This is a genomic window from Micromonospora sp. NPDC051196, from assembly GCF_040682415.1.
In the GTDB taxonomy this organism is placed as follows: Bacteria; Actinomycetota; Actinomycetes; order Mycobacteriales; family Micromonosporaceae; genus Micromonospora.
On sequence record NZ_JBFBAY010000001.1, the window covers coordinates 398,773 to 514,115 of the forward strand.

Consider the following 115,343-nt stretch of genomic DNA (forward strand, 5'->3'; position numbering starts at 1 on the left):
GCACCCCGAGCAGGAAGCGAGCTCCGCCGATCCCCCCGGTCAGAACCACGATGCGCATCCGACCATCCTCGCCTACGTGACGCCTGCGGCGGAGCGTCGCCCCGGGAGACTAGGCTCACGTCGGCATCTGTCCGCTTTCGCCCCAGGGAGAGTTCGTGAGCAGCCCCGCCGAGCCCCCGCCCACCGACCCGACGACGGCCAGTCAGGTGACCCGGCCGCTGCGGGAACTCGCCGCCATCGTGCTTCTCGGCGCCAATGCCGTTCTTCTCTTCGTCGGTCTGATCCGGCTGTTGACGCCGCAGGGTGCCTACAGCACGGTCACCGGCCGTGCGGGCAGCGCCTTCTTCGCCTTCATCGGGCTGGAGGCGGTCGTGCTGCCGGTGCTGGCCGTGCTGTTGGCCACCCACATCGCCCCGGTGGTGCCCAGGGCGAAAATGATCACGCAGTTGGCGCTGATCGAGTACGCGGTGAGCGCCGTGCTCGGCGGGCTGACCCTGCTGGTCTGGGTGGTCGGCCGGCTGGCCGAGGCGCAGATCTTCGACGCCTTCACCGGCATGCTCGCCCGGGCGGCCTGGGTGGCGCTGTTCGGGCTGGCCGGTTATGTGGTGTGGAGTATCTGGCGGCGGCTCTACCACGTGCCTCGTCCCAAGCCGGAGCCCGGCCTGTACGGCACTCCGCAGCCGGGTTGGCCGGGCAACCCGGGCCAGCACGGTGGCGGGTCGGGACAGCCCTGGTACCCGGGTCAGCCCGGCCCCGGTGGCTCCGGTCAGCCTGGATATCCGGGTGGGCCAGGTCAGCCCGGTTCCGGTCAGCCTGGATATCCGGGTGGGTCGGGTCAGCCCGGTTCCGGCCAGTTCGGATACCCGGGTGGGTCGGGTCAGCCCGGGGCCGGGCAGTCCGGATATCCGGCCGGTGCATGGTCGGCTGGCGAGCAGCCGGGTGGTCCCGGCGTCGGCCAGAGCAGTGCCGAGTCCGCCGGGTGGCCGGTGGCCGGGCAGCCGCTGCCGACGCCGGAGTCGTCCGCGTCCCCGCACACCTGGCCGCCGCACGGTCAGCCGGCCGTTTCCCCGCAGTCGGCACCGCCGTCCGCGTCGTCGCAGCCGCAGTCGTCCACGCCGCAGCCGCCACCGTCCGCGTCGCAGTCGGCCGCGCCGCCGTTCGGGCAGCCGCCGTCGGCCGATCCGACCCAGGCCATTCCGCGCCAGGGCGCCGACCCGACCCAGGCCCTGGCCCGACCGGATGGTGACGGCGACCGTACCCAGCGCATCGACCCGGGCGGGCAGCCGACCTGACCGCGTGACGTACCGGTGTGGTTGCCCACGCCAGCGCACCGGGCCGAGCAGCAGCGAATAGGCTGAGTGGATGGTTGACCGGAGCGGACCCGCGTCGAGCGAGGCAGGCGTACGGCGGGCGTTGCGCCGGGCCGCCGCAGGGCGGGCGCTCGACGTCGAGGAGGCGTCGGCACTGCTGACCGCGCGCGGCGCGGCGCTGGACGAACTGCTCGACATCGCCGGGGCGATCCGCGACGCCGGCCTGCGTGACGCCGGCCGGCCGGGCGTGGTGACGTACTCGAAGAAGGTCTTCATCCCACTCACCCGGCTCTGCCGGGATCGCTGCCACTACTGCACCTTCGCCACCGTGCCGCACCGGCTGCCCGCCGCGTTCCTCGACCGCGACGAGGTGCTGGAGATCGCCCGGGCGGGCGCCGCGCAGGGCTGCAAGGAGGCACTGTTCACGCTGGGTGACCGTCCGGAGGAACGCTGGCCGGCGGCCCGGCAGTGGCTGGACGAGCGGGGCTACGAGTCGACCCTGGACTACCTACGCGCCTGCGCGGTGGCGGTGCTGGAGGAGACCGGCCTGCTGCCGCACCTGAATCCGGGCGTGCTCTCCTGGTCGGAACTGCAGCGGCTCAAGCCGGTCGCGCCCAGCATGGGCATGATGCTGGAGACCACCGCCACCCGGCTCTGGTCGGAGCCGGGTGGCCCGCACTACGGCTCGCCGGACAAGGAGCCGGCGGTGCGGCTGCGGGTGCTCGACGACGCCGGCCGGGTCGGTGTCCCGTTCACCACCGGCATCCTGATCGGCATCGGCGAAACCCTCGCCGAGCGGGTGGAAGCGATCTTCGCGATCCGCCGGTCGCACCGGGAGTACGGCCACCTCCAAGAGGTGATCGTGCAGAATTTCCGCGCCAAGCCGGACACCGCCATGCGTTCGATGCCCGACGCGGAGCTGCACGACCTCGCCGCCACCGTGGCGGTGGCCCGGGTGCTGCTCGGACCGAAGGCGCGCATCCAGGCCCCGCCCAACCTGATCGCCGGCGAGTACGACCTGCTGCTGCGCGCCGGCATCGACGACTGGGGTGGGGTCTCCCCGGTGACCCCGGACCACGTGAACCCGGAGCGCCCCTGGCCGCAGCTGGACGAGTTGGCGGCGCGTACCGCCGGGGCCGGGTTCACCCTGCGGGAGCGGCTGACCGTCTACCCGGAGTACGTGCGGGCCGGCGACCCGTGGCTGGATCCGCGCCTGCTGCCGCACGTCGGCGCGTTGGCCGATCCGGCGACCGGGCTGGCCGTGGAGTCGGCCCGGCCGGTGGGCCGACCGTGGCAGGAGCCCGACGAGGCGTACGGCGGGCGTACCGACCTGCATGCCACCATCGACACCACGGGACGTACCGAGGATCGGCGGGGCGACTTCGACCACGTCTACGGCGACTGGTCGGAGGTGGCCGCCAAGGCCGTCGTGCCGTCGACGCGGTCGAGTCGCGGCGAGGGTCCGGAGGCGGGCCGCCGGGCGAGCGCCAGCTCCGGCGACGCCGATCTGCGGGCCGGGTTGCGGCTGGCCACCGACGACCCGGCGGCGCTGCTGGACACCCGGCACACCGACGCCGCGTTGGCGTTGTTCGGCGCCGACGGCGAAGCGCTGGACGAACTCTGCCGCATCGCCGACGAACTGCGCCGCGACGCGGTGGGGGACGACGTCACCTACGTCGTCAACCGCAACATCAACTTCTCCAACGTCTGTTACGTGGGCTGCCGATTCTGCGCGTTCGCCCAGCGGGAGCGCGACGCCGACGCGTACCGGCTCTCGGTGGAGCAGGTCGCCGACCGGGCCGAGCAGGCGTGGGCGGCCGGCGCCAGCGAGGTCTGCCTACAGGGCGGCATCGATCCGAAGCTGCCGGTGACCAGCTACGCCGATCTGATCCGGGCGATCAAGACGCGGGTGCCGCAGATGCACGTGCATGCCTTCTCGCCGATGGAGATCGCCACCGCCGCCGCGAAGGCCGGCGTGTCGGTACGGGAGTGGCTGAGCGGGCTGCGGGAGGCAGGGCTGGACACCATCCCGGGCACCGCCGCCGAGATCCTCGACGACGAGGTTCGCTGGGTGCTGACCAAGGGCAAACTGCCGACCGCCGCCTGGGTCGAGGTGGTCAGCACCGCCCACGAGCTGGGCATCCGGTCCAGCTCCACGATGATGTACGGCCACGTGGATCATCCGGGCCAATGGTTGACACATTTCCGGGTGCTGGCCGGGGTGCAGGACCGTACGGGTGGGTTCACCGAGTTCGTGGCGCTGCCGTTCGTGCACACCAACGCGCCGATCTACCTTGCCGGCATCGCCCGGCCGGGGCCGACCTGGCGGGACAACCGGGCGGTGCACGCGATGGCCCGGGTGCTGCTGCACGGCCGGATCGACAGCATCCAGTGCTCCTGGGTCAAGCTCGGCGACGCGGGTAGCGCGGAGCTGCTGCGTAGCGGCTGCAACGACCTGGGCGGCACGTTGATGGAGGAGACCATCTCGCGGATGGCGGGCTCGGACAACGGCTCGGCGCGTACCGAGGAACAACTCCGGGCGATCGCGGCGGCGGCGGGCCGACCGGCGCGTAGGCGAACGACTGCGTACGGTCACGTCGAGGCCTAGCGTCGAACCTTCGCGAGCCGCCGGCCGTACCTGTCGATGCCGGCGGCGGTAGCGGCGAGGATCGCCGCCGGCATCTCCTTCACGGAGCCGGCGCCTTTCGTGCGGCTCCGACCGCCACTGCGGGCCGTGTGCGCCGCTGCCGGAAAGGTTGCCCATGAGAATTGACATGCGGAAGCGGCGTTGGCCGCGATTGACCCGTCGGCAGACGTTGACGGCGGCAGCCAGTGCCACCCTCGGCGCCGCCGCCCTCGCCGTGCCGGGTCTGTCGTCCGCCGGTGACGACAAGGGCGCCGCCGCCGGTGTCGACGAGACGATCGTGGTGCATCTGCGCGACGGCCGCTCCGGAACGATGGACGTGTTCGTCGGTGAGTCCCGCATCGAGGTGCGGGACCGCGGCCTGGCCGACCGGTTGCGCCGCGCCGCCCGGCGCTGATCCCCACCGGTCATCGAAATCCCCCTTCTTTCGCTCAGTGAGGTGGCTGCGCCATGTCTTCACACCGTGAGGCGCCGGAGATTGCCAAGGATCCGGTTGCCGATTCATCCGACCTGTACGCGTTCGTCACCCCGGACCGTCCGGACACGGTGACGCTGATCGCCAACTACGTGCCGCTGCAACTACCGTCCGGGGGCCCGAACTTCTTCGAGTTCGGCGACGACGTGCGGTACGAGATCCACATTGACAACAACGGTGACGGCCAGCCGGACATCACCTACCGCTTCGAGTTCACCACCGAGATCACGAACCCGAACAGCTTTCTCTACAACACTGGTCCGATCGAGGCGCTGGACAGCAAGAACTGGAACCGCCGGCAGTTCTACCGGCTGACCCGCATCGCCGGGGGCAAGGAGCAGTTGCTGGCCCGCAAGCTGCCCTGCCCGCCGAGCAACGTGGGCCCGCTGTCCATCCCGAAGTACGGTGATCTGGTCCGGCAGGCCACTTTCAACCTGTCCACGGGGGAGAAGGTCTTCGCCGGGCAACGTGCGGACGGCTTCTACGTCGACCTGGGCGCAATCTTCGACCTCGGTACGCTGCGCCCGTTCCAGCAACTGCACGTGGCGGGGAAGAAGATCTTCAAGGCTGCCGGCGAACCGGTCAACGCGCTCGACCGGATGAACGTGCACAGCATCGCCCTCCAGGTGCCCGTCGGCAAACTTCGTCGTCGCGCCGACCGGCATCACTGGCAGGAACCGGCGTCGGTGATCGGGGTGTGGACGTCGGCCTCCCGGCGCCAGGTGCGGGTGCTCGGTGACAGGAGCACCGCCGACACCAACACCGGCCCGTTCACGCAGGTGTCCAGATTGGGTAACCCGTTGTTCAATGAGGTCATCGTGCCGATGGCGCAGAAGGACCTGTGGAACACGCTGCCGCCTGCGGAGGACAAGCGGTTCGCGCAGTTCGTCGAGCAACCGGAACTGGCCGCCCTGCTGCCGGTGCTCTACCCGGGGGTCTTCCCCAACCTGGAGAAGTTGAACAAGTCGAAGAAGGCGCGAGCGGATCTGGTCGCCATCCTGCTCACCGGCATCCCGGAGGGACTGATCAACGGCTTCACCAATGCCACCGGTGACACCCAGGCCGACATGCTGCGCCTGAACACCGCGATCCCGCCGGCCCGCCGGCCGAACCGGCTGGGTGTGCTCGGCGGTGACCTGGCGGGCTACCCCAACGGGCGGCGGGTCACCGACGACGTGGTGACCATCGCGCTGCGGGCCGTCGCCGGGCTGACCGTGCCATTGGTGGACCGGAAGTTCACCCCGGACGCCGCGGCGGCCGCGGTGACGCCGGGGCTGACCGAGGCCGACGTCACCGCTCCGTTCCTGCGTAACTTCCCGTTCCTCGGTACGCCGTACGACGGGTTCAACAACCCGCCGGTGCGGGCCTGAGCCGGGAGGCGTCGCATGACCGATCACGCGCACGCGCACGCGTACGGCCCGACAGGCAGTGGCACCGTGATGCTCAATCTGGGCGCAGACATCGGCGCCTTGATCATTTATACCGGGCGGCAGTTGCTCGGTCGGGAGATCGAGATCAGTCTGACCGGCCGGGACGACGAAATCAGCCGGACCGGCCTGGCCGACAAACCGCGTACCCATGCTGCCGTGCGGGAGCGCCAGGTCCGGGACGGCACATTCCACAGTGCGGTCTATCCCGACCTTTCATGCGGTGTGTATACCATCTGGTGGGACGAAAAGCAGCCGGCCGGCACGGTTGCCGTGGCGGGCGGCTCGGTTGCCGAGTTCGTCTGGCCCACCAGCGTTTCTCCATCCGCTGACTAACTGCGTTCGACCTACCGACGGCCGCGCCTCGTCCACATTGTGGGCGGGGCGCGGCCGTCGTGTACGTGGCCGACGGGCGGGGTCGGCGAAGTCGGGATAACCTTGCGATTCAAGATCAATCATCGTGCCGGGTGGTCTTCCGGAAGTGCTCGCGCGAGGTCCGGCGGGGACCGCCGCAGGACGGGCGCCACGGGAGAAAACTTGGGCAACTCGCCGGGAGGGGCGTTACTCGGCCGGGGTCTGAATCGATAGGGCAGGGCGAGACCGGGTGGTCCGGACGGCAGTCCGGGTGCGTGTCGGGAGGGCGACTCCATTATCAAGTTTGGCTTGACGGCGCACGCATTACACGCGTGTAATTTGAATGGGGTTGTTCGCGCGGAACGCAACAAAACGGGGCCGGACGGACAAACACGCCTTTCGCGTGGGGGGTTGCAGCGGCGATGACGCCGGTGCGCGACAAGGAGGCAACTGATGGACGGCCAGCTTGAGGCGGCCGACCTGCTCGGAAACGCGCCGGAGTGGCAGGAGCGGGCGTTGTGCTCGCAGACCGACCCGGAGGCGTTCTTCCCCGAGAAGGGCGGCTCGACCCGCGAGGCGAAGCGGATCTGCTCGCGGTGCGAGGTCAAGACGGAGTGCCTCGAATACGCTCTCGGGCACGACGAGCGGTTCGGGATCTGGGGCGGGCTCTCCGAGCGGGAGCGGCGCAAGCTCAAGCGGCGCGTCGCCTGATCCGTCGTCGGGTGGGGGCGGTTGGGGGCCGCCCTGCCCGGAGGCTCGGTCGTCGCGGACGGCCGGTCGCGGTGGGGGCCGCGACGGTCGGGGCGGGCCGTGACACGCAGGGCCGTGAAGGTCGGGTAGGCCCAGGTCAGGCCAACTCGTCCGGGTCGACGCCGAGCAGGTTCGCCACCTGCTCGATGATCACGTCGTGTACCAGGTCGGCCAGATCCTCCCGGTCCATCGCCCGGAACTCCAGAGGGCGCCGGTACAACACGATCCGGGGCGGCACCTCCTGGCGACCGGGTCGGCCCGGCAGCAGCCGGGCCAGCGGCACCTCACCGTCCTCCAGCACGTCGGAGTCGTAGACATTGAGCTCGGGCGGGACGTCTTCGACGGCGAACTCGACGCCGGCCAGTTCCTTGGCGAACCGGCGCTCCAGCGTTTCGACGGTGTCCAGCACCAGGTCGTCGAAGATCTCCGCCTTGGTGCGCGCCAGCGGCACGGTGGCCGGCACGAGCCGTCCGCGCAGGCCGCGACCATGCCGGTCGCGGTGGCCGCGCCGGCTGCCGCCGGGACGGCGGCTCTCCGGGCTCGTCATGAGCCAAAGGGTAGCCGCCGCCCGGGGCGGGTCATAGCTGCGCCGAAACCGTGGCGCGCCGGGCCGCGTTGAACGGGGTGGGGCAAGCCCCACTGGCGTCGGCGTGTGGGAAATGTGATCACCAAGACGGGCGTGTCGTAACGCGAAGCGGTGCGCCGGAGCCGGTAATGGAGATACCCTGCGCCCGTGAGGTCACCACGGCGCTGCTCCCGCAACGGCTGCCCCCGGCAAGCAGTCGCCACGCTGACCTATGTCTACAACGAGTCAACAGCCGTGGTCGGCCCGTTGGCCGCGTTCGCCGAGCCGCACACGTACGACCTCTGCGAGCCGCATGCCCGCAGCCTCACCGCCCCCCGGGGCTGGGAGGTGGTCCGGCACGAGGGGGAGTTCGAACCCCCGCCGCCCACCACCGACGACCTGGTCGCCCTCGCCGAGGCGGTCCGCGAGGCCGCCCGCCCCACCCCCCGTCCTCCCCAGGACGATCAGCACCAGCCGACCACACCCCCCACCTCCGCCACCTCCCGCCGTGGCCACCTCCGCGTGATTCCCCCCAGCCACTAGCCCGGCGCGCTGCACCCCGCCCGAGTCGAAAAGATGGGGTGGGTCAGTCGCCGAGGAGGCGGGAGAAGGTCTGGGCTCGGCGGGCGGTGCGGCCGGTGCGGGATTCGGCGTCGTCGGCGGAGACCATGACTCGTAGGCCGGCGTTGACGGCCAGCCAGCGCAACGGCTCCGGTTCCCAGCGGGGAGAGCGGTGGTTGACCCAGGGCAGAACGGTCAAATCGGTCTGCTCGCCACGGATCAGGTCGGCCAGGGTGCGTCCGGCCAGGTTGCTGGTGCCGACGCCGTCACCCACGTACCCACCGGCCCAGGCCAGCCCGTCGGTCGGCTGGTAACCGACCGAGGCGGCCCAGTCCCGGGCCACCCCGAGCGGCCCGCCCCAGGTGTGTGACACCGGGAAGTCCGCGCCCAGCACCGGAAAGAGGTCGGTGAGCGTGCGACGCAGCGCCGCGAAGACGCGAGGTTCCCGGTCGTACGCGGCCCGCACGCGGGAGCCGAAATGGTACGGCGCACCCCGCCCGCCGAAGGCGAGTCGACCGTCGGCGGTGCGTTGGCCGTAGATGATGACGTGCCGAAGGTCGGTGAACGTCTCCCGCTCGGCCAGGCCGATCTGTGCCCAGGTCGTTGGCGGCAGCGGCTCGGTGGCGAGCATCAGCGAGTAGACCGGCGCGATGGCCCGCCGCTGCCCGGGAAGTCCCGGGGTGTACCCCTCTGTCGCCCGCACCACCACCGGCGCGCGTACCGTCCCGTTCGGGGTCACCGCCGCACCCCGACGGATCTGGGTGACCGGGGTCCGTTCGTGGATGGTCACTCCCCGTCGCTCGACCGCCCTGGCCAGTCCCCGGACCAGTCGGGCCGGGTGCACGGTCGCGCAGTGCGGGGTGTACGCGCCGCCCCGTACCCCCTCGGCGGAGCACCGGGCCGTGGCCTCGTCGGGACCGAGCAGGGCGAGATCCTCGGCGCCGAAACCGAACTCGCGCGCCTCCATGACCGCGGCGCGGGCCCGTTGAAGCTGCGGTGCGCTGCGGGCGAGCATGACGGTGCCGGCGTACGACCAGTGGCAGTCGATGCCCTCGGCCGTGACCACCCGACCGACCTCGCGCACCGTGTCGTGCATGGCGTGTTGCATGGCGATCGCGGCGTCCCGGCCGTGCCGACGGGCCAGCCCGGTCAGCGAGGTGGGCAGCAGCGCCGAGCACCAGCCGCCGTTGCGCCCGGACGCGCCGAAGCCGGCCACCTGCCGCTCCAGCACCACGATGCGCATCGTGGGGTCGGCCTGCGCCAGGTAGTACGCCGCCCAGAGCCCGGTGTAGCCGGCGCCGACGATCACCACGTCGGCCTCCGTGTCACCACCCAGCGCCGGACGCGGAGTCAGCGGTTCATCGACTGTGGACAGCCAGTACGACAGGTCGTGGTAGGACACGGTGACTCCTGACGGTGCTGGTCAGGCCGGACCTGACGATCCGGCCTGACCACGGTGGACGCTCGCGCGGCCCGGCTTCGTCAGAGGCGGGACCAGGCCTCGGTGAGCACGGTGCGCAGGATCTGCTCGATCTCGTCGAACTGCTGCTGCCCGGCGATCAGCGGCGGGGCGAGCTGCACCACCGGGTCGCCCCGGTCGTCGGCGCGGCAGTAGAGCCCGGCGTCGAAGAGCGCGGTGGAGAGGAAGCCGCGCAGCAGCCGCTCGGACTCGGCCTCGTCGAAGGTTTCCCGGGTCGCCTTGTCCTTGACCAGCTCGATGCCGTAGAAGTATCCGTCGCCCCGGACGTCGCCGACGATCGGCAGGTCGTGCAGCTTCTCCAGGGTGGAGCGGAACGCGCCCTCGTTGGCTCGTACGTGCCCGATGAGGTCCTCGCGGGCGAAGACCTCCAGGTTGGCCAGGGCGACCGCGCAGGAGACCGGGTGGCCGCCGAAGGTCACCCCGTGGGCGAACATGCCGGTCTCGGTCAGGAACGGCTCCATCAGCCGGTCGCTGGCGATCATCGCGCCGAGTGGGGCGTACCCCGAGGTGATGCCCTTGGCGGTGGTGATGATGTCGGGCTGGTAGCCGTAGCGGGCGGCGCCGAAGTATTCGCCGAGCCGCCCCCACGAGCAGATCACCTCGTCGCTGACCAGCAACACGTCGTACGCGTCGCAGATCTCGCGGACCCGCTCGAAGTAGCCGGGCGGCGGCGGGAAGCAACCGCCGGAATTCTGCACCGGCTCCAGGAAGACCGCAGCGACGGTGTCCGGCCCTTCCCGTTCGATTGCCCGCGCGATCTCCTCGGCGGCCCAGCGGCCGAACGCCACCGGGTCGTCACCGTGCTCCGGTGCCCGGTAGAAGTTGGTGTTCGGCACCTTGATGCCGCCGGGCACGAGCGGCTCGAAGTCGGTCTTGATGCCGGGCAGACCGGTGATCGACAGGGCTCCCATCGAGGTGCCGTGATAGGCGATGTACCGGCTGACCACCTTGTGCTTGGTCGGCTTGCCGACCCGCTTGAAGTACGCCCGGGCCAGCTTCCAGGCCGCCTCGACCGCCTCGGAGCCGCCGGTGGTGAAGAAGACCCGGTTCAGGTCGCCGGGGGTGAGCGTGGAGATCCGCTCGGCCAACTCGACGGCGGTCGGGTGCGCGTACGACCAGAGCGGGAAGTAGGCCAGCTCGCCGGCCTGCTTGGCGGCGGCCTCGCCCAACTCGGTGCGCCCGTGGCCGGCGTTGACGACGAAGAGCCCCGCGAGCCCGTCCAGGTAGCGGCGACCCTGGGCGTCCCAGACGTACGCTCCCTCGCCGCGAACGATGGTCGGCACCTCGCCGGCGGAGTAGCTCGCCATCCGGGTGAAGTGCATCCAGAGGTGGTCGGTGGCGTTGGCCATGTCAGCCCCATCGGGTCTCGGGCCGGTCAGGGGTCACCGGCCGCTCTGCCAACGGTTATCCCATAGTCTCGCGCCGAAATGCAAGTCAATCGGTTGGCCAGGCGGCTTGGAGCAACGAATTCAGCGAGATGACGCGCTGCTGGCAACGGAATCCGTATCTACGGTGTGATGTTCGTCGGTCGAGTCGCGGGGGCCGGAGTGTAGTGCGGGCGGGGTCCGGCGGGGTGTGGGCGGGCGGGGGCTGGCGGGGTGTGGGCGGGCGGGGGCTGGCGCGGCGGGCGGCGGACCTGTCCAGGGCGCTTCGGGGGCATTTCGGGTGGTCCCTGAAGTGCGCGAAACAGTCCCTGCGCAACACGCCGGGACCGGCCGGACAGCGCCACTCAGGGTGACTAGCGTGCAGCGCAACGTGACTCGGGTGGAGGTCGGGAGATGAACGAGGCGCTCAGGCTGGCGATGGCGAACAAGGGCGAGACCGCTGAGTCGTTGGCCGGGAAGGTCGGCGTCGACCCGAAGACGGCGGGTCGGTGGGTCGCCGATGGGCGCATTCCGCATCCTCGGACCAGGGTCGCCGTCGCCACCGTGCTCGGGCGCCAGGCTGAGGAACTCTGGCCCGAGCCGTTCCGCCGCCGCGATCTGCCCTGGTTCCGGGAGTGGGCGGAACTGGAGCAGAAAGCCAGCTCACTGCGGTCGTATCAGCCACTGTTGGTGCCGGGGCTGCTACAGACCGAGGCGTACGCCCGGGGGGTGCTGGCCACCGGCGGCCTGTTGCCGCCGACGGAGGTCGAGGAGATAGTCGCGGGGCGGATGGCGCGGCAGCGGGTGTTGGAGCGGGAGCATCCGCTCCAACTGGTCGCGGTGATCGACGAGGTGGTGCTGCGTCGACAGGTGGGCGGCGACCGGGCGGTGATGACCGGGCAGCTCAGCCACCTGGCTGGGCTGGGCGAACGGGAGCACGTGCAGGTGCGGGTGATTCCGGCGGAGAATCCGTGGCACACCGGCCTGGCCGGGCCGTTCGTGCTGGCCCGCACGCCGGACGGCGGCGAGGCGGCCTATCTGGACAATCAGCTGCGCGGTCAGGTGGTGACCGAGCGTGCCGACCTTGCTAGCCTGAGCGCGAGATGGGAGAGCGTCACCGGTGAGGCGCTGCCCCGTCGCCAGTCCATCGAGCTGATCAGGGAAGTGGCGACGACATGGACATGACCGGCGCCCGTTGGCGCACCGCCACCCGCAGCAGCAACAACGGCGGCGACTGTGTCGAGGTGGCCGACAACCTGCCCGGCCGGATCCTGGTACGCGACAGCAAGGACCGGGCCGGCGGCGTGCTGACCTTCGCCCCTGACGCCTGGCGCACCTTCGTCGCGGCCACCCCGCGCCGAGTTGGCCGCTGACCGACCCGGTTCCGCCGAGCCGGGCTGACCTACCCGGCTCCGCCGAGCCGGGCTGACCGGCTCGGCTCCGCTGGCCGGGCTGGCTGATCGACTCGGTTTCGCCGTAACGGCGGGGTTGACGGCGCCCTGATGCCGCCGTTTCGGCGAAACGGAGTCGATCAAGCGCAAGCAGGTCGGGGCAGGTCGGGCCGGGCAGGTCGGGCCGGGCAGGGACAGGTCGGGCCGGTCAAGGTCGGGGGCGGGGCAGGGTCAGGCGGTGCCCCAGCTGTAGGTCTGCTTGCGCAGCTTGAGGTAGACGAACGCCTCGGTGGAGACCACACCGGAGACGGCGCGCAGGCGTTGCAGGATGTCCAGCAGGTGCTCGTCGTTGCGGCAGACCACCTCGGCCAGCAGGTCGAACGAGCCGGCGGTGATCACCACGTAGTCGACCTCGTCCAACTCGGCGATCCGGTCGGCGACGGATTCCAGGTCCCCGTCGGTACGCAGACCGATCATGGCCTGGCGGGGGAAACCGAGCTGAAGTGGATCGGTGACCGCGACGATCTGCATCACCCCGGCGTCGAGCAGCCGCTGCACCCGCTGGCGTACCGCCGCCTCGGAGAGTCCCACCGCCTTGCCGATGGTGGCGTACGGTCGGCGTCCGTCCTCCTGTAGCTGTTCGATGATCTGCTTGGCCACGTCGTCGAGTAGGGCGTGGCTTGCGCCCTCGCGCACGCTGATCCGGCGGCCGCCGTTGCCGTTGCCGTTGTCGTGCTGCCGGTTCGTCATCGACCGCTCCCCATGTCCGTCACCGGGCTGAGCCTAACGCCAACGGAGGGTCTGGCGTAATTCGTCGTCCGAAGCTATTGCGGCAACGGAATCCCTTGTGAGCGAGGTTTTCTCATGTCAGGATCAGTCGTCCATCGCCATTGACCCTCCCCGCCGGCGTATCCCCCCGTCCCGCCGCCGACGCTGACCCATTGGAGTCGTCACATGCGTAGTGCCTTCCGGCCCCTCACCCGGCGTGGTCTGCTCACTGGCACCCTCGGTTCGGCCGCGTTGCTCGCCGCGGGTGGCACCCTCGCCGGCTGTGGCACGCCGGGTGCCCAGCAGACCGAGACCGGCTGCGTCAGCGAGGACCTCTCCGGGACGGAGAAGAAGCTCGCCTTCTCCAACTGGCCGCAGTACATGGACGTCGACGATGACGACAACGCCAAGCGACCCTCGCTCGACGGGTTCGTCAGCAAGACCGGCATCCAGGTGGCCTACACAGAGGATGTCAACGACAACAACGAGTTCTTCGGCAAGGTGCAGAACCAGCTGGCGGCCTGTCAGGGCACCGGGCGGGACCTCATGGTGCTCACCGACTGGATGGCCGCCCGGATGATCCGGCTGGGCTGGATCCAGAAGCTCGACAAGTCGAAGCTGCCCAACGTCGACGCGAACCTGTTGCCATCGCTGCGCAACCGCCCCTTCGACGTGGATAATCACCTCGCCGTGCCGTGGCAGTCCGGGCTGGCCGGGTTGGCGTACAACGGCCGCGTCACCGGGGAGATCCGTACGGTCGACGAGTTGCTCACCCGCCCGGATCTCAAGGGCAAGGTGACCGCGTTGACCGAGATGCGCGACACCATGGGGCTGATGTTGATGTCCAACGGTCACAACCCGTCCGACTTCACCAGCAACCAGTTCGACGATGCGCTCAACAAGCTCAAGAAGGCCGTCGACTCCGGGCAGATCCGCCGGTTCACCGGCAACGACTACGCACCCGACCTGGCCAAGGGGGACATCGCGGCGTGCATCGGCTGGTCCGGTGACATCATCCAACTCGGCTTCGAGGACGAGAAGATCAAGTTCGTGGTGCCCGATTCCGGGGTGATGCTCTGGTCGGACAACATGCTCGTACCGAACAAGGCGACCCACAAGGCCAACGCCGAAGCGTTGATCAATCACTACTACGACCCTGCGGTCGCCGCCCAACTCGCCGCCTACGTCAACTACATCTGCCCGGTGCAGGGCGCGCAGAAGGAGATGGAGAAGATCGACCCGGAGCTGGCCGCGAACCCGTTGATCTTCCCCGACGAGGCCATCCTCTCCAAGGCCCGGGTCTTCATGGCGCTGGACGAGAAGCAGGAGCGCGAGTACGAGACCAAGTTCCAGCAGGTTATCGGAGCGTGACGATGGCGCGGGAGACACCGGCCGGCGACCTGCGCCTGGCCAACCTCACCAAGACGTTCGGCGCGTTCACCGCCGTCGACGATCTCAGCCTGACCATTGGCCAGGGCTCGTTCTTCGCCCTGCTCGGCGCCTCCGGCTGCGGCAAGACGACCACCCTGCGGATGATCGCCGGGCTGGAGGAGCCGACCAGCGGGCAGGTGCTGCTCGGTGACCGGGACATCGCCGGGCTGCGCCCGTACAAGCGGCCGGTCAACACGGTGTTCCAGAGCTACGCCCTCTTCCCGCACCTGGACATCTTCGAGAACGTGGCCTTCGGGCTGCGCCGACGCGGCATCCGGTCGGTGGACAGCCAGGTGCGGCAGATGCTCTCGTTGGTGCAGTTGGACGGGTACGAGCGGCGCCGTCCGGCCCAGCTCTCCGGCGGCCAGCAACAGCGGGTCGCGCTGGCCCGAGCGCTGATCAACCACCCGCAGGTGTTGCTGCTCGACGAGCCGCTGGGCGCGCTGGACCTCAAACTGCGTCGCCAGATGCAGATCGAACTCAAGCGGATCCAGACCGAGGTCGGCATCACCTTCGTGCACGTCACCCACGACCAGGAGGAGGCCATGACGATGGCCGACACGGTTGCGGTGATGAACGCCGGACGGATCGAGCAGCTTGGCGCACCGACCGAGATCTACGAGTTCCCGGCCACCGCCTTCGTGGCCAACTTCCTCGGCCAGTCCAACCTGATCGCCGGTGACGTCTCCGGCAGCAACGGGGGCGACACCCTGGTCACCGCGCACGGGGCGCGATTCTCGGTGCCGTCGGCCCGGGCCCGTACCGACCAGGGCCCGGTCTACCTCGGCGTACGTCCGGAGAAGCTACAGCTGGCCGGAGCTGCCGTGCAGGTGCCCGCCGGCAGCCAGCACCTCGACGGGACGATCTCCGACGCCTCGTACGTCGGGGTGAGCACCCAGTATCTGCTGCGCACCAGTTGGGGCACCGAGTTGAGCGTCTTCGTCGCCAACAGCGGGACTCAGCAGCGCTACGCCGTCGGCGAGCGGGCCGTGGCGTACTGGGATCCCCGGCACGCCTTCCTGCTCAGCCGCCGCGCCGGGGAGGACGACCGCACCACGCCGGTACTCGACCAGCCGGTGGGCGCTTCCTCATGAGTGTGTTCGCTCACGTATCCACCGGTTCCGGGCAGCCGGCGTCGCCGCCGCCGGCTGCCCGCTCGGCGCGGTACCGGTTCCTGCCGTACCTGCTGTTGTTGCCCGGTGCGGCCTGGCTGTTGCTGTTCTTCGCCGTGCCGCTGGTGCAACTCGCCTCGGCCAGCCTCTACGACCCGGAGGGTTCGCTCTCCACCGGGTACGCGTTGACCTGGGCGTTCGGTAACTATCCGACGGCATTGCAGCAGTACTGGCCACAGTTCAGCCGGTCGTTCCTGTACGCCGGCATCGCCTTGGTGTTGGCGCTGCTGATGGGCTACCCGCTGGCGTACGCGATCGCCCAGAAGGCCGGCCGGTGGAAGAACCTCCTGCTGGTCTGCGTGGTGGCGCCCATGTTCACCAGCTTCCTGGTGCGCACGCTGGCCTGGAAGACCATCCTGTCGGACAACGGTTGGCTGGTCGGGCTGCTGCGCGACGTGCACCTGCTCGGCCCGGACGGACGGCTGCTGGCCACCCCGATCGCGGTGGTGCTCGGCCTGACGTACAACTTCCTGCCGTTCCTGGTGCTGCCGCTGTACGCGAGCCTGGAGCGGCTCGATCACCGGCTGCTGGAGGCCGCCAGCGACCTGTACGCCAGCCCGCTGAAGACCTTCCGCCGGGTCACCCTGCCGCTGTCGATGCCCGGGCTGATCGCCGGGACTCTGCTGTTCTTCATTCCCGCGACCGGTGACTACATCAACGCCGAACTACTGGGCACCCCGAACCAGTACATGATCGGCAACGTCATCGACTCGGCCTTCCTGGTCCGGCTGGACTACCCGCAGGGCGCGGCGCTGTCGTTCCTGCTGATGTCGGCGATCCTCGCGGTGGTCTTCGTCTACCTCCGCCGGGCTGGGACGGAGGAGGTCCTGTGAGCGCGAGGAGTGCAGCGCAGCGGAGCCCCGCAGTCGCGAACGAAAGGTGGGCTCGGTGAGCGCGAGGAGTGCAGCGAAGCGGAGCCCCGCAGTCGCGAACGAAAGGTGGGCTCGGTGAGCCGTGTCTCTCGGTGGTTCGCCCAGCACTGGGTGATGGGGGTCGCGCTGCTGGTGCTCGGCTACCTGTTCCTGCCGATCGCCGTGGTCGCCGCGCTGTCGTTCAACCGTCCGTCGAGCCGACTGTCGTACGACTTCAACGAGTTCACTCTCGACAACTGGCGTAACCCGTGCGCCACCTCGGACATGTGCGACGCGGTGCTGCGCAGTGCACAGATCGGCTTCCTCGCCACCGTGGCCGCCACCGCGCTCGGCACGCTGATGGCGTTCGCGCTGGTCCGTCACCGGTTCCGGGGCCGTTCCGGGCTCAACGTGCTGATCTTCCTGCCGATGGCCACCCCGGAACTGGTGATGGGCACCTCGCTGCTGGCCCTCTTCGTCGCCGGTGGGGTGCCGCTGGGCTTCTGGACCATCGTCATCGCGCACGTCATGTTCTGCCTGTCGTTCGTGGTGGTGACGGTCAAGGCGCGGCTGGCCGGGATGGACCGGCGGCTGGAGGAGGCCGCGATGGACCTGTACGCCAGCGAGTGGCAGACGTTCCGCCGGATCACGCTGCCGTTGGTGCTGCCCGGCATCGTGGCCGCCGCCCTGCTGGCCTTCTCGCTGAGCTTCGACGACTTCATCATCACGAACTTCAACTCCGGCACCACCGTCACGTTCCCGATGTACGTCTGGGGTGCCGCCCAACGGGGCATCCCACCGCAGGTCAACGTCATCGGTACGGCCATGTTCGCGATCGCGCTGCTGCTGGTGCTGGCCACCATGCTGCGGGGGCGGCGGGCCCGCCGCTCGGCGATCACGGCGGCCGTTCCGGCGCCCCGGGCGGCCAGCCGGTCATGAACCTGCCGCCGCCCGGCCGGGCCCTCACCGACGCGGTACGCGCACCGTACTGGCTCGACCGGCCGGAGCGGCCCGACCCGGTGCCGCCGCTGGCCGGGCCGACCAGCGCAGACCTGCTGGTGATCGGCGGCGGGTACGGCGGGTTGTGGGCGGCGCTGCTGGCCAAGCAGGCCGACCCGGGGCGGGACGTGCTGCTGGTGGAGGCGGGTACCTGCGGCTGGGCGGCCTCCGGACGCAACGGCGGTTTCTGCGCCGCCTCGCTGACCCACGGGCTGGCCAACGGGGTGCAACGGTTCCCCGACGAGATCGACGAGTTGGAGCGGCTCGGCCGGGAGAACCTGGACGCCATCGCGGCGACGATCGCCGAGTACGGCATCGACTGCGACTTCGAGCGCACCGGCGAGCTGGCCGTGGCGGTCGAGCCGTACCAGCTCGACGGGCTGACCGAAGACGCCGCGCTGGCCCGCCGATACGGCCACGACGTCAGCCTGCTCGACGCCGACGAGGTGCGGGCCGAGGTGGACTCCCCGACGTACCTGGGCGGGTTGTGGGATCGGGACCGGGTGGCGATGCTCGACCCGGCGCGGCTGGCCTGGGGTTTGCGCCGGGCCTGCCTCGACCTCGGTGTGCGCATCCACGAGCACACGCGGGTGACCGGGCTGCGCCGGGTCGGTGCGGCGCTGCTCGCCGAGACCACCGGTGCCGACGGCCTGCCCGGGGCGGTACGCGCCGACCGGGTGGTGCTGGCCACCAACGCGTTCCCGCCGCTGCTGCGCCGGCTGCGCGCCTGGGTGGTGCCGGTGTACGACTACGCGCTGATGACCGAACCGTTGACGCCCGCGCAGCGCGACGCCATCGGCTGGCGCAACCGGCAGGGGTTGGCGGACACCGGCAACCAGTTCCACTACTACCGGATCACCGGCGACGGTCGGATCCTGTTCGGCGGCTACGACGCGGTCTACCACTACGGCAACCGGGTCGCCCCCGCGCTGGCCCAGCGGGACGCCACCTTCACCGCCCTGGCCACGCACTTCTTCACCACCTTCCCGCAGTTGACCGATGTGCGGTTCAGTCACCGGTGGGGCGGGGTGATCGACACCTGCACCCGGTTCTGCGCGTTCTTCGGCACGGCGTACGACGGGCGACTGGCGTACGCGGGCGGCTACACCGGGCTGGGTGTCGGGGCGACCCGATTCGGTGCCCGGGTGCTGCTCGACCTGGTCGCCGGGGCGGACACCCCGCTGACCCGGCTCGCCCTGGTGCGCGACAAGCCGCTGCCGTTCCCGCCCGAACCGGCCCGCGCGGTCGGCATCGGGCTTACCCGCTGGTCCTTGGCCCGCGCCGATGCACATGAAGGGCGGCGCAACCTCTGGCTTCGTACGCTCGATCGGGTTGGTTTGGGGTTTGATTCCTGATGCGTGTCCTGCTTGTCGGCGCCGGTGGCGTCGGTGCCGCCGTCGTCGCCATCGCGGCCCGGCGCGCCTTCTTCGAAACCATGGTGGTGGCCGACTACGACCCCGCCCGCGCGGCGCGGGCGATCGCGGGCCGCGACGCCCGCTTCGCCGCCGCCCAGCTTGACGCCAGTTCCGCCGAGGCGGTCGCCGCGGCCTGCCGCGAGCATCGGATCACCCACGTGCTCAACGCGGTCGACCCGCGGTTCGTCATGCCGATCTTCGACGGGGCGTACGCGGCCGGTGCCGACTACCTGGACCTGGCGATGTCGCTGTCGAAGCCGCATCCGGAGCGGCCCTACCAGGAGACCGGCGTCAAGCTGGGCGACGAGCAGTTCGCGGTGGCGCAGCGGTGGGCCGAGGCGGGCCGGCTGGCGCTGTGTGGCATCGGCGTGGAGCCGGGCCTGTCCGACGTCTTCGCCCGCTACGCCGCCGACGAACTCTTCGCCGAGATCGACGAGATCGGGGTACGCGACGGAGCGAACCTGACCGTCGACGGCTACGCCTTCGCGCCGTCGTTCTCCATCTGGACCACCATCGAGGAGTGCCTGAACCCGCCGGTGATCTGGGAGGACGGGCGCGGCTGGTTCACCACCGAGCCTTTCAGCGAACCGGAGGTGTTCCACTTCCCCGAGGGCATCGGGCCGGTCGAGTGCGTCAACGTGGAACACGAGGAGGTGCTGCTGATCCCGCGCTGGGTGCCGGCGAAGCGGATCACCTTCAAGTACGGCCTCGGTGACGAGTTCATCGAAGTGCTCAAGACGCTGCACAAGCTCGGCCTGGACTCGACCGTGCCGGTGTCGGTGAAGGGCGTCGAGGTGTCGCCGCGCGACGTGGTGGCCGCCTGCCTGCCCGACCCGGCCACCCTCGGCGACCGGATGCGCGGCAAGACCTGCGCCGGCACCTGGGTACGCGGCACCGGTGTCGACGGCCGACCCCGCGAGGTCTACCTCTACCACGTGGTCGACAACGAGTGGTCGATGCGCGAATACGGTCACCAGGCGGTGGTCTGGCAGACCGCGATCAACCCGGTCGTCGCCCTGGAACTGCTGGCCGGTGGAGCCTGGTCGGGCGTCGGGGTGCTCGGCCCGGAAGCGCTGCCCCCGAGGCCCTTCCTCGACCTGCTGACCGACTACGGCTCACCCTGGGGCATGGAGGAACGATGACCCGCTACGGCCCGATGTTCGGCCCCGACGTCACCTTCCTCGGCGTGCCGCCGTGCACCATCGAGGAGCCGGTGACGTACGCCGACGCCGATGTCGTCATCATCGGCGCACCCTTCGACGGCGGCACCTCACACCGCCCCGGCACCCGGTTCGGCCCGTCGGCCATCCGCCAAGCCTGCTACCTGCCGCACGACGGCTCCCGCCCGTCCCTGGCCATGCGCGTCGACGCCCTCAAGGACCTTTGCGTGTACGACGCCGGTGACGTGGAGATGTTCTCCGGCGACATCGAACGCTCCCTGGCCGCACTGGAAACCGCCGTGTACGCGGTGTCATCGGCCGGCGCGATCCCGGTGATCCTCGGCGGCGACCACTCCATCGCCCTGCCCGACGCCACCGGCGTGGCCCGCCACCACGGGCTCGGCCGGGTGTCGCTGGTGCACTTCGACGCGCACGCCGACACCGGGGACATCGAGTTCGGCTCCCTGCACGGGCACGGTCAGCCGATGCGCCGGCTCATCGAGTCCGGCGCCGTACGCGGCGACCGCTTCCTCCAGATCGGACTGCGCGGCTACTGGCCGGGGCCTTCCACGCTGCAATGGATGGCCGAACAGCGGATGCGCTCGTACGAGATGACCGAGATCGTGGCCCGGGGCCTGGACGACTGCCTGTCCGAGGCGTTCGACATCGCCACCGACGAGTGCGACGGTGTCTTCCTCTCCGTCGACGTGGACGTGGTCGACCCGGGCATGGCACCTGGCACCGGCACCCCCGAGCCGGGCGGCTTCACCTCCCGACAACTGCTCGACGCGGTCCGCCGGGTCTGCTACGAACTCCCGATCGTCGGGCTGGACGTGGTCGAGGTCGCCCCACCGTACGACCACGCCGACATCACCGCCTTCCTCGGCAACCGCATCGTCCTGGAAGCCCTTTCCGCCATCGCCCGCCGCCGCCACGACGCCACCGGCGCCCCACCCTGGACCCCCACCCAACCCCTCCTCGACGCCCGCTGACCCCCACCCTCACGGCCCGCCCTCCTCACCCCTTGCCCTCATCACCCCTTGCCCCCGCGCCCCGCCCTCCTCGCGCCCCGCGCCCTAGCCCCGTCGATCTTGCACTTCTGGTCGGGGAATAGAGGACATAAGCCGTGAATCAGCGACGGTAAGTGCAAGATCGACGAGGTGGGGGTGGGGTGGGGTGGGGTGGGGTGTCTAGCACGAGGGTGGGGGTGGGTGGGGGTTATCCACAGGGTGGGTGGTTGTCCACAGGGGGCGGGTGTGGGGTGGAGGGGTGGGTGGTGTGCGGGGCAGGGTGCCGGGATGACTGCTCAACTGTGGCGGGTGGAAACCCTGATGCGCACACTGACCGCCCGTCGGCTTCGTACCCGGCTGAGCCGGGAGGAGTTGCGCCGGGTGCGGCGGGGTGTCTACGCCGATCAGCCCGTCGACGACGAGGACGAATTACGGGCGCTCCTGCTGTGTCTGCCGGCGGGGACCATGCTGGCCCGGCAGACGGCGGCCCGGCGACACGGATTCGGCGTACTGCGCGACGATCTCGTGCACGTCCAGGTGCCGCCCAGCGTGCCGAAGCCCCGGCTGCCTGGGCTGGTGGTGCATCACTGCGTGCTGCCGGTGCAGCCGGTGCTCGTGCAGGGGCTGCCGTGCGTACCGGCGGCGCGCTGTGCGGTCGACCTGGCGCGTACCGTGTCGCGGTTCGATGCCCTTCCCGTGCTGGATTCCGCGCTGCGCGCCGAGGCGGTAACCCCGGACGATCTGCTCGCCGAGGTGTGCGCACATCGCGGGCTACGCGGCGTGCGGCAGGCGCGCGAGTTGGTGCCGCTGGCGGACGGCCGGGCGGAATGCCGTCAGGAGAGCCAACTGCGGTTGGTGCTGCTGGACGGCCGGCTGCCTCCGCCCGAGCCGCAGCTGTGGGTCCCGGACCGCTACGGCGCGTTGCGTTACCGCCTGGACCTGGGCTACCGGGAGCGCAGGGTTGGCATCGAGTACGACGGCCTCACCCATCTGGATCGCGATGTCCTGCGGCACGACCGGGAGCGCGTCAACTGGCTCGACGCGCAGGGCTGGCGGATGCGCTACTTCACGGACCGCGACCTCTACCGCCGCCCCGCCCACATCGTCGCCACCATCAAAGCCGCCCTCTCCTAACCAACCCCGCCCCGCCCCGCCCCGGCCCGGCCCGGCCCCCGCGATCTTGCACTTTCTGTCGGTGCAAGAGGGGCATTACCAGCCAAATGGGCGACCCAAAGTGCAAGATCGCGGGCAGCAGGGCTGGGCCGAGTTCGGCTGGCGAGTGTGAGGTGGGTCACTTTGAGGGGGTGGGGGTTGGGGGGGCTGGAGGGGGGTTGGGTGGCCGGACTTGTTGTCGGGGCGGTGGGGTGGAGTATTGCGGCGGCAGACGCTTACAGAACCCTTAACTCCGGCCTGCGAACGTGTGCCGGACGGTTACGGATCACGGGGAGTGGAACGTGCGGGTGTTGGTGGCGGACGACGAGCGTTTGCTGGCGGACACGGTCGCCGAGGGGTTGCGCCGATTCTCGATGGCGGTCGACGTCTGCTACGACGGTGGCGGCGCCCTGGAGCGGATCGGGGTGAACCGCTACGACGTCGCGGTGCTGGACCGGGACATGCCGGGGCATACCGGCGACGAGGTGTGCCGCAGCCTGGCCGAATCCGGCGCCACCACCCGGGTGCTGCTGCTCACCGCCGCCGCAGGCATCCGGGACCGGGTGGAGGGCCTTGGCCTCGGTGCGGACGATTACCTGACCAAGCCGTTCGCCTTCGCCGAGTTGGTCGCCCGGGTACAGGCGCTCGGGCGGCGCTCAGCACCGGCGGTGCCGCCGGTGCTGCGCCAGCACGGCGTGGCGCTGGACGTGGCCCGGCACGTGGTCACCCGGGACGACCGCGAGGTCAGCCTGAGTCCGAAGGAGTTCGCCGTGCTGCACGTGCTGATGCGTGCCGAGGGGCGGGTGGTCAGCGCGGAGGAACTGCTGGAACAGGCCTGGGACGAGTTCGCCGACCCGTTCACCAACGCCGTCCGGGTCACCGTGATGACGTTGCGCAAGAAGCTCGGTACGCCGCAGATCATCCACACTGTGCCGCGGGCCGGATACCGGATCGGCGGTGCGCAAGCATGACACCGCGTTGGCGGATCGTGCTGGTCGGCGCGGGCGCCCTGGTCGTCGGGATCGCCATGCCCCTCGTGGTGAAGAGGGTGCTGAACCTGGTGTGGATCTTCGGCCAGCGGCTCTGCGACGCCGGGGTGCCCGGGGTCAGCACGGCGTGCGGAGCGGCCGGGAGCGTCGTCGGCCAGCTCAGCCTGTTGACTGGCCTCGTGGTCCTGGTGATCGTGTTGATCGGGATCTGGGCCGTCGGGGCGTGGTGCCTGCGTCCGGTGGGCGACCTCGCCGAGCCGATCGGGCACGTCGGGCCGCAGAATCTCGGCCATCGGATCCGGCCGCGTGGCAACGACGAACTGGCGAAACTGGCCCGTGCGATCGACGAGATGATGGAACGCATCGCCGCCGGCTACGAGGGCCAGCGCAGGTTCGCCGCGAACGCCTCACACGAACTGCGTACGCCGTTGGCGGTGCAGCGGACGCTGATCGAGGTCGGGATGGCCCGTTCGCTCACCGGCGAGCAACTCGAACTGTTGACCAGCCAACTGTTGGAGACCAACGAGCGCAACGAGCGGCTGATCGAGGGTCTGCTGGCGCTCAGCGAGAGTGACCAGGGCCTGCGGGCGCGGCTCCCGCAGCGGCTGGACGAGATCGCCGGTACGGTCCTCGCCAGCTACCGGGAACGTGCCGAGGAGGCCGGGGTGACCGTGCAGAGTCACCTCACGCCTCGGGTGGTCATGGGTGAGCGGGTGCTGCTGGAACGCCTGGTCAGCAACCTGGTGGAGAACGCGATCAAGTACAACCGGCCGGGCGGGACGCTGACCGTCACCGTCGGCCGGGAAACGGCACTGACCGTGGTCAACAGCGGTCAGGTGGTGCCGGCCGAGGCGGTGGCCGGGCTCTTCGAGCCGTTCCGCCGACTCGCCCGGGACCGTACGAACCACAGCGGTGGGGCGGGACTCGGCCTGGCCATCGCCCGCTCGATCACCCAGGCGCATGACGGCCTGATCGCCGCCCGACCGGCTGAGAACGGCGGGCTACGGGTCGACGTCCAGCTACCCAAGGCGCCCTGACCCGGGCAGCTCACCCACAGCGACCGCACCTCACCCCACACCGACCGCCGACCGCGGCAACTCGGCCTTCGGCGTGCCCGGATTCGGGCACCGCCCGGCAGAGAGGAGCAAACATCGTGACCACCCGAGAGCACGCAGCACCGCTCACCGGCGCTGCCCCGGCTCCGACCGGGCCGGCCCACGACGGGCAGTTCGGGCCGGTGCCGGTGGGGGATTCCGGGCCGGCGTACGACCGGCACGACGGGTCGGCCGGCGGGCGGCTGGCCTGGGCGGACGTCGCCAAGGGTGGCTGCATCCTCCTGGTCCTGCTCTGGCACGTGATCATGAAGGATTACCTCCAGATCGACTGGCGGCTCGCGGTGCCGGTGCCCGGGGCCTGGGGCACCTTCGGCGAGCTGCTGCTGCCGATGCGGATGCCCCTGTTCTTCACCATCTCCGGCATGTTCGCGGCCGCCGCCGTGCACCGGCCGTGGCGGGCGGTCGCCCGCTCCCGGGTCGCGCGCTTTCTCTACCTGTACGCCCTCTGGCTGCTGATCCACACCGCCGTGCTGGCCCTCGCCCCGGACTTTCCCACCGATCGGGCGACCAGCCCGGGACAGCTGTTGGCCCAGCTCACCATCACCCCGTCCAACCTCTGGTACCTGTACGCGCTGGCGCTCTACTTCGTCCTGGCGAAGGCGTTGCGTCGGGTCCACCCGGCGGTGCTGCTGGGTGCGGCGGGCACGCTCGCCGCCGTCGCGGCGACCGGGCTGCTCGACACTCCCGGTAACCGGGGCGGGCTCTATCAGAATCTGGTGTTCTTCCTCGCCGGTCTGCACCTGCGGCCGTACCTGCTGCGGTGGGCGGAGACGGTGACCGGGCGGCGTCTGCTGCTCGCGGCGTCGGCGTACGGCGGCGCGTCGGCGGCCATGCTCGTGACCGGCGCCGCTCGCCTGCCCGGTGTGGCGGTGCTGGTGTCCGCCGTCGCGGTGCTGTTTGGCATCGCCGGGGCGGTACGGCTCGCCCGGTGGCCCGTCGTCGCCGAACCGTTGGCGGCCCTCGGGCGTCAGACCCTGCCGATCTACGTGATCCACATGCCGGTGCTCGCCCTGCTGCATCTGCTGGTCGCCGAACGGGTCGCCGCCCTGGACGAGACCGCCCGGCTGGCGCTGGCCTTCGGTTTCCCGTTCTCGTTCACCGTCGCCGTGCTGGCGCTGAGCCTGGCCCTGCACCGGGCCCTGCTCGCGGCTCGCACGTCGTGGCTCTTCGACCTGCCCACCCGACGGCGCGCCGACCTGCCCGCCCGGCGTTCCGCCGACCTGCCCACCCGGCCTTCCGCCGGCTGAACCAAGAAGGAGACGACATGTCCCGCTCAGCTTCCTTGGAGGTCGACCCAGCCCGGGTCGACGTGGCGGAGGCCGCCCGCTGGCTCGACGGCCGGGTGCTGCGTACCCCGCTGCTGCGGTCCCCGGCGATCGACCGGCTGGCCGGCGTGCGGGTGCTGATGAAGGCGGAGAACTTGCAGCGCGGTGGCTCGTACAAGATGCGGGGCGGGCTGTTCGCGGTCGGCCGGCTCGCGGCGGCCGGGCAGTCCGGGGTGGTCGCGCAGAGCACCGGCAACCACGCCGTCGCCGTGGCGTTGGCGGCTCGGCGGCACGGGCTGGCCGCGACCGTGGTGCTACCGGTCGACGCGGCCACGACGAAGGTCGACCGGGCCCGGGCGGCGGGCGCGCGAGTGGTGCTCGCCGGCACCGGCGTCGAGGAGCGGCTGGCCGTGGCCCGGCAGCTCAGCGACGAGACCGGTCACCCGATCGTCGACGCGTACGACCATCCGGACGTGGTCGCCGGGCAGGGCACCGCCAGCCTTGAACTGATCGAGGAGGCCGAACGGGCGGGCACCCCGCTGGACGCGCTGGTGCTGCCCGTCGGCGGTGGCGGTGGCGTGGCCGGCGCGTGCCTGGCCGCTACCGGACGGCCGATCGAGGTGTACGGCGTGGAGCCGTACGGCTGTGACTCGTTGGCCCGCAGCCTGGACGCCGGCCGACCGACGCCGGTCAGCCCCGCACCGACGATCGCCGACGGTCTTCGGCCGTCCTGCGTGGGTGAGCTGCCGTTCGCCATCGTCCGTGACCGCCTGCGTGGGGTGATCCGGGTGGACGACGAGGCGATCGCCGAGGCGTTCCGGCTGCTCCTGCTGGAGCTGAAGGTGCTGGCCGAGCCTTCCGGCGCGGCCGGCCTGGCCGGCGTGCTCCGGCTGACCGGTGGTGCCGCTGAGCAGTCCGGCGGCCACCGCGCGCTGACCGGTCGTGCCGCCGAGCAGTCCGGCAGCCACCAAGCGGAGCGTCAAGCCGGGGCTGATCGCACTGGCGTGCCGACCAGCGGTACCCGGCGGCTGCACACGGTCGGTGTGGTGCTGACCGGCGGAAATGTGGAAGCGGATCTGGTCGCCCGACTGGCGGCCCCGCGTCGGATCGAGGAAGGGGCGGCAGCATGAGTGAGCGTCAAGGCGGGGGACCGCGGCGGGACGGCGGCGGCAGGCCGCAGGTGATCGGGGTGCTGTTCGGCGGGCCGTCGGCGGAGCACGAGGTCTCCTGCGCCTCGGCGCTCGGGGTGGCTCGGGCGCTGGTCGGTGGCGGGTACCGCGTCGTGGCGCTCGGCGTCACCCGGGAAGGCCGGCTGCGGCTGGTTCCCGAGGCCACCTTGGTCGCCCACATCGACGGTACGGAGGCGCAACGGGCCATCGACGACCGGCTGTCGGTGACCGGGGCCGCCGTGGAGCTGCGGGCCGGCGAGCGGCCCGGCACCGCACTGGTCACCGGGGTGGACTCGCTCGGCGAGGTGCACGCCGAACTGGACGTGGTCTTCCCGGTGCTGCACGGCCCGTACGGCGAGGACGGTGTGGTGCAGGGACTGCTCGAATCGCTGGGCGTGCCGTACGTGGGGTGCGGGATCCTCGCCTCCGCCGTCGGGATGGACAAGGTGGCGATGAAGCGGGCGCTGCGGGCCGAGGGGGTGCCGATCACCCCGCACGTCTGGTTCGACGCACACACCTACCGCGCCACCGAGGACGTGGAGAAGCTGGTGGTGGGGCTGCGCCGACCGCTGTTCGTCAAACCGGCACGGATGGGCTCGTCGATCGGCATCTCCCGGGTGACCGAGGACGACGACCTGGCTGCGGCGGTCGAGGAGGCGCTGCGGCACGACAACCTCGTCGTGGTGGAGCAGGGCGTCACCGGCCGGGAGTTGGAGTGCGGGGTGCTCGGCGGCACCCGCCCCGAGGCGTCCACTGTGGGCGAGGTGCGGGTCACCGGGGGCTGGTTCGACTACCAGCAGAAGTACTTCGGCGACGCCGATCCGATGGTGGTGCCGGCGGTGCTGCCCGACGAGGTGACCGAGCGGATCCGGGACCTGTCGCTGCGGGCGTTCGCCGCGATCGGCGGCTGGGGGCTGGCCCGGGTCGACTTCCTCTACGACGAGAGCGCCGGCGAGTTGTACGTCAACGAGTTGAACACGATGCCCGGCTTCACCGCGCACTCGATGTATCCGAAGGTGTGGGCGGTGGCCGGTGTCGGCTACCAGGAGATCGTCGACCGGCTGGTCGCGCTGGCCGTCGAGCGGCACGCGAGTCGTCCCACGGGTGGGGAGGGGCGCGCGTGATCCTGCTCTGCGATCCCCGGGTGGCGGCGGTGCCCGGCGTCGACGACGGTGACCCTCTGGTCGACCTGCGGGACGTACCCGAACTGCGGCTCGACGGCCGGGCGGCCGATCCGGCCGGAGCGTACGCCCGGTTGCGTCATCAGGTGGTGGACCGCTTGCTGGCCGCGCAGCGCACCCTGCCCGACGGCCTGCGCCTGCTGGTCATCGAGGGGTACCGGCCCTACGAGGCACAGTTGAACATCTTCACCGCCTACCGGGACGAGTTGCGTCGCAACCACCCGGACTGGTCGCCGCAGCGGGTGTACGAGGAGACCACCAAGTTCGTCTCCCCGGTGGAAGTGGCGCCGCACAGCACCGGCGGGGCGGTGGACCTGACGCTGTGCACCGCCGACGGGATCGAAGTGGACATGGGCACTGCGGTGGACGCCACACCCGAGGCGAGCGGGAACGCCTGCTTCACGGCCGCCACGTCGATCGGCGCGCCGGCCCGCCGGTACCGGCGGATCATGGGTGCGGCGCTGGCCTGCGCTGGACTGGTCAACTACCCCACCGAGTGGTGGCACTGGTCCTACGGCGACCGCTACTGGGCGCTGATGACCGGGGCGCCGCACACCCGCTACGGCCCGCTGTAAGGGCGCGGCGGCGTCCTGTGAGGGCGCGAGGTCGGCGAGCCGATTCGAAACTTTGTTTCCGATCCACCTGAACCCGATAGCGCTCCCACGCCGTACCAGCATCCGAACGCAGATGCCGAGGACGGGAGGCGACAGGTGAGGGTGCAGCGCAAGCACATGCTGGCGGCGGGGGTGGCGGTGGTCGCCGCCGGGGCCATGGCGCTGGGGACCGGGCTCGGGTTCGCCGACAGCGCGCCGACCGCCCAGAGTGTCTGCCCCGGCTCGATCACCTTCTCCGCCGAAGGGGGAGCCCCGGCTGCCACCAGCAATCAGTTCCCGGTCGGGACCAGGCTGCGGGTGACCAACCTGGACAACAGCAAGGTGGCGGAGGTGACAGTGGTCGGGCCGTCGGGCAGTTGCGTACTGCTCAACGCCGCCGCGATGGAACTGGTCCGCGAACCGGGGAAGAACGTCATCCGGCGCAACGTGGTCGAGCGACTGGGCGGTGCCGGGGCGCAGCCCGGCGTCGGCCAGCCGGCCGACCGGCCCGGGGTGGCGTCGCCGCCGGCCACCCGCCCGGCCACCGGGTCGGCCTGCCAGGGCGCGATCACGTTCTTCGAGGAAGCCGCCGCTGCGGCCGCCACCAGCGACCGGTTCCCGGTCGGCACCCGGCTGCGGGTGACCAACCTGGACAACAACCGGTCGACCACGGTGACGGTGACCGGCCCGTCGGGCAGCTGCGTGCTGCTCAACTCCGCCGCGATGGAACAGATCCGGGAGCCGGGCAAGAACCTGGTCCGCAACAACACCGTCGAGCTGTTGCGCTGAGATCAGGGCCGGGTGGCTGCCACGCGGTGCGGACGCGGCAGCCACCCGGCCGTCTCGGGTCAGCCGAAGGCGGCGTCGAGGATGTCCATCCCACGGGACAGCTCGTCGTCGGCGATGACCAACGGGGGCAGGAAACGCAGCACGTTGCCGTAGGTGCCGCAGGTGAGGGTGAGCAGGCCGGCGGCGTGGCAGACCGCCGAGGTCGCCGCCGTGGCGACCGGGTCGGGGATGAGCGTGCCCGGTTGCACGATCTCCACGGCGAGCATCGCGCCGCGCCCGCGTACCTCGGCGATGCGCGGGTCGCGTGCGGCGATGGCGTGCAGCCGGGCACCCAGCACCGCCTCGATCCGCCGGGCGGCGGCGACCAGGTCCAGCTCGTGCATCGTCTCGATCGAGGCCAGCGCGGCGGCGCAGGCGATCGGGTTGCCGCCGTACGTGCCGCCGAGCCCGCCGACGTGCACTGCGTCCATCAGCTCCGCCCGGCCGGTCACCGCGGCCAGCGGCAGCCCACCGGCGATGCCCTTGGCCAGGGTGATCAGATCCGGCTCGACGCCCTCGTGCTGGCAGGCGAACCAGTCGCCGGTACGGCAGAAACCGGTCTGGATCTCGTCGGCGATGAAGACCACCCCGGCCGCCGTCGCCCACTCGCGCAGCGCCGGCAGAAAACCCGCCGCCGGTACGACGAAGCCGCCCTCGCCCTGGATCGGTTCGATCAGCAACGCCGCCACGTTCTCCGCGCCGACCTGCTTCTCCACCAGTTCGATGGCTCGGGCCGCGGCGGTGGCGCCGTCCAGGCCACCGTCGCGCAGCGGGTACGACATCGGCACCCGGTAGACCTCACCGGCGAACGGCCCGAAGCGGTGCTTGTACGGCATGTTCTTCGCCGTCAACGCCATGGTCAGGTTGGTCCGGCCGTGGTACGCGTGGTCGAAGACCACCACCGCAGGCCGCCCGGTGGCGTGGCGGGCGATCTTGACGGCGTTCTCCACCGCCTCGGCACCGGAGTTGAACAACGCCGAGCGCTTCTCGAAGCCGCCCGGAGTCAGCTCGTTGAGCTGCTCGCAGACCGCCACGTACGACTCGTACGGCGCGACCATGAAGCAGGTGTGGGTGAAGCGTTCGACCTGGGCGCGTACCGCCTCGACCACCTTCGGCGCGGAGTTGCCCACGTTGGTGACCGCGATGCCGGCGGCGAAGTCGATCCACTGCCGGCCCTCGACATCGGTGATGGTGCCGCCGGACGCGGTGGCCACGTAGGCGGGAATGACGCTGCCGACGCCCCGGGCGACGGCTGAGCCCCGCCGCTTGTGCAGCTCCTCTGAGGATGTCATCGGGTGGTCAGCCCTCGATGTTGTGCATGACGTGCTTGATCCGGGTGTAGTCCTCCAGGCTGTAGACGGAGAGGTCCTTGCCGTGCCCGGAGTGCTTGAACCCGCCGTGCGGCATCTCGGAGATGAACGGGATGTGGGTGTTCACCCAGACGCAGCCGAAGTCGAGCCGGCGGGTCATCCGCATCGCCCGGCCGTGGTCGCGCGTCCAGACCGAGGCGGACAGGCCGTAGTCGACACCGTTGGCCCAACGCACCGCCTCGTCCTCGTCGGAGAAGCGCTGCACGGTGATGACCGGGCCGAAGACCTCCTGCTGGATGATCTCGTCGGCCTGCCGCAGGCCCGAGACGACGGTGGGGGCGTAGAAGTAGCCGCGCTCGCCCACCTGCGCACCGCCGGTCTGCAGGTTCGCGTGGTCGGGCAGCCGGTCCACGAAGCCGCGTACCCGGGCCAGTTGGTTGGCGTTGTTCAGCGGGCCGTAGAGCACGTCGGCGTCATCCGGCGCGCCGGTCCTGGTGTTGCGGGCCTGCTCGGTGAGGGCGGCGACGAAATCCTCGTGTACGCCGGGCGCGGTCAGCACCCGGGTGGCGGCGGTGCAGTCCTGGCCGGCGTTGAAGTAGCCGCCCATCGCGATGGCCTCGGCCGCCGCCGCGATGTCCGCGTCGTCGAAGATCACCACCGGTGCCTTGCCGCCCAGTTCCAGGTGCGTGCGCTTGAGGTCGGGCGCGGCGGCGGCGGCGACCTCCATGCCCGCCCGGGTGGAACCGGTGATCGACACCAGTTGCGGGGTGGGGTGCGCGACCAGGGCCCGGCCGGTGTCCCGGTCGCCGCAGACCACGTTGAACACGCCCGGCGGCAGGACCTCGGCGGCGATCTCGGCCAGCAGCAGCGTCGACACCGGCGTGGTGTCCGACGGCTTGAGCACCACCGTGTTACCGGCCGCCAGGGCGGGCGCGATCTTCCAGACCGCCATCATCAGCGGGTAGTTCCACGGGGTCACCTGGGCGCAGACGCCGATCGGCTCGCGCCGCACGTACGAGGTGTGCCCGGCCATGTACTCACCCGCCGAGCGGCCCTCCAGCAGTCGGGCGGCACCGGCGAAGAAACGGAACTCGTCCACCGCGGGCGGCAGTTCCTCGTCGGCGGTGAGCTGCCGGGGCTTGCCGGTGTTGCGTACCTCGGCGTCGACCAGGTCGGCGGCCCGCGCCTCCACCGCGTCGGCGAGCTTGAGCAGGGCCCTCTGCCGCTCCGCCGGAGTGCTGTCCCGCCAACTCTCGAAGGCGCTGGCGGCGGCCCGCATCGCCGCGTCGACGTCGCCGGTGCCGGAGACCGGAGCCTGGGCGAAGACCTCCCCGGTGCAGGGGTCGATCAGGTCGGCGTAGCCACCGTCGACCGGCTCGACGTACTCGCCGTTGACGAAGTTGCGCAGCTTCTGCTGGTCACTCATGACAGGATCACTCCGAAGGGTTCGGGGGCGCGCTGCGGCGGTTATCGCAACCTTCGTGCCATCTTCGCTACTGAATTCGCGGCAGACAAGGGTCTACGCGACCGTTTCCGTCGGCCCATCTCTGGATTAGGCTGCGGAACGTGGAGCTCACACCGTTCTTCGTCGCCGGTCGTCCCACCCACGGTACCGGCGAGGTGACCGTCCACCACCCGTACGACGGCCGCCCGGTGGGGCGTACCACCCACGCCACCGCCGACCAGGTCGAGGCCGCCGTGACGGCGGCGGCCGAGGTGGCGGCGACGGCCGCCGCGCTGCCCGCGCACGCCCGCGCGGCGGCGCTGGACCACGTCTCACACCGGCTCGCCGAGCGGGCCGAGGAGATCGCCGCCCTGATCACCGCCGAGAACGGCAAGCCGGTCAAGTGGTCCCGGGCCGAGGTGGGCCGGGCGGTGTCCACCTTCCGGTGGGCGGCCGAGGAAGCGCGGCGCTTCTCCGGCGAACTGCAACGCCTCGACACCGACCCGGCCGCCACCGGTCGCATCGCCCTGGTCCGGCGGGTGCCCAAGGGGCCGGTGCTCGGCATCACCCCGTTCAACTTCCCGCTCAACCTGGTGGCGCACAAGGTCGCCCCGGCCCTGGCGGTCGGCGCACCGATCGTCGTGAAGCCGGCACCGGCCACTCCGCTCTCGGCGCTGCTGCTCGGCGAGATCCTGGCCGAGACCGACCTGCCCGCAGGAATGTTCTCGGTGCTGCCGCTGCCCAACGAACGCGCCGCCGAACTCGTCGCCGACCCCCGCCTGCCGGTGGTCTCGTTCACCGGTTCCGGGCCGGTCGGCACGACCATCCGCCAGGCGGCCCCCGACAAGCATGTGACGTTGGAACTGGGCGGCAACGCGGCGGCTCTGATCTGCGAAGACTGGTCCGACGACAAGGACCTCACCTTCGCCGCGCACCGGATCGCCACCTTCTCCAACTACCAGGCCGGTCAGTCCTGCATCGCCGTGCAACGGGTCTACGTGCACGAGTGGCTCTACGACGGATTCCTCCCTCGGCTGGTCGCGGCCGTGCGGGAGTTGCGCACCGGCGACCCGACCGACCCGCTGACCGATGTCGGCCCGCTGGTCTCCGTCGACGCCGCCCGCCGGGTGGAGGCGTGGGTGGACGAGGCCGTGGCGGCCGGCGCCACCATCGAGGCCGGCGGCCGGCGCGACGGGGCGACCTATCCGCCCACCGTCCTCAGTGGAGTACCGATTGACGCGAAGGTGTGCACCGAGGAGGTGTTCGGCCCGGTGCTCGTCGTGGCGCCGGTCGAGAACGACGCCGCCGGGTTCGCCGCCGTCAACGACTCGGCGTACGGCCTCCAGGCCGGCGTCTTCACCCACCGTCTCGACGTCGCCTTCGCTGCGGCCCGCACCCTTGAGGTCGGCGGAGTGATCGTCGGCGACGTGCCGTCGTACCGCGCCGACCAGATGCCGTACGGCGGGATGAAGGGCAGCGGCGTGGGCCGGGAGGGCCTGCGCAGCGCCATGGACGACTACACCGACCCCCGGGTCACCGTCCTCACCGGCATCCAGCTGTAAGGAAAGGCACCTTACTAACGTCGGAGGTGCTCACCAGCTGCCGTCGTCGCGTACCCGGGCGGGGGCACGGCCGAGCAGCAGGGTCACGAGCGCCTCGTCGATGTCCGCGCCGAGGAACCACTCGCCGGCCTGATCCAGTGCGAAGATCCGGCCGTGCTCGTCGACCGCGATGATGCTGTGCTGGTTCTCCGTACCGATCGGGAACAACCGCGCCCCGATTACGGCCGCGAAGTCGGCGAGCGTGTCGGCGGTGTGCGCGACCTGCCGGGGCCGGATGTCGAAACGGGAGATCCACACCTGTTCCCCCGGCCCTCGCCGTGCACCGACCAGGCTTGGGAAGGCGGTAAGGACGGACGTGGCGGCGGAAAAGGCTATGTGCTCGTGGGCCTTGGCACGCACAGCGCTTACGTCGCGGATGGCTGACATCGCGACGACCTCGTCGCCGAAATGTGGTCGCCAGCCAGCGGCGACGAGGGCGTGAGCAACCTCTGGCGGAAACCGGCCGGGGGACGGATCGGGTGCGGGATCGGGATACCACGCAACCGTGTACGCCCGGTCGGACCACGGCAACAGGCTGAAGTCCACCAGCATGTCGAGGCATGAGTCGCAGGGCCGCTCGGCTGGCCCGCCGTTCGGATCATCGGGCTCGCGGACTCGGAACACCTCTATTCGAGCGGACCTCAGCAGGTCTCTTGCGTCGCCCATGCCCATCGGGGCGATGCCTTCGGCAGCGCGGCGGTGGTCGTACTCGTGCAGGACGTCGGAGACGACGACGAGTTCGGCGTGGCGGTCGCCACCACGGACCAGGTGCCCGTCCGGCAGCCGGTCGAGGTACGCGCGGACCAGCGGATGGTGGTTGAGCTGTACGTCGCCCTTCGCGCCCTGCGCGGTGAAGATGCGGCCCTCGATGGTCAGGTGTGCCGCCGTGGCCGGAGTGGGCAGTCGACGAATCTCCCGCAGCAGCTGGCTGGCCGGATCCAGAGTGCGGGGGACCGGAGGCCCGGTGGGTCGACTGCGCCGGAAAAGTTGCTCGACCACATCGGGCGGAACCCGGGGCCAGGTGGTCACCTCACCGGTTGCCTTGTCGACCACAGTGGTCGGCAGGTCGCCGGGTAGTGACTTGACCTGTGTGGACACCGTCGAGGTGATCACGTAGCCGAGGTCGAACTCCGTGACCATGGGACGGCATTCGTGACCCAGGCGCTGTGAGTCGCGGCGGGCCCATACCGCTGCGATCTGCTCGGCCTGTTCGCGGTCAATCACACCGCGAACCTACCGGACAACGCGAATACGTGGCAGCCGGTATGGTTCGGCTTACCTACGGTGACGAGAGGGATGGCGTTGACCGACAGCGTGAACCGTGATGCCAATCGTGCCCTCCGGGCCCGTTTCGACGAGGTGTACGGGCAGTACCAGCAGCTGCGGTCCGGCTTGGACGAGTTGCAGGCCAGGCTCGCCGAGCTGCGGGTGACGCAGCGCTCCGCCGACGGCCAGGTGACCGCGACCGTCGGCGCCCAAGGTGAGCTGATCTCGGTGGAGTTGAACCCGTCGGTCTACCGCGACCGCGATGCCGAGGCGCTGAGTGCGAAGATCACCGCCACGGTACGGCGGGCCGCCGTCGCCGCGACAGCGGCCACCCAGGAACTTGTGAGCAGCTACCTGCCGCTTCAGTCCGGGACAGCCGATTTCCTGCGTACCGGCGACTTCGGCACCCTGCTCGGCCGCGCGGACACCGTGTTGGGTCGGAGTGAGTGATGGCGGAGCTGTGGCTCGATCCGGCCCGTGCCCGGCGCGGCGGTGCGGACCTGACCCGCGCAGGCGAGGCGGTTACCGGGCGACACGCCCAAGCCGGTGCCGCGATAGCGACGGCCAGCGCCCGACGGCCGTGGGGACGTGACGACATCGGCGCGGCGTTCGAGCAGCAGTACCGCGGCTACGAGGAGATGGTGCTGCGGATCTGGGCCGGTGTCGGCCGGCGGCTGGCCGACTTGGGCGTCGACGTGGTCCGCTCGGTCGAGGCCAACCAGCAGACCGATGCGGTCAGCGCTGCCCGGTTCGACCGGGTGTCCGACCCGCGCCCCCGGCACTGAACCGGACCGGGAGATCAGCGATGACGGTGTTGCCGAGCCCGATTCCGCACCCGTTGGACTATGCACCGTGGGACCTGCCCGGCTGGATCTACGAGGCTCTTGACTGGGTGGTCGGCATGGAGTGGCCGGAGGGCGACGAGCGCGCAGTCTGGGACCTGGCCGACCAGTGGTACGCCGTGGCCGGAATTCTCGCCGGCCCGCAGGCGGAGGCGGGCACCGCCGCCACCGAGGTCCACCAGGGCTACGGCGCCGTCGGCGCGGTCGCGACCGCGTTCGGCGGCGCGTGGCGGCAGTTGGCGGACGGCGAGGAGGCCCCGCTGCCGGTGCTGCTCGCGATCAGCCACGACCTCGGACGGGTGGTGGAGGAGTGCGGGTGCGACATCGAAGGAGCCAAGCTCGAAGTCTGGATCGAGTTGGGCATCCTGGTGATCGAGTTGCTGGCCCTGGCGGTGGCGGCGGTGCTCACCGCCGGGGCTGCCTCGCCGGCTGCCGCCGGGTTGATCGCCGCGACCCGGTTCCTGGTTCAACAGATCTTCCGGCGTCTACTGGCCCAACTGGCTCGTAAGTCCCTCAGGCAGGGCCTCAAGGAGGTCGGCGAGCGCGCGGCCAAGCAGGTGACCGCGAGCGGTGCGCGTGGCCTGGCCCGCCACTCCGCACGGGAAGGGTTGACGGAGGCGGCGCAGGAGGCCGGGGTCAACCTGGCCACCCAGGCGTACCAGCACAGCACCGGCCGCCGGCACGAACTGGACGTCACCGACCTGGGGACCAACGCGATCGGCGGCCTGGCCGGTGGGGCGGCGGCACCACTGGCCGGTCTCGGTCGACACGCCACCGGTCGGGGCGCACGGATGGCCGAACACCTGGGTCGGGAGATGACCGGCGAAGTGATCGCCGACCAGGCGGCGCGCCTCGCCACCGGGCAAGGGCTGACGTCACTGGAGGATGCTGCCCGGGCGGCCGCTTCGGGCGCCCGGGGCTCGGCCACCGCCCAGGCCGACCACGCCTTGCAGGACCGGCTCGACGGCCAGTTGACCGCCCTGTCCGGTCCGACTCTTGCGCCGCCGGTCCTGCCCGGGCCTGCTGTCCCGTCTCCTGCTGCGCCGATCGGCCCGGCGCTACCGCTTGGCAGCGGGGCGTCGACGCATCCAGCGCCCGCCGTCGACGCAGTGATCCCTCCCCAGCGGACCTCGATCGAACCGCTCCCCGTCGGGCCGGTCGGCCCCACCCCGCTGGCTGACGGGCCGGCCGTGTCCCTGCCGACTGCTGACGGCGTGGGCCCGGTCGACCCCGTCGAGCCGCGTCGGGACGGCGGGCAGCCGGATCTCGTCGGCTCCGACCTGGGCGGAACCTCGAACCGCTCGACCGAGTCGGGTCAGCCTCCGGAGCCGGACCAGCCGAGCCGTGAGGTTCCGAACGGCGAGCAACGACGGGTGGACGGGGAACCGACAGTGCCTCCTGCTGTCAGCCCGGCGGCGGCAGCCGTGTCAGACGGCCCGGCCCTCACACCGGGCCCGACCTTGTCCACCGTCGGCCTGCAAACGACCGCGCCGATGCCCGCCCCGGTTGTCGCCACCGGTCTGGAAGTTCCGGGGCCGGGCGGTACGGCCGTCTCGACCGGCGCGGCGACCGGTCCGGTAGCGACGGCTGGAGGCTCGTCGACGGTGGGTGTGTCGGGCGTGGCCGGGCCAGGGGTGAGCCCAGTGCCGGGCAGGCCGATGGCGACGAAGCCGGAGACAGGACCGTCCATCGGCGTACCGGCGCGGCCGGAGCCGTCGCCCGCGCCCCGCTCCGCGCTGGTCGATGCGCTAACGCCGACCTCCCTGACGGGGAGCACTGCGGAGCACACCACTCTGCCGACCGGCCCGCCCAGGCCCCCGGATCGTGATCGCGATCGGCGGGCCGCCGATTACGACGCTCTCGAACGGCGTCGCTACCAGGGCTACTACGAGTCGCAGCGGACATGGTTCGAGGAGAAGCGCCGCCTTGACGAGACGGCACGACTGGGAACCCAGGCTGAGGAGCACTATCAGCGTGCTGGCGACTTCGCCGCGTACGCACGTCAGCTTCACCAGACGGGCCACCGTAGCGTGTCAGCGGACTGGCAACGGGCTGCGAATGCCGAGACCCGCGCGTACGGACGGTGCTTGGATCTGGCCGATGCGGTGGCGTCGGGTGCGGTTGTGCCCGACGTGGTCGCCGTCGACCGGTTGGAGGACTTCCACCGGATCAACGACGATGTCGGTGATCTCGCCCCCGGTGCTATCGGCACCGGCGACCGGTCTGCCCTGACCGGCGACGATCATCCGCCGCCGATCGACCGATCCCGCCGCTACGGTGAGCCGGGTGGGCTCCGCCCGCCCCTGGCCCTGCACCAACTGGACGTGGAACGGCAACTGCCCCGGGACGAGGCCGGCAATGTGGTGCGGACGGCCGATCCTCGGGTCGGGGACTGGTTCGGGCTGATGAACGACGGCGGGCCCCGCGCGGATCCGACCCGAGGCATCAACTGTCTGGACTGCACCCTGTCGCTCTACGACACCTGGGTACACGGTCGTCCCCGGGTCTCGGCGCCGCGCACCTTCGACGCGTACCAGGCCGGTGACGTGACCCGACCGCTCAACGGTGAGCAGGACGGTACCGGGCGGGTCGAGGACGTCACCGGGGGCCGCTTCCAGCGGCTCTGCGACGGCGACGCGAGCACGCCGGCCGAACTGCAATGGGCGCTGGACACCGGCTACCGGAACCTGCGCGACCAACTGGTGCTGGGTGGCCACGGCAGTTTCGCCTTCGTCGTCAACCATCTGGAGCGGGGCGGCGCGCACATCTGGGTGGCGTTGAACCAGAACGGCACGGTGCTCTACGTCGATCCGCAGGTCGGGCTGGTCAGCGACCAACCGCTGTACCGGCACCACGGGGCCGCGTACCCGTTCAACGCGGTCGACGCGGACGTGCTGGTGCTCGACGGCGGTGCCCAGCCGATGCCGTTGAGCGGGTTACGCCGGGGCATCTACAGCCAGCGACCGGATCTGCCGGGCTATCCGCCCGCCGAGGAGCATCAGGGGTACGGCGAGCCGTACCTCAACCGTGTGCACCTGCTCGGCGGTGCCGGATAGCGGCCGGCACCGGCCCGACCAACGTGGGCCGGATTGCGGGCGCGGTCGGAATTGACTTGCCCATGCTGCCACGACCGGCCATGGTCGGCGCGATGTGCAACTGCCCGCTCGACGTGGCGGGTCGCACATCCGGGATGCTCGATGATGAGCCGAGGGTGGGCTCCGGTAGTAGCCTGACCGGCGATTCCCCGACCGGGGGAGGAACGGTGGGAGCTCATGTCGGTACGTCGCCGCGCGGCGCGGCTCGCGACAGTCTGCGTGTTCCTCGGCGGGCTGGTGATGCTCGGTGGTGCGCCGGCACAAGCTGACGAGGACCGGGTGCGGGTGCGGTCGGCCGGCAGCTTCACCGCGGGCCGTTCGGCCGGGGACGTCCGGCTGGAGGTGCGCAAACGTACCGACGGCTGTGTGCGGGTGCGCGGCGCGCTGGGGCTGAGTCTGCCCGGGATCCGGCCGGAGCAGGTCGCCGTCCAGATGGAGGTCGACCGCCGATGGGTGTCCGTGCCGGTCTCCGGCGCTGACGGGCTGGTGACCACCGCGCCGGTCGCCCCGGCCAAGGACGAACTCTGTAAGCGTAAGGGTGTGACGATCCGCTATCGGGTGGCGTTCGGCGCCGACGCGCCCGGCGGTCGGCTGGTCGTGACGGGCGAGGCGGTCACGGCGCGGGGTGTCGTGCTGGGTCGGGCCGTGGCGGAGTCCCGGGTGGCTGGCGGCCGGGTCGCCCCGTCGCCGTCGCAGTCCCGGTCGCCGTCGCCCAGCCCGACCCCGGACGAGGTGAGTGTGGAGCCGCCGGTGGCCACGCCCACGGTGGCGTTGGCCGCGGACACCGCAGGTGACCTGAGTCAGTCGGCCGAGCAGTCCGGCGGCGTCTCGCCGGTGATGTATGCCGGCATCGCGATGGTCGCTGCCGGGGCCCTGCTCATCGGGCTGCTGGTGCACCGTTCGCGCAAGGATCGGCGGCGGCGTGGCGAGCCGGTCGACGTGCCGCTGGGTAATCCGGGCGGCACCACCTACCGTTCCGCCCGTTCTCCCAGGCCGACATCGCCCGGCCCGGAGGTGGTGCCGCCGGCCGCACCCGGTCAGGTGTACGGGACGGGTCGGCCGCCCACGCCCCGCGTCTACGGGGGCCCGCCGGCCGCCCGGCCGACCGGCGGCCTGTACGGTGCCCGATCGGCCGGTTCGGGCGAACAGACCCGGGCGATGCCGACCGAGGCTTCCGGCGGGTCTGCCGCCGTACCGCCGAGCACTGCTCCACCCGGCCCCGGCGTGCCGTCGCAACGGCAGGACCCGGCCGCCGGAGAGGATGGCGAGCCGAGGTACGGGGGCGGGCTCCCCGGCTGAGCCGGGGTGGGGACCGTCCCTCCGATACGCTCAGCTTTGTTGACGGACTGCAGTCGAGGAGTGGAACCGGTGTCTGATCTGTCCCAGATCGTCAAGGCGTACGACGTCCGTGGGACGGTGCCGCAGCAGTGGGACGAGGAGGTGGCCGCCGCCCTGGGCTCAGCCTTCGCGCAGATGCTCGACGCGACCGGCGAGGCCGGAAAGGCCGTCCTGATCGGGCACGACATGCGGGCCTCCGGTCCGGGGCTGGCCGCGGCCTTCGCCACCGGCGTACGCGCCGAGGGACGTCCGGTCGTCGAGATCGGGCTCGCCTCGACCGACATGATCTACTACGCCTCCGGTTCGCTGGATCTGCCCGGCGCGATGTTCACGGCCAGTCACAATCCAGCGCAGTACAACGGCATCAAGATGTGCCACGCGGGCGCCCGTCCGGTCGGACAGGACACCGGGCTGGCCGAGATCCGTGAGCGGGCACAGGCCCTGCTCGACAAGGCCGAGCCGGTCGGCGAGCCGATCGCGCCGGTGCACCGGCGGGACCTGCTGGCCGACTACGCGGCACACCTGCGGACCTTGGTGGACCTGTCCGGCATCCGGCCGTTGACCGTGGTGGTGGATGCGGGTAACGGCATGGCCGGGCACACCGTGCCCAGTGTGCTCGGCGACGCCGCGCTGTCGGCCCTGCCGTTGCGGATCGTGCCGATGTACTTCGAGTTGGACGGCACGTTCCCCAACCACGAGGCCAACCCGCTGGATCCGGCCAACCTGGTCGATCTGCAACGCGCGGTGGTGGCGCACGGGGCGGACATCGGCCTGGCGTTCGACGGGGACGCCGACCGCTGCTTCGTGATCGACGAGCGTGGCGAACCGGTTTCGCCGTCGGCGATCACCGCGCTGGTCGCGGCCCGGGAGTTGGCCAAGCACCCCGGCTCGACGGTGATCCACAACCTGATCACCTCGCAGGCGGTGCCGGAGATCATCAGCGAACACGGGGGCAAGCCGGTGGTGGCCCGGGTGGGGCACTCGTTCATCAAGGCGGAGATGGCGCGCACCAACGCGATCTTCGGTGGCGAGCACTCCGCCCACTACTACTTCCGGGACTTCTGGTTCGCGGACACCGGCATGCTGGCCGCGATGCACACCCTGGCCGCGCTCGGCGAGCAGCCGCAGCCGCTGTCAGCGCTGGCCGCCGAGTACGAACGGTACGTCGCCTCCGGTGAGATCAACTCCACGGTGGCGGATCAGGCGGCCAAGGTCGCCGAGGTGCGGGCCGCCTATCCGGATGCCGAGGCCGACGAACTGGACGGACTCACCCTGCGCTTCCCGGACGGAGCGTGGTTCAACCTGCGGGCCTCGAACACCGAGCCGTTGCTGCGGCTCAATGTCGAGGCGCCCACCGTGCAGCGGATGACCTCGCTGCGCGACGACGTGCTCGACCGGGTACGCCGATAAGATCCCTCGCGCCGTTCGGTGCCGCCGATCGGTGAAACCGCATACGTGGAAGGAGCCGCACCGTGGCCCTCGACCCGCAGTTGCTGGAAATCCTCGCCTGCCCGGACACCCACCATGCCCCGCTCGCCTACGACGCGCAGGCACAGACGCTGACCTGCACCGAGTGCGGCCGGATCTTCGAGGTCCGCGACGACGTCCCGGTGCTGCTGCTGGACGAGGCGCGCGGCCCCGCGGAGCGGTCGTGATCGACGGAACGGCCGGAGTCAGCGGCCACCGCGACGCCGACGAACAACTGCTCGACGACCCACGGGCGTTGGCCGAGCGAGACCCGGGCGGCATGCTGCGGCACACCGCCTCGGCCGGCGCGCAGGTCCGCGAGTCCGCCGCGCTGGCCGCCGAGGCGAACCTGTCCGTGCTCGCCGGCGAGGGCCGTCCGAGGGCGGTCGTGATCGCCGGCATCGGCACCGCCGGACGTACCGGTGACGTGCTGGCCACGGTCGCCGGGCCGCGTTGTCCGGTGCCGGTCATCCCGCACCGCAGCGCGGGGGTGCCGGGCTGGGTCGGCGCGGCCGATGTGGTGATCGCGGTGAGCGCCTCCGGTCGCAGTCCCGAAGCGCTCGGCGCAGCCGAGGCGGCGCACCGGCGGGGTGCCCGCCTGGTGGCCGTGGGCCCCGCCGACTCGCAGTTGCATTCGGTGGCCGAGCGGGCTCGTGCCCCGTTCATCCCGGTGCCCCGCAGGGCGCCGGCCCGGGCCAGCCTCTGGGGACTCACCGTGCCGGTGTTGCTCGCTGCCCGGGCGCTCGGCCTGGTGAAGGTCAACGAGGCGGACCTCGCCGAGACGGCGGCCCGGCTGGACGCCGACGCCGACCGCTGCCGGCCTACCGCGGAGTCCTTCGTCAACCCGGCGAAGTCGCTCGCCCTGGGCCTGGCCGGCTCCATCCCGATCGTGTGGGGTTCGTCGCCGCTGGCCTCGGTCGCGGCTCGCCGATTCGGCGACACCCTGTCGGCCAACGCCCGCTACCCGGTGGTCACCGGGGCGCTCGGCGAGGCGGGCCGGGGGCGGGTCGGCCTGCTCGACGGCGTCTTCGGTGGTCTCGCGGAGGGTGAGCGGGACATCTTCGCCGATCCGGAAGACTCGGCGGACGACGGCACCCGGTTGCGGCTGGTGCTGCTGCGCGACGGCGGCCTGAACGCCGAGGACGACGCCGACGAGCCCCTCGCGGTCGAGGAACGGCGCGCCGACGCGGTGCAGACCCTCGCCGAGCGGCGGGGCGTACGGTGCGACGTGGTGACCGCCGAGGGTGGTTCGGCGCTGGAACGGCTGGCCTCCCTCGTGGCGGTGCCGGACTTCGCGTCGATCTACCTGGCGCTGGCACACGGCCTGGATCCGATGGCGGTGCCGGCGATCACGGAGATGAAGGAGTTGGCCAACCAGTGACCGGCGGAGCGGGGGCATGAGCGCCGGGGGCGGCACCAAGGCGATCGTCGCCGCGTTGCTGGCCAATTTCGGCATCGCGGTGACGAAGTTCGTGGCGTACCTGCTGACGATGTCGTCGTCGATGCTGGCCGAGTCGATCCACTCTGTCGCCGACACGGGCAACCAGGCGTTGCTGCTGCTCGGCGGTAAGCGGGCCCGGCGGGCGGCCACCGCGCAACATCCCTTCGGCTACGGCCGGGAGCGCTACGTCTACGCGTTCATCGTCGCGATCGTGCTGTTCAGTCTGGGCGGGGTGTTCGCGCTCTACGAGGCGTGGCACAAGTGGTCCGATCCGCACGGCATCACCAGTTGGCAGTGGGTGCCGGTGACCGTGCTGCTGGTGGCGATCCTGCTGGAGTCGTTCTCCTTCCGTACCGCGATCAAGGAGTCCAACCTGGTCCGGGGCCGCCAGTCCTGGGCCAGGTTCATCCGCCGGTCCAAGGCGCCGGAGTTGCCGGTGGTGCTGCTGGAGGACTTCGGTGCCCTGGTCGGTCTGCTCTTCGCGCTGTTCGGCGTGGGGATGACCCTGGCCACCGGCGACGGCCGGTGGGACGCGGCGGGCACGGCGATGATCGGCGTGCTGCTGGTCACGATCGCGATCGTGCTCGCGCTGGAGACCAAGAGCCTGCTGCTCGGGGAGGGCGCCGAGCCGGCGGAGATCGCAGCCATCGAACAGGCGGTCACCGCCGGGCCGGAGGTCGAGCGGATCATCCACATGAAGACGCTGTACCTCGGCCCGGAGGAACTGATGGTGGCCGCGAAGATCGCGGTGCCGCGCTGCGAGACCGCCCAGGAACTGGCGCGTGACATCGATGCGGTGGAGGCGCGGATCCGGGCGGCGCTGCCGATCGCCCGGGTGATCTATCTGGAACCGGACATCTACCGGGAGCAGGCCGGGCCGGCGGAGGCGCCCGGTCGATCGGGGAGCTGACCGGTGGAACTGCTGTACGGGCCGATCAAGGACTACGCGTGGGGGTCCCGCTGCGCCATCGCCGAGTTGCAGGGGCGTCCGGTGCCCAGCGAGGGTCCGGAGGCCGAGCTGTGGCTGGGAGCGCATCCGGGTGCGCCGGCCACCGTCGACCGTGCCGGTGACCGGGTCGCCCTGACCGAGGTGCTCGCCGCCGATCCCGCCGAATGGCTGGGTCAGCGGGTCGTCGACCGGTTCGGAGCGCGGCTGCCGTTCCTGCTCAAGGTGCTGGCCGCAGCGGCCCCGCTGAGTTTGCAGGCCCACCCGGACGCCGAGCAGGCCCGTGCGGGGTACGCCAGAGACGATGCCGGGTGCGACGGGCATCGCAACTATGTCGACCCGTTCCACAAGCCGGAGCTGTTGGTGGCGCTCGGGCCGATGGAGGCCCTGTGCGGGTTCCGGGATCCGGCGATCTCGGCCGAGGTGTTGGCCGGGTTCGGCGTACCGGAGTTGGGGCCGGTGCTCGATGCGCTCGGCGCTGGTCCGGCCGGGCTGGCCGAGGCCGTACGCCTGCTGCTGACCTGGCCGGCGGCGGAGCGCGCGGGGCTGGTGGCGGCCGTGCGGACGGCGGCGGTGGCCGGGCCCGACGCGGAGTTGGTAGCGCTGTTGGCCGAGGCGTATCCGGCCGATCCGGGGGTGGTGGTCGCGTTGCTGCTCAACCGGGTGCGGTTGGCCCCGGGCGAGGCCATCTGGATGCCGGCCGGGAACCTGCACGCCTACCTGCGCGGCACCGGTGTGGAGGTGATGGCGGCCAGTGACAACGTGTTGCGTGGTGGGCTGACCCGCAAACACGTGGACGTGGCCGAGCTGCTCCGGGTGCTCCGCTTCGAGGTGCTCGATCAGCCGGTGGTGGCGCCCCAGCCGGTCGCGGACGGGATGGTGACCTGGCCGATCCCGGTGCCGGACTTCGCGTTGCACCGGGTGACGGTGAAGCAGCAGCGGCCCGAGGTCACCCTGACGGTGCCGGGGCCGTGGGTGGTGCTGTGCACGTCCGGGCGGGTCGACGTCGCCGACGTCGCCGCTTCGGTGACGCTCGTCTCGGGGCGGGCTGCGGTGGGCGCGGCCGCCGGCAAGTCCCTCACGGTCAGCGGGGTGGGTGAGGTGTATGTCGCTTCACCCGGACTCTGCTGACTCATCTGATCACCGTGGCGCGATCAACTGGCGATGACAAGTCCGACTTTCCCGAAATGGCTTGACGCTGTGTGCGCGCAGTGTGACTCTATGGGTGCGCAGCGTTATCGCGACGAAGGTCCGAGAACGCGCGGGGGAACCAAACCGGGGGGATGCACGGGGCGGCTGGGATGGGCGGCACACGTCCATGACTAGTCGCCCCGTGCGCTGTTCGCGGCCACGCCAGCTTTGATCGGCCATACGCGCGTAAGGTGAGAGGTCGCGCAGCACAATCGTCCGACAGGAGCTTTTATGACCAGCACCCTCCCGGCGTCCGCCAGTGGTACGTCGTCCGAAGGCCGGCCGCGCACCCTCGCCGAAGGCGACTACCGGGTGGCGGATCTGTCGCTCGCCGAGTTCGGGCGCAAGGAGATCCGCCTTGCGGAACACGAGATGCCCGGCCTGATGGCGATCCGTCGCGAGTTCGCCGAGGCGCAGCCCCTCGCGGGGGCGCGGATCACCGGTTCGCTGCACATGACGATTCAGACCGCCGTACTGATCGAGACCCTGGTCGCGCTCGGTGCCCAGGTCCGCTGGGCCTCCTGCAACATCTTCTCCACCCAGGACCATGCCGCCGCCGCGATCGTCGTCGGCCCGGACGGCACCCCCGACGCCCCCTCCGGTGTCCCGGTGTACGCCTGGAAGGGCGAGACGCTGGAGGAGTACTGGTGGTGCACCGAGCAGGTGCTCGACTGGCCTGACGGGCAGGGCCCCAACATGATCCTCGACGACGGTGGCGACGCCACCCTGCTCGTCCACAAGGGAGCCGAGTTCGAGAAGGTCGGCGCCGTACCGCCGGTCGAGTCCGCCGACTCCGAGGAGTACGCGGTCATCCTCGGCCTGCTGCACCGCTCGTTGGCCGAGGACGGCCAGCGGTGGACCCGGATCGCCGCCGGCATCAAGGGCGTCACCGAGGAGACCACCACGGGCGTGCACCGCCTCTACGAGATGCACCGCGCCGGCACCCTGCTCTTCCCGGCGATCAACGTCAACGACTCGGTGACCAAGAGCAAGTTCGACAACAAGTACGGCTGCCGTCACTCGCTCATCGACGGCATCAACCGGGCCACCGACGTGCTGATCGGCGGCAAGATGGCGGTCGTGCTCGGCTACGGCGACGTGGGCAAGGGCTGCGCCGAGTCGCTGCGCGGCCAGGGCGCCCGGGTCGTGGTGACCGAGGTGGACCCGATCTGCGCGCTCCAGGCCGCGATGGACGGTTACCAGGTCGCCACCCTCGAAGACGTGGTCGAGATCGCGGACATCTTCATCACCGCGACCGGCTGCTTCGACGTCATCACCAACGAGCACATGGCCCGGATGAAGCACCAGGCCATCGTCGGCAACATCGGCCACTTCGACAACGAGATCGACATGGCCGGCCTGGCCAAGCGCTCGGACGTCACCCGGGAGAACATCAAGCCGCAGGTCGACCTCTGGAAGTTCGACGACGGCCACGCCATCATCGTGCTCTCCGAGGGCCGCCTGCTGAACCTGGGCAACGCCACCGGTCACCCGAGCTTCGTGATGTCGAACTCGTTCGCCAACCAGACGATCGCCCAGATCGAGCTGTACACCAAGACCGAGGAGTACCCGACCGGCGTCTACGTGCTGCCCAAGCACCTGGACGAGAAGGTCGCCCGGCTGCACCTGGCCGCCCTCGGTGCCAAGCTCTCCACGCTGACCAAGGAGCAGGCTGCCTACCTCGGCATCGCCGTCGAGGGCCCGTTCAAGCCGGATCACTACCGCTACTGATCTGGTCGTCGAACCGGGTCGACCCTGCCTCGGGTCGGCCCGGTTCGGCATGTTCAGCTGGGCTGAGGGTTCGCGCGGCGCAGCTCGCGGGTCAATGTGGGCGACTGCGGCGGCCGGGGCGGACCCAGGTCCAGACGCACCAGATCAGCCAGCCCACCGACACCAGCGCCGCCAGGGCGCGTAGCCGTAGTGCGCTGAGCAGCAGCACCACCGCGAGTACCGCCAACCACGGCCCGAAACCTCTCACCACTGCCTCCCCGATGTCCGTTCGACACCGTCGACCGGCGTCACTCGTGCCTCAGTGCCCGGCCGTTGCGTCGGCCTCAACCGGGCAGTCGGCACCGACGGCCGTACCATGACCGATCCGCTCGGCACGGCCTGCCGTGACTCGGCCGGTGCCGGGTCTGGTGCTGCTTCTGGGATCGAGGCTGGCGCGGGATCGAGGGCCGGGGCGGGGTCGAAACCGACGGCCGGCTCGGCCGACAGAAGGGCCACCGTCGGGCCGAGCTGCGGCCACAGCGCGGCGCTCAACCCGCGTTCACCGGCGAGCCGGTGGCGGGCCCGCCGGTGCCGCTCGCCGAGAACGGCGGCCAGGTAGACCGGCTCCGGCAGCCCCGGTGGTGGTGCCGGGGTGATCGTCGCGGCGACCTCCCGCCACAACTGCCGGGCCAGGTCGCTGCGGGCCGGTTCGGCGAACTGGTGGCACCGGCTCAGGTACTGCCGGGTGGCGAGCGCCAGGCCCGGCTCCAGCCGGCTCAGGTCCAGCGTGTACGCCCAGCCGACCAGCACCGGCACGGGGGCCGGCACCGGGCGCCACTTGGCCGCGGTACGGGTGTGCACGACCAGTGTGCCCGCCACCAGGTCACCCAGCCGTCGACCACGGGTGTCGCTGAGCATCACCGTCGTACCGGCGACCCAGGACAACAGCGGCAGCACCAGGCCCGGCCACTCGACGGCGACCCCGACGAGCGCCCGGGTCAGCGACTGGCGCAGTCCCACCGGGGCGCCGTCGTGGCTCACCACCCGTAGCCCGACCGCGGTCTTGCCCGGTGTGCGTCCGTCGTTGAGTCGTTCGAAACACACCGGGTAGCCGACCAGCAGCAGCACGACCCCGACGGTGAGCAGCGCCCGTTCCAGGGCCGCGTCGACCATGCCGTACGGCAGGCTGGCCAGGGCCAGCCCGGCGATCATGACGAGCAGCAGGCCGAACACCAGCTGAAGCAGCACGTCGATCAGCAGCGCGAGCACCCGGGAGCCGATCCGGGCGGCCCGCACGTCCAACTGCACGGCTTCTCCGCTGACCAGACCGGCGTCGCCCCAGGCCGGGGCCGTCCACCGCGCTGCTGTGCTCACCTACGACAGTGAACACTATGATCGCGCGGACGGGGGTGGCTGGCGGTGGATCTCGACGCGTACGTCGCGGAGCACGGCGCCGAATGGCGTCGGCTCAGCCAGCTCTGCGACCGGCGACGCCTCGACGCCGCCGAGGTCGACGAGCTGGTGGCGCTCTACCAACGGGCCACCACCCACCTGTCGGTGCTGCGCAGCCGCTCTCCGGATCCGGCGCTGCTGGGCGAACTCTCCCAGGTGGTGCTCCGGGCCCGTGCCCGGCTGACCGGCCGGTCACGGCCGTCCTGGGCGGCGGTACGAGGCTTCCTGCTGGTCGGCTTCCCGGGGGCGGTCTGGCGGGCGGCCCCGTGGTGGTGCGCGGTGGCGAGTGCCTTCACCCTGCTCACCTTCACGCTCATCGGGTTCGTCGCGGACAACCCGGAGACGGCGGCGGCCTTCATCGGCGACGAGGACGCCGCTCATCTCGTCGAGTCCGGGTTCGCCGGTTACTACACGGAGTTCTCCGCGCCGACGTTCGCCTTCCACCTCTGGACGCACAACGCCTGGCTGGCGGCGAAGTGCCTGGCGGCAGGGGTGCTCATCGTCCCGGTCGGCTACCTGCTCTGGCAGAACGCGGTGAACATCGGAGTGGTCGGCGGGGTGATGATCTCCTACGGTCGGGCGGATGTCTTCTTCGGCCTGATCACCCCGCACGGCCTGCTTGAGCTGACCGGAGTGTTCGTGGCCGCCGGGGTGGGGCTGCGTACCGGCTGGGCGTGGATCGCGCCGCCGGAGCAGCTGACCCGGGGACAGGCGGTGGCCCGGGCGGGACGCGACGCCATCCTGGTCGCCCTCGGCCTGGTCGGGCTGTTCGCGGTCGCCGCGTTGATCGAGGCGTTTGTCACCCCCGCGTCCCTGCCGGCGGCCGTGCGCGTCGCCGTCGGCGCCACCGTGTGGCTCGCCTTCCTGGCCTACGTCGTCAGGCTCGGCTCCCGGGCCAGAGCCGACGCCGTCGACCAGTGACACGCGTCCGGCCGACGACCGGCGGCCGGACCCGGGGGCGGCGTCGATCCCGGGGTGGCCTCGATCCCGCGGCGGTGTCGATCAGAGTCGGCCGGTGGACTTGAGGCGGAGATAGGCGTCGGCCAGGGCGGGCGCCAGCCGAGGGGCGGGAACATCGACGACGGCGACGTCGTAGCGGGCCAGCGCCGCCGTCAGACGGTCGCGTTCGGCCAGCGTACGCCAGGCTGCGGCGGCGTCGTAGGCGTCTCGCGGGCGGCGGGGCGGCGTGCTGGTGAGTGCGGCCAGCACCGGGTCCTGGGACGTCGCCACCAGCACCCGGTGCCGGGCGGCGAGCCGGGGCAGCACCGGCAGCAGTCCCGTGCCGAGCGCGCCGGGCTCCAGCGCGGTGAGCAACACCACCAGACTGCGCGGCCGGTGGCGGCGCAGCAACTCGCCCGCGATCAGCTGGAAGTCGGTCTCCACCAGCGCCGGTTGCAGCGGAGCCAACGCATGCGCCAGCCGGGGCCACTGCGCGGGACGTTCGGCACCGATGATCGACGTACGCGACACAGCGTCGGCGGCGAGCACGTCCACCCGGTCACCGGCCCGCGCGGCCAGGGCGGTGAGCAGTAACGCCGCATCGATCGAGGCGTCCAGCCGTGGCTCGTCGCCGAGCCGCACCGCGGAGGTACGCCCGGTGTCCAGCACGCACACCAGCCGCCGGTCCCGTTCCGGTCGCCAGGTCCGCACCAGCACCTCCGCCCGGCGGGCGCTGGCCCGCCAGTCGATGGAACGCACGTCGTCACCGGGCACGTACTCGTGCAGGGTGTCGAACTCGGTGCCCGCGCCGCGCCCCTGGCCGACCTGCGTCCCGTCGATCACCCGTAGCCGGGACAGCTTCTCGGGCAGGTGCCGGCGGGAGTCGAAGCGGGGCAGCACGCGCAGGGTCCACGGCGGGGTGGGCGGCCGGCCGGTGCGCTGCCGGAACGCCAACCCGAGCGGTCCGAGCGAACGGACCGTCAGCGCCACCGCCGGCCGGTCACCTCGGCGGGCCGGGGTGAGCCGGCTGGGCAGGGCTGTCTCGTCACCGGGCGGCACGTGCACGACGCGGCTGGGCGGTACGTCCGGCCGGGCCCCGGCCGACGGCACCCAGGCGTCGCGGATCCGGGCGTGCAGCGTACGCCCGGAGGTGTTGTGCAGGTGCAGCGTGACCGTGGCGGTCTCACCGAGCCGGACGCAACGGTCGCCGTCCCGCTCGACGGTGAGCCCGCGCAGCGGTGCGGCCAGCCCGAAGTCCAGGGCACAGAGCAGCAGGACCACGCCGGTCATCACCGCCACCCCGACGAATGGCGCCGGCCAGGCGGGCAGCGTCAGCGCACCGGCCGCGAGCAGCGCCGCCGCCCGCCAGGTCATCGTGGTGTCGGCACGGTGGCCAGCACCGTGTCCAGTACGGCGTCCACCCCGACACCTTCCAGTTCGGCCTCCGGGCGCAGCCGCAGCCGGTGCCGCAGGGTGGGCCGGGCCATCGCCTTAACGTCATCGGGCACCACGTGGCCGCGCCCGGCCAGCCAGGCCCATGCCTTGGCGGTCCCGAGCAGTGCCGTCGCCCCACGTGGCGAGGCGCCCAGTTCGAGCGCGGGCGTGGCGCGGGTGGCCCGGCACAGGTCGACGACGTAGCCGAACAGTGGCTCGGCGACGTGGATCCGACCGACCGCCGCGCGGGCCACGGCGAGGTCGGTCGCGTCGGCCACCGGGCGTACTCCGGCGGCGGCCAGATCCCGGGGGTCGAAACCGGCGTGGTGGGCGCGCAGCACGCCCAGTTCCTCCTCGCGGCCGGGCAGCGGCACGGTGAGCTTGAGCAGGAAGCGGTCCAGTTGCGCCTCGGGCAACGGGTAGGTGCCCTCGTACTCCACCGGGTTCTGGGTGGCGGCGACGATGAAGGGGTCAGGCAGCGGATGCTGCTCGCCCTCGATGGTGACCTGCCGCTCCTCCATCACCTCCAGCAGGGCGGACTGGGTCTTCGGCGGGGTCCGGTTGATCTCGTCGGCGAGCAGCAGGTTGGTGAAGACCGGCCCTTCCCGGAAGGTGAAGGCCGCGGTGCGGGCGTCGAAGATCATCGAGCCGGTGACGTCGCCCGGCATCAGGTCCGGAGTGAACTGCACCCGGCGGGTCGACAGGTCCAGCGCCGCGCCGAGGGTTCGCACCAGGAGCGTCTTGGCCACCCCGGGTACGCCCTCCAGCAACACGTGACCCTGGCAGAGCAAGGCGATGATCATCCCGGTGACCACCCCGTCCTGCCCGACGACCGCCTTGGCCACCTCGGTACGCAGTCGGTGCAGCGCGGCCCGGCTGGGGTCGGCGGCCAGCGGGTCGCTGAGCGTGGCGGGTCGGGTCACCGGAGGTCTCCTTGGGATCGGGGCGGCGGCCGGTCGGCGGACGGTTTCGGGGCGCGAGCCGCGCGGTCCAGGTCGCCGGCCAGCTTGAGCAGTTCGTGGTCGGTGTCCGGGGTGCTGCCGTCGAGCAGCTCACGAACGGTGTCCGGATGTGCGCCGGTCTCGGCGGCCACGGCGGCGGCGACGTCGCCACCGTCGGCCGGCAGGTGCAGGCGACGCCCCAGCCGGGCCTTCGCGGCGGCCCGGAGCACTTCGGCGGTGCTTCCGCGGGCCTTCGCCCGTTGGTAGAGCCGGGCCCGGCCGAACACCGCCTCGGCGGCCGGCACGGTCACCGGCAGCGGTTCCGGGATGGGCGGACCGAAGCGTCGGGCCCGTGCCACGGCGATCAGCAGCGCGGCCAGCGCGAGTTGCGCCAGCAGTGCCCAGAACCAGGGTGGGAAGGCCGACCAGATCGGGTTGGCCGACTGCTCCCGGCCCGGTTCGCCGGAGCCGGAGGCGTTGCCGCCGGAGGGTTGGCCCGGTGTGGTCTCGGTGCTGTCGCCGGCAACCAGGTCGTCCTGGTCGTCATCGGGTTCGTCGTCCGGCTCGGGCGGCGGTGCGGCGGGCGTGGCACTGGGCGTGGGTGGTGCGGGTTCCGGCCCGTCGAGGTCGAGCCAGAGCACCCGCCCGGTGGTGGCGAGCAGACCGGTGGCGAAGAGTTCGTTGTCCCACTCGCCGATACGGCCGTTGCGGAACGGGTCGCTGGCGCCCACCACCACCACGCTCTCGGCCGGGCCGGGCAGCCGAGCCAGCCCGGCGGAGTAGCAGAAGTCCGCCGAGCCGGGTGCGCCGGTGGGGGCGTACCGCTGCCGGGCGACGGCGGCTGTCGCGCCGGTGACCTCGGGCAGTGCGCAGGGGCCGGTGAGGTGCGGGGCGACAGCTTGGGCCGCCCACCGTCGGCCCGCCGGGCGCAGGGGCAGCCCGGCGGCGGCCAGCACCCGCCGGGACGGGTCGACCAGCACCAGCCGGGTGTGACCGGGCAGCAGATCCAGGTGGTCGAGGGTCTGCGGGTGCAGCAGTTCCGGGGCCGGGACGAACAGGGTGGCCGGACCGGACCGAGTGGCCCGCAGCGCCGCGAGGGTGTCGGTTTCCCGCCGCACCTCCACGCCACGCCCGGCCAGGCTCGCGGCCAGCCGGCTGCCGCCGTCGTCCCCGGTCGCCAGCGGGGACAGGAATCCCACATCGGTCTGGTCCGGTTGGTCGATCGCGTGGGTCACCAGGGTGGTGGTGATTACCAGCGCACTCAGTAGCACCGGGATCACGATCCGGTGGCGGCGCCGACGTACCTTCGGTGCGCTCACCGTAGCGACTCCCCAGGAGCATCGAAGGGACCGCTGCCGGCCGCTGCCGGCTCGACGCCCGGCGTCAGCGCAGGGCTGCCGGCCGAGGTGAGCGGGGTGCCCTCGGGCGGGTCGGTGAGCAGGCGGTGCAGCGCGACGGCGTGGTCGCGCAACCGGTGGTCGTGCTCGGCCGTGGCCGGGCGCTGGGCGTACCACACCTGCGCGAAGATGGTCGCCGCGGCGGTGAGGGGCGGGCCCGCCGGTGGATGGCGGGCGGCGGCTGCCTCGACGATCTCGGTGACCGTCATGCCGGGGCGTACCCGAACCACGTCACGCTCGGACAGTTCGCCGACCATGCCGCGCAGCCGCTCCCGGATCGCCTCGTCGTAGCGTCCTTCGCCGGCCAACCAGTCGGCCAGCGCGATGTGCTGTGCCGGTGCTCCGGCCGGCTGCGGCGGCTGGAGGTCAACCGCGTCGTCGGTGCCGGACCCGGCCGGGCGGGTCGGCCGGGCCGGGCGTCGACGTCGGCGGGGTCGGGGGAACCGGCGGGGTCGGGGGAAGCGGCGGGGTACCCAGGCGGGGTGGGTGTACCAGGCGGTGCAGACCAGCGCCGTGGCCAGCACCAGCAGCAGTGCGACCAGGGGAAGCGCAACATGGTCGCCGAGCGCGGCCGTGGTCTCGGTCCACCAGCGAGTGAAGCTCATCGACCCACCGCCAGCAGGGTGGCCTGCGGTGCGCCGGCAGGTGCCCGGGAGAGGTGGATGTCCAGCCCTTCGGTGCGGATCCGGGTCTCCAGGTGCAGGATCGCGTCCAGGCAGGCCAGCGCGGCGTAGCCGACCGTGTTGACGGCCGCCCAGACCAGCATGGCCACGGCGACGGCCCAGCCTGCCGAGATCAGGTCCAGCGCGGACAGCCCGGTGAACAGGCCCCAGGCGAGGCCGACCCGCAGGATCCACCAGACGAGGTAGCCGAGCAGCCGCAGGCCGGCGGCACGGCCGTCGACGCGCAGCGCGAGAGTGACCGAGCGGGCCGGCGCGCGCAGCGGTCGGACCCGGTCCAGGGCCAATGCCGGGGCCATCGCGCCGAGTAGCGCGAATCCGACGAACCAGGTCGGGCCGAGCAGGGACGCGAGCAGCATCGTGACGCCGACGACCGGACAGAGCAGCAGAGTGGCGCCCCAGCGCGCACCGCCGGGGCGAAGTAGTTCCTGGCTGCTGATCGGGCGACCGACCAGGGCGCTGCCGGCCGCCCGGGCGGCCGGGTTGCCGAGCAACATGATGATCATCGCTTCGATCGCCGCGCCGATGGCGAGCAGGAGCAGAAAGGGAGCCAGGCTGCCCAGCGAGGGCGCCCACCACAGTGGCGGATTGACGCCGACGGCGGTCCGCAGGGGTAGCAGGAGGACCTGTTCGACGAGGGCGAATACGCCGGCCAGGGGGAGCAGGGCCGCCGCGTGCCCACGCAGGAGCAGTACGGCGGAGTCGAGCAGTTCACCGACGGTGAGCGGCCGACTGGGGAGTACGGCGATCGGGCCGGCGTAGGGCACGCGCACTCCTGTCGAAGGCGGGGGCGGTGGCGCGCGGCGGCGCAGCCAGGGATCATGTTGACACGCGCGGGTCGGACAGGTGGGCCCCGGCCGATGGGGCGGCTCGTGCGAACGGTGTACGGCTGGTGCTGGGCACGGCGTGGGTGCCGGCAGTAGCGTGCCGGGATGACGCCCGAATCCCCTGAACTGAACGGGATGGAAACATTAACCCCATGAGAGCCCGGGTACTGGTGGTCGACGACGACCCTGCGCTCGCCGAGATGCTCGGCATCGTCCTGCGTAGCGAGGGATTCATGCCCTCCTTCGTGGCGGACGGGGAACGCGCGCTGGCCGCGTTCCGCGACAATCGGCCCGATATCGTCCTACTTGACCTGATGTTGCCTGGAATGAGTGGCATCGACGTGGCACGGGCGATTCGGGCTGAATCGGGCGTGCCGATCGTGATGCTGACCGCCAAGAGCGACACCGTCGACGTGGTGCTCGGCCTGGAGTCCGGGGCGGACGACTACGTGGTGAAGCCGTTCAAGCCCAAGGAACTGGTGGCCCGCATGCGGGCGCGGTTGCGCCGGGGCGAGGACGCGGCGCCGGAACTGCTCACCATCGGTCCGCCCGGCAACCAGATCGCCATCGACGTGCCGGCGCACACCGTCAGCCGCAACGGTGAGGAGGTGAAGCTGACCCCGCTGGAGTTCGACCTGTTGGTGGCGCTGGCCCGCAAGCCGCGCCAGGTCTTCACCCGGGAGGTCCTGCTGGAGCAGGTCTGGGGCTACCGGCATGCGGCCGACACCCGGCTGGTCAACGTGCACGTGCAACGCCTGCGGGCCAAGATCGAGCCGGATCCGGAGCGACCGGAAATCATCCTCACCGTGCGGGGCGTGGGCTACAAGGCGGGTACCGGATAGCCTGGGTCGCATTGTGACCACCTCCCCGATTCCGGATCTTGACGCCACGTCCCGCCGGCCCGGCGCGGGGCGGGAGCTGTGGCGTCGGCTCAGCGGTCGGGCTGCCCGGCTGCTCGCCGGGCTGCACCACACCTGGCGCCGCTCGTTGCAGGTGCGGGTGGTCACCATCACACTGGTGGTCTCCAGTCTGCTGGTGGGCGGTTTCGCCTATCTGATCGCCGGCAAGATCACCAGCATCCTGCTCGACAACGCCAAGACCGACGTACGGCTCCGGCTGACCAGCGGAGCGGAGTACGCGGCCAAGCAGTTCAGCCTCTACAGCCAGCCGCAGGAGGCCCAGCTCCAGGAGACCATCGACGGCACGGTCAACTACCTGGCCGGCGGCGACCCGCAGCAGACCAGCGGTGTGGTGGTGGCGCTGACCGCGGACGGTGCGGGCGGCATGATCCTGCCGCGCAGTTCGCCCGCGGTGGATTTCCGACCGTTGATCAGCCCCGAGCTGCGAGCCGCGGTGGCCGGCGGCAACGTGGCCAACCAGATCCAGACCGGCCGGCTCACCGGCGACCGGGACACCAAGTACCTCGTCTACGGTTCGCCGGTGCCGACCCGCTTCGGGCAGGTGGAGCTCTACTACTTCGTACCGTTGACGTTGCAGGACGCGACGGCCAGCCAGGCGCGCGCCACGGTGGTGGCCACCGGAGTCGCCCTGGTGCTGCTGCTCGGCCTGCTCGCGGCGCTGGTGACCCGGCTGGTGGTGACGCCGGTACGGGTGGCGGCCCGCACCGCCCAGCGGCTCTCCGCCGGGCTGCTCGACCAACGGATGGCGGTCAACGGCGAGGACGACCTGGCCCTGCTCGCCGCCTCCTTCAACCAGATGGCCACCAACCTGCAACGGCAGATCCTGCGACTGGAGGAGATGTCCCGGTTGCAGCGCCGGTTCACCTCGGACGTCTCGCACGAGCTGCGTACCCCGCTGACCACGGTACGAATGGCCGCCGATCTGATCTTCGCCGAGCGCGACGGGTTCGAGCCGGCGGTGGCGCGCAGCGCCGAGCTGCTGCAAGCCGAGTTGGACCGGTTCGAGGAACTGCTGACCGACCTGCTGGAGATCAGCCGGTTCGACGCGGGTTTCGCGGTCCTCGACGCCGAGCCGACCGACCTGGTGCCGGTGGTGCACCGGGTGGTGGATCGACTCTCCGGCCTGGCCGAACGGGTCGGCGTGCAGATCGAACTGGACGTCCCGGAGGCACCGGTGATCGCCGAGATCGACCCGCGACGGGTCGAGCGGGTGCTGCGCAACCTGGTCGGCAACGCCGTCGAGCACGGCGAGGGCCGACCGGTGCGCATCACCCTGGGAATGGACGATACGGCCGTCGCGGTCACCGTCCGTGATCATGGTGTCGGGCTCAAGCCCGGCGAGGAGAAACTGGTCTTCAACCGGTTCTGGCGGGCCGATCCGTCCCGGGCGCGGCAGACCGGCGGCACCGGGCTGGGATTGTCGATCAGCCTGGAGGACGCCCGGCTGCACGGTGGCTGGTTGGAGGCGTGGGGGGCACCCGGGCAGGGTGCGCAGTTCCGGCTCACCCTGCCGGCGCGGGCCGGTGACCGGCTGATCACCTCGCCGCTGCGCCTGGTACCTGCGGACGCGGCCCTGCCGTTCGGCGCGACGCCCATCGAGGGGGTGCTGGCCATCGGTCCGGGACCGGACGGGGCACTCACGGTCGGTCCGGCGGCGCCCGCCCCCGAGCAGCGCGCGGAGGTGGCTTCGTGAAGCGGCGGATGCTGGTCGGCGCGCTCGGCGTGGTGCTGGTGCTGGCCGGTCCGACCGGGTGCGGCATCCCCGAACGTTCGGAGGTGCAGACCGAGCACCGTGGGCCGGCGGCGGAGGCCAGCTGGTCGCTGGGGCGGGGCAGCGAACCGCCGACCCGGGAAGCCAGCGGAAGCGACGCCGAGGCCTTCGTACGCAACTTCCTGGCCGCTGCGGCCGGCGAGCCGGACCGGGCGTACGAGCGGGTCAAGCAGTTCATCGCGATGCCCGAACGCGGTGGCCTACAGGTGAAGCAGGGCAGCGAGGTGGCGCTGTCGGTGGTACGCCTCACCGACGACCCGGTGATCGAGCCGGACGTCGACAGCATGAAGGTCACCATCACCGTGCAGCAGGTCGGCCTGCTGCGGGCCAACGGCATGCTCGTGCCGCCGCTGGCCACCGAGACGACGTACGAGTTCCGGCTGATCAACGCCGGTCCGGCGGGCCAGGACGACGCCGGGTTCTACGTCAGCAACCCGCCGAACATGCTGCTGCTCAGCGACGAGGCACTGCGCCTGTACTACCAGGCCGAAGCCATCTACTTCTGGAACTCCGAACGCACCCGTCTGGTGCCCGACCAGCGGTACCTCTCCTCCGCCGTACCCGCCGAGCGCCGGGTGAGCGAGGTGGTCCGCTGGTTGACCGCTGGCCCTTCGGACTGGCTGCGGGTCGGCGTCTCCGGCCTGCCCGACCGCACCGAGATGATCAACAATGCCACCGGCTCGGACGGCCGGTGGGAGGTCAACCTCGACATGCCCGGGGCCGACGACGTCCGGTTGGAACAGTTCGCCACCCAGCTGGCCTGGTCGCTGCTGGAACTGGACGGCATCCTGGAGATCAAGATTCTGAACCAGTCCCGGAAGCTGGTCGACCTGGGTGAGCAGCGCGCCTCGAACCAGCTGTACCTGCTCGACGACAGCGCCCGGCGATTCTGCGTCTACGAAGGCGCGATCCACGCCCTCGCGGTGGCCAACGAGCCGATCGGCCGGGTTCCGGTGGCGGTTGAGGCGAATCACGACGTGCTCTCCGCAGGGCTGCGCCGCGCCGGCAACGACGTCCTGGCTGCCCTGGTCGTCGCCGACGGTGGCCGGCAGCGGCTGAGCGTCGGCCGGGGCCGGGACGTGGTGGAGATCTTCGCGGCGGGTCCGGCGCACACCACCATCGGTCGGCCGGTCTGGCTGCGTACCGACAGCGACCAGCCGGCCGGCCTGGTGGTCGCCGACGGCGAGTTGTACCGCTTCGACGACCGGGCGGCCATGCGTCCGGTACAACTCGGCCTGCCGGGGCGGGTCGACGCGGTCGCGGCCTCCCTGGACGGGCACCGGATCGCTCTGATCGTCGGCGGCGCGCTGCACGTGGCCGCGATCAGTTGGGAGGGCGGGGTACCCACCATCGGTCCCGCCCGGCGCCTGGCCACCTCGCTGACCCGGCTGACCGTGGTCGACTGGTGGGCCGAGAGCCGCCTGTTGGTGGCCGGGTCGGCCGGTCGTCCGGCGATCTACGACGTCAGCGTCGACGGCGCGCTGGAGACCCGGCTGCGCGATGACGCCGGTGCAGAGGTCACCCACCTGGCCGCATACCCCGCCACCCCGACCTCCTCGCTCGCCGCCACGTTCATGTACGAGGCAAACGGGGTGACCTACCGCAACAACCCGTTCGAGCGGATCGTGCGGGAGCAGGTCCAGGACGTCACCGCGCCGCCGACCGGCGTCCGTCCGGGCAACCCCACCGCCCCCGTCTTCCTCTACTGAGCCGACAGTGCTGCGCGGGCTGTGGGCGGATCTGGCCGACCTGGCGCTGCCGACGGAGTGCGCCGGCTGCCGGCAACGCCGGTCCGGACTTCGGCACGGCGTCTGCCCGGACTGCGTGACCGCGCTGCGGGCGCTGCGCCCCGGGGCGGTCCGACCGGTGCCGGCGCCGGTGGGGCTGCCGGCCTGTCACGCGCTCGGCAGCTACGGCGGGCCGTTGCGGGAGGCTCTGCTCGCGTACAAGGAGCATGGCCGGCACAGTCTGGCCCGGCCCCTCGGCGCGCTGCTCGCCGAGGTCGTGGCTGCGGCGGTCGGCTCGGCCCGCCCGCTGGTGCTGGTGCCGGTGCCGGACACGCCGGCGGCGGCCCGGGCCCGCTACGGCGATCACCTCGGCCGGCTGGCCCGGCACTGTGCCCGCCGGCTCGGCTCGGCGGGCTGGCCGGTACGAGTGGACCGGCCGGTACGCGCGATGCCACGGCCGGACTCGGTCACCCTGGACAGCGCCGGTCGGGCGGCGACGGCCCTGGCCGCCTTCCGGGTCCGGCCGGACGCCGGACCGGCGCCGCGCGGCGCGACCGTGGTCCTGCTGGACGACATCATCACCACCGGGTCGACGCTCGCCGCGATCAGTCAATTGCTGAGCGTACGAGGACTGTCGCCGTCGGTGGCGGCAGTGCTGGCGGCCACCGAGAAAAGGCACCAGCGGTGACCGATTGTGTTTCCAATTCACCCCTTCGTGTGTGATCTTTGCAAAATTCTGGCCGTTGTCGACGACTGGGGATGACGGCCGGGCAAACAAGAGTTAGCGTTTGCTTGTCGAGGGTAGGAGGGTCATCCACCCACCCCCGACGGTGAGAGGAGGCGTAGCCGTATTGACCGGTCGACGCCGAGCGGGGCCCCTCCCCGGACGCGCGACCGGAGTTCTCGGAGCAAAGACCGTCCGAACAAGGGAGGTCACGTGGACATCGTGGTCAAGGGCCGTAACGTCGAAGTGCCGGACCATTACCGAGTGCACGTAGCAGAAAAACTCGCGAAGCTCGAACGCTACGATCACAAACTAATCCGTGCCGAGGTGGAACTTTTCCACGAGCGCAATCCGCGCCAGGCCGACCACTGCCAGCGGGTGGAGATAACCTGCTTCTCCCGAGGCCCGGTGATCCGGGCCGAGGCCTGCACGAGCGACTTCTACAGCGCGCTGGACTCCGCGATCGCCAAGCTCGACGCCCGACTACGCCGCGCCGCTGACCGGCGTCGCGTGCACCGGGGCCGGCACGCGCCGCTGTCGGTCGCCGCCGCCACCGCCGGCCTGCCGGTAACCGACCTGCCCACCTCCACCCTGGCCGCACCGGCCGGCGCCGCCACCGCGGTCGCCGAGCGGGCCGAGGAGGACGAGTACGACGACCAGCCGTGGCACATTGCCCGGGAGAAGGTGCACCCGGCCGAGCCGATGACCATCGACGACGCGCTGTTCCAGATGGAACTCGTCGGCCACGACTTCTATCTGTTCCAGGACAAGGAATCGGGTCGTCCGAGCGTGGTCTACCGGCGGCACGCCTACGACTACGGCATCATCTCGCTGGACATCTGACCAGCATCGGCGGGGGCGGGCGGCAGCGCCCGACCCCCGCCGCACTGGCTGTGGTCAGTCCACCAGTTCGCCGGGCAGCAGCCCGTACACGGTCGAGTCGCCCCGGCTGGTCCCCGCGCCAGGTAGCCGGGCGCGCAACAGTCCCTCGTAGCGGAAGCCGGCCCGTTCCAGCACCCGCCGGGAGGCCAGGTTCTCCGGCAGGGTGCCGGCCCACACCCGGGCCAGGCCGACCTGCTCGAAACCCCATCGGGCGAGCAGCCGTACCGTGCGGGTGGCGTAGCCGCGTCCACGCCACTGCGGGAACAGGCTGTAGCCGAGCATGCCCTGTCCGCCGGGCTGGTCGTGGAGCAACATGCAGGTTCCGGCCACTGCCCCCGAGGCCGCGTCGAGGATGGTCATTGCCGCCACCGTGCCGACCAGCCACTGATTCGCCGCCCCGAGGCCGCGCCGGGCGATCTCCTCGCGGGTGGGTGGGCCGGGTGGCACCCGGCTGGCCACCACGTCCGGACTGGTGTTCAGGCGGTACATCTCGTCGGTGTCCTCGGGCTCCAGCCGCCGCAGCACGACCACGCCGTCGGTGAGTCGCCCGCCGGGCAGGTCGGGCAGCGGGCGGGGGTACGGGCCGGGCGGATCGTCGGCCAGCCGTACCCAGACCGCCAGGTCCCGCCGGCCACCGCCGGGTGTCAGGCCGCCGCCCCGGCGTACCCCCTCGGGCCGGAAACCGGTGGTCACCGCGACCCGCTGGCTGGCCACGTTCTCGACCTGGGCGAGCAGTTCCAGCCGGTCGATGCCGCTGGCGAAGGCGTGCCCGGCCAACGCCCGGGTGGCCGCCGTGGCCACCCCGCGTCCCCGCGCGCCCGGCAGCACCCAGTAGCCGATCTCGGCCTGCCGCCGCTGGGGAATCGGGTGGCTCAGCCCGACGGCGCCGAGCAGCCGGTCGGTGGCCGGATCGGCGACGGCGTACGCGGCACCCCCGGCGGCGAACACCGCCGGCGCACCTTCGACGATCCACTGCCGGGCGTCGGCCTCGGTGTACGGGCGGGGCAGGCCGTCGAGAAAGCGTTGGGTGAGCGGGTCGGCGCAGCCGACGACGACGTCGGCCACGTCGTCCAGGCGGAACGGCCGCAGGCGTACGCCGTGGTTTTCGATCGTCTCGGGCTTCATGCCGTCACCTGGCCCGGTGCCGGTCGGCCAACGGTTCGCGCGACGGTCTGTGGGTCGCCGCTCGTCGGGGCCAGGTCCTCGGCCAGTAGCGCGCCGAGCCAACCGTCGACCCGGGTACCACGATGGTTCAGCACACCCCGGGCGGTGCCTTCCATGGTGAAACCGGCCTTCTCGGCGACCCGGCGGGAGGCGACGTTGCCGACGTTGGCCAACCACTCGATGCGGGCCAGCCCGAGGGCGGCGAAGCCCCAGGTGGTCAGCGCGGCCAGGGCCGCCTGCTGGTAGCCCCGGCCACGGGCGTGCGGCGCGGTCATGAAGCCGACTTCGGCCAGCAGCGGATCGGTGGGTGACAGCCGCAGGTCGATCGATCCGGCGTAGCGGTCCTGCTCGTCGGCGAGCACGTAGCAGGCTGCGGTGCCGCCGGCCCAGCAGTCCCGGCAGTTGGTCAGGAAGGACTCGGCCGCCGACCGGTCGTAGGACTCCGGGACGGTGGTCCACCGCAGGGTGTCCGGATCCTGGCAGGTGATCACCAGTGCCTCCAGGTCGCGTTCCTCCAGCGGACGTAGGCGCAGCTCGCGCTGCGGCGCGCTGGCGAAGAGGGTGGGCTGGGCCCGGCCGAAGACGGCGGCCCGGCGAGCCTCCAGGGAGCCCGGGCCGGCCGGACCGACCTCGCCGGGCGCCGGCACCTCGCCGGGCAGCAGCGAGCCGAACCACTCGTAGCTGCCGCGCGCCGGGTCGGCGGCGCGCAGCCGCCCCTCGATCCGGAAGCCGCTGCGCAGGGCGACCAGCCGGGCGGCGTGGTTGCCCGCGAGGGACGTCCAGAGCAGCCGGCGCAGGTTCAGCTCCGTGAAGGACCATCGGGCGAGGGCGCGTACGGCGCGTACGGCCACCCCCTGACCGCGTGCCCACGGGGCGGTCCAGTAGCCGATCTCGCTGAGCTGCCGGCTCCGATCGATGCTCTGCAGATCAGCGGCACCGAGGAGTCGACCGGTGGCGGCGTCACAGACCGCGAAGGCGGCTGCCGTGCCCTCCGCCCGTTGGCGCGTGCGGCCCGCGATGAACTGTTGCGCGTCCTCGGGCCGGTAGGGTCGGGGAAAGTCGATCCAGCGCTGGATCTCCGGATCCTGGTAGGCGCGATGCAGGTCGTCGGCGTCGGTCGGCCGCCACGGCCGGAGCGTCAGTCCGGCCTCGGTGATCTCCACGGGCTCCATTCGACCCATCGTGCCGGATCGTTCGCCCACGGCGTAACGGGTAAACCGGGCGCGTAGCCTGGGGCGTCGCGCGTTATGTCGGTTTCGCGATGGCCGAGGGCCGCCACCAGTGACCATTGGCCCGATTAAACGCCTACGATGGTTCGAGACTGTCTAGGGGAGCGTTGATCCGTGTCGATTCTGGAAAAGGTCCTTCGCGCGGGCGAGGGGCGCATGGTGCGCCGGCTCAAGGCGATTGCCGCCGCCGTCAACTCGATCGAGGACGACTACGTCAACCTCACCGACGAAGAGCTGAGCGGCATGACCGAGCAGTTCAGGGAACGGCTCGCCGAGGGCGAGACCCTGGACGACCTGTTGCCCGAGGCGTTCGCGGTCTGCCGGGAGGCAGCGGCGCGGGTGCTCGGTCAACGACCGTACGACGTCCAGGTGATGGGCGGCGCGGCGTTGCACTTCGGCAACATCGCCGAGATGAAGACCGGTGAGGGCAAGACCCTGACCTCGGTCATGCCGGTCTACCTCAACGCGCTGTCCGGCAAGGGCGTGCACGTGGTCACCGTCAACGACTACCTGGCCCAGCGCGACGCGGCCTGGATGGGCCGGGTGCACCAGTTCCTCGGGCTGACCGTCGGTGTGGTGCTGCCCAACCGCCCGGCCACCGAGCACCGCGCGGCGTACGAGTGCGACATCACCTACGGCACCAACAACGAGTTCGGCTTCGACTACCTGCGCGACAACATGGCCTGGTCGAAGGAGGAGTTGGTCCAGCGCGGCCACAACTTCGCCGTGGTCGACGAGGTCGACTCCATCCTGATCGACGAGGCCCGGACGCCGCTGATCATCTCCGGGCCGGCCGAACACTCCGCCCGCTGGTACGGCGAGTTCGCCGCCGTGGTGGCCCGCCTCCAGGCCGGCAAGGACGGCGAGGGTGACTACGAGGTCGACTACGCCAAGCGGACCATCGCGGTCACCGAGCGCGGCGTGGCCAAGGTCGAGGACCGGCTCGGCATCGACAACCTCTACGAGTCGGTGAACACTCCGCTGGTCGGCTACCTGAACAACGCCATCAAGGCCAAGGAGCTGTACAAGCGCGACAAGGACTACATCGTCAGTGACGGCGAGGTCCTGATCGTCGACGAGTTCACCGGCCGCATCCTGCACGGTCGCCGCTACAACGAGGGCATGCACCAGGCGATCGAGGCCAAGGAGGGGGTGGAGATCAAGCAGGAGAACCAGACCCTGGCCACCATCACCCTGCAGAACTACTTCCGCCTCTACGACAAGCTCTCCGGCATGACCGGTACGGCCCAGACCGAGGCGGGCGAGTTCAACAAGGTCTACAAGGTCGGCGTGGTGACCATCCCGACCCACCGGCCGATGGTCCGGCAGGACCGGGCCGACGTCATCTACAAGACCGAGAAGGCCAAGTTCAACGCGGTCATCGAGGACATCGCCGAGCGCCACCAGGCCGGGCAGCCGGTGCTGGTCGGCACCGTCTCGGTGGAGAACTCCGAGATCCTCTCGCAGCTGCTGCGCCGCCGGGGCATCCCGCACTCCGTGCTGAACGCGAAGTTCCACGCCCGGGAGGCGGAGATCGTCGCGCAGGCCGGCCGCAAGGGCGCGGTCACGGTCGCCACCAACATGGCCGGCCGAGGCACCGACATCCTGCTCGGCGGCAACGCCGAGTTCCTCGCCGCCAGCGAGCTGCGCCAGCGAGGCCTCGACCCGGTGGAGAACGCCGAGGAGTACGACAAGGCGATGGAGGAGGTCCTGCCGAAGTGGAAGCAGGCCTGCGACGCCGAGGCCGAGGAAGTGGCCGCCGCCGGCGGGCTCTACGTGCTGGGCACCGAGCGGCACGAGTCCCGGCGGATCGACAACCAGCTGCGCGGTCGGTCCGGCCGGCAGGGTGACCCGGGTGAGTCGCGCTTCTACCTGTCGCTGCAGGACGAGCTGATGAAGCGGTTCCGCTCCGGCGCGGTCGAGGCGGTCATGGAGCGCTTCAACATCCCGGAGGACGTGCCCATCGAGTCGAAGATGGTCACCCGCCAGATCAAGAGCGCGCAGGCCCAGATCGAGGGCCAGAACGCCGAGATCCGCAAGAACGTCCTCAAGTACGACGAGGTCATGAACAAGCAGCGCCAGGTGATCTACGCCGAGCGGCTGCGCGTACTCAACGGAGAAGACCTCTCCGAGCAGGTCCGCAACATGATCGACGACGTGATCGAGGCCTACGTTCAGGGGGCCACCTCGGAGAACTACGCCGAGGAATGGGATCTCGAGCAGCTCTGGGCCAGCCTCAAGCAGCTCTACCCGGTGGGCATCACCATCGAGGAGATGGAGGAGGAGGCCGGCGGCTCCCGGGCTGGCATCGACGCCGACTTCCTGATCTCCCGACTGCGGGCGGACGCGCACGCCGCATACGACCGTCGGGAGGAGCAGCTCGGTGCCGAGGGCACCCGGCAGCTGGAGCGGATGGTGCTGCTCCAGGTCATCGACCGCAAGTGGCGTGAGCACCTCTACGAGATGGACTACCTCCAGGAGGGCATCACGCTGCGGGCGTACGCCCAGCGTGACCCGGTGGTGGAATACCAGCGCGAGGGCTTCGCCATGTTCACCACCATGATGGACGGCATCAAGGAGGAGACGGTCGGCTTCCTCTACAACCTTGAGGTGCAGGTCAACGAGCCTGAGCCCGAGGCCGAGGAAATCCAGCTGCTGGACAAGCCGGTGGAGATCCGGGCCAAGGGTCTGGGGCGTGCACCGCAGCAGCAGGGCCTTCAGTACTCCGCGCCGACCATCGACGGTGAGGCCGGTGCCGGTGCGGTCGCCGTACAGCGCGACGACCAGCGGGCCCCGGCGCTCGGCATCGGTAATCCGGAGCCCGGTGCACCGGCGGCGCCCGGGCGGACCGCACCGACGGCACCGCAGCGTCAGGCCGGCAGCCCGCGCGGTTCCGGGGTGGCGTCCAGCACGGCCCGCCAGACGGCGGCCAACGGGCAGGCTGCGGCCAGCAACGGCCCGTCCCGCAACGCACCGTGCCCCTGCGGTTCCGGGCGTAAGTACAAGCGCTGCCACGGCGCCCCTGGTGGCACTGCTGCCAGCTGATTGATCGAGCACGGCAGAAGCCCCGGTCACCGCTGACGCGGTTGACCGGGGCTTCTGCTTGGCGCCGTGAGCTGCGCGGCGTCGTCAGAGCACGCGCAGGTCGGTGCAGAGCCAGGTGCCACGCCGGTGCTCCAGACGTAGCGCCATGGCCCAGCTGGTGTCGACGATGCCGGTGAGCACGGCGGCGGCCTCGATGGCGGTCGGATGGAGTTCGCAGACCCGTAGGCGGCGCAGTCGGAGACCGGGTCGGGGGGTGCGACGTCGTGCCGGGACGGCGCGGGCGGTGGCGCGAGCCAGCTCGGGCAGCAGTTGGGCGTGGCGCGCAGGGTCCAGCTGCCGGCGGAGCTGCACCGGCGGCCGGAAGCCGTTGAACACCTCGATGCAGTTGGCCACGAAGCGGTGCGCGACCCGGGTGGCCGCCGGGGTGGCGGTGGCCAGGGCGCCGGGTGGTAGCTGTCGGGCCGGGTCGCGGCCGGGGCGGACGGGGACCGGACGGGCGGCGACGCGCTGACCGGGTGGGCGCTCCGATTCACTGCGCGCGGGCCACTGCCGGGCGGCGAAGAGGTCGAGGGCGAGTTGGCCGTCGCTCGGCCTGGGCCAGCCACTGCCCTCGTCGACGAAAGGCGGTTCGTACGCGGGTGCCGGCCGGAGCCGCACGGGCGGTCGGCTCGGCCCGGGCCGCCGGGGATCGATCATCGCCTGCCCTCTACCTCTCGCACAGTCCCTCGTTCCCTACGTTTGCCTTCGTTTGCTTTCGATGGGTCTCATTCTCTGGCATGGCAGAGTCATCGGTCAATGGCTGTACGGGTTGCTGCGACTACTCGGGGTCGCGCTCGGTCAGCGGATTGCCACGTACCCACTCGGCGGTCTCCGCGTACTTCCGTTGGATGTACTCCTCCAGCCGGGCGCGCTCGACGCGCCACTGACCCCGGCCGCCGATCTTGATGGCGGGTAGCTCACCGCTGCGCACCATGTGGTAGACCTGCGAGTCCGACACGTTCAGCTCGGCGGCCACGTCGGATAGGAGCAGGAACCTGGGCTCCACGAAAACTCCCCGGGTTGACGTCGTTTGCCTCAGTTTGCCATCGAGGGCTGACAGCGCGGCAGGTACTGAGCATGCCATCGGCGGTGCCGTGTCCGACACACCGGCCGCGCCGAGCTTCCACCAGGGCGGGCGCGGGGTGTATGACGTTCAGGGCGTACGGGTGAATCGTGCGCCCGGTCGGCGGAGTCGCTGGCGAGCGGAGCAGAGCGGGGGAGACCAACGGTGACCGACGAGCTTGTCCGGGTGTACCTGCCGGCAACCGTACCGATGTTGAGCAGGCTGCCCGAGCACGGCCTTGCCGCGGCCCAGGCGCACGCCGTGACCCCGATGCTGCGCGAATGGTACGCCGAGGGCGACGAGGAGGAGTTGGAGTACGTCGCCTTCACCCGCGCTGCCCAGGATGCCCTGCAACTGCTCCGTCACGATCCCGCGGCGCCGCGCCGACGGGTGGTGGTCTCGGCGGACCTGCCCGCGTCGGCGCTCGGCCGGGGCGACGGCGAGCTGGGTTCCAGCGTGGTGGAGTTGCGCGGGGCGGTACCGGTCAAGGCCGTGGCGGCCCTGCACGTCGACGGCGTCGACGCCGTACCGGATGTCGCCGCCGCCGCGCAGGTGGTGGTGGAGGCGTTGGCCGGCGACCCGGACGCGCAGTTTACCGTCGACGGTGCCGAGGACCATGAGCTGGAGTGGTACGACCCCAGCGAGCTGGATCTCCTGCTGCGCGACGCCGCCGGCCAGGAGTGAGGTTCCGCGCTCAGCGCAGCGCGCTGGCGTCGGCCGGGTCAGTGTCGGTGGAGTCGGTCTCCGGGGCCGGGGTCAGCGTGCGGCCAAAGATGATCATGGCGGTGAGTGCGCCCACGAACAGCACCCAGATGCCGTTGTCGACCCGGGAGGTGCCGAGCGAGGTCTGCGCCACCGCGTCCGCCTCGCTCAGGGCGGCGGCCAGGTCGATCAGCGAGCGCCCACCAACTCGGATGATCACCTCGGCGAGCAGGAGCAGGAGCCCCGGGCCGGCACCGGCGACCAGGTACGCCGGCCAGCGCAGGCCGGTGGCGGTGGTGTCGCGACGGGCGGCTCGCCGCCGGGCCCAGGTGAGATAGCCGAAGGCCAGGAAACCGGCGAGGAGCCCGGCGAGCAGTGACTCGGTACGCGACACCCAGGTGGCCGCGTTGACCAGCGACTGCTGGCTGTCGCCAGCGCCGAACAGGTTGAACAGCGGATCCCGGGCGACGCTGAACCCGACGACGAAGACCAGTGTGCCGAGCGCGGCGGAGGCGACGGCGCCGACGACCGCACCGTTGCGGGTGCCGGCCAACGCGCCGCCGATGACGGCCGCCGCGGCGGTGGTGCCGGCGATGGTACGGGTGGTCAGGTTGCCGACGTAGCTGAGTTCGATGGCGAGGGCGGCGGCGAGCCCGACCAGCAGGCCGGCGCCGACCGCGACCGCGAAGCGCAGGGTGGCCCGGTCGCCCCGGCGGGTGACCGGCTCGCCGGCCGCCAGGCCCACTGCGGCGCCGGCCACCAGGGCGGCCGAGATCACGCCGGGCAGTGCGAAGGCGGACAGGCTGATCGCGGTGACGCCGGCGGTGGCCGAGTTGATCGCTTCCCGGGTGGACCAGAGCATCGCGGCCAGCCAACCGGCCGCCAACAGCGCCAGCACCAGGGCGCCCGGCGCGCGCGGTGCCGCCGCAGCGGACCCGTCGGCGTCCTGGGCCGAGGCTGGGACGGGCACGCCAGCAGCCGTCGGGCGACCGGTGGTCTGCGGCCGGTCGGGCTGCGCGGCGGTCGGCCCACCGGGCTGGTTGCTCATCGTTTCCCCTTCGCCGAACCCGGCGACCTGGCCTGGGCACGTCATCGGCAATCCAGCGTACGCGGCCCGACGGGGAAAGGCCCGAACCCCGGTCGCTGCCGAGGTGAACTATGTTCCTTAGGCCTGTCCGGCCCTCCGGGTAAGAAATCGCTGCCGCATCCCGCCAGCAGCCTCCAGATTTACGGTTGTCCACCGGCTGGGGGGTGATCGGTCGACGCCGGGCGTGAAAAGATTGGATGAGGTCCCGCCACCCCTGGGACCGGTTTCGCCACCGCCGTCGAGATCGCCAGGAGCCCTGATGGACGCCGTGTTCTCCGTACCCGAGCCGCACAACGAGCCGGTGCGCACCTACGAGCCGGGCAGCGCCGACGCCGAACGCCTCCACCGGCGACTCACCGAGCTGGCCGCTGAGCGGATCGACCTGCCGATGACCATCGCGGGCGAGCAGCGGATGGCCGGCGGCGAGTCGATCCAGGTGGTGCAGCCGCACCGGCATGCCCACGTACTCGGGGTCACCGGGCACGCCACCCACGACGACGCTCGGGCCGCGGTCAAGGCGGCCAAGGACGCCGCCCCCGGATGGCGGGCACTGCCCTTCGAGGAGCGGGCCGCGGTCTTCCTGCGCGCCGCCGAACTGCTCGCCGGCCCGTGGCGCGACACCCTCAACGCGGCCACCATGCTCGGCCAGTCGAAGACCGCCGTGCAGGCCGAGATCGACTCGGCCTGTGAGTTCATCGACTTCCTGCGGTTCAACGTGTACTTCGCCCGCAAACTGCTCGCCGAGCAGCCGATCTCCTCGCCTGGCGTGTGGAACCGGCTCGACCACCGGCCGCTGGAGGGCTTCGTCTACGCGGTCACCCCGTTCAACTTCACCGCGATCGCCGGCAACCTGCCCTCGGCCCCGGCCCTGCTGGGCAACACCGTGGTCTGGAAGCCGGGCCCGACCCAGCAGTTCGCGGCGCACTTCACCATGCGGCTGTTCGAGGCGGCCGGCCTGCCCCCCGGCGTGATCAACATGGTCACCGGTCGGGGCGAGCAGGTCTCCGACGTGGTGCTGGCCGACCCCGACCTGGCTGGCATCCACTTCACCGGCTCGACCAAGGTCTTCCAGCACCTGTGGCGCACCGTGGGCGAGAACATCGCCGGCTACCGGGGCTACCCCCGACTGGTCGGCGAGACCGGCGGCAAGGACTTCGTGGTGGCGCACGCCAGCGCCGACGTTGACGCCCTGCACACCGCGCTGATCCGGGGCGCCTTCGAATACCAGGGCCAGAAGTGCTCGGCGGCCTCCCGGGCGTACGTCCCCCGGTCGATCTGGGAGGGCGGCCTGCGCGACCGGCTGGCCGCCACCGCGGACGGCCTGGCCTACGGCGACGTCACCGACTTCCGCAACTTCGGCGGCGCGGTCATCGACGACAAGGCGTTCGCCCGGCACACCGCCGCGCTGGAGCTGATCTCCGGCGACGACAGCTGCCGGGTTATCGCGGGCGGTACCGCCGACGACTCGGTCGGCTGGTTCGTCCGCCCGACGATCTTCGAATGCGGCGATCCGGCGCACGAGACGTTCACCACCGAGTACTTCGGGCCGATTCTCGGCGTGCACGTCTTCGACGACGTCCGCTTCGACGAGGTGGTCACCCAGGCCGAGGCGATCGCGCCGTACGCGCTGACCGGGTCGATCTTCGCCACCGACCGCCGGGTGGTCGACGCGGTGGCCGAGAAGATGCGGTACGCGGCGGGCAACTTCTACATCAACGACAAACCGACCGGCGCGGTGGTCGGGCAACAGCCCTTCGGTGGCGCCCGGGCCAGCGGCACCAACGACAAGGCCGGCTCCTGGCACAACCTGGTCCGCTGGATGTCCCCTCGGACGATCAAGGAAACCTTCGTGCCCGCCACCGACCACACCTACCCCCATATGGGCTGAGGTGTAAGGAAGGGCCCCTTCTTAACGCCTCGTGCATAGGAAGGGGCCCCTCTTAACGTCGCGCCGCCCCTTGGGGACAGGTGCCGCCGGTGGACCGTCGCGCGCCGACAGTGCACATAGGAAACCCCATTGGGTGGCGAAACGGTGAAATCCTGGACGGCAGCCCGGCAAAGTGGCAGCGTGAACGGCATGGCGGATTCCGGAGTCAACCCCACGGCGGCGGCCCTGCTCGGGCTGCTCCACGAGGGCCCCATGACAGGTGGCCAGTTGATGGCCGCCGCCGAGCGCCGGCTGGCGCCGTACTGGTCGATGACCCGTAGCCAGGTCTACCGGGAGTTGCCGGTGCTGGCCGAGAAGGGCCTCGTCCGGCTGGGTAAGCCCGGGCCGCGGATGAGTCAACCGTACGCGATCACGGCAGCCGGAAAGCGGACTTTTTCCCGCTGGTTGGCCGAGGATCCGGGGCGGGACACCATCCGCAACCCGATCGCGCTGCGGATCGCCTTCGGGCAGCTGCACTCCGCGACCCAGCTCAAGAGCCTTCAGGCTGCGGCCAACGAGTACCACACCGAGGCCCTGGCCCGGGTCCGCGAGCAGGTCAAGAACGCTCGCAAGGAAGGCGACACGTACGACGCGAGCGCGCTGGAGTTCGCCGTCGCGTACCACAAGGCCGCCCTGTCCTGGCTCAAGAGCGCACCAGTCAGCAGCTGACCAGCAGGCTCACTCCTCGCCCGAGCGGAGCGATTTTGGCTCGGGCTGCGGGGCTCGCAAGCTCACTCCTCGTCCGAGCAGTACCCTTGTCTGTCGTGACCGCTGCCGATTACGCCGACCAGCTCAAGGATCTCGACGCCACCCTGCGCAACATCGAGGCGGTGCTCGACCTGGACCGCCTCCGGGGGGACAAGGCCCGCCTGGAGCAGGAGGCGTCCGCCCCGGATCTGTGGGACGACCAGGCCCGGGCCCAGCAGGTGACTTCGCAGCTGTCGTACGTCAACGGCGAGATCGACAAGCTGGGTAGCCTGCGCTCGCGGCTCGACGACGCGAACGTGCTGCTGGAACTGGCCGAGGCCGAGGCCGACTCGGGGGTGCTCTCCGAGGTCGAGTCGGAGGTCGCCGGGCTGACCAAGGCCATCCAGGAGATGGAGGTCCGCACCCTGCTCTCCGGCGAGTACGACTCCCGGGAGGCCCTGGTGGCCATCCGGGCGGGCGCCGGTGGCGTGGACGCGGCGGACTTCGCCGAGATGCTGCTGCGGATGTACCTGCGCTGGGCGGAGCGGCACGGCTACCCGACCGAGGTCTACGAGACCTCGTACGCCGAGGAGGCGGGCCTGAAGTCGGCCACCTTCACGGTCAAGGTCCCGTACGCCTACGGCACGCTGAGCGTGGAGTCCGGCACGCACCGGCTGGTCCGGATCAGCCCGTTCGACAACCAGGGCCGCCGGCAGACCAGCTTCGCCGGCGTCGAGGTGCTGCCGGTGGTGGAGCAGACCGACAGCATCGACATCCCCGAGAACGAGATGCGGATCGACGTCTACCGTTCGTCCGGGCCGGGTGGACAGAGCGTCAACACCACCGACTCGGCGGTGCGGATCACCCACATCCCGACCGGCATCGTGGTGACCTGCCAGAACGAGAAGTCGCAACTCCAGAACAAGGCGTCCGCGCTGCGCGTGCTCCAGGCTCGGCTGCTGGAGCGCAAGCGGCAGGAGGAGCAGGCCAAGATGGCCGGCCTGAAGACCGACGCCGCGGGCTCGTGGGGCGACCAGATGCGGTCGTACGTGCTGCACCCGTATCAGATGGTGAAGGATTTGCGTACCGAGCAGGAGACCGGTAACCCGAGCGCGGTCTTCGACGGTGAGCTGGACTCCTTCATCGAAGCGGGTATCCGCTGGCGCAAGCAGCAGCAACTCGCCGGCGACAGTGCGTGATCGATCGTGGGCGGAGTGCGTCGTCGATCTACACGTGACGTGCTGAATCAATGACTTGCCCCGCAACGGCGGGGCGTAGGACTTGGCACGACAGTTACACGGCGTAGACTCACCACCCGTGATTCAGCTTGAGCAAGTGACGAAGACGTACCCGAAGGCGTCGCGGCCTTCGCTCGACAACGTGTCCGTGTCGATCGACAAGGGCGAGTTCGTCTTCTTCATCGGCCCATCCGGCTCCGGCAAGTCCACCATCATCAAGATGCTGCTGCACGAGGTGACCCCCAACAAGGGCCGCGTCGTCGTCAACGGCAAGGACGTCACCTCGATGCGGTCCTGGAAGCGCCCGCACTTCCGCCGCTCGATCGGCTGCGTCTTCCAGGACTTCCGGCTGCTGCCCAACCGCACCGCGTACGAGAACGTGGCCTTCGCGCTCGAGGTGATCGGCAAGACCAAGGCGGTGGCCCGCCGGGTCGTGCCGGAGGTGTTGGAGCTGGTGGGTCTCGGTGGCAAGGAGCATCGCTACCCGCACGAGCTCTCCGGTGGTGAGCAGCAGCGCGTCGCGGTGGCCCGGGCGTTCGTGAACCGTCCGCTGATCCTGCTGGCCGACGAGCCGACCGGAAACCTGGACCCGGACACGTCCATCGAAATCATGCGCCTGCTGGACCGGATCAACCGCACCGGCACGACCGTCGTGATGGTCACGCACGACTCCAACATCGTGAACCAGATGCGCCGCCGGGTCATCGAGATCGAGAGCGGCCGCATTGTCCGCGACCAGGCCCGCGGCGTCTACGGGTGACGTGGCGAACCCAGCGCACCCCGATCTGACGACGAACACCTCACGCCGGAGAGCCGGAGGAATATCCCGATGCGGATGAAATACGTCCTGTCCGAGGTACTGGTCGGACTGTGGCGCAACGTGACCATGACCATCGCGATGATCATCACGTTGGGCGTCTCGCTGACCATGCTCGGAGCCAGCGGCCTGATCTACACCAAGGTCGCGGACATGAAGGACCTGTACTTCGAGAACATCCAGGTGTCGATCTTCCTGAAGACCGACATCTCGGAAGAGGACCGTGCGGCACTGGGCTCCCGGCTGGAGGCCGACCCGCTGATCTCGCAGGTCACCTTCGTCAACAAGGACGAGGCCTTCCAGCGCTTCCAGGAGATGTTCCGGGACTCGCCGGACCTGCTCAGCGCGGTCAAGGCGGACCAGCTGCCCGAGTCGTACCGGCTGAACCTGGTCGATCCGGAGCAGTACAAGTCCATCTCGGAGCAGTACTCCTCGGCTGCGGGGGTCGATCAGGTGGTCGACCAGAGCCAGGTGCTCGACAAGATCTTCAACCTGTTCACCGCCGGACAGAACGTCGCGCTGGCCGCCGCCATCGCCATGGCCGTCGCAGCGCTGCTACTGGTGGCCAACACGATCCAGGTCGCCGCGTACAGCAAGCGGCGCGAGGTCGCGGTCATGAAGCTGGTCGGCGCCTCGAACTGGTTCATCCAGGCCCCGTTCGTGCTGGAAGCGGTGGTTGCCGGCCTGATCGGCTCGGTGCTCGGACTGGGTGCCCTGGTCGCGTTGAAGAAGTTCCTCTTCGACGACGCGCTCAGTGCCCTGCAAGGGCTGTTCGCCCCGGTCAGTTGGAGCGAGGTGCTGCTGACCTTCCCGGTGATGGCCGGCGTCGGTGGTCTGATCAGCGCCGTCACCGCCTGGGTCACCCTCCGCTTCTACCTGCGGGTCTAGCTTCCGGTACGACCGCCGCTCGGGCCCTTCGGCGCTGGAATAAACGGCGCGGAAGGGCCCTTGTCGTTCGGGTAGCATGATCTCCGCTCTCTGGCCGGTGTGCCGCCGGTGGGAGCGGTAACGGAAGGAGGTGGCGCGGCGATGCCACGGGAAAAGGGGCGCAAGGTCGTCGCCTCCAACAAGAAGGCCCGCCACGACTACGCCATCCTCGACACGTACGAGGCGGGCATGGCGTTGACCGGCACCGAGGTGAAGTCGCTGCGGGCCGGGCGGGCTTCGTTGGTCGACGCGTTCGCCCAGGAGCGCGACGGCGAGTTGTATCTGCACGGCATGCACATCCCGGAGTACACCCAGGGCACCTGGACCAACCACGAGCCCCGGCGTACCCGCAAACTGCTGCTCAAGCGGTTGGAGATCGACCGCCTGATCGGCAAGACCCGGGAGAGCGGGCTGACCATGGTGCCGTTGCAGGTCTACTTCTCCGACGGCTGGGCCAAGGTGGAGATCGGCCTGGCCAAGGGCAAGAAGGCGTACGACAAACGTCAGGACCTCGCCAAGCGGGACGCGGACCGGGAGATCCAACGGGCGGTCGGCCGGCGAGGCAAGGGGATGACTGAGTGATTTGTCCGAATCATCCCTGTTTCCGGGCGTGGCGTGGGCTCGGGATGATTCGGGTTGCGGCAGGCGTTACGCTTGTCGGAGCCGCTGCAAGTGGCGGCCTGTCGAGGGGGTGACTGGTTTCGACTTCGTACGTTGCGGCAGGGGAAGCGAGCCGAGGAAGCCGACGTCGTCTCGAGAATCGTTCGTCGGAAACCAATAAGCGCCAAGCACAATCGCGCTGACTTCGCTCTCGCCGCCTGAGGCGAGTAGCAAGTCTGTCGGCCTGGGAGCGCCTTCGACCCAGTTAGCCGGCATCAGCTAGAAGGCTGGCCAACCGGACCCGGTCGCGGGGTCCGTGCGGCGAGATTAATCAGCGACTGGGCCCGTCACACCGACTCGCTCGCGTGATCGGAGGGGCCGAGTAGAGGCACAGCGAGCTGCGCTCGGAGAAGCCCTGACAAGGCGGCGAAGGACCCGGGTTCGATTCCCGGCACCTCCACCACCCGCACTGCGCGCCCCGGCCACCCGGCCGGGGCGCGCAGTCGTGTCTACGCCGAAAAGGGCCGACTGATCTTGCCAGGGAACCCAGCGCTGGGCACATCCGTCAGACGAGGTATGCGTCGTCTCACCGCCCGGTTGGGCCTGCCCCTGATGATCGTCGTCGCCGGTTGTGCACCGGCAGGCACCGGACCGACCGGTCCCGTCACCTCTGCGGACGACCAGGATCCGTTCGACCGGCGGGCCGCCGCAGTGGCCGAGGCGTGGCGCCCCGGGCCCGGTTGGAGCACCGGCTACGTGCCGCTCCAGGACCCCCCTGTGCTGATCGGCGAGGCGGACTTCACTCCGGCGACCCAGACGGCGCTCCAGGCCGGCTGGTACCGCAAGCCGGCCGACCTGCCCGCCCGGCAGCCCGACGACGGCACCATCCGTTTCCCCGACGGGGAACTACGCGTACCACTGGTCAGCGCCAGCGAAGCGTTCCTGACGCTCACCCACGGCAGTGAGCCGCCGTCCTGCCCTACGCTGCCGAAGGAGCCCGCGATCCCGCCGTCACCCGCGCCCGGAGCGGACGACACGGTCAGCAGCCGGCCACAGGGCGAGTGTGTCGCGCTCACCATCAGCAAGGTCGAACTGGGGACCGCGCCGCTGCGTACCAGCCGTGGTGAGGCGCAGGTGCCGGCCTGGCTGTTCACCGTCGAGGAGATCGGCGCCGTGGTGGCCGCCGCCGCCGTTGCGCCGCACGCGATCGGTGCGGTGCCCGAGCCGGTCGCACCGTCCGACTCCGCCCCGAAGGGGATGGTCGCCGCGCAGAACATCGTGGAGGTCGACGGAACGAAGCTGGCCTTCCGGCTCGGGGTCGGCAGCTGCGACACCGACATCACCCCGCTGGTGCAGGAGCGCGAGGACATCGTGGTGGTGGGCGGCACGGTGGTGCGGTCCACGGACGTCTGCGACGCGATGCTGAGGCTGGAGCCGGTCGAGGTGACGTTGAAGGAGCCGCTGGGCGCCCGACCCGTCCTGGACGCGCTCACCGGCGCGCCGCTGCGACTCGGCGGCAACTGACGCTTGTGGCTGTTAAGAAGGGGCCCTCCTGTACACGGCGTTACACCTCACAGGAGTGGGGGGATGTCGGTGCGGATGGGTACGGGCAGCACTGTCGGGCCGTCCGCGCGCAGGGCCACGTCGAGTGCCTCGCCGAGCTGGTCGGGGGAGTCGACGACGGTGGTGGCGCAGCCGTAGCCACGAGCCACCGCGCTGATGTCGATGCCGGGAAGATCCAGTCCGGGTACGCCGGGTGTGTGCTTGAGTTCGGCGAACGCCTTGAGGATGGCGTACTGCTGGTTGACCGGGACGACGACGACCAGCGGCAGCCGTAGCTGGGCGGCGGTCCACAGGGCCTGCACCGAGTAGTGGAACGAGCCGTCCCCGATCACCGCGACCACCGGCCGGTGCTGGCCGGTGTCGCGTTGGGCCAGGGCGATGCCGACCGCCGCCGGAAGGCCGTAACCAAGCCCACCGCTGGCCATCGTGAAGTACGAGCCAGGTCGGCGCAGCCGCAGCCGACGGCGCAGTGCGGACAGGTTCGACGGGGACTCCTGCACCAGCACCCCGTCGGAGGGCCAGTGCCGAGCCAAGGCGGCGAAGAGTGCGTCCGCACTGAGCGGGAGGGAATCGTCGGCCGGTGGCGGGCCGGGTCGGGCCGTCGGTGCGGGCCGGTCCACCGGTGGCATCAGGTCGGCCAGGGCGGCCAGGGTGAGCCCGGCGTCGCCGAGCAGACTGTCACCGACCGGAGCGCGGGCCGCCTCGTCGGGATCGTCGGTGATGTGCAGCAGACGGGCACCGTCGGGCACCGTGTCCCCGGGCACGTGCGGGTAGTACCGGAACACTGGGGCGCCGACCACCAGCACCAGGTCGTGCCCGTGCAGCCGTTCGGCCAGCGGCCCGGCGGCGAAGGGCAGCACGCCCTGGAAGTACGGGTGGTCCTCGGGGAAGGCGGTCCGCTCGGGCGCGGGTGCCGACCAGACCGGCGCCACCAGCCGCTCGGCAAGGGCGACCGCCGCCTCCCAGGCGCCGGCGCGGTCCACCGCCGCACCGAGCACCACGACCGGTGACCGGGCGGTCGTCAACGCGGCGGCGAACTGCCGCAACCGATCCGGGTCGGGCGCGAACCGGGTCGCCACCGTCCGGACCTGGGGTGGCGGATCGGCGGGCTGCGCCCAGTCGTCCAACGGCAGGGAGAGGAAGACCGGCCCGGCCGGCGGCTGGATCGCGGTGGCGTACGCCCGCATCAGTGCCGCCGGCACGTCCTGCGCGCGTACCGGCTCGTGTGCCCATTTCACGTACGGCTGGGGCAACTCGGTGGGACGGCGGGCGGTGAGGCGCGGTTCGAGCAGCAGCATCTGCCGGGTCTGCTGACCGGCGGTGACGATCAGCGGTGTCCGGTTGTGCCAGGCGGTGACGATGTTGCCCATGGCGTTGCCGGTACCCGGCGCGGTGTGCAGGTTGACGTGCGCCGGGCGTCCGGTGGCTTGGGCGTACCCGTCGGCGATGCCGATCGCGGACGCCTCGTGCAGTGCGTGCACGTACTGGAAGTCGTCGGGAAAGGCATGCAGGAACGGCTCCTCGGTCGATCCGGGGTTGCCGAAGACGGTGGTCATGCCCAACGCGCGGAGCAGCTCGTAGGTGGTGTCGCGGACCGTTGCCATCGCCCCTGAATCTAGCCGGATGGCTCCGGCCGACAGGGCCATTCGGCGTTGCCGGAGCCCGCCGATCGCCGGCCCGCCCCAGGTGCCGGCGGGTGGCTGTGCGCCACCGTGGTGGATCTCCCGGCAGCGCTGTCGATCACCTGACGATCAGACCGTCGCCATGGTCGGGGACGCAGGCTATCGTGCCAGACATGGCAACGACAGCACGGATGGCATCGACGGGGCTGCCGTTGGCGTGCACGATCGGCCCTTCCGGCTGCTGCGCGGCTGACGGGTACGCGTGATGCAGGGAGAGGGGCAGGCGATCGGCGGGCGGGCCATGGAGTCGATGACCGGGAAACTGCTGGTGGCGACGCCCGTGCTGAAAGATCCGAACTTCGACCGTACGGTGGTCCTGCTGGTCGCCCACGAGCCGGGTGGCGCGCTCGGGGTGGTGCTGAACCGGGCGACCGAGGTGCCGGTGGCCGACGTGCTGCGTGACTGGGGTGATCTGGCGCGGCATCCGGCGGTGCTGTTCGAGGGCGGTCCGGTGCAGCCCGACTCGGCGATCTGCCTGGCTCGAATGCGTCAGCCGGTCCGCCGCCTCAAGGGCTTTCACCAGGTCTCCGGAGCCGTCGGCACCCTCGACCTGTCCGTCGATCCGGACCGGTTGCGGGAGAACGTGCAGACCATCCGGGTCTTCGCCGGGTACGCCGGCTGGGGCGGCGGGCAACTGGAGCAGGAGATCGAGGAAGGCTCCTGGTTCGTGCTCGACGCGTTGCCCGGTGACGCCTTCGTCGAGCGCCCCGACGACCTGTGGCCCATGGTGCTGCGCCGGCAGGGCGGCATGATGGCCGCAGTGGCACATTTCCCACCCGACGTAGCGCTGAACTGACCCGTCCCGCCGAGGGACCCCGCGAGATGACCATGCGGGGCGGCGTGTGTATAGTTCTTCCAGTGCCCGGGGAGACCGGGTACGACCGCAAGGGGCCGTGGCGCAGCTGGTAGCGCACCACACTGGCAGTGTGGGGGTCAGGGGTTCGAGTCCCCTCGGCTCCACCTTGTGTTTGTGCAGGTCAATCGGCGTCAGTCATTGACTGGTGCCGATTGTTTGTGATCTCGTGGTCACAGCTGTGGTCACGCAGCGCCCCACACTGCACTTCGAAGATCGGTGTTGGGACTCCGTCAGAAAACGTCTCTGGCCAGGGATCTTTCGATTGCGCCGGCTGCCCGGGTGCTGTTGGGGTGGAATGTGGGGCGCAAAACAGTGTGGTACCCCGGTGCCGGCTTGTACCGTCAGATACGGGAGGATCGATGGGCTGGCGCGCCCGCTTGGTGCTCGGCGGGGTACCTGGCCGGGGTGCGAGTCGCACGGATCGAGGCAGGACCCGAAGCTCGACGATCGTCGGCGCGATTGAGGCGCAGTGTGGGGCGTCGGAAGCGGTGTGAGAGTGGCCCGCACGCGCTACCCCCACCACACCCACGAGGGACAGAACGGTCAAGCCGAAACGGGCGGCCGTCGATCAAAACCCTCTGGACGGATCGAGGCTGGTGGCCCCGGTGGACGTCAGCCACTACTCTGGCCGAGTGACGATCGATTTCTCGGACGCCTTGTCCTTTGCGGTGACCATCACCCGGGAAGCCGGCGAACTCGCTCTTAAGTTGAGAACCGACGATGCCCTTGATACTAGGATGAAGAACGGTGCCGAACTCGTCACTGCGGCCGACCTCGCCATCGACCAGCTCATCCAGGACGCCATCGCTCAGCGGTTCCCCGGCCACAGGGTCGTCTCGGAGGAGGCGGTCACCGACCTCGCTGCCGTGGCCGACGGCTCGGTTTGGATCATGGACCCAATCGATGGCACGGCAAATTACGCCTCAGGCGGTCCCTACTTCGGCATCGCGCTCGCTCTTGCTATTGAGGGGGAGGTCAAGGTTGGAGTGGTCCATGCTCCACAATTGCGGGAAACATTTACTGCCATCAAAGGCGCCGGAGCTCGCCTCAACGGGCGGGCGATTAGCGTGGGTCCTGGCAACCCGCTGGCCCACGCCGTGATTAGTACTGGATTTCCCCACATTCGTGGAGATATTGCTCCGCTCGTGACGCGAGTCGAGAGGCTACTGGCTAACTGCCGTGACATACGGCGTGGCTCGTCGCCGGTCATCGACATATGCTGGGTTGGCTGCGGCCGGCTGGATGCGCACACGGAGACTCTCTTTGCTTGGGACGTCGCCGCAGCTGGGCTTGTAGCCACTGAGGCCGGCGCACTCCGCGGCAACCTCGGATTCGTCCCCGCAAACGTTCCGGTCGATCTCGCCGGCGAGCAGGTCATCTTCGCCCATCCGCGGATCTACGACGAGCTCTTTAAGCTGCTCGCCGCTGCCTGACCTGAATCTCCGCCACCCGGGCCAGCAGGTCGGGCAAACGGGTGTCAGCGCCACGGGCATCGGCCGCTGCTGCAGCTAGGCTACCGGCGACGCACGCGATCGCCAATGGCGACGGGCCCAGGTTAGCGATGTCGGCGAAGGCGTAAGCGGCGGCAAACGCGTCCCCAGCACCGGTGGCATCGACTTCTGTTACGGCGAGCGCGGTCGCGGTGAGAACCGCTTCCGGTCGATATTCGACCGCGCCGTCCCGACCCATCGTCACGACCAATCGACGGAGTCGAGATGCGCCGAGCAGCAACGCCTCGATTCGGTGGTCCGCGCAGAGGTGGGCGAACTCGGCCCGGTTGACGAATATCACGGAAGCGGCCCGAGCGATCTTGGCGAACCCCTCCTGCTGCACCATCGCACCGCCCGGGTTCCAGTAGACCGGCACGCCGGCCCAGCCGGCTCGTACCAGTATCGACCGGGCGACCGGAGGCACCGGGTCGAACATCAGCACCGCATCGACGGCCGCAAGCTCGACCTTACTGCCGGCATCTTCCGGCATGAGGTCGAGCGCGCCGCGGTGCATCAGCATGTAGCGGCGCTGGCGGAAGTGCGGGATGACGACCCGTCCGGTCGGTGCTCCGGCCAGCCGAAGCACCGTGCCCGTGTCCACGCCGGACCGCCGCAGCTCGGAGACCAGCCGCTCGCCGTCTGGATCGTCGCCCACCGCGCTAAGGATGGCTGTGTCCGCGCCCAGCCGTGCCAAGGCGGCGGCACCGTTGCCGGCATGACCTCCGGCCGAGGTGCGCAGCTGTGTGACGATCGCGGTGCCGTCGTCACCAGGTTCGTCGTCGGTCAGCAAATGCACGTCGACGTTCAGGCCGCCGACCACGAGGATTCGGGCGGTCCTCATTCCGCCCGTCCGGGAACGATCGCCACAGCGGAGATCTCGACTAGATGGTCCGCTATGGCGAGCCGGGACACCTCGACCAGGGTGCTGGCTGGCGGTGGGTCCTTCAACAACGAGTTGCGCACGGCCGAGACAGCCGCGAAGTCCGCCATGTCGGTGAGATAGATGACGACGCTGACGATGTGGCCGAGGTTACCTCCGGCGGCCGTCACGAGAGCCGCGATGTTCGCGAACACGGCCTTGGCCTGCCCGCTGGCGTCCCCGGGACAGATGGTGACACCCTCCGCGTCGCTGGCTACCTGCCCACTGACGAAGACCATGTCCATGCCGTTCCCCAGTGACACCTTCACTGCCGGCGAGTACTTTCCGATCGGCGGTGTGTGCCGGTTGGTGCTGACTGCCTGCACAGATCCGGCCTCATTCGTCATCTTCGTCCTCCGTAAGATGCTCCGGGTACGGACCGAACGAGGTGTGCAGCGCGGACACGGCTAGTTCGCGCACCTCGACCCGTGGCGGGCCGCAGAACACTCCGGTCACCACCTCGGCGATCTCGTCTGTCGAAAGGGCTTCCGGCCGGGCGCCCGGGTGCTTGCCGCGGAAGTACGAGTCCACCCGACTCGCAACGATGCTGGTCACGCGGATTCCGTGTGCCCGCATCTCCCTGCGGGCGGTGTTCATCAGCGACAGGAATCCGGCCTTGGACGCGCAGTATGCGGCGCGGCCGGGATACGAGTAGTACGAAGAGTCTGACGCGATGCCCACCACCTGCGCGTGCCTGCTCCGGCGCAGCAGCGGGAGGGTGACCCGCAGGGTGTGGAACGCGCCGTCCAGGTTGGGCCCGACAACCGCACGCCACTCGGCCGGTGAGACGTCCGTGATCTCGTTCCAGATGCCGCCGCCCGCGTTGATAACCACTCCCCGCAGACTGCCGAGGTCGGCCAGGGATGTGGTGACCGCGGCCTGCACCGATGCCGGATCCCCGACATCGACTGTTGCGATCCGCGCGGTCACTCCGGTGTCCCGGCACTCCGCCGCAAGGCTCTCCAACTCGGCCGTCGTGCGCGCCCATAGGATCACGTCAAAGCCCGCCTTTGCCAGCTGTTGGGCTACCGCCCGGCCGATACCGCGGCTCGCTCCGGTGACGAGCACGTTCCCGGTCACGCTGTCAGGCCGTCTAGGGGAGACGTCCACCATGACGGCATCACCTCCAATCGATCGACCAGGCCGGATAATTGGTCCGGCGCGAGGTCATGCAGAACTCGCAGTGCGATGTCGACGCCCTTGACTGAGTACGTGATCACGCCGCCGATCGTGGTCACCGGTCCATCCACCATCAGACCGTCGGTGATTTCGACTGTAGGGGCCCACCGCCGCAGGTCGTCGCGCCTGCGATGATGGACCGCCGCTCGGCCCGTCAACCGACCCGCCGCTGCCAGCAGCAGCGCGCCGGAACAGACGGCGTAGAGCCGCGTACTTGGACTGAGCTGTGCGAGCGCGTCGAGCAAGCGTGGGTCTCGGCAGGCGCGATCGGCTGCGGCTCCACCCGGCACGACGACGGCGACGCAATCGCCTGCCCGGTCGAGCTCGAGCAGCTCGGCCAACGACGCCTCGCGGGCCAACGGAATTCCGCTGGCCCCGGTCACCACTGGGTCAGCTGCCACCAAGAGCGGGCGCACCTGCGGCGGGTCCTGCTGAGCTGCTTTGCGCAACGGCAGATATGCCCCGAGCGCGTCGAACTCCTCGACCGCGGGGAACAGGAGCACGGCGATGCTGCGGGCCGTGGTCACGGCGTTATCCGGCCAGCTCGTTGAGCTGCTCTAGGCTGGCGACCGCGGTCGCCGGTGGATACATGGTTTGGCCGTGCGGTGGCGACTTCAACAGGGGTGCCGCGGCCGCTACGAAGCCCTTGTGCGAGGTACGCCGCCCTACTGCGGCGATCCGAACGAGGTCGATGATGACCCCGGCTGCGTTGCTGGAGTCCTGCACCCTGAGCTTAAGATCGAGCGACACGGGGGTGCCGGCCCAACCCACCGCCTCGATGTTGAGGAAGGCCACCTTCTGGTCACCGAGGGTGCTCACGAAGCCGGCTGACGGCACCACGTCGACCTGCGACACGTCGACGCCGTCCTGGACCAGTGCGTTGAGCTTGGATTGACGCTTGCTGGCCCCCAGGTCACGCAGGTTGCGGAAGTCCTCGTTGCCGCCGATGTTGAGCTGGTAGGAGCTGAGCAAGGCGACCCCCCGCTGCGCGAGCAGGCCGAGCAGCGCCCGGTGCACCACTGACGTGCCGAGGTGGCTGGCCAGGTCGTCACCGATCAGCGGCATCCCGGCCGCCACATAGCGGGCCATCATCGCACTGTCGCCAGCGACCGGCTCTGGCGTGCAGTTGACGAAGGCCACGCCGGCCGCCAGGGCCGCCTCCGCGTACGCGGTCGCCAATGTCGGCCGGCCGGTGGGCAACGAGTAGAGCAGCACCTCAGCGTTCGAGTCCCGCAGTACCTGTGCCACCTGCTCGATGGCCGCCGACGCAACCCGGTCGGCGTCGTCGGGCACGAGGCCGCGCAGCACGGTCGTGCCCGTGGGCTCCAGCGTCACATCGAGCCGCGGATAGTTGTTCGGCGGGGTCAGCACGGCGTCGGCCAGATCAAGCCCGATCTTGGCCGGCGTGATGTCGAAGGCAGCGACGAGCTTGACTCCCCACACCGGGATGCCACCGATCCGCGGCTGGCTGACCCCGGGCAGGGGCACCCTCGGATCGCAGTCCGCGAACCTCTCCTCGTAATAGCGAACTCCTTGCAGCAGCGCCGACACATTGTTGCCGACGCCAGCGACAGCGACCCGAATGACCGCACTCACGTGGACCTCCTCGCTTCGTCCATAGGGTGGTGGTGGCCCGGCCCGTCCTGCCCGGTCACTTGTTCGGCCAGACGGTCCAGGATCAGTTGGGCCGCAACGCCGTCGTCGAACGTCGCCACGTTCCGGTCCCCGCTCAGGAAAGCTGAGTAAGGGTTTCCCAGGCTGTACGCTGGCCACTCCATGGCGCCGCCCTCGGGCATGAGCAGGGCGGCGCTTTCGTTGTCGGGATCGAGCCGCACCTCAGCTGTGCCGCGCAGCCCGGCTATGGTCACGCCGATGGCCCTGTGGCCCGCGCTTACCCGGGATACGGCCATCGTCGCGAGAAGTCCGCTGGCCGGCTCACTCAGGATGGCCGCGCCCACGTCCTCGGTGCGGGCAGTGATCGTCGCGGTTGCGGTACGCCGCGTCGGCCAGGCCAAGTAGCCAGCACGGTGGATCACCTCGAACGGCCGCCCGGCGAGCCACAGCAGGAGATCCGCCAGGTGCACCGCCTGGTCGGCGAACGCGCCGGCCCCGGCCAGTGCCCGGTCATGGCGCCAGGCGAACGGGGACTGGTGCCCGACCAGAAAATCGTGGTGGAACCGGAGGTCGACATGGACCAGGTCGCCGAGTCCACCACTGCGGACCAGATCACGCAGCGCCTGGAACGCCGGGTGCAGCCGCCACTGAAACATCACCATCGTCGGAACCGCCGCCTCTGCGGCCACCGCCGCCAGCGATGCAGCCTCGCCTGCGGTGAGCGCGAGCGGTTTCTCGCACACCGTCGCCCGGCCGAGCCGGACCGACTTGCCGGCCAAGCGGCCATGGGACGACACCGGTGACGCGATGACAACAAGATCGAGGTCGCCGGCCACGAGCGTGTCGCCGCCACACACCACCTGGGGAATGTGGTGCTTCGCGGCCAATGCCTCAGCGCGGTCCCGATCGGTGTCATAGGCCAGCTGTGCCACCGTGGTTTCCGGGCAGTTGGCCAGCCAGCGCAGGTGCTGTTCGCCGAAGCCGGTGCCGATCACGCCGACCCGCCGGGGCGCAGCGCTCACGGGGCCGGCTCCTCACCGACCGCGTGCCCGGCGTCCGGTCCGATTCCGGATCCGGTACCTTGATCCTCCTCGGCTTCGGTGCCGGGCTCGGTGCGGGGTTCGACCAGCAGCAGTTCCTCGCGGGTGTCCTTGTTGAGGCACGTATTGTCACGCCGAAACACAAACTGGGTCATGACGCCATCCCGTCCAGATCGTCGACGGCCCGCTCACCGATCATCGCGTCGATCGCCAGCCCGATGGTCGGCCCGGCCTCCGCGTCTAGGCCGAACATTTGAGCTAGGTCGGCGATCGCGGCTGCTCGAGGCCGGCCGTTAAGAGCCAGCCACAGCCGCGCGGTGGGCTCCGACACCTCGAACCCGACGTTCGGCCCGGCCAGCGCGATGGCATCGGCGAACCGCATGAGGCTAAACTCCGGGCTGCGCCGGGGCCCCTCGGCCGACGGCGGCGAGTAGGTCAAGTCCGGCAGATCTCCCGTCCAGCCGTCGAGCAGCGCTCGGCCGACGAGGTAACCCGCCAGCAGCAGCCGGTTCTGGACGGTCGCGGCGCACGCCTTCGGGTCGGTCGCCGGTGAAGGGCTAGCCTGCACGAGGCTCCAGACGTCGTCGAAGACGCTTTTGGCCTGCGGCAGCCGGGCCAGTCGGCGGAACAGGAACTTGTCGCTGATGTAGAAGTCCTGACCCGCGGTCAGGACGCTGTCGCAGGCTTTGCGCAGGGCAAGCTGGGCGGCGTCCAGTGCTGTGTACCAGTCGCCGATTGCCATGCAGCCGACCGCGTCTTCGGTGTAGGTCGCTGCCTCGATCGCCGCCCGGACCATCAACATACGCGCCAGCGCAACCAGGTCGATCCGGTCCAGCTCAGCCTGGGCGGTGGCGTCCGCCCACAGCAGTTCGCCGGTTGCTACGCGGGCCGCCCTCATCGCTGTGACGTGGTCGAGCATCACCTGGTGACGGTCCTGTCGAGTCGCCCGGAACGCGCTCGTCAAGTCGATAACCCGCCTGAAGTCTTTCAAGGCGAAGGGAAGCAGGTCGATTCGTCGACCGCCGCGGTTGTAGTTCAGCTCGTGCACCTGGCCCGGTTGATCGGTGATCAGCATGACATCTATGTCGGACTGCTCGTGTCCCAATCCGGCCGCGATGCTCCCGGTCAGGATCACCGCGTGCACGTGGTCGCGGACCGGGCCGGGCAACTCGTCGACCAGAGCGCGGGCGTGCGCCCGCTGGATGTCGGAGAACCTTGTGACGCCGTTGATCACGGGAACCCTCATCGGAGGATTCCCGCCGCCAGCAGTTCCCGGTGCAGTGCGTCGACGTCCTGGTCGGAGACCACGGATTCACCGGCCTCCTGGACGCCGGCCGCTTCCTGGGCACCTAGGCGTGTCCGGGGCGCCCAGCTGTTTAAATCTATGATCTTGAATTCGGGTCGTACCCGGGGACCCTGGATGACCAGCGACACAGTGTTCGGCTGGGCCAGGGTGGAATGCACGAAGGCGTGATGCAGGGTGTAGCTGTGACCCGGATATTGATCGTGCACCATGCGTGGTGGAAGTGCCTGCGGCACTCCGTCGGACCACAGGTCGTCCACCGAGCCGAACAGCAGGTGCCGGTAGCCACCGTGCAAAATCCGGGCGATGAATGAGGCACGATGGTTGTGTGCCTCCTCCACCATCTGGTCGCCGAAGACGTGTAACCGCAGCCGGATTCCGGTCTCGGGGGAGTCGTGCAGCACGATCTTCGTGAACAGGTTGAACCGCTCACACTGTCGCCGCAGGCGTTCCTCGGTCCGCATCCGGGCGAACAGCCCGCCGAGCACGTACGGATCACTCAGCGCGGCGAGTGCTTTGTCCCCGGCGTTGTGGACGTCCTCCACCGACTCCCAACCGACCGCTGTGAACGCCTTGTCGAGGTCGTCGATATCCATGCCATCCTCCCTTTATGCAGTGCTATCAGGGCCCCGTCGTGGACGACGGGGGACGATTGGTTCCGCCGCGCGTGCTTGGGACAATGACTCCTGAACCCTGGTGGGGAACCCGGCCGGATCGGCGGCGAACAGGTCGCTCAGGTCGGCGATGCCGTCACCGTGGCGCAGCGCGTATACAGGACCGGTGAAGCCGTTCCGCCGCACGGCCCTGACTAGCCGGCTCAGATACGCTTCGACCCCGTCCGGGAATGTCTGCCCGTTGTCCGGCTCGACTTGGACGAAGACCTCACGAGCACCCTCAAGGTGGGCCGCCAACACCGTGTCGTACTTGTCACCCCCAGGTATGCCGACTGCGGGAAGCTCGTGGGCCCAGGCCACCCAGCAGTCCGATTCCCCTTCGACGATGATCTGTAGCCCGAGCCGGCGGACGAACTCCAGTGTCGCCGGCAGGCTGTAGGCGACGATCGGTTCGGTCTCGTCCGGCACCCAGGCTGACCCGCCGGCCCCCTGCAGCCCCAGCCGCATGCGGCTGCGGGCCCGCTGACCGTCCGGGTGGTAGTAGCGGAACAGCACGCCCCAGGGCTGGTCTTCGACACCGAAGCGGGCCAGCACGTCGGCTGGCAAGCCCTTACGGTCGGCGAGCTGTTGCACCGTCACCGGTGACGTGGCTTGAGGCTTCATTGTTCCTCCCCGGTGCAAGCGGCCGAGCACGTCCACAGTCCGGCGTCCAGATCGGGGATGGCCGGTTCCTGATTGTGATGGCGGGCGCTGAGACGGGCGGCGACGGTGACCTGGTCCCAGTGCGACCACGAAAGACCGACCGCCGCTACCGCAGCGAGCAGCCCGCGCCAGTCCCGGCCGCCGCCTCTACGGATTACGTCGACCCGAACTCGTACTGCATCGGCCATGCCACCGTGACCGGCGTTCGCGCACAGGGTGTCCAGCCGATCCAGGGCCCTGCCGTAGTCGAGCGTGTTGGGGTCGGCCTGACCGGCCAGCAAGCGCAGCGCCGGTTCCAGCCGCTCCGAGCTCGTTCCGGCCCGCAACCCTGACAGCATCCGGAGCCGCGTACCACGGTCGAAGAGAACACTGAGTTCGCGCAGGACGTCGGCCGGCTCGTCGGCCATGTGGACGTACGTCAGCACCGACTCCTGCGCTGGTCCGGCTAGCGAGCGCAGTTCATTCGCGCGCCGTGACTCCGGCCGGCTCGGCCCCCGAATCCCGTTGAGCTCGACGGTGGACGGCACCGGGCTGCTCGCCGCGTGGTGTCGAAACAGGACGTATAGCGAGTCAGCAGCCGGCATGATCATGTCCATTACGTCAAGGCGGTCGCGAGTGGCAATGTTGAGCTGGTAGCGCCAGACCTCCCGGGTGGTACGTCGGTCGAAACGGAAGATTTCAGCGTCCACCGGTGTCAGGCCATAGCCGCGCAGGATCTCCACCAGCTGAGGCAACCGGCCAGCGACGACCGCGTCGGCGCGGAAAACAACCGGGACACACCGGTATAGATCAGTCACCGCCGCCTCAAGTGATCCCCACACGTCGACGACGTCGGCGACGGCATCGCGGTAGTATGGATCGATAGCGAAAAGCTCCCGCTTCCGCTCGATCCGCGACAGCAGGCGCTCAACCGTCAAGAGCATCGCGATCACGACGCGCCGCTCGGAGTGATCGACTCATGTGTATATAACCGATCATCCGACCAGATGCGGGGTATCTTGCCCCACTGCATCGCGCTGCGTACGTCCGGGAAGAAGCCGCGACCCGACAGGTTCGCACTCGTGTTGCACAACAACGGGACGCCGCTCAAGGACTCGTATGCCGACAACAACGCGTGCAACCGCGGCTCATCCTTAACCGACACAGTCTGCAACCGCGCCGAGCCGTCGACGTGGCATATCGCGGGCACCCGGTCCCGCCACTGCGGCCGAACGTCATGGTCGAATAACATAAACGGATCCGGGATGCCCGGGTCGAAAACCTCGCCGGCTCGCTCAACGAGACACATGGGAGCCACCGGCCGGTAGCCTTCCCGGCCCTTCACCTCGTTCAACACGTCACGCATACCCGCCGACACCGCCGGCGCCAGAATGCTGCGATGTCCCAACGCCCGCGGGCCCAACTCCGCCCGGCCGTCCAGGTACACCACGGGTGCACCCGAGGAATGCAACACCGCCGCCAGTTCCTCTACCGAACACGGCACCGAAGTCCATCCCGGAAGGATCGGGGCCTGGTTCAACGCGGGCCCGGCATACGGCGACCACCGCAGGTAAGGGTCGTCGGCGAAGGTCAGCAAAGCACAGCAGGCGGCGCCGATCGCGCTGCCGGCGTCGTTCGGAAACGGTGGCACCCACACCTCATCCGCCACTCCCGATCGGCGGATCGCGCTGTTCCACTTGATGTTCAACGCGCACCCGCCGACCAGACACAGATTCCCCGACCGCCGCCCGTCCCGCTCGACCGCCGCCACCAGCGACCGCACCAACAAATCGCCCACGAAATGTTGGACCGACGCGATTCCGTCCTCAGGGCGGACCTCATTGCTAACGAGATCGGATCTCATCTGGTCGAGTACGGCCCGGCCGAGCCGCTCGTTGGCTTGGGCGTCGGTCATCGGTAGACCGCCGAAGACCAACGCGCCGGCCGACTCGTATGCCTTCGCCAGTGCGGCCAGGAACGCTTCATCCACCTCCCCGAGGGCGGCGTAGGCCATTACCTTCCCGGGTACGGCCAGCGCCACCTGAGCCTCGACCGGGCCGTCGAAGGGCGGATAGAACGGCGGAAATAGCTGTGCGAGCGACCGGTACGCGTCGCCGAGCAGATGCAGCAGCGGGCACACGCTGCGGACCTTGCCGTCCGGATGAACCAAGTACAGAAACGGGAACATCCGGCCGTCCCAGCACAGCACGTAGGACGGCTGCCCGTCGTGGGCGAACGGACTCGTACAGTAGGCGCTCGCGACGTGCCCCGCATAGTGCGAGTAGCTGCTGTACGGGAGATCGACGACAGTGTGTTCGTAACGAGTGAGCAGGTCCGCGCCGGCCATTCCCCGCCGGTAGGGACCCACCCGCAGCATGACCTCCTGGTCGTTCCACTTCTTTAGCTTTTCCGTGTTGCGCCAGCCGTCGAACACCAGCCGGTCGACCTGGCCCAGATCGTAGCCGTGCGCGCCTAGCAGGTCCTCGATCGTGCCGAGGTCGTCCATGCGGCTGTGGCGCAAATTGTTGCCGATCTTTTCCAGCTCCACACTCATGACCAGCCGGCCGTTGTCGACAAGCGCTACTCCGCTGTCATGGGTGACCTTGACTCCACAAACGATCATCGTGTATCTCCGGCCAATGTCCGTAACACCTCGCGGCTGGTTGATTTGTCAAACATGTCTGCGTTGATGCGAAAGCGGCGGGCCGACAGCACGACCTCGGTCATGGCCTGGCGGAACGCCTTCGCCGCCCTGACATACCGGTGGAAGTCGCCATCCAAATGGGCCAGCACGTCGTCCTTGAGCCCGTAGGTTCCGACCGCCGCCGAGAACTGGTCGAGAAACTCGTAACATTCCTCGGCTCCGAGTTCCTCCACGACGGGTGGCCAGTTGGGCTGGTAATCGACCACGCACAGGTTCCGGATCGGTGCTGACAGCTGCCACGATGGGAATATCGCCCGCGGGTCTGCCCGGTATTCGTGCGACTCGAGATGACGGGAGAGCCCGCCTGACTCGATCAGCGGCCGGAAGCACTCGTCGTTGCGCACCCGCATCGCGGATGGGACACCGTGTACGGTTCGGCCGTCGACCAGCACGTGCGTGTTGGACAGGAACGCTGCCCCCGACGTGCAGGCCCGAGTCAGGAAGACGGTCTTACCCCCGCTACCCCGACCCACCAGCAGCGTGGCTCCGACACCGGGTTGGACGAAGGCCGCAGCCTTCAGGTGCAGCAGTCCGCGGTCCACCGCGAAGATGGTCAGCAAGTGCTTGACGAAGTAAGGCCAAACGGTCTTCTCCAGCTGTCGGCCGAAGACAAACAAGTCGGTGCCGCGTGTGACGAGGAAGGCGGGTGCACCGAAATGGTGGGCGAGATAGTAGCCCGCTTGAAACCGTTCCGCTCGATAGGTGCGGTCAGCCGCTTCGCGTAGCAGCACCTCATCGATCGGGTCTTTGTCGAGGTCCACGCAGGTCAGCGTGTAGTCGGCCGGGACGTCCGGATCGAGCAGGGTGCTGAAGTAGGCGAAGCCCTCGAACTCCCGCAGGTTACTGCTCATCCGTAGCTTCAGCATGTTGAGGTCGATGGTGCGGGACATCCGGACGACGTACCGACGGCGCACCAAGTCCAGCGGGTCGGCCGATTCAGAGACGGTCGCCGCCGGATCGGCGTAATCTGCGGTCATGAATCCTCGCAGCTGTAGAGCACGCCGTCGCTCCAGATGCGGGGTATCTTGCCCCACTGCATCGCGCTGCGTACGTCCGGGAAGAAGCCGCGACCCGACAGGTTCGCACTCGTGTTGCACAACAACGGGACGCCGCTCAAGGACTCGTATGCCGACAACAACGCGTGCAACCGCGGCTCATCCTTAACCGACACAGTCTGCAACCGCGCCGAGCCGTCGACGTGGCATATCGCGGGCACCCGGTCCCGCCACTGCGGCCGAACGTCATGGTCGAATAACATAAACGGATCCGGGATGCCCGGGTCGAAAACCTCGCCGGCTCGCTCAACGAGACACATGGGAGCCACCGGCCGGTAGCCTTCCCGGCCCTTCACCTCGTTCAACACGTCACGCATACCCGCCGACACCGCCGGCGCCAGAATGCTGCGATGTCCCAACGCCCGCGGGCCCAACTCCGCCCGGCCGTCCAGGTACACCACGGGTGCACCCGAGGAATGCAACACCGCCGCCAGTTCCTCTACCGAACACGGCACCGAAGTCCATCCCGGAAGGATCGGGGCCTGGTTCAACGCGGGCCCGGCATACGGCGACCACCGCAGGTAAGGGTCGTCGGCGAAGGTCAGCAAAGCACAGCAGGCGGCGCCGATCGCGCTGCCGGCGTCGTTCGGAAACGGTGGCACCCACACCTCATCCGCCACTCCCGATCGGCGGATCGCGCTGTTCCACTTGATGTTCAACGCGCACCCGCCGACCAGACACAGATTCCCCGACCGCCGCCCGTCCCGCTCGACCGCCGCCACCAGCGACCGCACCAACAAATCGCCCACGAAGGCGTGTACGCTGGCCAGCGCATCCTCGGCCGAGGTCCCCGGTAGGACGGTCCGGTTGGACAACAGCTGGAGGATGAGACGCCCGGCAGCCTCGTTGATCTGCTCGTCACCGGCAGGTCCGTCCGGGCCGAAGACCCGAGTGACAGCGCCTTCGTAGGCATCGGCAAGCGTCCTGACTGCCGACTCTTGAGGCTCGCCATAGGCGACGAATGCCATGATCTTTCCTGGGAGAGCGAGCGTGTGCGGCCACTCGATCGGAGCATCAAATGGTGCGAATTGCTGAGCCAGTGTGTGGTAGGCGTCGCCGAGCAGGTAGAACAGAGGTCCGAGCGAGCGTGCTCGCCGGAAGTTTCCTGCCTCGAAGTGGTAGAGGTAAGGGAACATGGCACCGTCCCAGCACAGCACGTACGAGTCGGCCCCCCGCTGGGCAAACGGACTCGTGCAGTAGGCGCTGGCCACATGGCCCGCGTAGTGCGGGTAGCTCAGATACTGGATATCGAGCGTGTTGAACGGGTAGGGCCGCAGTAGGTCCGCGTCCCGGATTCCCCGCCGATAAGGCGCCAGCAGGATTGGCAGTTCCTGCCCGCCCCAGGTCTTCGCCTTCGTCGTCTTGCGCCAGCCGTCGAGTACGAGGTGGTTGATCGCCGTTGGGTCGTAACCCGCTTGGCGGACTAGTCTGTCGATGACATTAAGATCCTCGATTCGGGCGTGACGGAGGTTGTTGTCGAGCTTCTCCATCTCCGTGCTGAAGGTCAGGCGGTTGCCGTCGACCAGTGCCACGCCGCCGTCGTGGGTGACCTTGACACCACAGATGAGCATGTCACCCGCCCTGGTTCACCGACATCGTGGCCAACCCGGCGTCCTCGTGGACCCATGGCACCGAATACTCCAGCGGCACCGTCGTGTCAACGCCGTTCAGATCGAACCGCACACTGACCACCCCGTTGTCGTAGCGGTCCCACTTCTTCCGTCCAAGCGTGACCCGGTAACCGTGCAGCGGCCCGTGGCCCCGTGCCCACAGGTATGCCAGATCAGGCCTGCTTAGCCAGGCGGTGCCTGGGCCCTTGGGCCCGTTGGCATCGACAATGCGCAGTTCGGTCGCCGTGCGGCACAAATCGTGCAGTAACTCCGCTTCCGCCGCTAGCCGGTCGAACACCGGCTGCAGTTCGTCCCACAGTGCGTCGAGGTCCGTCGGAGCCAGGTCGTCGCGCTTCTCAAGCAGTTCGAACAGTCGATCGAAGATTACGTAGTAGCAGCCCCGCTCTATCCCGTCCACGCGGGACAACGCCTCGCTCATCGACTCGACGAGCCACTTAGCCATCGAACGGCCGGCGCGGTCCTCATGAATTACCGCCATGTGCGCCTCTCGGGCGACGACGACGGTCTCGGCCCGTGGATCTGCCTCGTACCGGCGGTGGAATTGCCGTACGATTCGCTCGAAGGTGCCCACCTTCGGGTCGTCGAAATCGTATTGCCAGCGGTCACCGAGCGGGGCCGTGTCCTGGCGGCCTTGGTTGATCATGCGCTTGTACTGAGGGGTGCCCCAGTAAATGTTCATCTTGTTCTGGAGATGCTGCACCTTCGCATAGCCAGAATTTCTAATCCATTGATACTGCTGCTTAAGTTCGGAAAACGTCATCTCGGGATCGAACATGATGTAGCCGAAGTTGATTTGATGCGGCTTGAGTCCGATATTTCGCAGCTCGGCAAGGGCCTTGTTGTTGTCCTCGACTGTGGTTCCTTTGTCCCATCTCAGGAGAACGCTGTCGACGCCGGACTCAACCCCAATGAATAGGCGGTGCATCCCTGCCTCGACCAAGCGCCTGGCCAAGGAAGCTTCGATTGTGTCTGCACGCATCTCGGCATAGAAGTTGATGTCAAGATTGCGCTCGGCAATGACGTCGCAGAACTCGTGCACCCACCGGATACCGTTTTTGGACGGCATTATAAACAGATCGTCCACGAAGGAGAATCGCCGCACGCCGTATCCGTCGATCACATGCTGCATCTCATCGACGATGCTCGCAGGTGAGCGGCGCACGACATTGTGATCTCCGTAGATCTGGTGGATTGAGCAGAAGGTGCAGGCTGCAAAACAGCCGCGCGAGGCAACCAGGTATGCTGAGGTGGCTCCACGGATGTCATGGCGAAGCATGAAATCGAGATCGTGTCGCGAGGGGAAGGGAAGCGCGTCAAGGTCGCGGATTCGCGCTCGCGACGCGGTCCGCCTTGGCTTGCCGCCATCGCGAAACGTCAAACCGCGCATTTCGCTCAATGGCTGGCCGCGCGATACGCGGCCGGCCAGCTCAACGATCGCATATTCACCCTCGCCTCGGACAATCGAGTCGATGTCTTGGCAGTCTTCAATGACCTGGATATCCGCTGCACTCGGAAAAACGCCGCCGACAGTAATATGCACGCTGGGCCGGGTCGCCTTGACGATGCGGGCGATGTCCTTAGCGGCGCGGTAGGTGCGCTGCGACTTGGCCGAGATGCCAATCAGTCCGAGAGCCGGATCCTCAAGTAGCATTGCCGCCACCCGGTCTGGGGCAATGCCTAGCAGTTCCGCATTGATCGAAAGCGTGCGGAAGCCGTGCGCCTCCAGCGAAGCGGTTAGGTAGGCTATGGCCAAACTCTCGCGATACTTCAGGCGATTCTTCTGCCATGCTTCGGGCAGGTGCGGGTGCACGATGGCGACCTTGAAATCAGGGAATGGATTCTTGTAGTCAGAGTATGGTTCGGTAAGCGATACCTTAAGGTCGAGTGACTTCACGCCGACAACTCCATGTGTATCGTCCATGTTTTGCCTAGTGTGTCGTGCTCACCAGATCGAAGCGGTCACGAGCCTTGCTTCCTGCCTCGGCAAATTTGGCGGAAGCCCCAGGTGTATCTGAAGTTTCCGCACGTAATCCCGTATGGCTTTAGCGGGAGTGAAAATGTGGTCGGGCAAGATTCAGAACCCGAGAATTCTGCGCGACGCCGATTAGGGCCGCTATGTCGTTAGGCTGCAGGAGCCATGCCCAACTCGGACGGATCACTCGAACCGAATGAACGGCAGTCTTGGCGCGCCTTCGGAAGGGCAATAGTGCGACCAGGCTTGTGTCGAGCCGCGTGAAGCCGGCTAGGAATTTAGCTTGCAAAGGATCGCTCCCCGTGTACTCTGTCCGTTGAAGTAACAGAGTATCCCATCAAGGCGATCAATGCAAGGGGCTTGCATTGCTGACTGTCTAGTGCTTCGATGGGCAATGTGTGGTGTCATTGAGTTGCGTTGAACCTAAAGTGTGCGGCTCCGGCTGTGGGCCTTGACGGTGTGTCTGGTGCGGCTGTTACATTCAGCGGTCCGGTGGAGAGCTCGTTGATTATGCCCATTCTCGGCCCGGTGGGCTTTGGCGTCTCATGGCGGGGATGATTTGTATTGGGAGGCTTAAACCCTTATGCCCGGGCGCTGGCAAGATCCCGACTCGAAGGCGGAATTGCCTGGATGTCTCAAGGAATCGACGCGTCGAGGTTCGCTGCCCGTCGACTGCTTGGCCGTGCCGTGCGTCAATCCGTGGCTCGAGCGGCATTGTTTGCCGATATTTATGTCAATATGCGGAGTTTTTAGCGACGTATGTCTACGACAATACCTAGAAGGTGGATGGGGCCGTGAGGGCATCTTCTATAGGATTATCGGTGCCTCCTACCTCCACCAGGTGGGAGGCAGCGTGGGCCACGTGACCGGCATCCCGCTGGACGGCGCGGTGACGGACACCCTGTCCATCGCGTCCCGGATGCTGGAGTACGGGACGCTGGAGCGCGTGTCATGAGTGCTGTCGTGCCGCGCAGAGCGGAACCAGCCAAGCTCGTTCCGGAGCTGCTCGACCGTGCCGCCGTAACCCGGCCGGAAGCGACTGCCGTGCGGGACCGAGACGGTGTGCTGACATACGCGGAGCTGGTCCACCTGTCCTGGGCCGCCCGTACCTGGTTCGCTGAGCAGGGGGTTGGCCCTGGGGACCGGATTGCCATCCGCGCAATCGAAAGAGGCCTCACGGTCGCGGCGCTGATCGGCTGTCTGCGGCTTGGCGCGGTCGCCGTGCCGTACAGTACTGAGTTAACAGTACATCAACTTTCCTACTTGATCGAAGACACCAAGCCTGCCTTCCTGCTCACCGGTGACCACAACCAGTCGACTCAGTGTGCGGTTCCGGCTGCGACCCTGAAGGATTTCGCTGCCGGCCTGGCAGAGGTAGTGGACCGTCCTGCAGCCTGCGACATTGCCACGCCAGATGGACCGGCTCCAGAAGACCTGGCGCTGCTGCTCTACACATCGGGCAGCACGGCCAAGCCCAAGGCAGTGGCGTGCACTCATGCGCAGATCTGCTTCGCTGCCAGCGCGGTTGCCGATCGGGTCGTCTACCGGCCGGACGATGTGGTCTTTTCTCGCCTTCCGCTCTGCTTTGACTACGGCCTTTACCAGGTTTTCCTTTCTGCCATCGCCGGCTGCACGCTCGTACTGGCCGAGGCAGGGCAGGCTACCAACCTCATTGGGCAGCTGGCCAAGCAGGATGCCACCGTAGTTCCGCTGGTGCCGTCGCTGGCCGCCATGTTAGTGGCCCTCAGTGCCCGGCGGTCTGTCGTTGAACAGGAATTGCGGGTGAGGCTGTTCACCAACACTGGTGAGCAACTGCCGCCTGCCACAGCAGATGCGTTGCGCGCCCGGTTCCCCGGAGCAGTTGTGCAATTGATGTTCGGCACCACGGAGTGTAAACGGATAACTGTTTCAGACGAAGACGCCTATTTGACGCGGCCCGGATCATTGGGCCGGGCGCTGCCCGGAACCACGGTGCGGATCCTTGGCCCGGCGGGCGACCCGCTGCCATCGGGGGAGGTCGGCGAGATCTGTGTCTACGGACGACATCTGATGCAGGGCTACTGGAACGCACCCGAGCTTACTGCGGAGCGATATCGCCTGGACCGCTCCACCGGCGAACGGGTCCTGCACACGGGTGATTACGGCCGGATGGACGCCGACGGTCATCTGTACTTCGAGGGCCGTCGTGACCAAATCTTCAAGTTGCACGGTATCAGGATCTCCACGACCGAGGTCGAGGCTGCGGCCGCCGCGCTGCCCGGTGTGCGCATGGTGGCGGTGCTTCCCCCCACAGCAGGCCACGAGGCGACAGTCTGCGTGGCGGGCGAGATCACGGGCGAGGAGGTGCTGCGGCAACTGCGGGAGTTGCTCGGCCCAGCGAAGACTCCGTCCCAATGTCGGGTTTTGCCGGCGCTTTCCCTAACCCACAATGGCAAGGTAGACCGGCGCCGACTCCAGCGGATTGTCCAAGGGAGCGAGACATGAGCGGCACCGTGGTACCGGATGATGTGCACACGACGAGGTTTGCCAAGTCCCCGGCGGCGACGCTTGTCGCTGACTATGGCAGCCCGCTCTACGTCTATGAACTCCGGGACGTTGAGGAAGCCGTCACGCAACTCCGCAGGTGTCTGCCCGAGCCGAGCACACTGTACTACTCGCTGAAGGCGAACCCGCATCCGGCAATCGTCCGGACAATTTATGCCGCAGGATGCCGAGCCGAGATCAGCTCAACTGGAGAACTGGAGTCGGCCCTGCAGGCAGGGATCCCCGGCAATCGGTGCCTGTACACCGGACCCGGCAAGAGCCGGCAAGAAATCTCTGCGGCCCTCACCGCTGGCGTGCGCACCTTTTCCGTCGAGTCCGCGAACGATTATCGAAAGGTCGACCGGGAAGCGTCGACGCTCGGTAAAACGGTGCGGTGTCTGCTAAGGATCAACTCGCAGGACAGCCACGGCGCCAGTGGTTTGCGGATGACCGGTGCTGCCACACAGTTCGGCGTAGACCTTGCGGAGGTGCGGCGGGTCCCTGCCGCCTTCGCACCGCTGCCGGGCGCCCGTATCGCCGGCCTCCACTTTTTCCCGCTCAGCAACGCGGAGGCATGGCAGGGGGTCTCCGACGAGATGACCGCCAGTATCGCCGAGGCCGCCCGGCTGCAAACGGAGCTGGGCATCGAGCTTCAAGTGGTGGATCTGGGCGGTGGGTTTGCCGCGCCCTATGCCACCGTCGCACCGTTTCCGGACTATGCCCCCCTGCGCTCGGTCCTCGAAGCCGCGCTGGATTTGCATCTGCCCAAATGGCGGTCGGGACGACCCGAAATCGCTTTTGAATCCGGACGATACCTGGTGGGCCGGTGCGGTCGGCTGCTCTGCTCTATCGAGGATGTCAAGCGCAGCGGGAACCGCACCTTCGTGGTGCTGGACAGTGGCATCAACCACCTGGGCGGCCTGTCCGGCCTGAGACGGCTGTTACCGATCAACGCCGCGGTTCGGCGCGTCGCGGGGCACGCTTCTGGGCCGATCGGTCGGGCGGAGGGCACCGCAGGGGCGCAAGTGGACCAGGCGGCAGCCACTGTAGTGGGGCCGCTCTGCACGCCCGCCGACCGGCTGGCCACCGGCCAGGTGCTGGCGGACGTCCGTCCCGGCGACCTAGTCGAGATCCCTAATGTCGGTGCCTACGGCCTGACTGCGAGCCTCGTCAGCTTTCTCAGCCGGCCTGCGGCGGCTGAGGTGGTGCTTCGTGACGGGTCGCCGTGCGACGTGTCCCGGCTGACGATGCGCCGCATTTCGCTCGCCCTGTCCGTCGGATCCGAGGTGAACAATTCCAAGCACATGGGGGAGTGATGGAGTCGTCCCGGCGCAATGAGGCGCTTGAGGCAGCGGACCGCGTGCGAACGATCGTGCGCCTGCGCGCGGACGCGACGGACGAGGAGGCACGGGTCTGCGAGTCAGGAATGGCCGAGCTGCGGCGCTGCGGTCTTATGGGGTTGCTGATACCGCAAGAGCACGGTGGCCTCGGCGGCGATCTGACGGACCTGGTCGAGATCGCTCAGGTCTTGGCCGGCGGATGCACTTCCACGGCAATGATCTGGGCGATGCACTGCCAGCAGACGGACGCGCTTGTACGTTTTGCCGCCCCGGTGCTGCGCGACCGGCTGCTGCCTCGCATCGCGCGGGGGGAGCTCTACCTGGCATCGGTTACCACTGATCTCGGTGCCGGCGGTCGGCTGCTTTCCAACGCCTCTCCGCTCAGCAATACAGCACAGGGGCTTCAGGTGGCCCGCGAGGCACCAATCGTCACGGGAGGAATGAACGCCGAAGGCTTCCTGATCACGATGCGCAGTTCGCCAGAGGCCCCGGAGAGCGATGTCTCGCTGGTCTATGCCGACCGTGGCCAGCTGGATATCGTCGAACGGGAGGACTGGGACACGCTGGGCATGCGTGGCACCCATAGTCTCGGGCTCAAGCTCACCGGTGTGGTACCCCGGTCGCAGGTGGTGGGTGAGGACGGTGGGTTCCGAACGGTGGCCTTGGAGAGCATGGCGCCGGTAGGTCATTTGGCCTGGACCGCCTGCTGGCTCGGCACCGCTTCCAGCGCGCTGGGCGGGCTCGTCGGACTGCTCCGCACCTCCGAACGACCGCGGAGCATCGACGTCCGCTCCGAACTTGTGGCCGAACGGCTTGCGCGGATCCGGATGGACCTGGAACTAGTCAGCGGCTATCTACACCGTGTCACAGACGAGGTCAGCCTGCTTCGCGCTGCCGGGTCGAGCCTGGCCGGAACGGCGACGCAGATCCATTTGAACACCTTGAAGGTTACTGCCGCGGAACTAACCTTCCGTAGCGTCGACCGAATGATCCAACTCGCCGGCCTGTCCGTGGGATACCGGCGCCAGTCCGCGGTGCCCCTCGAGCGCCATTTCCGCGATCTACGCTCGGCCGCCCTGAACTACGCGAACGACCGTCTGCTGACCGCAACGGGAGCATTGACTCTGATGGACCGCGCCGTACAACTGGCATGACGTCGCCGCCCACGGCCTAAACAGGAGAGTGAACGATGACCGGTGCAGACTGGCCGGATGAGTTCGAGAAGGCGGTCCGGCAGTACCTGCCGATGCTCGAGGAGGAGGTGGTCCTCACCGCCGAGTCGTCCCTGTCTGCGTTCGGACTTGACTCACTGGCCACCGTGGGATTGCTCGTCGAGTTGGAAGAAACCTTCGCGGTCCAGTTCCCGGACGAGGACTTGGCCGCCGAGACCTTTGCCAGCCCTGGCGCACTATGGGCTGTCATCGAACGGCTGCGCGAGGGACCAGACCATGGCCGGTGACTGTATCCAGGGATCACTGGCCTCCAGTTGGCTTCCAGATCGACAAGGCGAACCGGATAGGCACATACGGTTCGACCGACGGCACGGGTATCACGTGGGCCAGCGGCCGACCGCTGCACAGACATGGGGAGATGAGGAGCCATGACCCGATGGCGAACGGTGGGACGGCAACGCCTCCAACTGCTGGGGCTGCTTCATGGCGCAGGCCGAGGGACGCTGACCGGACTACTGCTTGCACACCTGGTTTCCGCCCTGGCTCCGGCAGCCATCGCCGTCGCCACGGGCTGGCTGCTCTCGCACGCCCTGCAAGCACAGTCGGTTGGCGAGATGCTGCCCCATTTGGCTCTCGTCGCTGTCGCGGTGCTGGCCGGTCAGTGCACGGAGCTCCTTCGCGAGCCGCTCGATGTCCTTGCCGCCCGCAGGATCGACGGCCAGCTGCGCTCCGAGGTACGCCGTCGGGTGGCCGAACCACGCGGCATCTCTCACCTCGACGACAGTGAATACAGTGCGGACGTTGCCAGGGTGTCGGAGCTCGGCGGGTGGCGCACTCGCACTCCCGGAACAGGTGCCATCGGTCAGCTCATTCTGCTGGGACGGCTGGCCGGGGCGGTGGGCTGCGCTGCCGTATTGGTGTGGTTTGAGCCCTGGCTGGGCGTGGCGCTGTTGACCGCAACCCTCCTGATGCGGGCCCTCATCCGACGGCAATGGGTGCGTCTGAGCGTGATCTGGGATGCCCGGGCCGGCGACCGGAACCGTATGGAGTACTGGTCGGAGACGCTCACCAATTCCTCCGCTGCGAAGGAGGTGCGGCTGTTCGGTCTCGGGAACTGGCTAAATGCCCGGCATCGAGCGCAGGCCGAGGAATGGCTCGGCGAGATCTGGCGCGAGCGGCGGGGCGTGCTGCGCCGGCAGTGGATCACGTTCGCCCTTGCTGGGGGAGCGGGTTTCGTGGCTTTGTACATCCCGGGTACGGCACTGGCCGGCGGTGATCTCACGTCCGGGAACCTGGTGACGATGGTTCTCGCTGGCTGGGGAGTCTTCGCCGCCGGCGTCATGGGACGCGAGGCGTTTGACATCGAGTACGCCACCGGAGCCCTACAGGCGTTCGAGCGACTGCGCGCGCATGAACTCGCCGCCGCAATGCAGGAGGCCGGAGTACGTCTTGCCCCTGAGTCGGCTCCGCACATCAGCTTCCAGCAGGTCGGCTTCTCTTACCCCAGGACGGAGCGCAAGGTGCTCGATGGGCTGAACCTGGAGATTCGGCCCGGCGAGGTGTTGGCCGTGGTCGGCCGGAACGGAGCCGGCAAGACCACTCTGCTGAAGATCCTCACCGGTCTGCAGCAGCCCAGCGAGGGGCAGGTGAGAGTAGACGGCATCAACCTGTCCCGGCTGGATATCACGTCCTGGCGACGCCGCATCTCCCCAGTCTTCCAGGATTTCGTGCACTATCCGCTCACCATCCGGGAAAACATCGTGCTGGGTGCACCGGAAGTTGAGGCGACCGATGAGAGCATCATGGCCGCGGTCCAGGCGGCGGGCGCCCAGGATCTCATCGAACGGCTTCCGCATGGACTGGACACCCTGCTCACCCGCGAACATCGAGGCGGCGTCGACGTGTCTGGTGGGCAGTGGCAAAAGATCGCCATTGCCCGGGCGATGTTTGCGGTGGAGCACGGTCGCAGACTGCTCATCCTCGACGAGCCCACTGCTCACTTGGACGTTCGGGCAGAGATCGGCTTTCACGAGCAAGTGATCGCGGCCGTCTCGCATGTGAGTGTCGTGGTGATCTCGCACCGGCTGTCAACCGTGCGCAACGCCGATCGGATCGTGTTGCTGACTGACGGTCGGATCACGGAAACAGGGGATCACAGCGAGCTGATGAGCCTGAACGGCCAGTATGCGAGGCTGTACCGGCTCCAGGCAGACCGGTTTAGTGACGGCCCGATGACATCCGGTGTGCCCGAGACTGCGGCTACGGCACGTCCGCATGGAGCGAAAGCGTGAAGGCCGGGTCTAGTGTGGTGCTCGCCATGCTCCGGATCGCCTACCGAGCGGACGCCCGGGCCACCACCATCGTTCTGGTGCTGGCGTTCCTCAACGCAGTGGCCGTGGCCGCTACCGGCCTCAGCGTGCGGAATCTGACCAACTCCGCCAGGCTTGGTGAATGGCACGGGATCCTGCTGGCGGCCTCGATCGGCGCCCTCGCCTACGCCATGATCGCCTCGGCCGAGCGTGTGCAGCACAACCTACAGGTCGACCTGACCGAGAGGGTCGACCTTGTACTGAGCCAGCGTCTGAACGCGATGACTGCAGGTGCCCCGACCTTGGAACATCTGGAACGTACAGAGTTCCTGGACCGATTGAGTCAGATCCGGTCGAGCACGGAGACCCTCGCGGGCGCCTGCTGGGGGGCGGTCAGCGCCGCATCATCGCTGCTGAGCCTGGGACTGAGCGCCTGGCTCCTGGCCGGTGTGCACCCGGCCCTCTCCGCGCTGGTACTGCTTGCAGCTCCGCCGCTATATTTCTCCCGCCGGGCATCGTCTCTGCTCACCCGTGCGCGCGACATGAGCGCCGAGGCCGAGCGCCGGGAGCTGCGGTTGCACCGGCTGGGGACATCGCCGCATGCGGCCAAAGAACTGCGAATCAGTGGCAGCTACCAGGACGTGGATAGGCGCGCAACCGAGTACTGGCACAGCGCCACCCGACAGACCGTGCGCGCACTGCGCGTCGCGTCGCTCTGGCAGATCGCGGGCTGGACCAGCTTCGCTGCAGGCTATCTCGTCGCCCTCGCCTTCGTGGCACATGAGGTGAGCCAGGGCCGGGGGACTCCGGGCGACCTGCTGATGGTGGCCAGCCTGTCGGCGTATCTGCGGACGCAGCTGACCAATACAGTGAACGGTCTATCTCAGCTGGCCGAGGGGCACCACACGATCCGCCATTTCCAGTGGCTCCAGACGCGCACCGAGCAGCAGGCTCACCAGGGGACCATCCCGGTGCCGGCGCATCTCACCGACGGCATCCAACTAAGCGGGGTGAGCTTCACCTATCCCGGCACGACACAGCCGGTGCTGCGAGAGTTGGATCTGCATCTGCCGGCCGGCGCGGTGGTGGCGGTGGTCGGTATTAACGGCGCGGGGAAAAGTACGCTGGTCAAGCTGATCACCGGAATGTATGAACCGTCGCAGGGTGAGGTCCTCGTCGACGGCGTTCCGTTGCGGAAGCTTCGTTTGGATGACTGGCGGGCCCGGACGACCGCCGTCTTTCAGGATTATTTCAAGTTGGAGGGCAGGGCGCTCCATTCGGTCGGGGTCGGCAGCGTGACACGGGTCGACGACGTAGAGACGGTACAGGCGGCGGTGGAAGCGGCACAGGCACGGGAGGTGACAGAGCGGCTGCCGCATGGGCTCGACACCATGCTCGGTCGGAGATTCGGTGGCACCGAGCTCTCCCATGGCCAGTGGCAGAAGCTGGCGCTGAGCCGGGCACTGATGCGACGCATGCCGTTGCTGGCGGTGCTTGACGAGCCCACCGCCGCTCTGGATCCGCAGGTGGAGCACGAGCTCTACGAGCGGTTCACGGGAATAGACCGTCCGGCGGACACCGGCGGTGGCATCACCCTCCTCATCTCGCATCGGTTCTCCACGGTCAGGGCGGCGGACCTCATTGTTGTGCTTGACCAGGGGCGGGTGGTGGAGCTGGGTACGCACGATGAGCTCAGCCATGGGCAGGGAAAGTATGCTGAGCTGTACGCTGCACAGAGCCGGGCGTACGGCCCGTGATTCTTCTATCTGTGGGCTGGGCTCTGGCCACTCGCGACCGCCATCGCTTTAACGACAGGTGCGCGGCGCCGACTTCCCCATCGTCGGCTAGTGCCCCTTGCCGCGAGCTTCGTCAGTTGACCGACGCTGCCCACAAGCTCAAGGTGAACCTAAATGATTGAGAGGACTGCTCATGCCCAGGTCTATGGGTCGGCAGCACGGACCTGATCTGGACCAGAGATGGGATTGCGGCCGCTAAGAGAGGAAGACCCAGGCATGTATAAGGACGACGAGGAGCAGCGGAGAGTATGGCAGCTTCTCGAATCGGTTGCGGTTACCAACTTCTCGGATTCCTGGTTCGAACGGGCGGTCGGCCTGGCAAAAGGAATCAAGCACTTAGATCTGCTGGCTTCCCTGGCGGCCAGACACAAGATGATGCCGGCACTGGCGCGCTTCTATCGAAGTGCCCGTCTGGCGTCGGATCTGCCGGCAGGTATGCGCGATACGCTAGCCGCTTCGCTGGCACGGAACCAGTACGAAGTAGGGAAACTGCGGGACGAGAGCATTGACATCGCCGGCCGGTTCGCGGAGCTAGGGATATCGGTAGCCTTCAATAAAGGGGTAGTGTTACAGTATAATCTTTATGACGGCTGCGGCATCCGCAGTTTTAACGACATCGATATAATGGTGCATCCCGACGGTGCTTCCGCGGCCCGTAAGGCGCTGCAGAGTCTCGGCTACGTACCGGAGCAGCAGTATGACCCGGATCTCGGGCAGCTGGTTCAGCTGCCCCGGCGGACCGCCCTCATGTACCGGCTCTACCCCGATCATCTCCCTCACTTCCATCGGATCGATCCGGAATCCGGTATCCCCGTCTTCATAGTCGACGTGGCGCTAAGTCTCACTTGGCACGGGAGTGCCTGGCAGTTTCCCATGGACGAGGTGATGGGAAGCGCCCGTGAGGCCCGGGTTGGACCGCAGGATCGGCACGTGCTGCCGACGCTGGGAGACGGGTACGCGTTCCTCTTTGTCATGCTGCACCTCTTCCGTAACTGCTGGTTCGAACGCGCCATAGCCGAAGGGGAACTTCGGCTATCGCAGTTCGCCGATGTTTGGCGATACTGGCAGCGCTGGGGCCGGAAGCACGCGGAGCAGGTGCGCACCCTCGTCGGGGAGAACGGGCTGGAGCCGGCCGTCGCCTGGGTCGCCTACTATGTCGATGCCCTTTACGGCAGCACCATGACCGCCGATCTTGGCCTACGCTCCTTCTGCGCGCCGGAGTGGCTTCGCAGTGTGGCCGGCACCGATGGCGGTTACCGTTCCTGGGACGGAGACATGCATGGCCGGCTGTTCGGTCGGGCGTCGGTCGCTCTGAAGCCCGCCGGCGAGCCGCCCTACGGCGCGCTCGCACGCGGTCGCTTCTCCTGATTCGATGGCAGACGTGCGGCGGCAGTTCGTGCATCCCTGGCTAGTACGTCAACTTCAGGCGCAGTGCGAGCATGACCCTAGTGCTACAACCGCGCCTTTGGCACATCTACCGCAGCCGGTCCGAGCCGCGTGAACCGGTACCCTTCCTGAGGCTTCGCTAACTCTTTGAGTAGAAACAACAGACATCGTCGTCGGGTGACACCCAGCGCCGTTTCCGGGAATCTCCACCCCCTTCGAGATGTCCTCCAGTATCTGGTGACTCCACAGATCGCTGGTTGGGGGCACCAACTACCAGTGAAGGCGATTTATGATGGAGAGCAATCAACTGACCTTTGGCCAGCTGTCGGTCTGGCGTAATCTAATGACTCTGCCGCGACGCACTTGGACCAGTACGATTCTCTCCAGTTTGACAGAACTGCCCGGCTGTACCAGCGGCGACGTGATGACCGCTCTCGGGGCCTTGTGTCAGCGGCACGAAGGCCTGCGCACGTCGTTCGTGGAGACGGCCGGCGCCGTCGAACAAGTGGTTCATCCGAACCCTGACGGCGCGGTGGAGATCATCGCCGTCGACGGATACGACGACGTGGAGCGTCTTACACGTGAACTCCGTTCTACGCCATTCACGTTGACCGGCGACTTTGGCTGGCGTGCATATGTGATGCGGATGGCGAGACGTCGTACCTATGTAGCTTTGGCGATGCAGCACATCATCGTGGACAGATGGGCATTGCAGATTCTCTTGGAGGAACTTCGCAACGAGTTAACCAGTCCCTCGCCCAACCTGCGCCCAGATTTGCCCCTGAGTGGACTTGCGCGACAACAGCGCTCCGCAGAGTGGAGCCGTCAGCGCGCGCAGGCAAAGTCGTACTGGCAGCGGGTCGCCGACGAGTTCGGCGGGATTACCGCCACCGGCCGGTATGGCGACCGCCGCGTGCGCGGATCGATCGACCTGCCCTCGGCACCTGCCGTCGTGTCGGAAGTGAGTAGGGTGTGTGGTGCCTCGGCGCAGTCGGTAATGCTCGCCCTAGTGGCGCTCGGCATCCATGCGTCCGACGGACGGGACCAGTTCGTCATCCACCTCATCGCGGCGAACCGATACCGGCCCACATGGAGAGGTCTCATTACTTCCATGGCACAGTCGATTCCAATCGGAGTGACGATCGACCCCGGCAGCACGTTCGTCGATCTGGCCCGCACCATGAGCCTCCGAAGCCTGCAAGGGCTGCGCAACGGGTGCTACGACGTTGACGAGGTGGCCGAACTGGCCGTGCGCGTCTCCGGCGGCCGCCGCTGGGAGTACGTGTACAACCACCTAGCGGCGCCGTGGTCCGACATGAACGGCGCAGTGGTGCCGAGTGGGGTCCGTGCTGGTCCGGTGATTGGCCCGTCAAGCCGGCCTTCGATCGCGGACATGTACTGCATCGTGCCCCGATCCGAGATTCCGGCATTGGAGTTCCACGTCGATGCCTCTCGATGCTCCGACAAGCGACTTCGACGGATGCTGGTAGGCAGTACCCAGGTACTCCGAGCACTGGCGAAGCATCCTTCGATGCATGTGGGTGAGCTGTCCGATCTGTACTGATTGTTGACTTCGAATCGAATCGGCTCCTAAGAGCTCCTAACACGATCTTGTTGATCGATGATTATGGTCGTGACGGTGGTGGGTTCTGGTCGTTGCGTACGGCGTGGGCAAGCCGTGGGTCATTGATGACGAGCTGTGGGAGTTGGTCGAGCCGTTGCTGCCGCCGTGGCCACGACGGTCGCCGGGACCGCGGCCGGTGCCGGATCGGCTCTGTCTACAAGGGATCCTGTTCGTGCTGCATACGGGTATCGGCTGGGAGGATCTGCCCCAGGAGTTGGGTTTCGGTTCCGGGATGACCTGTTGGCGCAGGCTCCGCCGCTGGACCGACGCGGGGGTGTTCGACCGGTTGCATCGGCTCCTGCTGGCCGAGTTGAACGCCGCCGGTCGGATCGACTGGTCCAGGGCGGTCATCGACGGCGGGCACATCGACGCGAAAAAGGGGGCGACGGTACCGGCCCATCCCCGGTCAACCGTGGCAAACCCGGCAGCAAGCATCATGTGATCACCGACGGGGACGGCACACCCCTCGCGGTGATCACCACCGGCGGCAACGTGCCCGACATCAGCAAGGCCGTGGACCTGCTCGACGCGGTACCACCGATCGCCGGACGCCGGGGCGCACCCCGCCGACGGTTCCCCGTCCTGCTCGCGGACAAGGGATTCGACAGCGCCGGCTTCCGAGACGCCTGTCGCAAGCGACGGACCGAGCCGATCATCCCGCAACGCGGACGCAAGCACATCAAGGGCCTCGGCAAGCTGCGCTACGTCGTGGAACAGGGCATCGCTGTCGGCGTACAGGTGAACGGGACCAGCCACGTACGACCGAACGGGGCCAGTCCGCCGTACCCGCACACGCCCGCATGATCAGGACGACTTCGACATCGATCAGTTGGTGCAGGGCTCGCCGTCGGCCCGGCGAGGGAGGCCAAGCTCGCGCTCAACCGATCCGCCGGAGTCGATGCAGCCCTCGACGAGCGCTGCGGTAGTGGGTCGAGACCAAGCCGACCCGCACCGCAGCCGCGCAGCGGCGAGGAGCGGAAGCGGCGCGGTAGTAGGGGCTATCCGGCTGCCCTCACGGCAACGACGTGCGCCAGGCAGGGTCTGGGCTGTGGGTAGGAGGCTGGCCCCGTTTATCGGGTCTGTCGCTGATCTTGTGACGTTTCTCAGGCTTGCAGGAGGATCCGTTTGCGGAGCAGGTCGAAGTTGGCGCGGCCGTAGCCCATGCGTTTGATCAGCTTGGCTCGGGTGTTCTGGCCTTCGACCTGGCCGGAGTTCCATGGGGTGGAGAGGCCGGCGACGACGGCGTCGTAGTCGTGGCAGAGTCCGTCGGCGAACTGCCGCAGGTGGGGTAGGTCGTCCTGGCGGACCTGGTCGATCCAGGCTGGTAGTTCGCTGCCGGTGAGGTTGGTCATCATGGCGGCGAACGCGCGTACGTGTCGGGCGGTGGCGTCCAGGTGCGGGCAGGCGGCTTGGACCTCGTGGAGGGTCACGGTGTGGTCGGGTTGGAGTCGGTCGGGGTGGGTCAGGAGCCAACGCGCCGTGGCGCGGGGAGCCGGGATCGGTCGGGGTGCTGGCGGGGCGACCACGCCGGCTTTGAGTAGGCGGATGTATCGGCCGACGGTGGTGCGCTCTCCGCTGTACCCCTGCTCGCGGATCTGCCGGTAGAGGTGTGAGGCGTTGCGCTGGCCCTGGGTGAACTGCTCGTAGAGCCAGGGCTTGTAGGCGTCGAGCAGGGTCCGGCGGTGGATCGCCGGCGCGAGGAGCGCGTCGAGGCTGTCGGCTCGGGCGTAGCGGCGCACGGTGTAGTAGTCCAGGTCCAGGTCGCGGCTGATGCCACGCAGTGATCGCCCGGCGGCGACCAGCTCCTGCACCGCGGCGTACCGGTTGCGGGTGCGGGCCACCAGCGGCCGAGGACGACCACGCACGTCGCAGTACTCATCCGGTAGCGGCGGCGGCACATCGGCGGCAAGGACCGGCTCCGCGGCGGCGAACGCGGTCTTGACGCACGCATGGTGCGCGGCGACGGTCTTCTCCACGGCCTCGCACAGGTTGTGCCACAGGTGCCAGCGGTCCGCCACCTGCAGGGCCTGAGGTGCCCCAGCGCGGGCGGCTTCGGCGTAGGCGCGGCCCCGGTCGCGGCACACCACCTCGATCTCGGGATGCGCCGCCAGCCACGTCGCCACCGGACCGGCGTCGCGGCCCTCGATCACCTCAACGGGCCGCCGCATCTCAAGATCAACCAGGATGGTGGCGTAGACGTGGCGGCGACGCAGGGCGAAGTCGTCGACGCCCACCACACGCACGGCCCCGGCTGGCTGCTCAGGCAACGCGCGGACCAGACGCAGCAAGGTGTCCTTCGCGACCGGAACACCGAGCCGGCGAGCAAGACGGGCAGCCGGCCTCGCCGCGAGCGCCACGGCGATCTGACCAAGGATCTGCTGCAACAGCGGGGTCCGCCGCGCGTACGGCCGGGTCAGATGCTCCACCTGCTCAACGAACGTCACCACCGGGCAGGTGCCAGCTACGCACTTGAAGCGGCGCACCACGAGTTCAACCACCACCGCGCACCCGCCCAGGGCAGCATCGGCCAACCGGCGAGCGTAGCGGCCATGCACCCGCCCCGACGGCGTACCGCAGCGTGGACACCGCCCACGGCGAGCGCGAGACCGCCCCCGCATCCAGACTGAGCCAGCTGACGTGTCCACCATGTCAATGACCAGGTTGGACAAATGAGGAAGGACTTCCCTCAGGAATCGCGAATGCACGGCGCGAATGATCACGTCCGCCAACAGCCGTCACAAGATCAGCGACAGACCCCGTTTATCCGTACCTACCTGGTCCCGTTCACCTGTACGCCGACAATCGCACTACTGCACCAGTTCCGACGCCTGGCCATCCGCTGGGAACGCCACCTCGACCTACACGACGCCCTCGTATCCCTCGGCTGCGCCCTGATCTGCTGGAGACGCTTGACCAAACAGGACAACCAAAGATCGTGTTAGGAGCTCTAAGCCGGTGAGAGCCACTCGGTGATGGTGGTGATGGTGAGGACGGCTTGGAAGCGGACTGCCAGTTTGTCGTATCGGGTGGCGACGCCGCGATGGCGTTTGAGCCGGTTGATGCCGTTCTCGACGGCGTGACGTAGCCGGTAGAGGTCCTTGTCGAAGGCGGGTGGGCGTCCGCCCTTGGAGCCTTTGGCCTTGCGGTGGGCGTCCTGGTCTTTCTTGCGGGGGATGCAGGCCTTGATCCCGCGTGAGCGCAGGTATCGGCGGTTGCCGCGGCTGGTGTAGGCCTTGTCGGCCAGGACCAGGTCGGGGCAGGTGCGGGGCCGGCCGACGCCGAGGCGGGTCACGCGGATGCGGCGTAGGACGGGGATGAACTGCGGGCTGTCACCACGGTGTCCGGCGGTCACGATCATCGAGAGGACCTTTTGTCCCTGCTCGCAGGCCAGATGGGTCTTGGTGGTCAGACCGCCGCGTGATCGGCCCAGCGCGTGGTCGGCTGGTTCGTCGTGCACGCCGCCGGGTGGTTCCTTCTGCAGATGCCCGTCGGTACGGGCGCCGGCGGCGTGCTGGTGGGCGCGGCTAGTGGAAGCTGGAGTTGGCGTGTTGATTGCGAATTTGTCAGATTGCAATAGACCGGCCTGCGAAAACGTCCTCCGGGGAGCACTCGTCGCCGGTGCGCGCGGGCGTGGCAGCACGCCCGCCGGAGCCGGCTAGGCTATCAGCCGTTGTCGGCCTGCTCGGCCATGCGACGGCGCAGGCTGGCCGGGCGAGTGTCGGTCCAGACCCCGTCGATGTATGCCACGCAATCCTCCTGGCTGCCGGTGAAGCCCTCGACGTGCCAGCCCACTGGCGGGTCACGATCGATCCACCAGATCGAGTATTGCTCCTCGTCGTTGATCACCACACGGTGGGTAGCAGAGGCCTGCTCGGACATGCTAGCTCCTTGTCGATCGATCGCGATACAGCGACAATTGGGTCACTACGGTAATCGTGACGAGGACGCGGCCGCTGCAAGCGTGGAACTGACGGTCGTGCTTGTGTGGCATCCTTTGAACACCATGGCCTCGCTTACCCGCATTTGTCAATCCTCGAAGTTAACCGGCTCGCCAACGTCGTTGTCTGGCGGGCAACGGCCAGCTTCGAGGACTGCAGCACCGCCAGGAAACGGGCCGAAGCACGCGCTATTTGCGGCGCAGCTATCTCCGTCAAGTCTCGGTCGGAAAGCCGGTCGTTCACCACCTCAAAAACTTCGCGGGCTAGGTTGCATATATTCGGCTCGCCCCGCACCTTAAGCTCCCTCCAGGAAGGGCGAGGCCGGCTTCCTGGGCAATGCCCTTGACAGGTGCTATAGTATTGTCGCAAATGGATCTCCAAGTAATGGGGGCGGTAAACCTTGCCATGCCAGCCTACGACGAATGTGCGGCTTTTGTCTGTCGGTCGTGGTCGCTTGAAGTGGGGCGAAAGCCAAACATCCAGTTGTCTCTGAGCGGATTGCGTTGCGCCGACCATCTTCTACCGAAGAGCGCTCGATGACGGATTTCTATGGCGGAATTATTGATCACAGTGACTTGAACTATTCCGATGAGAGTGGCGGTCATGCACTCGACGATTTCCTTGCAAATCGCCGGTCTCAGTATCGGGACCGAGGGAAGCTGCCGGGGCAGCGAGTTCCCTCGGGCGCTGTCGGAATCCCGGTCCTTGCCGTGCTCGCGCCCGCCGTCACCGACTTTGAGGGTGTGATCGAGTATCCAGGCGATCCAATGTGCCTGTACGCGGCGTTGCATGACAACGTTCTTGAGTCCACGCGAGCCCTGTTCAATCATTGGGACGAGCGGCACCCGCTTCGTGACATCGTGTTGGATTGGGGGACTCTGCCCGACAGCTTCTATCGCGCATCGGTGTCAGATGAGGGCATCCGAACCCCAACCGACCGCATGCCGCAGGTGTCCGACGAACTCGTTTTCGACCCGCGAGTCTGGAATCAGGCGACCAAGAGTTCCTTTGATGCAATTCTAGAGCATCTCCGCCCTCGGGTACTTCTTATCAGCAGCGTTTCTGCGGCCCACCGCTACGCCTTGGAGATGGCGGAACGAGCCAGGGCTATTCTGTCGGATATATACATTATTCTCGGCGGTCGACATGCCGATGAGACGATCTCCTGGTCGTCACCGCAGCGGAAGCTGAAACTCGACTACAGCAGCACTGTCCGGGTTCTCTCCGATGGCCGACGTCGGGTCGAAATCGACGCTGTCGTTTCCGGTGACGGGAGTCCTCTACTCGATCTGCTCTCCACGGCGGTGCTCCTGGCGATGGGTGCCGAGCCGGCCGGCCGGCCGAGCACGGCCGCAGTCACCGCGCGGCTACGGGATCTGCTCGGATGGGGCTGGCGGCCACGTGGACAGGGCGTGATCGTGCTGATGGGCGACATTCGACAGTTAACGGCCGTGCCCATAACCCAGGCTATTCAGCCTTCCTTGGAGCCGGCGGCTGGCACCTTCTACGACGCTTTTGCAATTAGGTCCCGCTTCACTGTCTTCTCTATGCCCGACGGGAGGGCGCGCCGTACGGCACACTTTCTCACCACCCGCAGCTGCCCATTCCGCTGTACGTTCTGCTCGGAAAGCTCGGCGGTGACCGGACCCGGCGTCCTGCTGCGTTCAAGTGAAACCGCCCAAGCCCTCGACAAGATGGCGAGGCTAATTTCTTTCGGGGCTGAAGCCGTGTTCTTCGACGACCCCGTGTTCTGGTCGGGTCGCTGGCACACGATCGAAGAGTTCGCCGATGCGACCATCGCCTCACGCCAAATGGACGACGACGGGCTGCAGCACAGGCACGTGGACCTTACCGACCCCGGTAGCAGGCGCCGGTGGCGAGACCTAGTATGGGGCGCACAACTCACCGTCGACGTACTGCTGCAGAAGAAGCGGGCGAACATCCCGGGTGTCCTGGCGAAACTGCACCAGGCGGGCTGTCGGTATATGTACATTGGCATCGAGAGCATGTCGGACGCGGTTATGGCCCGGGTGAAGAAGAATCTTCTTCATCGGGACGACCGTCCATGGCCGACCAAGGTTCGCGAGGCGCTGGAGATGTTGAAGGTCGCCGGAATTCCCGTTGGCACCTCTGTGTTGTTCGGGCTCGACGGTGAGGACGCAGGAACCATCGACGAGACCATCGAACGCATCGGCGAACTCGTCGACGAGTCCCTGATCATGCTGGCGAGTCCGAACATTCTGACGTATCACCCGGGCACCGCCATAGCTCAGGAGCACGGCCAGCATGAACTCGATTATCATGGCCCAATGCAGTCGAAATCCCCGTACACCTTCTTCGAGGAGGCATACGAGGGGGTGACCACGCGGTTACTAAGCACCGACGACATCTGGCGAATCCACCTGGCGACTCAAAAGCGCTGGGGACGGATACGCAACAGCGCCGATCTGGCCGGTAGCGAGCAATACCTCTGAGCCTAGGGAGCCACATTTGTCTGACGTGTGTGTTCATCAGTTGGTGGAGCGGAGCGCCGTAGCGCAGCCGGATGCGGTGGCGGTGTCAAGCCGCACTGGTGCTCTCACGTACAGACAGTTGAATGACCAGGCCGATCGACTTGCTCGCCTTTTGCGTCGATCGGGTGTAGGCCCGGAGGTGAGGGTAGGAGTATGCCTGCGGCCGGGGCCGGGCATGGTGGTTGGATTGCTGGCCGTCCTCAAGGCGGGCGGCGCGTACGTGCCGCTTGACCCCTATTATCCGGCCCAACGCCTGGCGTGGGTCGTCGCCGATGCGCGAGCAGTTGTTACGATCACCGATTCCCATACCTACGCCGCGCTGCCGACGGACGACAGTATGCAGCGGATCTGCCTGGATCGGCTCGATGGTGCGGATTTCGAGGCGCAATACGACCACCAGGAACCTGTTGCGCAGTTGGCCCCGGATAACCTTGCATACATCATGTATACCTCGGGTTCGAGCGGGACTCCGAAGGGCGTTGAGGTAACGCACCGGAATCTTTCCAACTACCTTCGTTGGGCCGATCAGGAATATCCCACTGGCGGGCGTAACGTTGCTGTGCTGCATTCGTCGATCTCGTTCGACTTGACGGTCACGGCATTGTATCTTCCGTTGATTAGAGGGATGTTGATCGAGATCCCTGACAATGACGGGCCAGCCAGCGGAGCGTCTAGCCTCGAAACCCACCTGCTCGCCCGCCCGAAGGGCATTGGTCTGCTCAAGGCAACCCCGGCGCACGTTGAGATGCTGTGCCGCGCCCTTGAAAGTGCGGGTATCACCCTGGACGTGGGATCCATCGTCATCGGCGGGGAGGCGTTCAGTTGGGATCTGGCTGACCTGGTGCGCAGGACGTGCGGCAGCGCCACGGTGATCGTCAACGAGTACGGGCCGACAGAGACGACCGTAGGCTGCACCACGTACAAGGTGACTGACGCCGTGTCGAGCGATCACGGGCCTACCGTCCCCATCGGTCGTCCGATTGCGAATATGGAAGTGTTCGTGGTGGATGAGGTTGGTGGGTTGGTTCCGGTTGGCGTGCCGGGTGAGGTGTTGATTGGTGGTGCGGGGGTTGCTCGTGGTTATGGGAATCGGCCGGGGTTGACGGCTCTGCGTTTTGTTCCGCACCCGTTCTCAGATGTTCCCGGGGCA

General features: G+C 69.0%; 102 protein-coding genes, 1 tRNA gene, 1 other RNA gene and 1 pseudogene (2 of these 105 only partly in view). 66 read left to right on the forward strand and 39 right to left on the reverse strand.

The window, feature by feature from the left end:
- Positions 1-58 carry the 5' portion of a 2-phospho-L-lactate transferase CofD family protein gene (locus AB0M35_RS01835; protein ID WP_363740375.1) on the reverse strand. 1,052 nt of this gene lie to the left of the window's left edge, so only the first 58 of its 1,110 coding nucleotides appear in the window; the start codon lies at positions 56-58; the stop codon falls past the left edge of the window.
- A 97-nt stretch (positions 59-155) separates the two neighbouring features.
- Here AB0M35_RS01835 and AB0M35_RS01840 point away from each other — a divergent pair, with 97 nt between their 5' ends.
- The 6 genes from AB0M35_RS01840 to AB0M35_RS01865 all read left to right on the forward strand — a co-directional run bounded on the left by AB0M35_RS01840 (position 156) and on the right by AB0M35_RS01865 (position 6,921).
- Positions 156-1,292, forward strand: a complete 1,137-nt coding sequence (locus AB0M35_RS01840; protein ID WP_363740377.1) for a hypothetical protein — start codon at positions 156-158, stop codon at positions 1,290-1,292.
- 70 nt (positions 1,293-1,362) lie between these two features.
- Complete coding sequence (locus AB0M35_RS01845; RefSeq protein ID WP_363740378.1) at positions 1,363-3,918, forward strand: bifunctional FO biosynthesis protein CofGH; 2,556 nt, start codon at positions 1,363-1,365, stop codon at positions 3,916-3,918.
- Positions 3,919-4,072: 154 nt separating this feature from the next.
- Entirely contained in the window at positions 4,073-4,351 is a 279-nt protein-coding gene (locus AB0M35_RS01850) for a hypothetical protein (protein WP_363740379.1), read from the forward strand.
- 53 nt (positions 4,352-4,404) lie between these two features.
- The gene (locus AB0M35_RS01855) at positions 4,405-5,799 is read left to right on the forward strand and encodes a DUF4331 domain-containing protein (protein WP_363740380.1); all 1,395 of its coding nucleotides are present in this window, start codon (positions 4,405-4,407) and stop codon (positions 5,797-5,799) included.
- Positions 5,800-5,814: 15 nt separating this feature from the next.
- Positions 5,815-6,192, forward strand: a complete 378-nt coding sequence (locus AB0M35_RS01860; protein ID WP_363740381.1) for a phospholipase — start codon at positions 5,815-5,817, stop codon at positions 6,190-6,192.
- Between the two features lie 471 nt (positions 6,193-6,663).
- Positions 6,664-6,921, forward strand: coding sequence for a WhiB family transcriptional regulator (locus AB0M35_RS01865; RefSeq protein ID WP_092380743.1), 258 nt, complete (start codon positions 6,664-6,666; stop codon positions 6,919-6,921).
- 136 nt (positions 6,922-7,057) lie between these two features.
- Here AB0M35_RS01865 and AB0M35_RS01870 read toward each other — a convergent pair whose 3' ends face one another.
- Positions 7,058-7,507 carry a metallopeptidase family protein gene (locus tag AB0M35_RS01870; RefSeq protein WP_043719749.1) on the reverse strand — a complete coding sequence of 150 codons (450 nt, stop codon included), beginning with the start codon at positions 7,505-7,507 and terminating at the stop codon, positions 7,058-7,060.
- A gap of 186 nt (positions 7,508-7,693) precedes the next feature.
- On the opposite strand from AB0M35_RS01870, the gene AB0M35_RS01875 reads away from it, so the two are divergent.
- Positions 7,694-8,068 (forward strand): DUF3499 domain-containing protein, encoded by a 375-nt coding sequence (locus AB0M35_RS01875; protein WP_363740382.1) that lies wholly within the window; start codon positions 7,694-7,696, stop codon positions 8,066-8,068.
- A 43-nt stretch (positions 8,069-8,111) separates the two neighbouring features.
- Here AB0M35_RS01875 and AB0M35_RS01880 read toward each other — a convergent pair whose 3' ends face one another.
- Positions 8,112-9,488, reverse strand: a complete 1,377-nt coding sequence (locus AB0M35_RS01880; protein WP_363740383.1) for an FAD-dependent oxidoreductase — start codon at positions 9,486-9,488, stop codon at positions 8,112-8,114.
- Positions 9,489-9,568: 80 nt separating this feature from the next.
- On the reverse strand, positions 9,569-10,915 hold the full coding sequence (locus AB0M35_RS01885) for an aspartate aminotransferase family protein (RefSeq protein WP_363740384.1): 1,347 nt from the start codon (positions 10,913-10,915) through the stop codon (positions 9,569-9,571).
- A 429-nt stretch (positions 10,916-11,344) separates the two neighbouring features.
- Here AB0M35_RS01885 and AB0M35_RS01890 point away from each other — a divergent pair, with 429 nt between their 5' ends.
- Positions 11,345-12,115 (forward strand): helix-turn-helix transcriptional regulator, encoded by a 771-nt coding sequence (locus AB0M35_RS01890; protein WP_363740385.1) that lies wholly within the window; start codon positions 11,345-11,347, stop codon positions 12,113-12,115.
- Complete coding sequence (locus AB0M35_RS01895) at positions 12,106-12,303, forward strand: DUF397 domain-containing protein (protein ID WP_363740386.1); 198 nt, start codon at positions 12,106-12,108, stop codon at positions 12,301-12,303. Before AB0M35_RS01890 ends, AB0M35_RS01895 begins: the two co-directional genes overlap by 10 nt.
- A gap of 249 nt (positions 12,304-12,552) precedes the next feature.
- Here AB0M35_RS01895 and AB0M35_RS01900 read toward each other — a convergent pair whose 3' ends face one another.
- Positions 12,553-13,071, reverse strand: coding sequence for an Lrp/AsnC family transcriptional regulator (locus AB0M35_RS01900; protein WP_363740387.1), 519 nt, complete (start codon positions 13,069-13,071; stop codon positions 12,553-12,555).
- Between the two features lie 204 nt (positions 13,072-13,275).
- Between AB0M35_RS01900 and AB0M35_RS01905 the strand changes: the two genes are divergently transcribed.
- From AB0M35_RS01905 to AB0M35_RS01975, 15 genes are all read left to right on the forward strand, one after another.
- Positions 13,276-14,460 (forward strand): spermidine/putrescine ABC transporter substrate-binding protein, encoded by a 1,185-nt coding sequence (locus tag AB0M35_RS01905; RefSeq protein WP_363740388.1) that lies wholly within the window; start codon positions 13,276-13,278, stop codon positions 14,458-14,460.
- A 2-nt stretch (positions 14,461-14,462) separates the two neighbouring features.
- Entirely contained in the window at positions 14,463-15,614 is a 1,152-nt protein-coding gene (locus tag AB0M35_RS01910; RefSeq protein ID WP_363740389.1) for an ABC transporter ATP-binding protein, read from the forward strand.
- Positions 15,611-16,525: an ABC transporter permease gene (locus AB0M35_RS01915; RefSeq protein WP_363740390.1), complete on the forward strand. Its 915-nt coding sequence runs from the start codon at positions 15,611-15,613 to the stop codon at positions 16,523-16,525. The genes AB0M35_RS01910 and AB0M35_RS01915 overlap by 4 nt, the downstream gene beginning before the upstream one ends.
- Before the next feature lie 114 nt (positions 16,526-16,639).
- Positions 16,640-17,482 (forward strand): ABC transporter permease, encoded by an 843-nt coding sequence (locus tag AB0M35_RS01920; protein WP_363740391.1) that lies wholly within the window; start codon positions 16,640-16,642, stop codon positions 17,480-17,482.
- Positions 17,479-18,897 carry an FAD-dependent oxidoreductase gene (locus tag AB0M35_RS01925; protein ID WP_363740392.1) on the forward strand — a complete coding sequence of 473 codons (1,419 nt, stop codon included), beginning with the start codon at positions 17,479-17,481 and terminating at the stop codon, positions 18,895-18,897. Before AB0M35_RS01920 ends, AB0M35_RS01925 begins: the two co-directional genes overlap by 4 nt.
- A complete protein-coding gene (locus AB0M35_RS01930) occupies positions 18,897-20,099 on the forward strand; it encodes a saccharopine dehydrogenase C-terminal domain-containing protein (RefSeq protein ID WP_363740393.1) in 1,203 nt (400 codons plus the stop codon). The genes AB0M35_RS01925 and AB0M35_RS01930 overlap by 1 nt, the downstream gene beginning before the upstream one ends.
- The gene (gene speB, locus AB0M35_RS01935) at positions 20,096-21,109 is read left to right on the forward strand and encodes an agmatinase (protein WP_363740394.1); all 1,014 of its coding nucleotides are present in this window, start codon (positions 20,096-20,098) and stop codon (positions 21,107-21,109) included. Before AB0M35_RS01930 ends, speB begins: the two co-directional genes overlap by 4 nt.
- Positions 21,110-21,415: 306 nt before the next feature.
- Positions 21,416-22,261: a DUF559 domain-containing protein gene (locus tag AB0M35_RS01940; protein WP_363740395.1), complete on the forward strand. Its 846-nt coding sequence runs from the start codon at positions 21,416-21,418 to the stop codon at positions 22,259-22,261.
- Positions 22,262-22,581: 320 nt separating this feature from the next.
- Positions 22,582-23,250: a response regulator transcription factor gene (locus AB0M35_RS01945; RefSeq protein WP_363740396.1), complete on the forward strand. Its 669-nt coding sequence runs from the start codon at positions 22,582-22,584 to the stop codon at positions 23,248-23,250.
- Positions 23,247-24,305 (forward strand): HAMP domain-containing sensor histidine kinase, encoded by a 1,059-nt coding sequence (locus AB0M35_RS01950; protein ID WP_363740397.1) that lies wholly within the window; start codon positions 23,247-23,249, stop codon positions 24,303-24,305. The genes AB0M35_RS01945 and AB0M35_RS01950 overlap by 4 nt, the downstream gene beginning before the upstream one ends.
- 116 nt (positions 24,306-24,421) lie before the next feature.
- Positions 24,422-25,630, forward strand: a complete 1,209-nt coding sequence (locus tag AB0M35_RS01955) for an acyltransferase (protein ID WP_363740398.1) — start codon at positions 24,422-24,424, stop codon at positions 25,628-25,630.
- 17 nt (positions 25,631-25,647) lie between these two features.
- Positions 25,648-26,778, forward strand: coding sequence for a pyridoxal-phosphate dependent enzyme (locus AB0M35_RS01960; RefSeq protein WP_363740399.1), 1,131 nt, complete (start codon positions 25,648-25,650; stop codon positions 26,776-26,778).
- Positions 26,775-27,941 (forward strand): D-alanine--D-alanine ligase family protein, encoded by a 1,167-nt coding sequence (locus tag AB0M35_RS01965; RefSeq protein ID WP_363740400.1) that lies wholly within the window; start codon positions 26,775-26,777, stop codon positions 27,939-27,941. Before AB0M35_RS01960 ends, AB0M35_RS01965 begins: the two co-directional genes overlap by 4 nt.
- Positions 27,938-28,573 carry a M15 family metallopeptidase gene (locus AB0M35_RS01970; RefSeq protein WP_363740401.1) on the forward strand — a complete coding sequence of 212 codons (636 nt, stop codon included), beginning with the start codon at positions 27,938-27,940 and terminating at the stop codon, positions 28,571-28,573. Before AB0M35_RS01965 ends, AB0M35_RS01970 begins: the two co-directional genes overlap by 4 nt.
- Positions 28,574-28,708: 135 nt before the next feature.
- A complete protein-coding gene (locus AB0M35_RS01975) occupies positions 28,709-29,380 on the forward strand; it encodes a hypothetical protein (RefSeq protein WP_363740402.1) in 672 nt (223 codons plus the stop codon).
- 59 nt (positions 29,381-29,439) lie between these two features.
- Here AB0M35_RS01975 and gabT read toward each other — a convergent pair whose 3' ends face one another.
- A complete protein-coding gene (gene gabT, locus AB0M35_RS01980; protein WP_363740403.1) occupies positions 29,440-30,711 on the reverse strand; it encodes a 4-aminobutyrate--2-oxoglutarate transaminase in 1,272 nt (423 codons plus the stop codon).
- 7 nt (positions 30,712-30,718) lie between these two features.
- Positions 30,719-32,155, reverse strand: coding sequence for a gamma-aminobutyraldehyde dehydrogenase (locus AB0M35_RS01985; protein ID WP_363740404.1), 1,437 nt, complete (start codon positions 32,153-32,155; stop codon positions 30,719-30,721).
- 140 nt (positions 32,156-32,295) lie between these two features.
- Here AB0M35_RS01985 and AB0M35_RS01990 point away from each other — a divergent pair, with 140 nt between their 5' ends.
- The gene (locus AB0M35_RS01990; protein ID WP_363740405.1) at positions 32,296-33,735 is read left to right on the forward strand and encodes an aldehyde dehydrogenase family protein; all 1,440 of its coding nucleotides are present in this window, start codon (positions 32,296-32,298) and stop codon (positions 33,733-33,735) included.
- 30 nt (positions 33,736-33,765) lie between these two features.
- Here AB0M35_RS01990 and AB0M35_RS01995 read toward each other — a convergent pair whose 3' ends face one another.
- A complete protein-coding gene (locus AB0M35_RS01995; protein WP_363740406.1) occupies positions 33,766-34,998 on the reverse strand; it encodes an SUKH-3 domain-containing protein in 1,233 nt (410 codons plus the stop codon).
- A 72-nt stretch (positions 34,999-35,070) separates the two neighbouring features.
- On the opposite strand from AB0M35_RS01995, the gene AB0M35_RS02000 reads away from it, so the two are divergent.
- The 10 genes from AB0M35_RS02000 (at position 35,071) to ahcY (ending at position 47,091) form a co-directional block, all read left to right on the forward strand.
- Positions 35,071-35,490, forward strand: a complete 420-nt coding sequence (locus tag AB0M35_RS02000) for a YbaB/EbfC family nucleoid-associated protein (RefSeq protein ID WP_363740407.1) — start codon at positions 35,071-35,073, stop codon at positions 35,488-35,490.
- The gene (locus AB0M35_RS02005) at positions 35,490-35,825 is read left to right on the forward strand and encodes a hypothetical protein (RefSeq protein WP_363740408.1); all 336 of its coding nucleotides are present in this window, start codon (positions 35,490-35,492) and stop codon (positions 35,823-35,825) included. The genes AB0M35_RS02000 and AB0M35_RS02005 overlap by 1 nt, the downstream gene beginning before the upstream one ends.
- A 20-nt stretch (positions 35,826-35,845) precedes the next feature.
- Positions 35,846-38,938, forward strand: a complete 3,093-nt coding sequence (locus AB0M35_RS02010) for a toxin glutamine deamidase domain-containing protein (protein WP_363740409.1) — start codon at positions 35,846-35,848, stop codon at positions 38,936-38,938.
- 216 nt (positions 38,939-39,154) lie between these two features.
- Entirely contained in the window at positions 39,155-40,276 is a 1,122-nt protein-coding gene (locus AB0M35_RS02015; protein WP_363740410.1) for a hypothetical protein, read from the forward strand.
- A 69-nt stretch (positions 40,277-40,345) separates the two neighbouring features.
- Complete coding sequence (locus tag AB0M35_RS02020; RefSeq protein ID WP_363740411.1) at positions 40,346-41,725, forward strand: phosphomannomutase/phosphoglucomutase; 1,380 nt, start codon at positions 40,346-40,348, stop codon at positions 41,723-41,725.
- A 62-nt stretch (positions 41,726-41,787) separates the two neighbouring features.
- Positions 41,788-41,970 carry a Trm112 family protein gene (locus AB0M35_RS02025; RefSeq protein WP_363740412.1) on the forward strand — a complete coding sequence of 61 codons (183 nt, stop codon included), beginning with the start codon at positions 41,788-41,790 and terminating at the stop codon, positions 41,968-41,970.
- Complete coding sequence (locus AB0M35_RS02030) at positions 41,967-43,163, forward strand: SIS domain-containing protein (protein WP_363740413.1); 1,197 nt, start codon at positions 41,967-41,969, stop codon at positions 43,161-43,163. The genes AB0M35_RS02025 and AB0M35_RS02030 overlap by 4 nt, the downstream gene beginning before the upstream one ends.
- Before the next feature lie 16 nt (positions 43,164-43,179).
- The gene (locus AB0M35_RS02035; RefSeq protein ID WP_363740414.1) at positions 43,180-44,133 is read left to right on the forward strand and encodes a cation diffusion facilitator family transporter; all 954 of its coding nucleotides are present in this window, start codon (positions 43,180-43,182) and stop codon (positions 44,131-44,133) included.
- A 3-nt stretch (positions 44,134-44,136) separates the two neighbouring features.
- Positions 44,137-45,300, forward strand: coding sequence for a mannose-6-phosphate isomerase, class I (gene manA, locus AB0M35_RS02040; protein WP_363740415.1), 1,164 nt, complete (start codon positions 44,137-44,139; stop codon positions 45,298-45,300).
- A 291-nt stretch (positions 45,301-45,591) separates the two neighbouring features.
- Positions 45,592-47,091 carry an adenosylhomocysteinase gene (gene ahcY, locus AB0M35_RS02045; RefSeq protein ID WP_363740416.1) on the forward strand — a complete coding sequence of 500 codons (1,500 nt, stop codon included), beginning with the start codon at positions 45,592-45,594 and terminating at the stop codon, positions 47,089-47,091.
- 91 nt (positions 47,092-47,182) lie between these two features.
- Here ahcY and AB0M35_RS02050 read toward each other — a convergent pair whose 3' ends face one another.
- Together AB0M35_RS02050 and AB0M35_RS02055 are read right to left on the reverse strand one after the other, a co-directional pair.
- Positions 47,183-47,338: a hypothetical protein gene (locus AB0M35_RS02050; RefSeq protein WP_363740417.1), complete on the reverse strand. Its 156-nt coding sequence runs from the start codon at positions 47,336-47,338 to the stop codon at positions 47,183-47,185.
- On the reverse strand, positions 47,335-48,444 hold the full coding sequence (locus AB0M35_RS02055) for an RDD family protein (RefSeq protein ID WP_363740418.1): 1,110 nt from the start codon (positions 48,442-48,444) through the stop codon (positions 47,335-47,337). The genes AB0M35_RS02050 and AB0M35_RS02055 overlap by 4 nt, the downstream gene beginning before the upstream one ends.
- 45 nt (positions 48,445-48,489) lie before the next feature.
- Between AB0M35_RS02055 and AB0M35_RS02060 the strand changes: the two genes are divergently transcribed.
- A complete protein-coding gene (locus tag AB0M35_RS02060; protein WP_363740419.1) occupies positions 48,490-49,443 on the forward strand; it encodes a stage II sporulation protein M in 954 nt (317 codons plus the stop codon).
- Between the two features lie 81 nt (positions 49,444-49,524).
- Here AB0M35_RS02060 and AB0M35_RS02065 read toward each other — a convergent pair whose 3' ends face one another.
- The 5 genes from AB0M35_RS02065 to AB0M35_RS02085 are packed head-to-tail and all read right to left on the reverse strand — an operon-like array spanning position 49,525 to position 54,680.
- A complete protein-coding gene (locus AB0M35_RS02065) occupies positions 49,525-50,835 on the reverse strand; it encodes a DUF58 domain-containing protein (RefSeq protein ID WP_363740420.1) in 1,311 nt (436 codons plus the stop codon).
- The gene (locus AB0M35_RS02070; RefSeq protein ID WP_363740421.1) at positions 50,832-51,818 is read right to left on the reverse strand and encodes a MoxR family ATPase; all 987 of its coding nucleotides are present in this window, start codon (positions 51,816-51,818) and stop codon (positions 50,832-50,834) included. Before AB0M35_RS02070 ends, AB0M35_RS02065 begins: the two co-directional genes overlap by 4 nt.
- Positions 51,815-53,155 (reverse strand): DUF4350 domain-containing protein, encoded by a 1,341-nt coding sequence (locus AB0M35_RS02075; RefSeq protein ID WP_363740422.1) that lies wholly within the window; start codon positions 53,153-53,155, stop codon positions 51,815-51,817. The genes AB0M35_RS02070 and AB0M35_RS02075 overlap by 4 nt, the downstream gene beginning before the upstream one ends.
- Positions 53,152-53,838 carry a DUF4129 domain-containing protein gene (locus tag AB0M35_RS02080; protein ID WP_363740423.1) on the reverse strand — a complete coding sequence of 229 codons (687 nt, stop codon included), beginning with the start codon at positions 53,836-53,838 and terminating at the stop codon, positions 53,152-53,154. The genes AB0M35_RS02075 and AB0M35_RS02080 overlap by 4 nt, the downstream gene beginning before the upstream one ends.
- Complete coding sequence (locus tag AB0M35_RS02085) at positions 53,835-54,680, reverse strand: hypothetical protein (protein WP_363740424.1); 846 nt, start codon at positions 54,678-54,680, stop codon at positions 53,835-53,837. The genes AB0M35_RS02080 and AB0M35_RS02085 overlap by 4 nt, the downstream gene beginning before the upstream one ends.
- Before the next feature lie 212 nt (positions 54,681-54,892).
- Here AB0M35_RS02085 and mtrA point away from each other — a divergent pair, with 212 nt between their 5' ends.
- The 5 genes from mtrA to raiA all read left to right on the forward strand — a co-directional run bounded on the left by mtrA (position 54,893) and on the right by raiA (position 60,725).
- Positions 54,893-55,582: an MtrAB system response regulator MtrA gene (mtrA, locus tag AB0M35_RS02090; protein WP_013731734.1), complete on the forward strand. Its 690-nt coding sequence runs from the start codon at positions 54,893-54,895 to the stop codon at positions 55,580-55,582.
- Between the two features lie 13 nt (positions 55,583-55,595).
- Positions 55,596-57,353 carry an MtrAB system histidine kinase MtrB gene (gene mtrB / locus AB0M35_RS02095; protein ID WP_363740425.1) on the forward strand — a complete coding sequence of 586 codons (1,758 nt, stop codon included), beginning with the start codon at positions 55,596-55,598 and terminating at the stop codon, positions 57,351-57,353.
- Positions 57,350-59,140, forward strand: a complete 1,791-nt coding sequence (locus tag AB0M35_RS02100; RefSeq protein ID WP_363740426.1) for an LpqB family beta-propeller domain-containing protein — start codon at positions 57,350-57,352, stop codon at positions 59,138-59,140. Before mtrB ends, AB0M35_RS02100 begins: the two co-directional genes overlap by 4 nt.
- Before the next feature lie 7 nt (positions 59,141-59,147).
- Positions 59,148-59,846, forward strand: a complete 699-nt coding sequence (locus AB0M35_RS02105; protein ID WP_363740427.1) for a phosphoribosyltransferase family protein — start codon at positions 59,148-59,150, stop codon at positions 59,844-59,846.
- Positions 59,847-60,095: 249 nt separating this feature from the next.
- Positions 60,096-60,725, forward strand: a complete 630-nt coding sequence (gene raiA / locus AB0M35_RS02110) for a ribosome-associated translation inhibitor RaiA (RefSeq protein ID WP_363740428.1) — start codon at positions 60,096-60,098, stop codon at positions 60,723-60,725.
- Positions 60,726-60,779: 54 nt separating this feature from the next.
- Here the strand turns inward: raiA and AB0M35_RS02115 are convergent, their stop codons facing one another.
- Positions 60,780-61,889: a GNAT family N-acetyltransferase gene (locus AB0M35_RS02115; RefSeq protein ID WP_363740429.1), complete on the reverse strand. Its 1,110-nt coding sequence runs from the start codon at positions 61,887-61,889 to the stop codon at positions 60,780-60,782.
- Entirely contained in the window at positions 61,886-63,100 is a 1,215-nt protein-coding gene (locus AB0M35_RS02120; protein ID WP_363740430.1) for a GNAT family N-acetyltransferase, read from the reverse strand. Before AB0M35_RS02120 ends, AB0M35_RS02115 begins: the two co-directional genes overlap by 4 nt.
- 171 nt (positions 63,101-63,271) lie before the next feature.
- On the opposite strand from AB0M35_RS02120, the gene secA reads away from it, so the two are divergent.
- Positions 63,272-66,202, forward strand: a complete 2,931-nt coding sequence (gene secA / locus AB0M35_RS02125) for a preprotein translocase subunit SecA (RefSeq protein WP_363740431.1) — start codon at positions 63,272-63,274, stop codon at positions 66,200-66,202.
- An 84-nt stretch (positions 66,203-66,286) separates the two neighbouring features.
- On the opposite strand, the gene AB0M35_RS02130 is transcribed toward secA, so the two are convergent.
- Together AB0M35_RS02130 and AB0M35_RS02135 are read right to left on the reverse strand one after the other, a co-directional pair.
- Positions 66,287-66,898 carry an Rv3235 family protein gene (locus AB0M35_RS02130; RefSeq protein WP_363740432.1) on the reverse strand — a complete coding sequence of 204 codons (612 nt, stop codon included), beginning with the start codon at positions 66,896-66,898 and terminating at the stop codon, positions 66,287-66,289.
- A gap of 121 nt (positions 66,899-67,019) precedes the next feature.
- On the reverse strand, positions 67,020-67,247 hold the full coding sequence (locus tag AB0M35_RS02135) for a helix-turn-helix domain-containing protein (protein WP_363740433.1): 228 nt from the start codon (positions 67,245-67,247) through the stop codon (positions 67,020-67,022).
- Positions 67,248-67,469: 222 nt separating this feature from the next.
- Between AB0M35_RS02135 and AB0M35_RS02140 the strand changes: the two genes are divergently transcribed.
- The gene (locus AB0M35_RS02140; RefSeq protein ID WP_363740434.1) at positions 67,470-67,988 is read left to right on the forward strand and encodes a hypothetical protein; all 519 of its coding nucleotides are present in this window, start codon (positions 67,470-67,472) and stop codon (positions 67,986-67,988) included.
- Positions 67,989-67,998: 10 nt separating this feature from the next.
- Here the strand turns inward: AB0M35_RS02140 and AB0M35_RS02145 are convergent, their stop codons facing one another.
- Positions 67,999-69,054, reverse strand: coding sequence for a hypothetical protein (locus AB0M35_RS02145; RefSeq protein WP_363740435.1), 1,056 nt, complete (start codon positions 69,052-69,054; stop codon positions 67,999-68,001).
- A 298-nt stretch (positions 69,055-69,352) separates the two neighbouring features.
- Between AB0M35_RS02145 and pruA the strand changes: the two genes are divergently transcribed.
- The 8 genes from pruA (at position 69,353) to AB0M35_RS02185 (ending at position 76,813) form a co-directional block, all read left to right on the forward strand.
- Positions 69,353-70,981: an L-glutamate gamma-semialdehyde dehydrogenase gene (gene pruA / locus AB0M35_RS02150; protein ID WP_363740436.1), complete on the forward strand. Its 1,629-nt coding sequence runs from the start codon at positions 69,353-69,355 to the stop codon at positions 70,979-70,981.
- Between the two features lie 189 nt (positions 70,982-71,170).
- The gene (locus AB0M35_RS02155) at positions 71,171-71,689 is read left to right on the forward strand and encodes a PadR family transcriptional regulator (protein ID WP_363740437.1); all 519 of its coding nucleotides are present in this window, start codon (positions 71,171-71,173) and stop codon (positions 71,687-71,689) included.
- Positions 71,690-71,784: 95 nt separating this feature from the next.
- A complete protein-coding gene (prfB, locus tag AB0M35_RS02160) occupies positions 71,785-72,906 on the forward strand; it encodes a peptide chain release factor 2 (RefSeq protein ID WP_363740438.1) in 1,122 nt (373 codons plus the stop codon).
- 118 nt (positions 72,907-73,024) lie between these two features.
- Positions 73,025-73,705, forward strand: coding sequence for a cell division ATP-binding protein FtsE (gene ftsE, locus AB0M35_RS02165; protein WP_013731749.1), 681 nt, complete (start codon positions 73,025-73,027; stop codon positions 73,703-73,705).
- 69 nt (positions 73,706-73,774) lie between these two features.
- Positions 73,775-74,650, forward strand: a complete 876-nt coding sequence (gene ftsX, locus AB0M35_RS02170; RefSeq protein ID WP_363740439.1) for a permease-like cell division protein FtsX — start codon at positions 73,775-73,777, stop codon at positions 74,648-74,650.
- 141 nt (positions 74,651-74,791) lie between these two features.
- The gene (smpB, locus tag AB0M35_RS02175; protein WP_363740440.1) at positions 74,792-75,271 is read left to right on the forward strand and encodes an SsrA-binding protein SmpB; all 480 of its coding nucleotides are present in this window, start codon (positions 74,792-74,794) and stop codon (positions 75,269-75,271) included.
- A gap of 105 nt (positions 75,272-75,376) precedes the next feature.
- Positions 75,377-75,752: a transfer-messenger RNA gene (gene ssrA, locus AB0M35_RS02180) on the forward strand.
- A 113-nt stretch (positions 75,753-75,865) separates the two neighbouring features.
- The gene (locus AB0M35_RS02185) at positions 75,866-76,813 is read left to right on the forward strand and encodes a hypothetical protein (RefSeq protein WP_363740441.1); all 948 of its coding nucleotides are present in this window, start codon (positions 75,866-75,868) and stop codon (positions 76,811-76,813) included.
- A gap of 47 nt (positions 76,814-76,860) precedes the next feature.
- On the opposite strand, the gene mdlC is transcribed toward AB0M35_RS02185, so the two are convergent.
- A complete protein-coding gene (mdlC, locus tag AB0M35_RS02190; RefSeq protein ID WP_363740442.1) occupies positions 76,861-78,456 on the reverse strand; it encodes a benzoylformate decarboxylase in 1,596 nt (531 codons plus the stop codon).
- Between the two features lie 283 nt (positions 78,457-78,739).
- Here mdlC and AB0M35_RS02195 point away from each other — a divergent pair, with 283 nt between their 5' ends.
- From AB0M35_RS02195 to AB0M35_RS02205, 3 genes are all read left to right on the forward strand, one after another.
- Positions 78,740-79,330: a YqgE/AlgH family protein gene (locus tag AB0M35_RS02195; protein WP_363740443.1), complete on the forward strand. Its 591-nt coding sequence runs from the start codon at positions 78,740-78,742 to the stop codon at positions 79,328-79,330.
- A 91-nt stretch (positions 79,331-79,421) separates the two neighbouring features.
- Positions 79,422-79,494: transfer RNA gene (locus tag AB0M35_RS02200), tRNA-Ala, on the forward strand.
- A gap of 528 nt (positions 79,495-80,022) precedes the next feature.
- Positions 80,023-80,823 (forward strand): inositol monophosphatase family protein, encoded by an 801-nt coding sequence (locus AB0M35_RS02205; RefSeq protein WP_363740444.1) that lies wholly within the window; start codon positions 80,023-80,025, stop codon positions 80,821-80,823.
- Here the strand turns inward: AB0M35_RS02205 and AB0M35_RS02210 are convergent.
- From AB0M35_RS02210 to AB0M35_RS02280, 15 genes are all read right to left on the reverse strand, one after another.
- Positions 80,801-81,721, reverse strand: coding sequence for a PfkB family carbohydrate kinase (locus tag AB0M35_RS02210; RefSeq protein ID WP_363740445.1), 921 nt, complete (start codon positions 81,719-81,721; stop codon positions 80,801-80,803). The two genes, AB0M35_RS02205 and AB0M35_RS02210, sit on opposite strands and share 23 nt — an antisense overlap.
- The gene (locus AB0M35_RS02215; protein ID WP_363740446.1) at positions 81,718-82,146 is read right to left on the reverse strand and encodes a RidA family protein; all 429 of its coding nucleotides are present in this window, start codon (positions 82,144-82,146) and stop codon (positions 81,718-81,720) included. The genes AB0M35_RS02210 and AB0M35_RS02215 overlap by 4 nt, the downstream gene beginning before the upstream one ends.
- A complete protein-coding gene (locus tag AB0M35_RS02220) occupies positions 82,136-82,912 on the reverse strand; it encodes an SDR family NAD(P)-dependent oxidoreductase (protein WP_363740447.1) in 777 nt (258 codons plus the stop codon). The genes AB0M35_RS02215 and AB0M35_RS02220 overlap by 11 nt, the downstream gene beginning before the upstream one ends.
- Positions 82,876-83,505, reverse strand: a complete 630-nt coding sequence (locus tag AB0M35_RS02225; protein ID WP_363740448.1) for a DJ-1/PfpI family protein — start codon at positions 83,503-83,505, stop codon at positions 82,876-82,878. The genes AB0M35_RS02220 and AB0M35_RS02225 overlap by 37 nt, the downstream gene beginning before the upstream one ends.
- 4 nt (positions 83,506-83,509) lie before the next feature.
- The gene (locus AB0M35_RS02230) at positions 83,510-84,574 is read right to left on the reverse strand and encodes an inositol-3-phosphate synthase (protein WP_363740449.1); all 1,065 of its coding nucleotides are present in this window, start codon (positions 84,572-84,574) and stop codon (positions 83,510-83,512) included.
- Positions 84,571-85,614, reverse strand: coding sequence for a Gfo/Idh/MocA family oxidoreductase (locus AB0M35_RS02235; protein ID WP_363740450.1), 1,044 nt, complete (start codon positions 85,612-85,614; stop codon positions 84,571-84,573). Before AB0M35_RS02235 ends, AB0M35_RS02230 begins: the two co-directional genes overlap by 4 nt.
- On the reverse strand, positions 85,611-85,787 hold the full coding sequence (locus AB0M35_RS02240) for a hypothetical protein (RefSeq protein WP_363740451.1): 177 nt from the start codon (positions 85,785-85,787) through the stop codon (positions 85,611-85,613). The genes AB0M35_RS02235 and AB0M35_RS02240 overlap by 4 nt, the downstream gene beginning before the upstream one ends.
- Positions 85,784-86,767 carry a nucleotidyltransferase domain-containing protein gene (locus tag AB0M35_RS02245; RefSeq protein WP_363740452.1) on the reverse strand — a complete coding sequence of 328 codons (984 nt, stop codon included), beginning with the start codon at positions 86,765-86,767 and terminating at the stop codon, positions 85,784-85,786. The genes AB0M35_RS02240 and AB0M35_RS02245 overlap by 4 nt, the downstream gene beginning before the upstream one ends.
- 107 nt (positions 86,768-86,874) lie before the next feature.
- Positions 86,875-87,531: a hypothetical protein gene (locus tag AB0M35_RS02250; protein WP_363740454.1), complete on the reverse strand. Its 657-nt coding sequence runs from the start codon at positions 87,529-87,531 to the stop codon at positions 86,875-86,877.
- A 12-nt stretch (positions 87,532-87,543) separates the two neighbouring features.
- Positions 87,544-88,212 carry a hypothetical protein gene (locus AB0M35_RS02255; RefSeq protein WP_363740456.1) on the reverse strand — a complete coding sequence of 223 codons (669 nt, stop codon included), beginning with the start codon at positions 88,210-88,212 and terminating at the stop codon, positions 87,544-87,546.
- A complete protein-coding gene (locus tag AB0M35_RS02260) occupies positions 88,209-89,183 on the reverse strand; it encodes a hypothetical protein (protein WP_363740458.1) in 975 nt (324 codons plus the stop codon). Before AB0M35_RS02260 ends, AB0M35_RS02255 begins: the two co-directional genes overlap by 4 nt.
- The gene (locus tag AB0M35_RS02265) at positions 89,180-90,853 is read right to left on the reverse strand and encodes a carbamoyltransferase N-terminal domain-containing protein (RefSeq protein ID WP_363740460.1); all 1,674 of its coding nucleotides are present in this window, start codon (positions 90,851-90,853) and stop codon (positions 89,180-89,182) included. The genes AB0M35_RS02260 and AB0M35_RS02265 overlap by 4 nt, the downstream gene beginning before the upstream one ends.
- The gene (locus AB0M35_RS02270; protein ID WP_363740462.1) at positions 90,850-91,911 is read right to left on the reverse strand and encodes a FomB family phosphonate monophosphate kinase; all 1,062 of its coding nucleotides are present in this window, start codon (positions 91,909-91,911) and stop codon (positions 90,850-90,852) included. The genes AB0M35_RS02265 and AB0M35_RS02270 overlap by 4 nt, the downstream gene beginning before the upstream one ends.
- Positions 91,908-93,560: a carbamoyltransferase N-terminal domain-containing protein gene (locus tag AB0M35_RS02275; RefSeq protein WP_363740464.1), complete on the reverse strand. Its 1,653-nt coding sequence runs from the start codon at positions 93,558-93,560 to the stop codon at positions 91,908-91,910. The genes AB0M35_RS02270 and AB0M35_RS02275 overlap by 4 nt, the downstream gene beginning before the upstream one ends.
- A 1-nt stretch (position 93,561) precedes the next feature.
- Positions 93,562-95,514 (reverse strand): radical SAM protein, encoded by a 1,953-nt coding sequence (locus AB0M35_RS02280; protein ID WP_363740466.1) that lies wholly within the window; start codon positions 95,512-95,514, stop codon positions 93,562-93,564.
- Between the two features lie 1,029 nt (positions 95,515-96,543).
- Between AB0M35_RS02280 and AB0M35_RS02285 the strand changes: the two genes are divergently transcribed.
- The 10 genes from AB0M35_RS02285 (at position 96,544) to AB0M35_RS02330 (ending at position 108,546) form a co-directional block, all read left to right on the forward strand.
- Positions 96,544-98,076 (forward strand): AMP-binding protein, encoded by a 1,533-nt coding sequence (locus tag AB0M35_RS02285; protein WP_363740468.1) that lies wholly within the window; start codon positions 96,544-96,546, stop codon positions 98,074-98,076.
- Positions 98,073-99,431, forward strand: a complete 1,359-nt coding sequence (locus tag AB0M35_RS02290) for a type III PLP-dependent enzyme (RefSeq protein WP_363740469.1) — start codon at positions 98,073-98,075, stop codon at positions 99,429-99,431. The genes AB0M35_RS02285 and AB0M35_RS02290 overlap by 4 nt, the downstream gene beginning before the upstream one ends.
- 44 nt (positions 99,432-99,475) lie before the next feature.
- A complete protein-coding gene (locus AB0M35_RS02295) occupies positions 99,476-100,609 on the forward strand; it encodes an acyl-CoA dehydrogenase family protein (RefSeq protein WP_363740471.1) in 1,134 nt (377 codons plus the stop codon).
- A 35-nt stretch (positions 100,610-100,644) separates the two neighbouring features.
- Positions 100,645-100,914, forward strand: a complete 270-nt coding sequence (locus AB0M35_RS02300) for a phosphopantetheine-binding protein (RefSeq protein ID WP_363740473.1) — start codon at positions 100,645-100,647, stop codon at positions 100,912-100,914.
- Positions 100,915-101,055: 141 nt separating this feature from the next.
- Positions 101,056-102,918, forward strand: coding sequence for an ABC transporter ATP-binding protein (locus AB0M35_RS02305; protein WP_363740475.1), 1,863 nt, complete (start codon positions 101,056-101,058; stop codon positions 102,916-102,918).
- A gap of 26 nt (positions 102,919-102,944) precedes the next feature.
- Positions 102,945-104,693 (forward strand): ATP-binding cassette domain-containing protein, encoded by a 1,749-nt coding sequence (locus AB0M35_RS02310; protein WP_363740477.1) that lies wholly within the window; start codon positions 102,945-102,947, stop codon positions 104,691-104,693.
- A gap of 255 nt (positions 104,694-104,948) precedes the next feature.
- Positions 104,949-106,100, forward strand: coding sequence for a nucleotidyltransferase family protein (locus AB0M35_RS02315; RefSeq protein ID WP_363740480.1), 1,152 nt, complete (start codon positions 104,949-104,951; stop codon positions 106,098-106,100).
- A 310-nt stretch (positions 106,101-106,410) separates the two neighbouring features.
- Positions 106,411-107,682: a condensation domain-containing protein gene (locus AB0M35_RS02320; protein ID WP_363740482.1), complete on the forward strand. Its 1,272-nt coding sequence runs from the start codon at positions 106,411-106,413 to the stop codon at positions 107,680-107,682.
- A gap of 103 nt (positions 107,683-107,785) precedes the next feature.
- Positions 107,786-108,184, forward strand: coding sequence for a transposase (locus AB0M35_RS02325; RefSeq protein ID WP_363740484.1), 399 nt, complete (start codon positions 107,786-107,788; stop codon positions 108,182-108,184).
- On the forward strand, positions 108,181-108,546 hold the full coding sequence (locus AB0M35_RS02330; protein WP_363740486.1) for a transposase: 366 nt from the start codon (positions 108,181-108,183) through the stop codon (positions 108,544-108,546). Before AB0M35_RS02325 ends, AB0M35_RS02330 begins: the two co-directional genes overlap by 4 nt.
- A gap of 299 nt (positions 108,547-108,845) precedes the next feature.
- Here AB0M35_RS02330 and AB0M35_RS02335 read toward each other — a convergent pair whose 3' ends face one another.
- The 3 genes and pseudogenes from AB0M35_RS02335 to AB0M35_RS02345 all read right to left on the reverse strand — a co-directional run bounded on the left by AB0M35_RS02335 (position 108,846) and on the right by AB0M35_RS02345 (position 111,621).
- Positions 108,846-110,390 carry an ISL3 family transposase gene (locus AB0M35_RS02335; RefSeq protein ID WP_363740488.1) on the reverse strand — a complete coding sequence of 515 codons (1,545 nt, stop codon included), beginning with the start codon at positions 110,388-110,390 and terminating at the stop codon, positions 108,846-108,848.
- Positions 110,391-110,689: 299 nt separating this feature from the next.
- A pseudogene (locus AB0M35_RS02340) lies at positions 110,690-111,271 on the reverse strand (IS5 family transposase); the annotation flags it as partial.
- A 134-nt stretch (positions 111,272-111,405) separates the two neighbouring features.
- Complete coding sequence (locus AB0M35_RS02345; RefSeq protein ID WP_363740490.1) at positions 111,406-111,621, reverse strand: MbtH family NRPS accessory protein; 216 nt, start codon at positions 111,619-111,621, stop codon at positions 111,406-111,408.
- A 595-nt stretch (positions 111,622-112,216) separates the two neighbouring features.
- Between AB0M35_RS02345 and AB0M35_RS02350 the strand changes: the two genes are divergently transcribed.
- Positions 112,217-114,154 carry a radical SAM protein gene (locus AB0M35_RS02350; RefSeq protein WP_363740492.1) on the forward strand — a complete coding sequence of 646 codons (1,938 nt, stop codon included), beginning with the start codon at positions 112,217-112,219 and terminating at the stop codon, positions 114,152-114,154.
- A gap of 43 nt (positions 114,155-114,197) precedes the next feature.
- On the forward strand, positions 114,198-115,343 hold the start of the coding sequence (locus AB0M35_RS02355; protein WP_363741848.1) for an amino acid adenylation domain-containing protein. Its footprint extends 4,608 nt past the window's final position; 1,146 of the gene's 5,754 nt are visible here — the first part of the coding sequence; it begins with the start codon at positions 114,198-114,200; its stop codon lies beyond the right edge, outside the window.

Coding starts and splice junctions, on each gene's coding strand:
- gabT (WP_363740403.1), bottom strand. CDS start 30,711: ATGACATCCTCAGAGGAGCTGCACAAGCGGCGGGGCTCAGCCGTCGCC.
- AB0M35_RS02185 (WP_363740441.1), top strand. CDS start 75,866: ATGCGTCGTCTCACCGCCCGGTTGGGCCTGCCCCTGATGATCGTCGTC.
- AB0M35_RS02015 (WP_363740410.1), top strand. CDS start 39,155: ATGTCGGTACGTCGCCGCGCGGCGCGGCTCGCGACAGTCTGCGTGTTC.
- AB0M35_RS02315 (WP_363740480.1), top strand. CDS start 104,949: ATGTATAAGGACGACGAGGAGCAGCGGAGAGTATGGCAGCTTCTCGAA.
- AB0M35_RS02275 (WP_363740464.1), bottom strand. CDS start 93,560: ATGCTCATCTGTGGTGTCAAGGTCACCCACGACGGCGGCGTGGCACTG.
- AB0M35_RS01900 (WP_363740387.1), bottom strand. CDS start 13,071: ATGACGAACCGGCAGCACGACAACGGCAACGGCAACGGCGGCCGCCGG.
- AB0M35_RS02120 (WP_363740430.1), bottom strand. CDS start 63,100: ATGGAGCCCGTGGAGATCACCGAGGCCGGACTGACGCTCCGGCCGTGG.
- AB0M35_RS02080 (WP_363740423.1), bottom strand. CDS start 53,838: ATGAGCTTCACTCGCTGGTGGACCGAGACCACGGCCGCGCTCGGCGAC.
- AB0M35_RS01960 (WP_363740399.1), top strand. CDS start 25,648: ATGTCCCGCTCAGCTTCCTTGGAGGTCGACCCAGCCCGGGTCGACGTG.
- AB0M35_RS02210 (WP_363740445.1), bottom strand. CDS start 81,721: ATGAGGACCGCCCGAATCCTCGTGGTCGGCGGCCTGAACGTCGACGTG.
- ahcY (WP_363740416.1), top strand. CDS start 45,592: ATGACCAGCACCCTCCCGGCGTCCGCCAGTGGTACGTCGTCCGAAGGC.
- mdlC (WP_363740442.1), bottom strand. CDS start 78,456: ATGGCAACGGTCCGCGACACCACCTACGAGCTGCTCCGCGCGTTGGGC.
- AB0M35_RS02320 (WP_363740482.1), top strand. CDS start 106,411: ATGGAGAGCAATCAACTGACCTTTGGCCAGCTGTCGGTCTGGCGTAAT.
- smpB (WP_363740440.1), top strand. CDS start 74,792: ATGCCACGGGAAAAGGGGCGCAAGGTCGTCGCCTCCAACAAGAAGGCC.
- AB0M35_RS01860 (WP_363740381.1), top strand. CDS start 5,815: ATGACCGATCACGCGCACGCGCACGCGTACGGCCCGACAGGCAGTGGC.
- AB0M35_RS02345 (WP_363740490.1), bottom strand. CDS start 111,621: ATGTCCGAGCAGGCCTCTGCTACCCACCGTGTGGTGATCAACGACGAG.
- AB0M35_RS01910 (WP_363740389.1), top strand. CDS start 14,463: ATGGCGCGGGAGACACCGGCCGGCGACCTGCGCCTGGCCAACCTCACC.
- AB0M35_RS02285 (WP_363740468.1), top strand. CDS start 96,544: ATGAGTGCTGTCGTGCCGCGCAGAGCGGAACCAGCCAAGCTCGTTCCG.
- AB0M35_RS02065 (WP_363740420.1), bottom strand. CDS start 50,835: ATGACCTGGCGGGCGGCGGCGCTGCTCGCGGCCGGTGCGCTGACGCTG.
- AB0M35_RS02035 (WP_363740414.1), top strand. CDS start 43,180: ATGAGCGCCGGGGGCGGCACCAAGGCGATCGTCGCCGCGTTGCTGGCC.
- AB0M35_RS02145 (WP_363740435.1), bottom strand. CDS start 69,054: ATGAGCAACCAGCCCGGTGGGCCGACCGCCGCGCAGCCCGACCGGCCG.
- AB0M35_RS02300 (WP_363740473.1), top strand. CDS start 100,645: ATGACCGGTGCAGACTGGCCGGATGAGTTCGAGAAGGCGGTCCGGCAG.
- AB0M35_RS02000 (WP_363740407.1), top strand. CDS start 35,071: ATGGCGTTGACCGACAGCGTGAACCGTGATGCCAATCGTGCCCTCCGG.
- AB0M35_RS02115 (WP_363740429.1), bottom strand. CDS start 61,889: ATGAAGCCCGAGACGATCGAAAACCACGGCGTACGCCTGCGGCCGTTC.
- AB0M35_RS02005 (WP_363740408.1), top strand. CDS start 35,490: ATGGCGGAGCTGTGGCTCGATCCGGCCCGTGCCCGGCGCGGCGGTGCG.
- AB0M35_RS02335 (WP_363740488.1), bottom strand. CDS start 110,390: ATGGTGGACACGTCAGCTGGCTCAGTCTGGATGCGGGGGCGGTCTCGC.
- AB0M35_RS01985 (WP_363740404.1), bottom strand. CDS start 32,155: ATGAGTGACCAGCAGAAGCTGCGCAACTTCGTCAACGGCGAGTACGTC.
- AB0M35_RS01845 (WP_363740378.1), top strand. CDS start 1,363: ATGGTTGACCGGAGCGGACCCGCGTCGAGCGAGGCAGGCGTACGGCGG.
- AB0M35_RS01855 (WP_363740380.1), top strand. CDS start 4,405: ATGTCTTCACACCGTGAGGCGCCGGAGATTGCCAAGGATCCGGTTGCC.
- AB0M35_RS01865 (WP_092380743.1), top strand. CDS start 6,664: ATGGACGGCCAGCTTGAGGCGGCCGACCTGCTCGGAAACGCGCCGGAG.
- AB0M35_RS02240 (WP_363740451.1), bottom strand. CDS start 85,787: ATGACCCAGTTTGTGTTTCGGCGTGACAATACGTGCCTCAACAAGGAC.
- AB0M35_RS02290 (WP_363740469.1), top strand. CDS start 98,073: ATGAGCGGCACCGTGGTACCGGATGATGTGCACACGACGAGGTTTGCC.
- ftsX (WP_363740439.1), top strand. CDS start 73,775: ATGCGGATGAAATACGTCCTGTCCGAGGTACTGGTCGGACTGTGGCGC.
- AB0M35_RS01940 (WP_363740395.1), top strand. CDS start 21,416: ATGACTGCTCAACTGTGGCGGGTGGAAACCCTGATGCGCACACTGACC.
- AB0M35_RS02195 (WP_363740443.1), top strand. CDS start 78,740: ATGCAGGGAGAGGGGCAGGCGATCGGCGGGCGGGCCATGGAGTCGATG.
- mtrA (WP_013731734.1), top strand. CDS start 54,893: ATGAGAGCCCGGGTACTGGTGGTCGACGACGACCCTGCGCTCGCCGAG.
- AB0M35_RS02350 (WP_363740492.1), top strand. CDS start 112,217: ATGACGGATTTCTATGGCGGAATTATTGATCACAGTGACTTGAACTAT.
- AB0M35_RS01925 (WP_363740392.1), top strand. CDS start 17,479: ATGAACCTGCCGCCGCCCGGCCGGGCCCTCACCGACGCGGTACGCGCA.
- AB0M35_RS02270 (WP_363740462.1), bottom strand. CDS start 91,911: ATGACCGCAGATTACGCCGATCCGGCGGCGACCGTCTCTGAATCGGCC.
- AB0M35_RS01965 (WP_363740400.1), top strand. CDS start 26,775: ATGAGTGAGCGTCAAGGCGGGGGACCGCGGCGGGACGGCGGCGGCAGG.
- AB0M35_RS01850 (WP_363740379.1), top strand. CDS start 4,073: ATGAGAATTGACATGCGGAAGCGGCGTTGGCCGCGATTGACCCGTCGG.
- AB0M35_RS02130 (WP_363740432.1), bottom strand. CDS start 66,898: ATGATCGATCCCCGGCGGCCCGGGCCGAGCCGACCGCCCGTGCGGCTC.
- AB0M35_RS02215 (WP_363740446.1), bottom strand. CDS start 82,146: ATGACGAATGAGGCCGGATCTGTGCAGGCAGTCAGCACCAACCGGCAC.
- AB0M35_RS01950 (WP_363740397.1), top strand. CDS start 23,247: ATGACACCGCGTTGGCGGATCGTGCTGGTCGGCGCGGGCGCCCTGGTC.
- pruA (WP_363740436.1), top strand. CDS start 69,353: ATGGACGCCGTGTTCTCCGTACCCGAGCCGCACAACGAGCCGGTGCGC.
- AB0M35_RS02310 (WP_363740477.1), top strand. CDS start 102,945: ATGCTCCGGATCGCCTACCGAGCGGACGCCCGGGCCACCACCATCGTT.
- AB0M35_RS01870 (WP_043719749.1), bottom strand. CDS start 7,507: ATGACGAGCCCGGAGAGCCGCCGTCCCGGCGGCAGCCGGCGCGGCCAC.
- AB0M35_RS01905 (WP_363740388.1), top strand. CDS start 13,276: ATGCGTAGTGCCTTCCGGCCCCTCACCCGGCGTGGTCTGCTCACTGGC.
- AB0M35_RS02255 (WP_363740456.1), bottom strand. CDS start 88,212: ATGAAGCCTCAAGCCACGTCACCGGTGACGGTGCAACAGCTCGCCGAC.
- speB (WP_363740394.1), top strand. CDS start 20,096: ATGACCCGCTACGGCCCGATGTTCGGCCCCGACGTCACCTTCCTCGGC.
- AB0M35_RS01885 (WP_363740384.1), bottom strand. CDS start 10,915: ATGGCCAACGCCACCGACCACCTCTGGATGCACTTCACCCGGATGGCG.
- AB0M35_RS01930 (WP_363740393.1), top strand. CDS start 18,897: ATGCGTGTCCTGCTTGTCGGCGCCGGTGGCGTCGGTGCCGCCGTCGTC.
- AB0M35_RS02010 (WP_363740409.1), top strand. CDS start 35,846: ATGACGGTGTTGCCGAGCCCGATTCCGCACCCGTTGGACTATGCACCG.
- AB0M35_RS01915 (WP_363740390.1), top strand. CDS start 15,611: ATGAGTGTGTTCGCTCACGTATCCACCGGTTCCGGGCAGCCGGCGTCG.
- AB0M35_RS01895 (WP_363740386.1), top strand. CDS start 12,106: ATGGACATGACCGGCGCCCGTTGGCGCACCGCCACCCGCAGCAGCAAC.
- AB0M35_RS02155 (WP_363740437.1), top strand. CDS start 71,171: ATGGCGGATTCCGGAGTCAACCCCACGGCGGCGGCCCTGCTCGGGCTG.
- AB0M35_RS02305 (WP_363740475.1), top strand. CDS start 101,056: ATGACCCGATGGCGAACGGTGGGACGGCAACGCCTCCAACTGCTGGGG.
- AB0M35_RS02265 (WP_363740460.1), bottom strand. CDS start 90,853: ATGATCGTTTGTGGAGTCAAGGTCACCCATGACAGCGGAGTAGCGCTT.
- AB0M35_RS01890 (WP_363740385.1), top strand. CDS start 11,345: ATGAACGAGGCGCTCAGGCTGGCGATGGCGAACAAGGGCGAGACCGCT.
- AB0M35_RS02250 (WP_363740454.1), bottom strand. CDS start 87,531: ATGGATATCGACGACCTCGACAAGGCGTTCACAGCGGTCGGTTGGGAG.
- AB0M35_RS02220 (WP_363740447.1), bottom strand. CDS start 82,912: ATGGTGGACGTCTCCCCTAGACGGCCTGACAGCGTGACCGGGAACGTG.